The following is a 115,343-nucleotide window of genomic DNA, read 5'->3' as shown; positions in this document are numbered from 1 at the left end:
AAACATCTTCAAGATGTACAAGAAGCTGTCCGGGATGACCGGGACCGCGATGACCGAGGCCAACGAGTTCTGGAAGATCTACAAGCTGGACGTCGTCGCGATCCCGACCAACCGCGGCCTGCAGCGGATCGAACACCCCGATGTCATCTACCTGACCGAAGAGTTCAAGTACAAAGCCCTGGCCGAAGAGATCGAACGGACCAACAAGTGGGATGTGCTGGTCATGAAGGACGGGACCGAGTTATGGGGCAAGGTCACCGAGGAACAAAACGATCAGGTCAAATTCATCGGCAAGGGTGAAAAAGACCCCGACACGATTTCCAAATCAAAGATCACGACGATCGAGTATGCCGGACGGCCGGTCCTGGTCGGAACGGTCAGCATCGAAAAGAGCGAAAAACTGAGCCGATTGCTGGAGCGACGCGGCGTCAAACACGAAGTGCTGAACGCCAAGCAGCACGAACGCGAAGCCGACATCGTCTCCCAAGCCGGACGCAAGTACGCCGTCACGATCGCCACCAACATGGCCGGCCGCGGTACCGACATCATCCTGGGCGGCAACCCCGAAACGAAAGCTTGGGCACAACTGCAACACAAGTACCCGACGCGTCTGGAAGTCCCCGACGACGAATGGAACGAGCTGGTCGAATCGATCGACAAAGCCGAAGGGATGAGCGAGCAGGGCCAACACGTTCGCGAGCTCGGCGGGCTGTATGTCCTGGGGACCGAACGACACGAATCGCGACGCATCGACCTGCAGCTTCGCGGTCGTTGTGGTCGACAGGGCGACCCGGGTTCCAGCCGCTTCTTCTTGTCACTCGAAGACGATCTGATGCGGATCTTCGCCGGCGAGTGGGTCAAGAACATGATGGAGCGGATCGGCATGCGGGAAGACGAACCGCTGGAATCCAAGCTCGTCACGCGACGCATCGCCGCGGCCCAAAAGAAGGTCGAAGAACGCAACTTCGAAATGCGGAAGAGCTTGTTGGACTATGACGAAGTCATGGACGAACAGCGGAAACGTGTTTATCGCTACCGCCAAAACCTGCTGGACGGTCACAGTTCCCGGACGATGATCCTGGATCTGATCCGGGCCCAAATCCAAGAGCAGGTCGAGACGTTCTTGGAGCCCGACTACGGTGCGGAAACCTTCGCCTCCTTCGCCGGCGCCCAACTCGGATGCACCCTGGACGCCAAAGATTTCCTGAACATGGACATCTCGATGGCGACCAGCTACGCACGCGAACAAGCCGAACGCGCCGCCGAAGTCACCGTCGAGGAAGTGGTCGAAGAGAACTTGCCCGAAGAGATGGAGGACGAGTGGAACTGGAAGGCGCTGACGAAATGGTCCAACACCACCCTGGGCACCAATTACCAGGACCATCAACTCAAAAAGATGGAACGTGATGACCTGATCAATACCCTGATCGAAAAGAGTCACGAAGCGATCGAAAAAGTCGACCTCAGCGAAGGCGAACCGTTCCTCGACGCCGACTACGGTCTCCGCGTGCTGTGCGGTTGGATGCGACACCGATTCGGAATCGAAACCACCCCCGAAGAGTTCCGCGATGTCGAAGACCGTCGGGCCGTCACCAAGGCCCTGGTCTCCCGCGCCGAAGAAGCCTACACGGAAAAGGAAACCGAATACCCGGCCCTGGCCGGCATCTCGCAGTTCACCGTCCAACAGGGCGCCCAGGTCATCCTGGATCGCGAAAACCTGGTCGACTGGATCAAACGTCGCTTCGACAAGGCGATCGGTATCGATGACGTCCCGCTGAACCGTGACGACTTGAAAACCCAGCTGACCCAGTTCAGTCGCGAAACCGCCGATGCGGCCGGTGCGATGTACGCCAAGGCCGAAGAAATGGTCGACAACGTGTTCGGCAACGCGGATCCCGATCAAACCGCCGCCGTGGCAACCAGCGGCACCGACAAACTGGAAACCCTGACCGAGTGGATGAAACGCGAACTCGGCGCGTCGGCCGACGCCGAAGATTTGGCGCGGATGAATCGACAACAGCTGACCCTGGCCGTCGGCGGCGCCGTCGACGATCGATTCCACCCTGAAATGCGCCGCATGGAACGCCAAATCTTGCTGAACATCGTCGACGATGTGTGGAAGAACCACCTGCTGACGATGGACCACTTGCGCAGCAGCGTCGGATTGAAAGGCTATGCCCAGCTGGACCCCAAAGTCGAATACAAACGCGAAGGCATGCGGCTGTTCGACAACATGTGGGAATCGGTCGGCGAGCAAGTCACCGGGTTGATCTTCCGCATGGAATCGTTCAACCAAGACTTTATCCGCAGCACCTGGGTCGACGCCAAAGCGCGGCACGACGAAGTCGGCTCGGTCTCCAGCAGTGCCGGGACTGCCACCGCTACCAAAGCCGCCACGCAAACGGCCGCTCAACAAGCCGCCGAAGCGAGCAACCAGCAAACCGACGCCAAACCCGAACCGATCCGAAACACCGGCGTCAAAATCGGACGCAACGATCCCTGCCCCTGCGGCAGCGGCAAGAAATACAAGAACTGCTGTCTGAGGAAGTGACCGGCCAAATGTAGCTACCTTCGCCAGAAGGTGGATTTCCGGCGTTTGCCACGCTCTGGCGAGCGTAGCTACGTCCAAACTCGTTCCCAGGCGGAGCCTGAGAGCGAATGCCCCCCGAGAACGGAATCTCATCATGCTTGCCAACGCCATCTACTTGATCGCGCTGTCGGTGCTGTCGCCCTGGATTCTGTATCGCCGCGTGCGACATGGACGCTACCGTCGCGGATGGAGGCAGAAACTGTGGGGGCTGACGCCGACCGAGGCATCGCGTCTGCTGGGCGACGACCGAAACGAACCGTGCATTTGGCTGCACGCGGTCAGCGTGGGCGAAGTCAACTTGCTCGGCGGCGTCGTCAAACGGCTGCAGGTGCAACATCCGCACGCCCGTATCGTGATCAGTTCCAGTACCGATACCGGGTACGACTTGGCCACCGAGCGGTTCGGAACCGACCGGGTATTCTTTTGCCCGCTGGACTTTTCGTGGGCCGTGCGACGAACCCTGGCCAGTCTGCGTCCGAGCCTGTTGGTGCTGGCGGAACTGGAACTGTGGCCCAACCTGATCCGGATCGCTCAACAGCAAAACATCGATGTCGTCGTCATCAACGGACGGCTGAGCGATCGTAGTGCCGCCGGCTACCAACGATTCCGATGGCTGACCCGATCGATCTTTCAATCGCTCAGCAACGTCCAATGCCAAGACGAAAGGTCGGCCGAGAATTTTGCCAAATGCGGCACACCGCCGTCGCGGATCGCCATCAGCGGTTCGCTGAAGTTTGACGATGCGCCGCATTCGCGGGACTGCATCGAAGTCCAATCGCGTCTCCGCTGGGCGGGCGCCGATCCCTGGCACGCGATCTGGGTTTTCGGCAGCACGCAAGAAGGCGAAGAGGCGATGGCGCTGGACATCTATCGGCGACTCAGCGGGCAGCATTCCGAACTGCGTTTCGTTCTCGTGCCGCGTCACCGAGAACGGTTTGATCGCGTCGCCCAGTTGATCGAATCACATGGCTTGGTCGCGCACCGTCGATCCGACGACGTTTCGATGGAACACTTGAAATGGACCGCCGACCGAGTGCTGTTGATCGACACGATCGGCGAGCTTCGGTCGTGGTGGGGCGTCGGCCAGATCGCCACCGTCGGCGGGACCTTCGGCGACCGCGGCGGACAAAACATGTTGGAACCGGCCGGTTATGGCAGTGCGATCGCGTTCGGCCCCGACACCCGCAACTTCGCCGACATCGCCGAGCGATTGCTCGATGCCGAAGGGGCGGTTCGTGTCAACGATGCCGCACAACTGGAATCCTTCGTTCTGCGTTGCTTGAACGACGTCCCGGCGGCCGACGCACTCGGGCGCGCCGCCCAACAGGTCGTCCAACAACATCGCGGCGCCACCGAGCGGACGATTGAAGCGATCGGCCGGTTCATCGACTCGGGAGCAGAATCCAAACATCGGGCGGCATGAAGCCAGCTAAGCGGTCGTGGACGACGCGAGGAGTCCTCGCAGTTCGTCGCGGCAATGGACTCGTCGCCTCGTCCATTACCCGAAAACCAAGCGACGAGGCATCAACCCTACCGCGCCGCCAATTGGCTTTGCGTTGCAGCCGGCGTGATCTCGATCCGGGCTTCCTCGATCAGACTTCTCAGGAACGCCTTGGCTTGCAAGTAGTCGCGTTTCTCATAGTAGGCGACGTTCGCCTTCAACTCCTTTTCGATCCGCTCGATCCAATCTCGCATCGGTAGAAAGTGGTCGGGGTTGATGCGGCCGACGACGCTGCGTTGGTGAAACACCAGATCGACCGGTCCGCGTGCCTTTTCGTAGTAGCTCGATTGCAACAAGATCGGCCAGTGGACCTGACCGGTCACCGGATCGACCGGGCGGCGTGGTGCCGAGCGGGAAACCAATTGCACCGCAGCCCGTTTTTCTTGGCGAACTTGCTCGCCCCGAGCGTGTAGATGCCCGAATCGCGACTGTTTGTTGATCTGTTTCCGCTCCAAGCGGGTTGCCAAGAATTCGACGCTGTTCTGCATTTCCAACCGGTCGGCGTGCAGGTGCTGGGTTCGAGCACTCGCGTTCAAGACGTTGGCGGTCGCCGCGGCCCGGATCAACGCGGCACGCCCGAACGCAGGGTCATAGCCGTAGCCGCGATGGCCGTACTGGACATGTCCGTACACCGGGCGAACGTAGTGGACGGTGTGGTGCCGGACGGGGCCGCTGTGGCAGTGGCCCGAATCGCACCCGCTCGAACCGGACTGGGCCGCCGCCGATCTCGCCCCCGCCAAGATCGAAAGCAGCAGGACCGAGCCAAACGCGACGTTTGCCAAAGCAACTTTCATCGAACCAATCCCCGTGAAATGACTGTTTTTTCGTGCCAACACCCTGCCAAGCGGAGGCGACGGACGGGTGTTACCGAAAAGGTGAAGAATCTGGAAAGGGACTGGAGGGTTGTACGACGTCCTTTCGAGGTCGTACCTGCGACAGGGAATCGCCTGAAGGCTAGACACCAACGGCGCTACATTCCCGTCGGGACCGACTTGGATTTCATCCGGTTGATCAGGGGGACGGTCACCGCGATGACCATCAAGGTCACGGCCAAGGGAATCGGGATCAGAAACAGCCCCAGGGTGCCAAGGATGAACAACCAAACCGCCGGTTCATGAATCCAGGTTTGGAACCGGCCGCGAAACGGCCACATCAAAATCACTGCCAATCCGAACGTCACCAGCGTGATCGCGTTGACCAGCAAGTCCTGCAGCGACTCGCGTTGCGTGAACGATTGCACCAAGACCGGGCCGTCGGCAAATGACTCCAATCGGACGATCGATGCGACTTCAAACTCCGAAAACCGGTGTTGTGCGAACAGGGTTTGCGGCAGCCGGGGATTGGATTGCAAGAAACGCCCCACCAGTTGCAACAATTGTCGATCGTACGCCTGCCACCGTTTTTCGGCGTCGGGATCGACGTCGGCCAGCGGTGCTTGATTCGATCCCTGTTCTGCATCTGCAACTGCACCGTCCGAGCGACGATTCGTGATATCGTTGGTCGCCGTCGCTGCGGCGCCGATCGCGTCCTCGCCGGACGCCGACACGATTCGGAACGTGTGTCCGCTGCGACTGGCGATCGCCTGGTAGCGCGCGATCCAGGGCAGTAGCCAACGTTTGATTTCGTCATCACTTCGTTCGGCCAGCATGTCGCGTGAGCGGTCGATCGCGGTCACAACACTTTGGGCCAGGGCAAATGCCCGCGCCGACCGTTGCTGTACCGAGTTGCCCGGAATTTGATCCGCCTCACTATCCATGCGGTCCAGCGTCAATTGTCGATTCTGACCGACCAGCGGCGATAGATAGAACGTGACCCATCGATCACGGGTCGGCACGTCGACCAGTTCGCTCAAGTAATTCGTGATCGCCCGCCCCGACACCGGGACTTCGACCAACACCTCCAACGACTGTGGCAACCGACTGTAGGCCAGCGGGACGCGCAGCCGCGACGCTTGGAGATCGTCGGAATCCTCGTCGGAATCCTCGTCCGGGCTGCCGCGGCCGGGAGGCAACTCACTCAAATCGACTTCGCGTCCGGCGGACCAAACGCCGATACAACTGGCACCGACGGGCAAAGCGACGGTGACTTCGTTGCGTGTTTCCGGCAAGATGTCGAAGCGCTGCATGACCAACGCATGATCGCTGTCGAGAAAAACCCTTGCATCACAGCACAGGGCGACCGGGTTGATCGTCGCTTGCAACAGCGGTTCCAGCTCGACCGACCAATTGGATTCGATCGGGGCATAGAAGGAATAGCGTTCGGGCGATTCGACCTCGTTCTGGAACGACGCGAACACGTTTGGATCGGGTTTGATCGACCGTACCGATTGAGCCCGCCACTGGATCGCCTGGGTCGTCAACTGGCCCGGTACGGCGATCAATTGATCGCGCAGCTTGGCGTCCAACACGTTGATCGCAGGAACGCTGACACGCACCTGGTCTCGGTTTTTCAAGCTTCCGGTGACCTGAACGCGCCGCACGTCTTCGCCGCGGCGAGCCGATTGGACCACTTGGCCGGGCACCGCAACGCGGACAACGGTCACCACGTCGTCACTGGATTGTCGTTTTCCCCACACAGCTGCGCCACTGACGTCCAAGTCGGCCGCCCAGCGTGTCGGCAGTGTCAGATCGACATAGTCGGGAATCAACCTGCCGGGCAATTCCAACAACGTATCACAGAACCACTGCCCGTCGGCGTACCGCATCCTGGTGATCTGGTCACAGGCAAACACCGAGCCGGCGGCGCGGCGGCTGACCACGATCGGATCATCCTCCGGCGGCGTCCCACTGAATTCAGCGTACACGACCGGAATCTGGCCGGCGAGCAAGTCGTCCTGCGTCAACGCGGCCGGCTTCCAAGTCCCCGGCTCGTCCTCTCCGCCGGGCACGTTCTCTTCGCCGAGCTGGGGGGCGTCGGGCCGTGTCATGCGGACGTCCAGCGATCGTTCACGCGTGATGCGATAGGTTTCGCGCGTCTGGCCGTCGGATGAAACGGTGAACCGGGGCAGCAGGGATCGCCCCCGGATCGGCATGCGGCTCTCGGCCAACAATTCGATCTTGGTGGCCCCGTTGATTCGGTTGTCACCGATCGACAACTCGGCCCGAATACCGGCCGGGGTGTCGACCAACAGGGGCGTCATGGAGGTGATGGGTTCGTCATTGACCAAACAGCGGACCAGACGGAACCGCGGAGGAATGGTGATTCGGATGCGTTGCAGACTCGGCCGCAGGTCGACCAGATCAGCCTTCAACCTCAGCTCCATCTTTGATTCCGCGACGTGCAAGCGATGATTCAATCGCGCAGTCGGCGTAGGAAATTTATCCTGCAAGAGCACGAAGGAGGGAAAAGCGTCCTGGATGACAAAGGCCCGTTGAATTTTTCCGGGATAGCCTCGCCAGGCCGCCAAAAACTCGTCTTCGCTGGCCGGTTTGGACCCCTTGGCCAACTCGCTGACGCGAATCGAGGCTGCCGATTCGATGGCGAACAAGGTGGCCGCCCAGCGCTGGGCGGCCGACGAAAACACCTCGGGGATCGGCATCGTCTTACTGTCTTCGGTCGACGTCGGGTCGTTGAGCACCGAGGGCAAACGCCATAGCAATCGGATCGGAGTGTCGACACTGGACTGTTTTTCGAATCGGTAAATTCCGCTTCCCGGCGACGCATTGGGCCCGGCGGGACGATCGGGGCTGTCGGCCAGTTCGGCTTCTTCCATCGCCCAACCGAGACACGTCAAACTCGGTGACGGCCCGCCCAGGATCGTCAACTGCAACGCGTCACCTTCGCGCAAGCTGTCCTCCGGAGTGATCTCGCACTCGACGATCGTGGATTCGATTCCGGCCGAAATCCTGTACGCCCGACGCAGGGTCGGTGCGGCCGCTTGCCCAGGCCGTTTGACGGCGCGACATCGAATCGCCAACTCACGGACCGGTCCCAAGTCCGCTTCGTAGCGTCCCAATTCGGCACGAAACAGGGAACGGCCCAGCGGATCGCCGAGCGATTCGACTTGGATTTCGCGTGGCGCTTCGACGATCAACTTGGCGGCATGAATCGGAGGGATCGCCAATCGAATGACCGTCGCCGCCAGCCCCGACGCCGCGTCAAGGTTTTCGACACCGCCAGCCTCGACACCGCCAGCCTCGACACCGCCAGCCATGACACCGCCAGCCATGGGCCGATCGGCAAGCGGTTGCCCGGCATCACGTTCGTCCCAAGGCGGCCCGCCGCCGCCAGCACCGTCGCCGCCGACGATTCCCGGACCAGCCCCGAGCGTCGACACCGACGGCAGGTAGGTCAACCGCAACAGACTCTGACGACTGGACGGGATCGCGGCGGTCACCATGCCACGTTCATCCACGGTGAAACGGATGATTTGCGTCTCACCGTCGCTCACCAATTCGATCCGCCGCAACAGGTCGGCGCGGACGGGCAACCGCACCCGCGTCGATTCCCGCAACAATTGAATTTGATAGTCTGCTTGGACCTCGACGGTAATCGAATCGGCCGCATCGCGCGGCGGCGCCAGAACGACGCGGTACTCGGCCGATTGGAATTGGGCATCCACGGGGCGGTCCGGATCGACATCCGATCGAATCGATTCGTAGTCCGCCCGCGACATGTAGACCTTGTCGCCGACCGGCACATAGCTGGGATCCAGCGGCACCAACAGTTCGATCGGGTCGTTCGCGGCCGTTTCGACAGCGCCGCTGTCCGAGTCGCGTCGGGCATCCTCGCCGCTGGACTCCTGGGCCATCAGGCCGCCACCCATCGTCGCGGAGGCTCCGATCACCAACGCCAAGACCGAGTGCGGCACCGACACGGAGAAGTCCGCCGAGCGGTCACGGGCGGCCTGTTGCGATCGAGTGTCGTCCAGTCGTAGCGCCCCGCTGGCACCAGTGCCGGTGACCGTTTTTTTCCATCGATCGGCCATCACCACATGTAATAGAGCCGCGGCCGAAAGCGGCACGGCAATCCAGCCGACGATGGCGGTTTGAGCCGGCCACCAGATGACGGCCCCGCTGATCGAGAGCACGGTCAACACGAACAAACAGTGGACGCCCAGCGAGAAACAGCGAGCGATCGACCATGCCAGGAAAAAGACGACCGTCGCGACCAGCCAGCCCAGTCCGATCGCCACGTCCCGGGCGACCAAGATCAACACCGTCCCTCGGCCCGACGGGACCGACGGGTCGGCGAGTGCATTGCTCGTACGGTGCAACAACAGCGATCCCGGGCCGGATTGATACGACACCTGTTGCCGAATGACATTGCCTTTCACCTCGACACGCGGAACCTGGCATCGACGAAACCAGTCGCTTGATGAGTGACGCCGCCGCATCAACACGGCGATTTGATCACTCTGTCGCTCCGGATCGATCCAGATCTCCCCCACCTCGGATCGATCGGGATCACGGCGAACCCCGTTCCGGGACACCGACACGATTTCCAATTCGTGATCGTACGAAACATGAATCGGCTTGCGTGTGGACACCTCGGCGGTCAAATGGAACAGGTCTTCATTGCGACTGTTGGCGACCACTTCGAAGCGTTGGTTCCAAATCAGGCACGCCGCCGCCTCCGGGCGCGCCCGCCGCAATCGGATCTCGGGGCGGAGCAGCGGTTCGTATCGAAGGTATTGTGGTTGATCGCCGGCAACCCACGTCGCCTGATTCGTTTCGGTCCCGGGAACCAACTGAACCCCCGGAGGAATCTGGGAGATCTCCCAGCTGGCGTCGATCGTGACTTCGGCGGTTTGCCCGCGGGTCCGGCGCACACTCGGCAGCGAAAGGGTCAATCGGTCTTGGACCGGAAAGAAGCGTCGCCCGACCAATTCGAACTGTCGGAGGTCGCGACCTTCAAGCGTGATCACATAAGTCCCCAACGGATCGGCCGGCACCCGCTGGACGCTGGAACCGGGCAGGCTGACCGTCGCCGACTGATCGGTTCGACGCAACGACCAACTGAATGCTTCTTGCCGGGCGTTGCCGGTCAGCACCGAGAGTTCTGAAATCGGTTGCGTCGTCTCGGCCCGCACGATGATGGTTTCGGAAACATCGTTGCCTTCGGTTTCGATCACATGACGCAGCGCGACCCCGAAGGAATCATCGACCGGTTCCAAAGTGACCTCGGGGATTTCCCCGGTCGGGCTGCGGATCAACAATGTTTCCGATGTCGGTTGAAAAAACGCGATCGATTCTTCATCCATCGTGGACGATTCGAATCGCCCCTGCAGCATCACCGAATTGCCATCCCAACGGCGCAGCGGTGGCGGTTGAATCGAAATCACATGTTCCCCCACGTGCTGTACCGGTCGCACGATCCAGGTCGACGCCATGGTCAAACGGTTGCGATTTCGAGGCAAATTCTTTCGCGCGATCACCTCGATCTCCAACGTCGCCTGCGCCGCTTCGCTGGGCGTCGGCCAAATCACCCAACGGTCGGCATCCACGGGCACCGTGATTCGACGTCCCGAACCGACGACCGTGACCGAGTCGACGGTCCAATCCGGATTGACGTCCACGTGAAACGGAGACTGATGATTCTGCAACAATCGACAACGGATGCGGCTGTTGGCACGGACCTCCGGTGCGGGGGTTGGTTGAACCCGCAACCGCGTCCAGACCGCTTCGATGAACCGCTCTTCTTTTTCGATCAACGTCAGGCGTGAACCGACCGCATCGGGTTGGGCGTTTTGTGGCGGCGGACCGTCGGCGATCAATAACGTCTCGCCGGCCCGCGTGGGCGTCTGGATCGATTGTCGCCAGGTCGGTGGCAGGTCCCACTGGGCGACTTCCAAAGGGTCCATCACCGCGACGATGGTTTGTGTGGACGCTTCGGTCCACAACACGTTCGGCTCGTCGGGTGTCACCGACGGCAATTCACAATGCCCGTCGCTGAGATTCCAATTCGACGTCCCCTCGATCGTCAACGTCAACAACTCTGACGCCGGCTCGTTCCGCAACGCGCCTGCCGGTGCGTTCTCGGGGACCGAATCGATGACGCCGACCAAGCCGCCGGGCAGATCGACGTCGATCAACGATTGTCCGTCCTGGCGCCGTAACACCTGATACGGCGCTTCGACCGAATTGGCTCGGATCGCCGTGACGGTCCCCAGCGGCAAACGCAAACGCAGTCGATTGCGTTGGCGTGGAAACTGCAATGTCATCCGGTGGATCCACGACACGCCCGACAAGTCCACTTCGTACTGCTTGGATTCGCGTCGGATGAACAGCGGCTGGTTCGCTTCGCCTTCGGATCGCCGGCGGGCATCGATCTCCAGCCGATTCAGACCGCCGGCTTCCAGCACGTACCAACGGATGTCGCCCGTTCGCGTTTGCACGTCCGCATCCGGCGGCGGACCGGGACGCTCGACCAACACCCCTTGTTTGGACTCCAGAACGATGTCGCTGGGCGTGGAAATGACCAGCCGCGTCTGCGAAGTCCGCGGCAGACGCAAGTCAAACCGCTTGGCCGCGCCCACCGATTGGCTTCGCAACGTCCATCCGAACCGGATCTCGGATTGGGACCATCCGTCCGATATACCGGCCGCGGCGTCCGATTCACTTGGGGCGACTGCCGCAGTGCCGGCCGGACCGTCGGATGGTTCGCCGGCGGCGGAAAACCCGGCCGCCGGCGGCGTCCCCGGAATCACCGCCACCAACTCGCCGGAATAGTCGATTTCCAACCGGGGAAGATTTCCCCGGCCGGCCGAAAGTGGCGATCGCAGACCGCCGGGGGAACCGCTGATCGCCAAATTGACCGCTCCCAACTTGCGACGAATGATCGGGCGGCGTTTGTGCTCCAAAACCAACTTGCTGCCTTCGCTGACCAACAGGTTTTCGTCCAGCCGAATGTCATAGAACCCGCTGACCAGACGGGCCTGATTGGAATCGGCGAATCGCTCGGCGCCGTTGCCGATCGCCTGCTGCAGGTCTCGGATCGAGACGGCGCGAAATTCCGCCGGCACCAGGTCGACGATCTGGGAAAGAAATATCCCGATCGGTCGCAACGGCCGACCGTCGCGGTCACGCAGCGGCAACGGCAGCGTCCAACGATCCAGCGGTGACGATGCGTCATCACCCGACAGCGGATCGTTTCCCCCGGCAGCCGCTGGCTCGCCCTCGGGAGAGCCTGACTCGGGGGAGTCGATGGCCGGGGCCTCGTCGTCCGCAGCCTTGTCCATCGACTCTTCCGCTGTCCGCACTTCAGCTGACGGCTCTTCAGCTGATGGCTCTTCAGCTGATGGCTCTTCAGCTGATGGCTCTTCAGCTGATGGCTCTTCAGCTGATGGCTCTTCAGCTGACGGCTCTTCGGCTGACGGCTCTTCGGCTGATGGAGGTCCGTCGTTGGACTCCGGCTCGGCCGTGGGCGGATCGGTTTCGGGCTGGGGCCCCTCGGCGGGTTGCTCGACTGCCAGCGGCGCCTGCTGGTCTTGTTGGCCGTGTGTCTGTCGGGTCGCCAGCAGCGAAAAGCCGACCGCGATCAACACGACCATCAGCCGCCATGGGACGCCGCAACGGCCGCCGGAAAATTGACAGCCAACCCTCGCCGGGTGCTGCAACGATGCCGCGTCACGCCCACCGCGGCAGGCGAAGTGGTCGGTCGTCGCCGGGGTCATGAAGCCACCTCGTCGGCAGACTTTGAGACGTCCTCCGGGCCGATCGAATGGGTCACGGCGATACTGCTGGGCGGTCGATAATCGGGCGGTTGACGACGGCTTTGCGTCGACGAATCCAATCGGGTCTCGCGGGTGCTGGTCAACACGCGTGACGGCGTCGGCAGCACCAAATTGCGGATCGCCAACATCACGATGACCAGTACCAGCGACAACATCGTGACCTGTCCGACCAGGATGGCGGCATCCGGAGCGACGGCCAACAACCCTGCGAAACAGACGATCGCGACGACCGCGGAAAACGGACTGCGGGTCGCGGGGATGTACGTCAGCACCGCGGCCACGAACACGATGACACCGGCGACGATGATCCACAAGATGGTGCGTGTGCCGACCATCGTGCGGAACGTGCGGTCATCCATCGATGAAAACAGGTAACGATTGCCCATCGGCATCGGGCTCAAATCGATCGCCTCGGGCTGTGCCGACGCGACCCGATTGATCAGCGTGGTCTCGGTCATCAACGGGCTGCGGATCAATCGCCAACGGTCGAATCCCCACTGCATCTCGCGGCCGACCGACGGTGTGGCCCAAACCAAGTGGCAATCTGACGGTACCGTCAACTGCCAAATCAGCTGGCCGGTCCCCGGGCCGACGTGGGCCAGCGGCGTGATGGTTTGAAACAGGCCGCCGCCGGTTCGGTCGACCCACAAGCGGACATCGATCAGATGCTGCTGCATGTCCGACGGGACACGCACGACCAATCGGTCAGCCACCAGTTTGTACGCCGCCGGTTCGCCGTTGAGTGTGACTTCAATGTCGGTTTGATCGGGGTACTGCAGATCCAATTCAAACTCGCCGGTCCCTTCCAGACTGGCGATCACTTGGTCGTGCTGGGAGATTTCGCTGATCGCCGTTCGCACCACGATCTTACCGGTCAGCAATTCGCTTTTCGCCGGCGCCCTCGGCGAAATTCGCAGCGGAACCGTTTTCGTCGGCAGCGTGCGAAAGACCAATTGATCGGTCAACGATTTTTCCGCCGGCGTGATGTCATGCGATTCACCGCCCAGCAACTCCAATTCGACCTTTCCCCGCAGCGTGATGTCCTGGACGATCGGATAGGGCAACCCGATCTCGACCAACTTTTCTGGGGCATCGGGATCGAAAGAGACCACTTCGGAGTGAATGAACCGGACTTCCATCGTGCCGTCGGCGAGCGCGTCGGAAACAAGATCGCACTGCAGGCTTTGCGATCCTGTCTCGGTCGCCTGCGTCTCGGTCGCCTGCGTCTCGGTCACCTGCGGGCGATCCGCGACTGCGTCGGGCGTGACCGCCTGCAACTGCGCCGCCCGGTCGTTGACCTCGACCGACCATCGTTTGATTGCGTTGTCGCCCTGTCTCTCGGCCGCATTGGCGGAGTCGTCATCCGCGTCGACGCCGGAATCCTCCGATGACGTGTCGGTCGACACGGCCTCGATCATCTCCTGACTCGGTTCGGGGATCGCGATCCGCAACCGCCCTTCCAAGTCGACCGGGGTTTCGATCCGCCACGTGACGGTGGTCACCAATTGGTCGCCGATCAATTTGACGTTGGCGGTGTGTTCCAGACTGATTCGTGGCGGGCGTTGAACCATCTGACCGACGATGCGGGCGGCCGACTCGGGTGGCATCACGGCGAACACCCGCGTCGTATTTCCGATTTGCGTGGGGTCGTCGGCGACACGCTCGCCATTGCCGCCCCGCTCGAGTGCGGCGGCTTCGGCATCGGCCGAACGTTCCAGATGGGACGAGCGTTCCAAGTCGACGACGAACGAACGTCGCCCTTTGCCGGAAAGCCGCACGATGGCTTCTTGAATCGTGATCGGGTCGCGGCGGTCTCCCGACCCGACGATCCGCGGCACCGGCAACTCGACGTGCCGATCGTCTTCATCCGCTTGTTCTCCCGACGAATCGTCGATCGGGCGTCGCGCCTTGATCAGCACCGGAATGCTCTCTTCCATTCCCGTGTAATTCACTTCGATTTCGATCAAGTCGTCCGACTCGTACCACGCCAGCGGAGCACCGGTGCGAGCGTTTTCAATTCGGGGCGCCTGCCAATCCGCCAGATCGACGCTCAACAATTGAGATCGATTACCGTTTCCGATCGATTCAATTTCCATCGAAAGGTTCGCGGAGTTGTCCCGCAGTTCGATGTCGCACTCGCTGGACACGCGGAATTCGCGTTTAGTCGCGTCCAGCCAGATCGGCAACGTGAACGCCCCACGGATGAATTGAAACGAATAACTCCGCTGATCAACCGCCGTTTCGTCCTCGGCGGCCGGTGTCGTGTTTTTGACATACGAACGCTGGTGCCACCGCAGACGATAATCTGCCCCGGTCGTGATATTGATCGTGCCCTGGTTGCGAAGCGCTTCCTCCACCACGGGGACTTGCAAGCCGAGCGGATTCTTGGCCGTCGGTGAATCGCTGGGGATCTCCAAACGAAATTCCAACACGATGCTCTGCCGACGTTCGAATTTCGGAATCGTGACCTGGAACAGCTCGGCGTCGCCGGCATCGGGTTTGGAGAGTTCGACTTGTTGACCGAATTGACCGCTGGTGATCAGCTTGGGATCGTCGCGCAACGATGCCCCGGGCGGAATCCGGAGCCGGAAACTAGAGATCGGACCGCGCGAATCTCGCACCGTCATCTTGATATTTTGCAGCAACGGATCTTGGGGAGAATTCCATTGCATGGAAATCCCGCTGGTCGCTTCCAACAGCGGGACCGAGACGGGGCGATCCATCGTGCCCCACTGCAACGTGAAGCGGCCGCCGCTGCTGATCACTTTGAACTGACTGCGGCCCGCCTCGTCGGTCGATGTTTCAATGACTTCGTCGTCGCGATTGGGGATCACCCCGACAACCTCGCGCGAGTCACTGACCAAACTGATCTCCGTCGCCGAGGCCGGCAAACGAAAGTCCAATGCGTGCACCACGTCGGTCTCGACCCGAGCCGACATCTGCATGCGAAACCCCACCACGGTGTCCTTGGCGACCGAGGCGAGCAATTCGTAGTCCCCCGAATCCTGGTCGACCGCCACGGCCAGTTTGTTGCCGTTTTCGGCGCCGGAAAAGAATTCCACCGGCCCCAAACGGTGAAAGTTTTCCATCGCCAGTGGAATCTCGATCGTCTCCTCGGCGGTCGCATCGACGGCCACACGCACCTCCACCGACAACTCCGCACGATTGCCGTCCACCCGACCGTCGATCTTGACCGTGTCGAACACATAACGACGCGTCTGGTTCGTGCCGCCCCGCTCGAGTTCCAAATACTGCTCGTACTTCATCCCCGGGGCGTAAATCGCGTTCTCGGAGACGTCCAGAAACATCATCCCCTTGATCGGCAACTTTCCCGACTCGGCCGGCGTCGACGGAGGACGCAGGATTTCCGCCGGCGGATACGTCCCCGGTGGCTGGGCGTAACTCGGCACACCGCCCCCCCCCCAAACGCTGGCGACGAAAACGACCATCCCCACCCACCTGAGCAGCGACGCAGCGATCGATCCGGCGGGCATCAATGTCGCCGAAAAGAGGTTCGTTACCGAATCGGTGCGATACATAAACCAGATGGACTCGAGACGGTCTGCGGCAACGCGGCGAGCCGACCCGGACTCGCAGGCAAGCTGCACGTGGCGAAATGCGAAAGGAGAAGGAAGCGGGCGATGCGTCCGTCAAAGATGGACAATCCGTTCAGTGATCAGCCCTTTAGTTTACGCAAACCACGCAACCGGAAACAGCAAAAGCGAGCCGTTGTGCAGCGGATTTCACCGGTCCGTACATCCGACGGGACGCCAAATCGTCCAGCCGCGCCAATCTGCACTTCCCTCACATTCGGCCCAAAGGGGCGGCGATCGGCCCGTAAAGCGAAACCACGGGCGGACGCGACAACCGCTGAACGAAAAATGGTCTGCTTCGCCCGCGGGCATGCGCACCAAGTCAAGACGCAATCCTCCCTGGCGGGCTGTCGATTTAATCGCAACCGAAACAATCGTGAGCCGATGGCCGACCGGCATCTGCTTCCAGAGCAAACGGCGACTAGCTGAGCGGCAGCGGACTTTCCGCCAGGGCGTCGCTGGCCGCCCGAATCCACCGGGGCGCGACCGAACCGCTGGTGCGATCGACGACCAACCAAGGCCGCGCCCGCCGAATCACTCCCTTTTCAAGGAACTCGCCGAACAGCCGTAATCGCTGCTCGCCAGGCTGATCGATCGCCACGGACGATGCGACGTCCTGGGGCCCCAAGATGACCGCCGCACCGAAATCTCCGTTGTCGGCGTGGTAAACGCGACTTCCCGACTGAGCGCCAGCTTCATCGCGAGCCCCACCGCGTGCGGGCAACACCAGGTCCAGCGTGGGGTGCGAATCCAACAAGGTGGTCTGGACCGATACCAACAACTCCAACGCGATGTGGGTACCGTCGGCACCGCAACCTTCCAGCGGAACCGGGCGAACCACCAACCGGAACCCGAATTGGCTGCGGTCGGTCTGCGGAAACGAAAAGTGCAACTGGTCGTTGCGAACGAATTGCTCGTCCAGTGGCGGCAACGCCTGGTCATCCGACGCGACCAAGGCGATCCGTTCCTGTCCGACCACCAGCGCCACCGCGTCGCGTTCTCCGCGGGCATCGATTCTCCAAATCGAATCGCCGATCTGCCATGCCGCGACGCCGATTCGATTTGGGGCCGTCAACCACATTCCATTCAGCCCGCGTATTCGGCGCCAAAGAACTCTTTGCTGTCATCGACGTTCGGCTTGATCGTCCGGGCGCCTTCCTGCCAGTTGGCCGGGCAGACTTCACCGTTCTCTTCAAAGAACTGAAGCGCCTTGACCATCCGCAGGGCTTCGTCGACGCTGCGGCCCAGCGGCAGGTCGTTGACCACTTGGTGTCGCACCACGCCTTCCTTGTCGATCAGGAACAAGCCACGCAGCGCCACGCCGCCGTCGAGCAAAACGTCATAATCCCGCGCGATCTGCTTGTTCAAATCGGCGACCAACGGGTATTCGGTCTTGCCAATCCCGCCCGCATTGCGGGGCGTGTTGGTCCAGGCCAGGTGGCTGAAGTGGCTGTCCACGGAAACACCCAGGATTTCCACGCCCAGTTTGGCGAACTCCGCCGCGCGATCGGAAAACGCGATGATCTCGGTCGGGCAGACGAAGGTGAAATCCAGCGGCCAGAAAAAGAGCAACACGTACTTGCCCTTGTAATCGCTCAAAGAGATCTCTTTGAACTGGCCGTCGGGCATCACGGCTTGTGCTTTGAAGTCGGGTGCCTGTTGGGTAACCAATACGCTCATGGGACCGGTTCAATTCTTACAGTGGAGGGAAGTGTCAGGATGGACGGCGACTCCGATCGAATCGCCACTGCCGGCGGAACATTGGCGTTCCGCCGCTAAAGCACACTATCCAGCAGGCACTGGTTTCGGACAAGCGGGCGACGAAAAAACGCCTCCCCCCGCTCGGTCGCATCCCATTACGCACCAAGCTAAGCGGTCGACTCATTGCTGGACCGGACCAGCCCTCCCTCTGGGTGGGGCGAGGAGGAGTTGACGCTCGGAGCGGGGAGGGTTCGCTGTGGCTCGAGTGCACTCGAACGCCACGAATCGACCCTCTCCTCGCTGCGCTCGACCCTCCCTGCCAGGGAGGGTTAATTCTTAACTGGATGCCTATCGGATCACTCCACCGGCGGCCGCCGCGGCCGTTCTCCGCCGGGGGTGTCGCCGCCACGGCCGGCTCCCGGGCGTCCTCCGCCGCCGCGACGCATGTTCGCCGCCCGGGCCTGCATCGCCTTTTCAATTTCCTCTCGCGACAGTTTGCCATCCTCGTCGCTGTCGGCACGCTCCAGCATGGCGGCCATCCGCTCGGGTAGCTCGTCGCCGGACAACAGGCCGTCACCGTCCTTGTCTTGGCTCATGATCCGGTCCAGCATGGCTTTGGGATCGCCGAATCCGCCGCGCCCGCGACCTTCACCCGGCCCGCGACCTTCACCCGGCCCGCGACCTTCACCCGGCCCGCGACCTTCGCGCGGTCCGCGTGGGGCATCGCCTTCACCGGGGCCGCGATCGCCGAATCCTCGCCCGCGGGCGGGCACCAGTTCCCTCAAATCGAGCTTGCCGTCGCTGTTTTTGTCCAGCGTTTTCAGTGCCGCGCTTGCACCGGCGATTTCTTCGGCCGAAATCACACCGTCTTTGTCGGCATCCAACGCCGCCATCACCGGCAACCGCATCAGCATTTCCGGGCCACCAGGACCGCCGGGGCCACCAAATCCGCCGCGTCCCTCGCGTGGGCCGGCTTGGTCGCCACGCCCTTGGGCATCCCCGCGCCGACCGCGTGGTCCCCGCGGACCACGCTCGCCATCGCCATCGCCATCGCCGGCTTCGGCGCGACCGCGGCGCCGCCCCTCCTCGGTATCCTGGGCCATGGCATTGGATGCAGCAACAGTGACGGCGATCCCCGCGATGCCGCAGAGGGCCAGCCGCAGGGTGGACTTGGTTCGAATCTTCATTGGATGGTTTCCCGGTGTGATGAACAAAATGCTTGTGGTCGACGCTGCCTGTCCCGTCGGGATCGCGAACTCGAATTACTCGCCGCACCCCGCGTCGGCGAGACCAGGTTGGCGGTAGAATCAAGTTCGCGACCGGCGACACGGATTTGTCGTGCCTCGGTTTGGACCCTACACCATTTGAACGCTTCACAACCGCCGTGGTTTCGCTCGGAGTCGGATGATTTCGTCCACCACCCCACTTTCCACCCACTGGGTAGAACGATGAGTGAACCAGACCATGACCCGACGCAAGAATGCTTCGACAACGATGGCAGCTACATTTGTGACAGCTGTGGCGAGGAGATCGTGATCCCGCTGGACCCGGCCGGTGGACATTCCCAAACTTATGTCGAAGATTGCCCGGTGTGCTGCAACCCGAGCGTGATTCACGTCGACTGGGACGGCGCCCAGGCACGCGTCTGGGCCGAATCCGAACAGGACCGATTTTGACCCGGTACCCCGTCGCCCATTTTTTCTTCGTCTTGTTTTCTTCGTCTTGCACCCTCCGAGAACACCCACCATGCGACTTCCACCCTGGGCCATTGAAGCGATCCGAAACGGCGTCGCCGACGTGGCCCGAAAAGCGAGCGACACCGAAACGATCACCCGCGTCAAGGCGCAAGCGGCCGAACTGCTTCGTGACTTGCCGGAGAATGCCTCGCGCAGCATCGACGCGCTCGTCAAGACGGCCAGTGAAACGGCGCGCGGCGCGATCGACTCCGGCCGCGAATCGGTGCTGCGTTGGACCGAGCGTCAAACCGACCTGGCCGTGCCTTGCATCAATGCCGGCGGCATCCTGTTCTCACGCTCGGGGACCGGAGTTCCCGTCTCCAACGCGGTCCTGCAACTCGGCGTGGACATCCTCCGCGGTGACTGCGTCGACAACGAATTGAACCGACAACTCGATCGATCGCTGGCACGGATGCTGGACCTGGACGGCCATGCCGTCGCGGTGGCCACCAGCCTGGACGCCGCCATCGCATCGCTGACGGTTCTTGCACAACAGCGAAAACTCGCGATGCACCGCAGCCAAGCGATCCGGCTTCCGTCGGGCACTCCGCTTCCCGACGCATTCGGTGACCTGACACTTGTCGAATGCGGCGGAGTCCAAGCGATCGAGCCACACGACTTTGACGGCATCGATCACGCTTGCGTGGTCCTGGCCGATGACGGTCAACATCCGATCGGCCCCATCGACTTCAAAGACCGCGACGTGGTCTCGGTCGCGGTTCTGCCCATCGGCACGATCCGCCAAACCCACGATTCGATCCCTAACGTCCAGACGCTGCTGCAATCGGGGATCGATCTGGTCCTGCTGTCCGGCGGTCCGCTGACCGGTGGCACTGCGGCGGGGATCCTGGCGGGAAAGAAAACACTCATCGATTCCATCCAGCAAGACGACCGTTGGAACACGTACCAAGCGGCCACGGGAATTGTCGCGATGACGCTCGCCGCGATGACCGATTCCGATCCCAGCCCGCTGTCGGTCTTGATCGACACCGGCGAAGAAAACTTGCGGAGCCGCGCCGAACGGATGGCGATTCGTTTGACCGCCGACGAATCGATCACCGGCTGCCAAATCACCGATCGACCGGCGCGGCTGATCGACGGCGGACGCTGGGAATTCCCCTCCCGGCAACTCAACCTCCGTCACAAAACCCTTTCGGCCCAACCGTGGTCCGATCGACTGGCCAAACAAAACCCCGCCGTGATCACCGCGATCGACGGCGAGCACCTGGTGATCGATCTGCGTTGGCTGCCCGCAGCCGCCGATTCCGCCGTCGCCGCCGCACTGGGGTCTAATGAATCGTCCCCGTCGGACGACGCTCCTGGCGACGCTCCCCAGACCTGATCGCATGCCGCACAGATTCGATAGGACCAAGGGGACAGACAGGACATATGGGGCTTATTGGTCCCATTGCAGGATCGCTGGCAGATCCCCGAAGGACCGGCAAAACAATTTCATCCTGTGATCGTTTTGCCCCCATCGTGCGCCTCCCAGCGAAAACCGAAGTTGCGATGATGACGCGCGGCGGCGCCAGCGATTGACGTCAATGCCCGCGCGCTGCTGCACATTACAACTCCAGACGCATTGCATCGGTGATTGCCTGAGGACTGGGCGAAGAGTTGCCCCATTCCATCACCGGGTAACTTCCGACGACCGCGGTTTTCAGTGATTTCATTACTCGCATCCTTGGGAGCTCGGCAGTCTCTGCCGGGACGGTTTGTTTTTCGGCAGGGACTGACGACGCAACTTTGACCGCGACGGTTTTGACAGCTTGCACCCTTTGTTTCCATGAAATAAAGTGCCTGTATCAATGTTTTTCGTGCAATCTGGAGATGCGGTGTGCCTGCGACCGTAAAAGATGTGGCCAAAGCCGCGGACGTGTCGATCGGGACCGTCAGCCGAGTGCTGAGCGGTGAGCCCAATGTGGCGGACGAAACGGCACGGCGTGTGATGGAGGCCGTTAATAAGCTGGGTTATTCGCGGCTGCGGAAACGCAAACTGTCGCCCGAGGGGCGACAGCTTTCGCGCAAGAACATCGCCATGCTGCTGTTGGGGATGGACCGATCGCTTGTCAGCCTGCCGTCGGTCGCCTGCGGGATCCACGGGGCCGAATCAGCACTCTCCGCCGCGGGCGCGAATGTCTTGCTGGCCGACCTTCCTCGTGTCGATGAGATCCCCAAATCCTTCGCAAGCCAGAACATCCATGGCTTGCTGGCCAAGGGGGCTCTGCAGGGAAAGCTGATTGAATCCGCCGCCGAACAGCTGATCGAGCGACTTCGCCGCATCCCAACCGTTTGGTTCCTGGGACGCCCGCAAGGAGCAGACTGGGGTGACACGGTGGAGTCGAACGACACGGAGGTGGGGCGTTTGGCGGCTGACTACTTGATCGGCATGGGGCACAAGCAAATCGCGATCCTGGACCCCAAGCCCGATCATGTGACGCTGGGCCAACGCTGTGCGAGTTTCACCTGGCACGCGACCAACCAAGGCGCGAGGGTCGAAAATGTTTTTGGTGCCAGTTCCGACTGGACGCTTCCGTTGCAGACGGTCAACGAGATCGAACGGGTAGACAAACTTGTCGCAAAGGTGCTTCGGCTTCGCAGCAAACCGACGGCCGTTTTCTGTCCGGCCGATTGCATTTCCGCGATGGTTTACCACGCGTGCGCCCGCCGAGGACTACAGATCGGAAAAGACATCAGCCTGATTTCATGCAACAACGAGTTGCCTCTTTTGACGGGGCTCTATCCCGAGGTCACCACGATCGACATTTGCGCCGAACAGATCGGTCGCCAAGCGGTCGAACAATTGATTTGGCGTCTCGATCACCCCGACTCGCCCATGGTCAGCGTCTCTGCGCAACCGCGATTGGTTGAGGGGATGTCGGTCAGAAACATCGCTAGGAGCAAACGATGAAAAACGTGTTATTGTCACTCCTCGTGCTGGTAGCTCTGCCGCCGAGTCTTCATGCGGCAGATGACCTGCCCATCGTACCGGAGGGATTTGTCGTTGACGTCGTCGCCGCAGAGCCGATGGTCAGCAATCCCTGCGTGATGGCGTTTGACAAACGGGGACGCATTTGCGTGGCCCAGGGTCCGCAATGGCGAGCCCCGACGCCCGAAACGCCCGGCGATCGCATCGACATCTTGATCGATGACGACGGTGACGGAACGGCGGACAACATCAAGACCTTTGCCGAAGGCTTCAACAGTGTCCAGGGGATCGCCTGGCATGGAGACGACTTGTGGATCGCAAACGCGCCAGATCTAACCGTCGTGCGAGACACCGATGGCGACGACGAAGCCGACGTGTACATCAAGGTCTACACCGGACTTGGGAACCTTGAGCATTCTCTTCACGGTCTGAACTTTGGGCCCGACGGCAAACTTTACATGTCCAAAGGCAACTCCAAGGGATACAACCGGCTGGACCAACTTGCACCAATGGCCTTTCGCAAGCTTTGGGGATTGGCTTCCCCGGAAGGAGCCCCCGAGTACACCGACGTCGAAGTCTTCGCCAAAGAAACGTACAAGCGAGCCTATCACACGCCCCAAGACGACTGGGGCCAACAAGGCGGGATTCTGCGTTGCGATCCCTACGGAGAAAGCGTCAACACGATGGGCCGCAACCTCGAAATCGTCTCACGCGGTTTTCGCAATCCGTGGGACATTTGTTTTGATGACGGTTTCGAATGGCTGGGCACCGACAACGACCAAACTGAAGGCGATAAAGTCTTCGCGCCCTTTTACGGGGCCCACTTCGGCTGGGGCCATCCATGGAGCTTTGACTGGAAAGGAATCGACCATCTGCCGACCGTCCCGATCAGCATGCCGCTGTACGAAGGCTCCGGTGCGGGGCTCATTCACTATGGTGCGACCCAGTTCCCAAAGCAGTATCAGGGCGCGTTCTTCGTCAACGACTGGATGCGGCGAGAAGTCTATCTGTTCCGGCCGGAATGGGACGGAGCGTTTTTGCGTCACGAAGGAGGGGGCTTTCCGAGCGTCTTTGCCCACGCCGGTGGCGGCCGTTCGCTGCCGGCGAGTTCCGGGCGCGTGTTCGAACCGACGGACATCGAAGTCGGTCCGGAGGGTGCGCTCTACATCCTGAGCTGGGGACACGGATACGGAGGCACAATTGAAAATGGAAAACAGGTCGATGCGGGGCGCGTCTTTCGAATCCGATATGGCGAAAACGCTCTTCAGACGCTGCCGAGATCGCGCGTGCTTTCGGAAATGACTTCCGAGCAACTCTTCGCCGACCTCGGCAGCAGTGTGCCGGCTTGGCGTGTCAATGCACAAAACGAGCTCCTTCGCCGCGGTGACGAAAGCGTCACGTTTTTGAAATCGCGTTTGCAAAGTAAATCCACCAAAGCGGAGCAGACGTGGGGCCTGTGGACGCTCGGCCGACTGTCGAGCGAAGCGCTGTTGCAGGTGTACGCAAAACAAAACGCGGACCTGAACGTTCACCTGCAATGCCTGCGGATCCTGGCTCAGGAGAACCCCGCCGCTCTGGACGGCTTGCTGGCCTGGAACTCCGAAAACGCTCGGCTGCGCCACGCAACCGTGCAAGCGGTGTGGCAGGGGCGACGCGATGACTTGTCAAACGATCTGATCCGACTCGCTGCGGATGAAGCCGAGCGAGTCGTATTCTATTCGGCATGGAACGCTCTCCATGGATTGATGTCGACCGATCAGTTGAAACAACGACTTGCTGATTCTCGGCCCCGTGTACGTCTCGCCGCGTTGCTGGCACTGTTGTTGGAGGACGACTTGAGTGTCGATCAGGTGCTTCCGTTTCGCAAGGACAAAGCTCCGCAGGTCGCCGCGCTGGTCGAACTCTGGTTGGAGAAAACAGGAAACGGTGCTCCGCTGATCACTCTGTCGCCCCCGCCGGGCGACTACTCCGAACCGATCGCCGTCACCGCGCAAAGTTCGATCCCGCGCGGTGTCATTACTTACACGACCGACGGCAGTGTGCCAGCGATGACCAGTCCGCGGGCGACTGGGCCGATCGCCGTCAACGGTGACACCCGGCTTCGTTTTTCGGTGTTCCAGGATTACACACAGGCCGGCGCGATGACGGATGCCGAGTATCGAATTCGTCCGACCAAGGCGTATCGGCATCGACCGTTTATCGACGACTTCGCCTCCGACAGCGGCCACCGCTACGAAATTGATTGGAGCGGATTGGCGGTCGGGAAACGGCACTACACCGATCGGGACTACCGCATCCTTGAGGTGCCCGCCGAGCTAGCGGGGCTTCCCTTCTTGCGCACCGCCAATGAAGACGATCGCCGGCTCGTCGAGCGTCTGGTTTCTTTCCGAAGCGACTCGGACGTCTCGCTGCTGATCGGTGTCGATGCCCGCAATCGCGAGCCGCTCAGCTGGATGAACGTCGGACAGCCGAGCGGTTTTCAAAACACCGGACTGCAAATCATCACCAGTGATCCGGTCTTCAATGTCTACGAAAAACAATTTCCGGCAGGCGAGATCTCCTTGGGCGCAAACGTGAACCGCCCCAACGACTCCGGCCGCGGAAATTACATCGTTCTGTTCAAGCGGGAGATTCTGCCACAGCAGAACGATCGCGAACCGATCACGATGGAAGCAGCCGTTGCGGCGATGGCCGATGCGGACCCTGAGCGCGGACGCGAGTTGTTTCTGCATCCACGAGGCGCCGGCTGTTTCAAGTGTCATCAAATGCAGGGAATCGGCCAGGTATTGGGACCAGACCTTTCTGACATCGGCAACCGAGCGAAGACCCCCGAGGTGCTGATCGAATCGATCATCCACCCGAGCAAGGTGATCACCGAGGGCTTTGCTCAACAGAAAGTTCTCACCGTCGACGGACGGGTGATTGCAGGATCGGTTCTTGAAGAGACGGGGCGATTGATCAAACTTGCCGCTTCCGACGGCAGCGTCACGACGGTCGACAAAGATGACATCGAACAGCGAGTCGGCACCAAGATTTCTCCGATGCCGGACGGCTTTGCCAAAATGATGACGGCGCAGCAGGTCGCTGATTTGACGGCTTGGTTGATGGCACAAAAGACCGTCGGCGACCGAGATGGTTTCTGGTTTCAAGATAACGGCGACAGTCTGAACATTCATTTTGCCGGTCAGCAAGTCGCGACGTATCTGAAGGACCATCCGAAGCTCACGCGGCGAGCCCTCGTGAACGTCACGACGCCCGGTGGCATTCGAGTGACCAGGAACTACCCGCCCCGTAAACCGGATGACATCGACCCCGGGTACGGAGCCGAGGGCGGAATCATTCACCCGCACATGCACCCCGGGATTTGGCTGGGTTTTGGCGACGTCGATGGAAATGACTACTGGCGTCTTCAATCAAGGGTCGCTTTCGATCGCTTCATTCAGCCCCCTAGCGGGGACAGGAACTCGGGCAGCTTCGCAGCGCGAAACCTGCTGTTGCGAAAAGACGCTACAAAGGAAACCCGCCGCGCCGGTGAGGCCGACTCAACATCCCTGTTTGAAACCTCCGGCTACCCGGATGACGAAGTGGTTTGTGTCGAAACGACTCGCTACCACTTCGAGAACGTGCCTGAAGGCCTGTTATTGCGACTGGATGCGGAATACCGATCCGACGACCACGATTTCTACTTCGGGGATCAAGAGGAGTCAGGACTTGCCGTCCGGGTGGCGTCGCCCATTCGGGTCCAGGGCGGCAACGGCACAATCTTGAACAACCGCGGAGAACGCAACGGTGCGCAGGTCTGGGGCAAACAGGCGAAGTGGTTCGACTATTTCGGGACGGTCGGTGACCGCGAGGTCGGAATCCTGGTCGTTCCGAGCCCCGACAACCCTCGCCCGTCGTGGTTGCACGCGCGGGATTACGGAGTGATCGTGACCAACCCCTTTCCCAAACAGCCGAAAGAACGCCGAGAGCCGTACGTCAAGACTTGGGTCAAGCGTGGCGAGACCTACAAGCTTTCCTACGCCATTCTGATTCACGATTTGCCAGCGGAGAAACCGATCGACCGCGATCACGTGGCAGAGTCGCTGCGAAAATCATTTGATTGACCCTTGCTTGATGTGATGGTCAGATCCATCTCCTTATTTGACTCAGAAGTCGATCCAATATGAATGCAGTGTCAACGCAACAACGAGTCGTCTACCGCAACTTAGTTTTCGATCGGGCTGGACAGTCGCCGTCCTCTCCGAGGTCGGCGCAGGGCAAAGCTTCGCTTTTGCGATCCGCCGAGTTCGGAGAACAAGGCGGCACCGACATGCATGTCGAGTTCAAAGACATCGCGATCCTTGAGCTTCCCTAGGCGGCAACATCACACTGACGATTCAGCACGTCGATGGCTCAATCGATCGAATCAAGCGTGCGCAGATGTCGACTGGGTCACGGTTTGAAGTGTACACGACCGGCGTCAATGGAGAATCGGTACCCAAATTCGTCGCCGATCCACCCTCGGTCCCGTTTGAGCAGCGACCGTCTTCTTGACAAGAACGGCATTGCGACACGGATGCTCGATTCCGAGGTGCAGTGAAGCAGGTCCCGTCGTGACATCGGGGGACCTCACCTTGCGTCATCTTGTTGCACAGGAAAATGGCTGAATCGGTAAGAATCGCTCATTCGTACGGTATTCCCCGATGGGATCGCGATGGTTGATTGACGTTTCCCAAGCGACGTAACCCCACACGAAGAGAGAGACAATGGACTTACAATTAAAAAACAAAACAGCCTTGGTCACAGCTTCCACGGGCGGGATCGGATTGGCGATCGCAACGCGATTTGCCGCCGAAGGTGCGACGACGATCGTCAACGGTCGGAGCGAATCGAGCGTCAACGAAGCAATGGCCCAGATTCGCGAAACCGCATCCGAAGCTGACCTCGTTGGGCTGATTTCGGACAATAGCACGCCTGACGGAATTGCCAAGACGATCCAAACCCACCCGGACGTGGACGTCTTGGTCAACAATTTGGGCATCTTCGAAGCGGTCGACTTTTTTGACATCTCGGACGAAGCATGGCAGAAGATCTTTGACGTCAACGTCATGAGCGGCGTGCGTCTTGCCCGGCACTTCTTCAAACGAATGCTCGATCGGAACGCCGGCCGTATCATCTTCATCAGTAGCGAATCGGGCGTGGTCCCGTCGCCGGAAATGGCGCACTACGCGATGACGAAAACCGCGCAGCTCGCGCTCGCCCGTAGCCTTGCGCAGTTGTCGCAGGGCACCAAAGTAACGGTCAATAGCGTCCTGCCCGGTCCGACGAAAACACCGGGCGTCGAGCAGTTTGTCAGTGAGTTGTTTCCCAGCCAGGATTGGGCCGAGGCGGAAAAGCGATTCATGGCAGAAAACCGTTCGCTGTCCTTGATTCAACGCTTGATTGAGCCGGAGGAAATCGCGAACTTGGTTGCTTTCGTCGCAAGTCCACTCGCCGCCGCCATCAACGGTGCGGCGCTTCGAAGCGAAGGCGGGATCGTCCCGACGATCGCCTGAACAACGAGCGAGCATTTCCATGTACAAAATTCGCCCCTTCCACGACTCCGATTGGGATTCAACCTGGCAAATCATCGAGCCGGTTTTTCGCGCGGGCCAGACGTACCCCTTTCCTCCTACGATTTCGAAGCAGGAATCCTATTCCATTTGGGTCGCAACCCCTGAATGCACCTATGTTGCCGAGGACGAACCCGGTCAGATCCTCGGAACCTACTATCTCAAGCCCAACCAGCCGGGACAGGGGGCGCATGTCTGCAACTGTGGATACATCGTTTCCGACCTGGCCCGAGGGCGTGGCGTTGCGTCGGCGATGTGTGAACATTCTCAAGAACAGGCCATTCGACTTGGGTACCGTGCGATGCAATACAACTTGGTCGTGTCGACCAACGACGGGGCAGTCAGGCTATGGGAAAAACATGGCTTTGACGTCGTCGGAAGACTGCCCGGGGCATTCAATCATCCGACCGCAGGCTATGTCGACGCCCTGGTGATGTTCAAAGACTTCGCGGCCGACAAACGCAAATGAGTCAAACCGAATTCCTCGTTGACCTCAATGGAACGCGGTTTTCGGGTAGTGGACGAGGCGACGAATCCATTCGGATTGCGCCCCGCGACGACTCCTCGCGTCGTCTACTACCGCTGACCGGAACCTCAATGCGAGATGAAATACGACAGGCTGAAGGTATTTGCATCGATTCGATGTAATCGACAGCGTCTAAATGGTGCGTCCAACGATTTCGCGTACAACGCTCGACCGCTAGCAACTCAATGGTGCACGCTGAATTTCTGAGTGGCACCATGACCAGCACGGTTGTCTTGGCGAAGTCGTCGGGACCGCGCGTTCCAAGGCGGAAGCTGGGAACGAGAACGAGTGCATTGTAGAATCATTGTCCTCAATTGTTCTCTCCCCAGCCGCTCCGGCTGAGCATTGCAATCGGAGACCGCAGAGCGGTCAGGGGGAACAGTTGAGACAACGGTTCTACACTTTCGTCGCTTGGATGATTTCGATATGAGTAGCCAGGATCAGTCACTTCGGGAGCACCTGCTGTACTTGCTCAAGGGCGGTGGTGCGCATCTGGGTTTCGAGCAAGCGATCGGTGGAATCCCCGAATCGATGCGCGATGCAAAGGTCCCTGGTTCGCCGCACACGCCTTGGCGGCTGCTCGAACATCTCCGCATTTGCCAGTGGGACATCCTCGAATTCTCTCGCAATTCGGATCACGTCTCGCCGGAATTTCCGGATGGATACTGGCCTGAATCCGACGGCCCCTCCCGTGCTGCGCAATGGGATGAAAGCGTGAACGGATTCCGCAGCGATTTGCAATCGATGATCGAACTGGTTTCCGACCCCTCAACCGATCTATTCGCAACGATCCCCCACGGCGATGGCCAAACGATTCTGCGAGAAGCACTGCTGGTCGCCGATCACAACGCCTACCATCTCGGACAACTGGTCTTTTTAAGACAGTGTTTGGGCATCTGGGAGCCGACGTCCTAACGGATCTGCAAGGCTTGGCGACACGCGGAAAGTGAGTTCAGGCCCTCGCTGGTGATTTTCAACTTTGACAAACACCTCATCATTGCGACTGCCCGCGATTGTTTCACCAAGTTGACCAACTCATACGATCGTGATAGGTCCAACTTTTCAAAATGGAGAAATTCAATGACCGTGAAAGCCTATGCCGTGACCAAAGCCAAGGGCGAATTCGAACCGTTTGAATTCGAGCTCGGTGACATCGATCCCTACGAGGTGGACATCAGCGTCGAGTCGTGCGGGATTTGCCACAGTGATTTGAGCATGGTGGACGACGAGTGGGGGATGGCACAGTTTCCGCTCGTACCCGGACATGAAGTTGTCGGAAAAGTGTCGGCCGTCGGCGATCTCGTTTCACACGTGAAAGTCGGCGATCGCGTCGGGTTGGGGTGGCATGCCGGCTACTGCATGATGTGCGACCAGTGTATGGGCGGCGATCATAATCTCTGTGCCAATGCCGAGCCCACCATTGCGGGGCGGCATGGAGGGTTCGCCGATACGGTCCGTGCGAAAGCCCCTAGCGTGGTGAAAATTCCGGACGAGCTTGATGCAAGTGAAGCCGGCCCGCTGTTGTGTGGCGGGATCGCGGTGTTTAACCCGATGGTTCAGGCCGGGCTTTCACCGACCGGCAGCGTTGGGGTGATCGGGATCGGTGGGCTGGGGCACATGGGGCTTAAGTTTGCCGCTGCGTGGGGATGTCACGTCACCGCATTCACTTCCGAATCGAAACGCCAGGAAGCACTGGACATGGGCGCGCATGACACGATCAATTCTCGTGATCCGGACGCCATCAAAGCCGCGGCGGGGCGATTCGACCTTGTGCTGTCCACCGTCAACGTTTCGCTTGATTGGAACGCAGTTCTCGCGACGTTAAAGCCGCGTGGTCGGCTGATGATGCCCGGTGCCGTTACCGAACCACTTGATATCAATGTCCTTCCGGACATGATGTTCAAACAATTGGCGGTGGGTTCGACACCCGTCGGCGCGCCCGTCGTGATCCGCCAGATGCTCGACTTCGCGGCTCGACACAACATCGCCCCCGTCAACGAGCACTTTCCGATGAGTCAAGTCAACGAGGCGTTCGAGCATCTACGGAGCGGGAAGGCGCGTTACCGGATCGTGCTGGACCGAGAATAAGTTAAGGCGGCCCGCACGCCGGCGTGAACCGGCTGATCTGAAGGAGCGCACACCGATAGGCTCAGCCCCCTTCAACCCGTAGCGGAAGCCGCCAAGGCTTTCGACTCGCGGCAGTCCACATGGAAAAAGCCGAAATTCTTGGCGAATTCCGCTACCCTATGTCCACACGGGTTAAGCCGAAATCCTTGGCGAATTCCGCTACCACAGACGACCCGTGCCGGGTCTAGGGACGATGCATAGGAGTGATGGATTCCGTGAAACTCAACGGCATCGCTCGCAGGAGGAATCGTCGTCGCTATTGTCCCGCTTGGGCCCGAATCGCAGTTTCCTCGGCCAGCGTTTGCAGCAGTTGCTGGTACTTTCGCTCGGCCTGGGACACCTTCGCACGAACATCATCTGCCTGGTCGGCGGTGCGACGGCTCCAATAGTCCAGCGTACTTGAGCCTGATGCGACGCGTTGCTCTGCCGTCTGGACCTCTCGCCGAATCTCGCGAAGCACCTCCAGTTGGCGATTGATCAAAGCCTTTGCCGAATCGGGATCCCAATGACGAAAGCCTTTCCGAGTGACATAGATCGGTGTGGTGTGCGCCTGGGAACCATCGCGGCCGACGGCGTGTGCCGCGATCCAGAATCCCCAATCGGAATCGACGTCTGTGACGATTTCAAGCTCGGTGTCCCGGTCGTCCTCTGACTGGGCGACCTCGACCACCTGACCCAGCTTGATCAATCGCAACTGTTTCGGTGCCGACGCACCGATGTCGCCCCAGGCCTTGACGCGAACCGATAGCGACCGGTTGACGTCGACTTCGATTCCGTCACCCGGCATCGCATTGTCGATTTGAAACTCGATCATCGGTCCGTTGGTGACAAACGTCCTGCCACGCTTCAACGCGGCAAACCACTGATCGGGCGAGAAGGAATCCGGAGACCCGGTAAAGGCGTAGGTGCGGACCGCGCCGATCGTTCCACCGTACGGCGTATCGGCACCCGCGGACGCGGTCATTTTGAATCCCATATTCAGGAAGTCGTAATACAGCTCGGTTCCCAATTCGGACTGCATGATGCTGTTGAAGTCGACGATTCCGTCGGGAGTAAACAGGGCCATTTCCCGATGCACAAAGCAAGCGTTGGGGCCGACATGGGTGTGGCCGTAAAGTCCGCCCTGGTCGTGAATCTGTGCCGCGATCCAGTCGTTGGAAAGGTATCGATCCAAATCACGGACCTTGGATTTTAGGTTCAGCCCGATCGCGTGCCCCAAGACCGACCTGGGATCTTCTTGGCCGGGGATCAGCCAATGGTCACCGTGCTGGACGCGAAAAGCATCCCCGAAACCACGTTGCGGGTAATAGGTTCGCATCACGTCGCCCATCTCCAAGATATTTGCCACGTTGATGTCGACCGCGCGGGTGTAATCGAGCAATTTTCTTGCATCGGCACTCGTCAGCAATTGTGCATGGACGTGGTCGTCGCCCGAATACCAGCCCCGCGACGGCATGTTGGTCCATCGTTTCGGTTGCAATTTCACACGAGTCCATTGGTCTGCCTGGACCGAAACGGTTTGCTGAACCGGAGTGAACTCGAGCCCGCGAAGCAGCTTGATCTCCCAGTCTCCTGCCGGCAGCGGCATCTCCAACGGCGGCTTGACCACCCAGTAGCGACCTCGTTTTTGACCAGGCAAGTAGAACATGTAGCCGCGCCCCGAAGGACTGAGGTGGGGCACGATCTCATTGAGGACGGAACGCAAATCGACGGCTTCGGCAGGTTCTCGTAGATTTCCTGTCTCATGTGAGGCGATGCTCATCAACACCGGAATGGATTTGCCAGCTTCGTCGACCACGTCCAACGCGAGCTGTCCTAGCGGTGCGGCCTGGAACGTCAGCGCATAGGTGTAGAGGACGTCCTGCGTCTGGACATCGCGAAGGGTCAGGTGCGACGTCGTGCGATCCGTCGGAACGCGTTTCAAGTCAAGCATGACGTAGGTTGTTCCATGCCTTGCGATGTCGACCGGAAAGTGTTCGGTCGGCCGCTCGCTGGCTAAATCCCAGGACCCCATCGACAACTGCACTGGTTGGCTGCGTCCGTCGGTCGGTTGAGCACGGACTCGAAGCAGGATCACGTTGTCTTGTGGGCCGACCGCGATCGGCGTGTCCGGCAAGTGCGATGGCGCACCAGCTCGAAAATCCAAATCGACGATGCTGTCGCCCGATAAACTGCCAAGCAACTCCAGCAACGCCGATTCCGCCTTCCAGCGAAAGAAATTTACCAGGCGCGATTTGGCCAACGTGGTGGGTTGGCGATCGGCCCCCAGATGTCCCGCGTCCACGCGTTGCATCATCTGCAGTTGATGGTTGACTTCATCCAGCAGCGTCAGTTGCGTTGCGTCAAATCGGTGGCGAAGTTGGGTGACCAATTGCCGCGCCATTGGAATTGCATGATCCAGGGGTGGTTGAACTTGGTCCAGCTGCTCGCTGGTCGGCCACCCGGGCTGGGTTTCGTGCCCCCGAGCGTCTACGACCACCAAGGTCAAAAAGAGGACAAGCGCTGTCACCCAAGCGATGTCGCGGCGATTGTGAGATGTCATGGCTCAATCGTGCTTTCTGGTTTCGCGTCTTGACGAATCCGACGATAGAATTCGACCGCCCTTCGGTATTCGGCCATCGATTCCGCGGTCAATACGCCGTCAAGATTGCGGCATTCGGTTTCCAAACGATCGATAAAATAGTCGATCGCCTCTTTGCGTGGCCGCACCTCGTTTCCTTCCAAGTCGACATAGACCGGATTGGTGTGGGCGAATCGCACCCGGCCGGTCGGATGTTCCTCGAAACATCGAACGGCGGTCCAAAACGAGCCTTCACGTTCCACCGTGACGTCGATCGAAGATCGAAAACCGCCCAGAGCCGTTTGCTGGTTCCGGGGATGAATCGTCTGGGCGACATCACCGTTGACCACGATCTCAATCGTGCGAATCGGCCGTCGACTTTCCGCTGTCCCAGTGATTTGCACCCGCGCGTCTTCAACCCTCGTCACCTGAAATTGTTGTCCGGCGTCGCCCCCGTTGAAACGCAGGTCCAGCATGGGGCCCGTCGACACGAAACTCCTTCCGGCATTCAGTCCGTCCATCCAGGAATCGTAGTCAAAGCCGTCCGTCAGCCGAACGTAAACGCGACCAAACCCTAGAGCCACCGGATGGACCCCGGAGGCGTTGCCTGCCGTCACACGCATCCGAAATCCACAATTGATCAGTTGGTAGTAGGTCTGGAATCCGTAGTCGATCCAACCCCATTCGGTAAGTCCCGCATCATCCTGCTGCAATCCCATGTGGGGCGAAATCGTGTCGATGGCCCAATCCCTGAATCCAAATTCCGTCTGCCAGACGTGGTTATTGGACAATTCAAACAAGTCCACCTCCATGACCGGAATGATCATCAACGACCACGGCCACGAGTGTTTGTCCAAGTCCATCAGCGCTCCCTGCCGGCGAGCCTCCGTCGCAATGTTGCCCATGGGAGGAGCCCCGAGCTTTAGGGGCTGCTGGTGATTGAGAATTAGAACGGCACCAAGTGTCTGGCGTTTGCCGTGGACCTCAAAGATTTCGTACTCGGTATTGCGTGGATAGATCACATGATTCGAATCGACGTGAATTAATCGATCGTAGGACGCTTCGTGTTCGTCCGCAGTCGGCACGGTGTCGCTGCGTTGCACCCAGTAGGTCAACGGGAACGCCACGTTCAAGTCTTCGGCCAACATGATGTTGGGCAATTCGCCAACGGTTCGATGGACATGCGTGTCGCCGGAGTACCAACCGCGCTTCGCCAAATTGATCCATCGCTGCAGACGGATCGTCTGGGACCGAGATCGGTTTGCAATCGAAAACGTCCCGACGTACGGAAAGTACTCTTTGCCACGTTCAACGCGGAGCGTGTAATCGCCATTTGGCAAATCCACGACAAAGGGGTCGGCTGATAGCGTCGTGTGGACTTCGGGGCTGTTGGGTAAATGCGCAAGATCGCGTTCGTAGTGAACGGCGTTACCACCGTCGGATTGAACCAAATACCATTTCCCACTCGCATCTTGAAGGTGAACCCGGCACTGGACCGGTTGACCGGACTTGGAATCGACCACGCGGCCCGTAAACGGATAAAGCCGCGTGCCAGCCGGATCCGTCGGCCGGGTCTCAACGAGGCGTCCGTGATCGGAGGCTTCTTGCGCGCAAATCACCAGAGGCACGGCTGCCCCCAGCATCAAAGCGGCAAGCGCCGCTGCAGCCCGACGCGCGGGTCTGTTGCTCTGAATCACGACTAACGTCCCTCGCCGCTTTCTGGCGCATCGTACTGAAACGGTTTTAGATCGGGATAAGCGCGCCAAGGCTGCCAACGTTTTGATACGGTCCCGTAAATCTCCGGGCGTCGCTGGTGCATCATGCGGTTGTTCAAACGTTGATTTCGCAGTTCTTTCAGGTCCAAATCACCAACCAGCAACGCTTCCGAACCGGGCTCCGGCGCGGCGTGGTCAAGTTTCCATCCGGGATACGAACAGATCGCGGATCCACACCCGACCGACTGGTTGGACGCAACCACGTGGGTGCATGTGATAAAGCTGGCTGCTTGGATGATGTGTGGTTCCACCATGCCGCCGCGAGCGTTGACCCAAACCAGCAATTCCGCGCCGCGCAGTGAGGGCATCTGGAAGCTTTCAAAGAAATACCCGTCGTAGCAGGTCAGCAACCCGATCCTGCCAAAATCCAAGTCCACGATTCCGTTCTCCTGGCCAAGCACCATCGTGTTTTCACCCTTTTCATCTGGATCCGGTGGCCAGCAATAGGGGGAATTGGGACCAACCGCTGCATGCATTTTGCGGTGGGTGCCGGCCAATGCCCCGTCGCGGCCGGCGACCAGCAGCGTGTTGGCATACGTTCCAGGATCCGGTGGTTGTTTGATCGCAACCTCGGGAAAGTGCTCCCAGCCGCCGACGACGACGTTCAGGTCATGTGTTTTGGCCTGCTCGCAAAGCTTGTCGACGAGAGCACTTTTCAAATGGAACGACCCAAGCAGATACTCGGGAAAAACCAGCAAATCCGCGTGCTGATCCGCCGCCCGTTTCATCCAGGGAACCAGTGCGTCGACGGTGTCTTGGTCGGGCTGCAAGGCGGCGTGATCAATCTGCATCTGCGCCACCGCGACACGAACCGAGTCCTTGGATTGGTTCAGTGGTGGAACCGGTTTCCCTTGGGGGCCCTGCGCCGGCAACGGGCCAGCAACGACCCCGGCGAAGCACAGCATCAATATTCGAACGACCATCAAATTTCCAAAACAACGAGGCAGACGGACTGGCAACAGACAAGCACTCTGGTTCTGTCACTTGATCGTTTTGGCCCTCGGAAATCTAACGGAGAATAATTTGATCGAAAAAATGTAGTGAACGTTCGTTAGATCTCGCGCCCGTCACACGATCAGATGTTGGACCTATGCATGCCCATGGCCCCGGACGCTGCGTTACCTTTTTGATCGATCAATGAATCATGACAACACCGCGACATTCCAGACGCCGATTCCTGCATCACTCACTTGCTGCCTGCGGAGTCGCGTCGTCGGCGCTAAGCCGGGCCGGCACGGTCGCCGCGAACGAGGTCGACACGAAGGAGCCCTTGCGTGGAGCGGTGATCGGCTGCGGCGGGATCGCCTCGCATCACGCTCGCGTTAACCTGGCGCCACACTTCAAAATCACTGCGATCTGCGATGTCGACCGCCAGCGATCAGACGCCTATAAATCGCTGGTACCGGAAGCGACGACCGTCTGCGTCGACTACCGCGAGTTACTTGACCGCGATGACATCGACGTGTTTTTTGTCTGCGCGCCCGACCATTGGCACACAAAGATTACCGTTGACGCCTTGCGAAGCGGAAAGGATGTCTACTGTGAAAAGCCGTTGACCTTCTCCGTGGACGAAGGTCGGCTGATCGAAAAAGTCGTCCGGGAAACCGGCGGCGTTCTCCAGGTCGGAACCCAGCAACGAAGCGACCCCAGTTTTCAGACCGCAGTTGCACTAGCGAGGTCAGGTCGTCTGGGGGCGATCAAGCGGATCACGGCGGCAATCGGCGGCGGCCCGACCGGAGGGCCGTTCAAGTCCACTCCGCCGCCGGAGAGCCTGGATTGGAATCAGTGGCTGGGGCAGGCACCGGAGGTCGATTACATTCCGCAGCGATGTCACGGCAACTTTCGCTGGTGGTACGAATACTCCGGCGGAAAGCTGACCGACTGGGGTGCCCACCATGTCGACATCGCGATGTGGGCGCTGGGCGGCGGTGGTGACCAACCGATAGCGATCGAGGTATTGGATGCGGCCCACCCAGTCGAACTTGTCGACGGAATGCCAGCTCTGGACAACCAGTACAACACCGCAAATTCCTTCCGGATCCGCTGCCGCTTCCCCGGCGGGACTGAATTGATCATTTGCGATCACGCCAAGCAACTTGGATTTGATAACGGCATCTTGTTCGAATGCGAACAAGGCCGCTTCTTTGTCAACCGCGGCAAGCTGACCGGCAAACCCATCGAAGACTTGAGCAGCCATCCCCTGGACAAGTTCTTGTTTGACAGCCTTCGCAAGGGCCGGCCTGTTATGCCTCACATGGAGAATTTTTATCGCAGTTGTCGAGAACGCGGGGCGGGGATCTCGGACCCCGCCAGCCACATCCGGCATTTGAACGTCTGCCACTTGGCCAACATCGCGATGCGACTGGGACGCAACTTGCGGTGGGATCCAGCCAGTCAGACGGTCATGGATGACCAAGCCGCCAACGAGTGGCTGGTGCGCGAGCAACGCAACGGGTTTGAGGTGTCTTAGCCCTCGTTGCTCGAGCGGGGGCTTAAAGTTTGTCGCGAGTTTTGCGAATTTTTTGCAAAAATGCGTTAGACCAAACCACCTGACCACGATTACGAGTGGCGACCACGAACGACCGACGGAATTCAGATGGCGGACGATCAATCAACTCCACTTTCGAAAGACGACTTCGCGTTGTTGTACCTCCAGAATCAGGGACGCGTGTACGCCTACATCGCCACGCTGGTCCCCAACCGGTCGGATGCGGAAGACATCCTCCAGCGTACCAGTTTGGTGATGTGGCAGAAGTGGGATCGCTTTGATTCACGCTATGGATTTGTGTCCTGGGCGCGAGGGATCGCCTTGAATGAAGTCAGGAACTTCTTGCGCCGTAGCGAACGAAAAAACGTTCATTTGTCAGACGCGGTGATCTCGATGCTGGCCGAGCAGGTCGAGGAGGAACCCGACGTGGATCGAGTGGAGGCGTTGGAGCATTGCTTGGAAGTGCTGCAAGATCGCCAGCGAGATCTGTTGGAGAAGTGTTATTTGGAATCTGTGGGGGCAAGATCCGTGGCCGAAACGCTGGGAATTTCTGCGGATGCGATTTACATGCGGCTGCATCGTATCCGACGCTCGCTGATTCATTGCATCGAAGGTCAAGTCTCGATCAATCCCGCCGGTTCAGGAGGAACGAACTGATGGCAGAACCAAACGTCACCGAAGAAATGCTGAAGCTGATCGGGAAGTCTTGCGATGGCACGATTTCCCCAGAGGAGGCGAAAAGGCTGAACCAGAAGCTGGAAGCGAGCGCCGAGCTTCGAGAGGCTTACCTTGCCTACGCCCGTTTGAACGGCGAATTGATGTGGCGATATCGGACTGGCGAAGCCGCATCGAAACTGAGCGCGTTGCAAGAGCCGACGATGCGTCGAAAGTTGAAAGGCAGTGATTGGGGCACCAAGGCGTCTCTGGCATTGCTCGCGGTTGCCGTGGTGATGTTGATTGCTTTAAGCGCTTTTTGGGCGGGCCGCTCGGGCAACAATGCGTCCCTGCCCGGCCCGATTGCTGAGTCGGGTCCAAGCGACCAAGGGGCCGTGGGGACTGAACCGCTGTCTCAGTCGTTTGTTGCCACGTTGCTGAGCGCGTCGACGCCGGTTTGGGCAGAAAACCGACAGGCGATCGATGTGGGATCACGAATCGAGCCGGGTGCGGTTTCCTTGGAGTCGGGTGAAGCCGAGATCGTCTTCGACTCGGGGGCCAAGCTGGTGGTTTCTGGTCCGGCCAAGTTGGACGTGGAATCGTCGTTTTCGGCCTACCTGGATTCTGGGAAACTGGCAGCGCACATGCCTCCCAGCGCGATCGGGTTTCGGGTGCGCACGCCAACGTCGGAACTAGTGGATCAAGGAACCGAATTTGGTGTGGTCGCGGAACCGGGCGGCGCCTCGGAAGTCCACGTGTTTCGCGGCCAGGTGGATGTGCAAGACGGTCCGTCGGGTGATCCGATAGAGTTGATCGACGGCCAGGCAATGCGGTTCGAAACGGCAGGCAGACCCGGTGAGAGAATCGCCTATTCCAAGAATCGTTTCGGTGGACTGGCGTTGCGTGCCGCCAATCCGATCCAGTGGACGACGCAGCAAGGTGGCAACGGGCATTATTACCAGTTGGTCGTTCTGGACCGACCGATTTCGTGGCATGAAGCGGCATTAAAAGCCATGCGTCTGTATCACAACGGGCTCCCCGGTCACTTGGTCACGGTGACGTCAGCGGAAGAAGACCGCTTCTTGATCGACAAAGTGATCCAAGACGTTGCCCAACGCGGTATCTGGATTGGATTGACCGACGTGTTGCGTGAATCCCATTTCCGTTGGGTCACCGGTGAACCGTTGGAGTATTCGAATTGGGCCAGCTACCCCTCGCAACAACCAGACAACTACCGGGAAGCGGATTGGCACGGAGGGGAAGACTACGGCATGTACACGTCGTTTGTCGACCACCAGCCCTGGGCGTGGAACGATTTGAGTGTCGACAGTATCCACGAAAAGATCTCTGCGTTTCTGGTCGAATTCGAGCCACCGGTTGATGCGCTTCAGCAACGCAGCATGACCATGGACCCGATCGAGTGGCCAGAAGAGGTCGGCGGCAACGGACACTCCTACCGGCTCGTGCTTTCGCTTCAGGCGACCGACTGGAAAGACATCCAACAACGTGCCAGCGAGTCCAGTTTCAACGGTTCGCAAGGGCACCTCGTTGTCCTGGAGACTCAGGAAGAGACGGACTTTATCGTCGACAACATTCTTCGCGTGTGCGGCATCCCAGAAAACATGATCGGCCTGTCAGGATCAAAGCAAGACGGACTGACCTGGGTCAACGGCCAAGGCGTCGGAGACATCGAAATTCACCAACCGTTTTTGCCCACCAGCGATGTCTATGGATTGCTGCGATGGGACCACACAAAAAATCAATGGAGTGTACAGACGCGCGCGATGGAAGCGCGTCCCGCGAACTGGTTCGGATACCTGATCGAATACCCGTGATCGACTTTACACGATCATCCCGCCTTCAATCATCCTCCCTGCTATTTCCCAGCACCTGTTCGTTTCACGCCTTCTCCCTCTCGACGAGGGCTGCACAGGCATACATTCCTGATGTGTAGGAGTCTTCCATGTCGTACCGCAAGCATTCACGCGGATTTACCCTCGTCGAACTACTGGTCGTGATTGCCATTATCGGCATCTTGGTCGGGTTGTTGCTTCCCGCCGTTCAAGCCGCCCGCGAAGCAGCCCGACGGATGAGTTGCAGCAATAACTTCAAACAAATCGGCTTAGCACTCCACAACTACCATTCGGCCTACATGCAATTGCCGACACACGGCACGGGGACAGGCCTAGCGCCGGGAGCCGGTGGATGGGGCGAACCCACGCCGATTGAAGGCGCATCGCACGAACGGCTCAGTATGCTGGTCGGCTTGCTGCCGTTCTTTGAACAGCAAGCACTCTGGGATCAGATCGCAAACCCCAACACCGACTTCATCACCACGCCTCCCGTTTCCGGCCGATGGAACCCCATGGGACCGGTGCCACAGGATGAATTCGACTACATCCCTTGGATGACCGAAATCCCAACACTGCGTTGCCCCAGCGATCCCGGCGTCGGTGCCCCCGCACAAGGTCGCACCAACTATGGTGCGTGCATGGGTGATTCCTGCCACTCCAGTTTGGCACATGGTTGGAGCAATTGGACGCTCTCGGGAATTGATTCCTTTATGGCACCTTATGTACGAGCAGCCGATCGAGGCACCTTTGCGTTTCGACGCGCTTCCAAATTCCGTGACATTCTGGACGGTCTTTCCAATACGATTGCGATGGGGGAAATCGTGACCGAGTTGGGTGACCGCGATATCCGCGGCGCGGTCTCGTTGGGTAATGGCGAAGACAACTTCGCAATTGGCAGCAACATGCCGCAGGCGAATCCGATGCACTGCTCCGACACCGGCCAGATCAGCCCCGACCGGCCGAGGTTCTGGTCCAGCGGCAGCGACGGCGGAACGCCGCCCCCGTTCCTGGTGTCCGGCTACCCCGTGACCCGTGGAATGATGTGGGCCAGTTATCTGCCTTCGGTCCAACAAGTCATGACCATCTTGCCCCCCAACCGCGAACTCTGCGGCCCGAACTTGTTGGTTGTCCCCGGTGTTTACGGTCCCAGCAGCCAGCACCAAGGCGGATGCCACATCTTGATGGGCGACGGTGCGGTGAAGTTCATCACCGACTCGATCGAAGCGGGCACGCCAAACGCGCCCGTCATCAGCCAGCCGAACGTCCCGGGCAGCCAAAGTCCGTACGGCCTGTGGGGAGCACTCGGAACACGAGCGTCCGGTGAAGTCATCGAGGAAGCACTGTAGCAAATGTTCACGACTACCCGTCTCCAATCTCCAAACCGATCACCATGTTAAAGCCATTCATACTAACCATCGCATTCGCGTTCATCTTGATCACCGTCGGATGCGATGACGGTTCAAACCGTATCGTTGAACAACCTGATCCAGAAGTGTTGGAAGCCAAAAAGCAAGCGTTTGCGGACTTTCAATCGCAGATGCAAAGCCAATCCAAGTTGCCCGGCCAACGATAGTCGCTAACACCACCTAGGTTCTCACGTGCCATGTCGTTTCGATCGTTGATGCAATCCGTCAGACGATCGAGACGATTGGCACCACATTCCCTAACAATACGGAGTCGTCTCGCGATGAGCGACCGACGTCATTTTCTAAAGCTTGTGGGTACCACAGGCGGCCTCGTTGCCGGCCAAGCCATGATTCGAGCCGGCGAGCCGGAAAATCACACGACGGAGTCAAAATCGAATCCGTCCGCGTCAGCCAACGTCCTAAGAGTTGCGTTGATGCAAGCGATCCCGGCTGGTAATGACCAAGAAAGGAACCTACAAATCGCGGAATCGTATTGTCGGCAGGCCGCGGACCGTGGGGCCGACATCTTGCTGATGCCCGAAATGTGGAACATCGGCTACCGTGGTTTTACCGACTTTAATCAACAGACCGTGGCGGCATGGCGTCAGCAAGCCACACCGGTTGATGGAACGTGGGTCGGCCGATTGCGGGCCTTGGCAAAGGAATTGGATCTCGCGATCGCCGCAACCTATTTGCAGAGCTATCACCCCCACCCGCGCAACGCCGTCAGTTTGATCAATCGTCACGGCGAGATCGTGTTGACGTACGGCAAGGTGCACACGTGTGATTTTGCGTTTGAAGCGGCGTTGACGCCCGGCACAGGATGGGAAGCGGTCGATCTGGACACAAAGCACGGAAGCGTTCGCGTGGGAGCGATGATCTGTTTTGATCGCGAGTTTCCAGAAAGCGCTCGCAGCTTGATGCTCGCCGGTGCAGAAGTGGTGTTGACCCCCAACGCCTGTCTGCTGGACTCACTACGTCTCGCTCAGTTCCAAGTGCGGGCCTACGAAAACTCCATGGCGATGGTCATGACGAATTATCCGGCACCACAGAACAACGGCTGCTCGGTCGCCTTCGACGCCGCGGGAAGTCAGATCGCGAAAGCTGGCCAAGAACAAGGGCTGCACTACGCCGACATCGACCTCGCCTCGCTACGTTTTTACCGAGAGCGAAGTCTGTGGGGAAATGCCTGGCGCCGCCCCCATCGCTATGACGTGTTGACGCAAGCTGCCGATCGTGGCGTGTTTCAACGCGAGGATGCTTTCGGAAACGCGTTCGATCCATCATCACGGTAATCACAGATCTTATGTTTCACTTATCGAATACGATTCGACGAACGATCAGCGTCGGACTGCTGGCACTGATCACGATCCGCTGTGCCGGGCAAGAAATCGGTTCGGATCAGCGGATGCAGATCGTGACCATTCAGTTTCAAGATCAAGCGTCCGCCGATCGGGCAGAGATCAAAATCGAACCGCTGTTTGACGGCCACTACCGTGCGGTCTCGTGTCGCTGGGATGACAATTGGACCAGTGACAACGTCAAGACACGCGAAATGATGAAGGAATACGGTATTCGCGGGACCTTTTATCTGAACGACCGTGAGTTTTCGCCGGAGAACCGTCCCGCCGACTACTTGCCCGTCGCAAAGCAACTGTTGGAAGGCGGCAACAGTATCGGTGGACACTCGCTGACGCATCCCTTTGTGACCTACTTTCACAGCCACCGAATGTTCCAAGAGATGTCTGGAGTCCGAATCGCGTGGGAATCGATGCTGGACCGGCCGGTCACTTCCTACGCTTACTCGTTTGTCGACATCCGTCCCGGCCCCGAAGACAAAGCGGTCACCTTGCGGACGCTGGATTCATTGGAGCGAGCCGGTTTTTACCACCTGTCGGAATACGTCAGCTTCTTTAACGACATCGACCTGCAGCATGAACTGAGCCCGATCATGCCGCCGGAGAACCAAACCTTGGAAACATTCCAGAACGCCATCCAGTGGGCTTACAACGATGAATCGCTAACCGAACACTATCCGATGATCAGCAATTCGATGCACGCGTGGTACGGAACACAGCGGTCCGAATACGGGTACGACGAATTGCGAAAACGATTCGATCTGTTGGTTGGACTGGAAGACGTCTGGCATTGTAATCAAAACCAGTACGGATCGTATCGGCGACAGTACCGCGAGGCAAAGCTGACCCAAGTGCGGCGATCGGGCAACACGATCCGCGTCGCTGTCACGCGACCAAGTGTGCTGGCCGTCAACGACGATACGCCGCTGACGCTGTCGATTAACGGTGTCGGGTCGAAAACGGTTCTTTCCGTTGACTGCAACGACGCGACGGTCGTGATGTCCGATCGCCAGCTGGAAGATCGTTGCCTGTTTCATTTGGGGCACCCCAAAGACGATCAACTTCCAACCAAAATCGGCCACATCGCAAATCCAGACAATCATCCGAACGAAAGCAAACTGGAGCCGGACCCCGATTTTCCTCAGATCAACGGGGTGCTGCATGCACAGAATCAATCGCTGAAATTGTCACTCAAGTGCGCAGGGGACCACCGTTTGGATCGATTGCGTGTGGCCTGGCGCGTTCCGATCGGGTACCAAGTCTCGGCCCCCATTCAACACGCTCAACGGAATGATCTTCAGTCGCTTTCGTTAAGCCAAGAGTTGCAGTTGTCACCGCAGCCAGACCAACGCTGGGGGCAGGAGCACTTTGCCGCCCAAGTCGATTTCTTGCTCGATGGACAACCGGGCCGAATCCATTTGACGTGTCAGCGTCCTGGGAAGACGCCCGACGAATCACTTCCCAAAGACGGGTTTGCAATCCTTGGCCCGATCCCCAATGACCAATTCGATGTCGAACGGCTTGTCACACTGGCTCAGCAACAACCTTCGGCAGAAAGCTGGGAGGTGTCGGCCGGATCGCCGTTTCCATGGCGTCCCAGGGCGCGTGATGGCTACGTCAATCACGATTGGTTGAACCCCGAATATGTGCGGACGATGGGCACTTGGGACGCGAGTTCACAGGGTTATGTCCTTCGCAGCACCGTCCATTCACCCCAAAAGCGTCAGGCCGCCGTGATGACCAGCCATCCCGGTGTCAGAACGATTTTGGTCAATGGCCAGAAAGTTGGCGCGGATCATCGTGTCGAACTGCAGAAAGGCGATAACAAGATTGTCATCATCTACCCCGGATGCACGCTGGGGGTCGGCACACAACGACTGACCGCCTGCTTCGTCCGTCTGTCGGATGTCAAGACCGGGAAACGTTTGCGTGACATTCGATATGAAGCTTATTAGCAGAAACAATAACGAGATCGGAGAATGAACCTCTTTGCAACCATGCGAAACATCTTTGCCTTTTGCTGCCTGTGCGTGGCATTCCCAGTCGCTTCGATTGCTGAAACGCCGGAATTGTGGCTGGGACACTACAACCCGGAAAACCTTGGAAATCCCCAGCACGATTGGAAACAAGCGAGCCGAGCGATTGATGGAATTGAGTTCTACATCAACATGATCGCTTACAAAGTTCCGCCGCAGAACCTGGTCGACTTTTGCAAGTCGCTGCGAAAGGAAGGCATCGAAGTTGGGGTCAGCGGCGGCTACTTTGATTGGGTGGCGATTCCAGATCAGTTTCTGGACCCTTCGCCGGACACGCCCATTCGGGAACGAGAGCGGATGGTCGTCGAGGCCGGCATTGGCGTTGAAACAGCGCGCGTGGAAATGAAAAAGCTGGAGAACCTGATCAGCGCGGCCGACGGGATCGACGTCATCGCCTTGGACGGCCCCATTCGGCGTTTTCTGTACCCCGGGGCCGACCTGGGGCGTACGTCTCCCGTCGGAGAATCCAAAGGGATAGCGGACGTCGGCCAGGCGGTCGACGAAATCATTCGCTACATGCAGGTTTGGCGCGAAGCACATCCCCGGGTGCGTTTTGTCGCCTTGACCAACTTTCCCAACTGGGGCTGGGACGGTGAGATTGCTTACTGGGGCAGCGGTCCCAAGGGCATGTACTGGGGCGATTTCCGTCCCGCAATCGATCTTCTGATCCGCCGCTGCGAGGAAACCGGCGTGCCGTTGGAAGGTGTCCGCGTGGACCACCCCTTCGAGTTCGCGACGGGCGAATTCAGTTTGCAGGGCACGAAGTGGCCTGAACCGGTGAAAGACCCCGCCGCCGTCGATTGGTTGCCGCGGATTCTGGAGTTGGAGAATATCGTCCGTTCGGCAGGACTGAAGTTCGAATTGATTGTCAATTCCGAGTACGGTGGCGCGACGTCAAACGAAGCTTTCGCCAAACGTTCGCTTGAATACCTGGACCTGTACCATCGTCACGGCGGGCGCCCAGATCGCTACATCCTGGAAGGTTGGTACCGTTTCCCCGATCGTTTGGGACCGGATAGCGAGCCGTTTACGCTTAGCCATACGGCGGTCGAATTCGCCGACCGAATCCAAAAGCGGGATCAATCCGACGAAACGCAATGACAGCACCACCGATCACAAGATCTAAAGTCATGAATGACTACTGCCGGGCCGGCGTGATGGTGATACTGGTCGCGGCTGCTGGGATTCAGTCTCATGCGCACGAAGGGCATCACGATGACCGGTTCGCGTCCAGTCAGCCATCGGATCCGTCTTCCAGCCCGCAAGCGGTCACGGAAGCACGACACGCGTTCGACCTGTTGACTTCGCTGGTCGCCAAATGGCCGACGGCAGTGAAAGACGATTTGATTCGACAGGCCTATCTGGAGCATCAATTCATCCACGGCGATCCCGATGCGGTCAAGATCGAACGGCTTCGTCAGCTACGGCAGCAGACGATGAATCAACTCGCATCGCTGTTGCCGAGCGCAACGATCGTGCTGTCCGACCATGGATCGACACTTGCCGATCCCAAGCAACAGCTACAGCTTAGTCGAGGGTTGGAATCTCCTTTGCTTTGCCGAGTGATCAATCGATCGAACCAGCCGCGCGCCATCCGAATCGCCGGCATTCGTCCGCAACTGGTTCCTGCGAACGCGGATCTACCCGTTAGCACTCGCGTCGAGTCAGGCTCCGAAACCTGGTTCCTGAGTTCGCTGAGAGTCCCTCCAGAATCAGAAGCCCCGGAGCGGATGACGCTTCAATTGGAATCACAACCGGACGTCGTCTCCAACGTCTCGATTCCCGTCCGAGTGACGGCTCCGGCAACGTTGCAAATCGAACTGTCCGAACAAGGCACCCCGGTGGCCGGACGAGTCACGGTTCAGTGCAGTGATGGCGTGTGCCGACTGGCGGGCGAATATGCTGAAAACTCCACGCTGACAGAGAAACCCATCGTCTACCCGCCGATCGGTACATCACAACGTATGCCGTTCGTCTACAGCGATGGCCCGTTTACGGTTTCGATTCCGGCCGGAAAAACGATTGTCACGGCAGAACGGGGATTCGAACACCGCCGGCGGACTGTCGAAGCGACCTTGAAACCAGGGCAGTCGAAACGGCTGGCACTGTCCTGCGAGCGTTTGGTCGACATGGCGGCCGACGGATGGATTTCCGGTGACACGCACGTGCATTGGGTGACCAACGCATGGAACGTCGACGAACCACTGCAATTGCTTTCGATGGTTCAGCGCGCCGAGGACCTTCGCGTCGCGAATAATCTGACCTTATTGCAACGCTATGCGAATCAAGCGTTCATCAAACCCTCGCAGGCTGCGATGGGGCCGGTCAAGGAATTCAGCGACTCCTCCTTTCACATTCAGATGGGCGAAGAGTATCGCAATGAAGACCTGTACGGGCACCTGTGCTTCTTGAACATTGATTGGCTGGTGCAACCGATCGGCACGGGATCGATCATTGCAGGCCCCGACGCACTGGACTACCCGATCAATCGTACGGCGATCGACGCGTGTCGCGGGCAAGGCGGAATCAGCATCGAAGCGCATGGAACGGGTGGCAACAAGGACGTTCCGGTCAACGTGATTCACAACCTGTCCAATTCGCTGGATCAAATGGAGCCGGAACTCTACTATCGTCTGCTGGATTGCGGCTTTCGAATTCCGTTGACCAACGGCAGCGATCATCCGGCCCGTCCATTGGGAATCGCTCGAGCCTATGTCAAAATCGACGGGCAATTCTCCTACGACCGCTGGATCGAAGGCATTCGCCGCGGCAGAACGTTCACGACGTCCGGACCGCTGCTGTTCCTGACCGTCAACGAAGCCGATATTGGAGACCAGATCCACGCCGGCCCCACCCAACGACTGCGAATCCGTGCCAAAGTCGTCTCGCGTGACCGGGTCGGCACCTTTCAAGTACTGTCCAATGGAGAGGTCCTCGCGGAAAAGGTCGTCGACGCAACAACCGCGGTGATTGATCTTGAGATCCCGGCACAAGAGAGTCGTTGGATCGTAGCGCGATGCAGCAACCGATCGGAGGGCCGCGCGGATTTCGGGTTCGGGAACTTCAATGCGATCACCGGACCCGGCGTCGCCCATACCAGCCCGGTCTACGTGCAAGTCGATCGTACTCCTCGGTTCAATCCGGACGCCGCGCAGTACTGGATCCGACGCATGCGTGAACACTCAGGTGAAATCTTGGTGCGGGGTCGCTTTGCGAACGACACACAGCGGAAAGAAGCGGTCGGATACATCCAACAGGGCATCAGGATGTTTCGTCAATTGCCCAGCCAACTGGAGAGCGCTCGAAGCAACAACGAAGACTGGCGCGCCGCGAAGAAACGGATTACCAATGTGTTGCGTCGGTTCGGAGCACCCGACGTCGTAACTCCGATATTGGACACGCTGGCAAAAGTTCGATCCCCGCTCCAACTACACCAAGCGGTCGAACCACTGGTGCTGCTTTCGGCGTCCTTAAACCCCGAGTCTCGGGTCAAGATTTCGGCAACGCGGAATCAGATCGAACTGAGACAAGGTCGTCCCCAGCGATTTCTTGTTTCGGTCGAAAACACCGCCGGTTCGACAGCCCCCTTGCAGATCCAAACGATCGACATCGCCAGCGATCCGCCCGCGGAAGCAACGTGGTGCGACGTCGAAATCGTCGACAGTCCATTTACGTCTGCTTTTTTGACCGGCGCACCGCAGGAATACAAGGTCGTCGAACTCCTGGTGCGCGAGGGCGGACTGAAGGAAGTCCGGCTGATAGCGAACGTGGGCCAAGGCACACAGGACCTTGGTTTCCGAGCCACCGCGGACCTGCTGATTGATTCAAACCCGGGCACTATAGCAACAGAAAAATCGAATGAGTAGACTGCTGATCGGATTGTTGACGCTGGGAGTTTTCTGCCCGGCATTGGTCGCACAAGAAGCGGCGGCGTTGCCGAACATTCCCCGACAACCCATGCTGGCGCAAGTTCATCGGTTGATCGAAGCGATGGATGTCGTCGGAAATCCGTTTGACGCCGAAACCATCGACCGCCTGACGGCGTTAAAGTCGCTGCCGGATGACCAGCAGGTTGTGGCGGAGGTTCAGCAGCTGCTGGATCCGTATTGTTTGGCGATCGTCGACGTTCAACCCGAAGGTGCGCCCAAGGTGCGACCGGGATCGGCAAAACGAGAACTGTTGGAACAGGGTTGGCGGACGTTTCTGGTCAAAGTCATCAATACGCCACGGCGCACCAACCGGTTGCTGATCGAGAGCCCCAATGCGCGTCCGTTGCCCCACGCACCCGCGGATGAAATCCCCTCTCGCTGGATGCAGATCTCGTCCTTTGACGGACAACCGATGCGTCCCGATCTAAGTGGTCTGCCACTGGAATACCGCATCGTCCAGGTCTACAGCCGCGATGTGGGGACCAAGAACGCTGCGTTGGAGTTCACCGTAAGCAGCGGCCCTGGCGATGACGGGGAATTGTTTCGCGAATGGCGTTTCGACAAAGACACCGACGGGTGGCATGCGATGAACCAATGCGAAATCAAAGCGGAAAACGGGTCGCTGCAATTCAAATCGACCGGTGAAGACCCGTTCATGGGCGCCGAAGTGGAAGGACGCGGCGGACCGTTGATCCTTCGATTCTGGGCCAACTGTGAAGAAAGCGGCATCGGACAACTGTTCTGGTGGACAAAGGATCTGCCACAGGCGACCGGCGATCGACAGACGAACTTTGTGATTCACAAGGGCAAGGATCATCTGTACGAAATTCCCTTCCACGTCGATGGCACCCTGGCGGGCGTGCGACTGGATCCGCTGGTCCGACCGGGAAACGTTCGCATCGACTGGATCTACCTCTATGCAGCGACGCGATCGGAGAACTGGGCCAAGCTGGATGTCGACTTCGACTGCGTTCCCGCGACGCAAGTGACGTTTCGCGTCTTTGATGCGGAGGGGAAACCGGGATTCGGCAAGTTTGAGATCCGGGACAACAAGGGGCGAATTTATCCGGCACAATCCAAACGTCTCGCTCCCGATTTTTTCTTCCAGCGGCATATCTACCGAGGTGACCAGGAGACGATACAGCTACCGCCGGGCGAATACTCGATCGTCTGTTCCCGAGGTCCCGAAACAATTCCCGAATCGAAGACGCTGACCGTCGGCGAAGAACCGGTGCAGTTTCACTACCGCGTCAAACGCTGGATCGATCCTGCGAAACTGGGCTGGTGGTCAGGAGACCATCACATTCACGCCGCCGGATGCCTGCACTACGAGAATCCGACCCAGGGCGTTCAACCCAACGACATGATCCGTCACATCATGGGAGAGGACCTGAAGGTGGGATGTTGCCTGACGTGGGGCCCCTGCTTCGATTATCAGAAGCGATTCTTCACAGGCGAAGTCGCTGAACAATCACAGTACCCTTACACCTTGCGATACGACGTCGAAGTGTCCGGGTTTGGTTCGCACATGTCCGGTCACCTAAACCTCTTGAATTTGAAGCAACAGATCTACCCCGGCGGTGAGTCAAAAGATCACTGGCCGACACTGGGATTGAACACGCTGCGATGGGCCAAGCGGCAAGGCGCCGTCTGCGGTCCCGCCCACTCTTCGATCGGACTCAGCCGTTTCATCGGACGTGTACCGAACACCGAAGACAAGGACGGACCACGTGGTTTACCCAATTTCAAGATCCCGGCGTACGATGGCATCGGCGCCAACGAATTCGTCGTGGACGTGACGCACCAGGTTCCAGGACCAGATGGTCAACCCGTCCAAGCCGTCGACTTCATTTCGGCGATGAACACCGAACGCGTCGCGGAGTGGAACATGTGGTATCACGTTTTAAATTGCGGCATTCGGGTGGCCGTCAGTGGCGAAACCGATTTCCCGTGCATGAGTGGCGAACGGGTCGGCATCGGACGTGTGTACGCCCACGTAGACCAGGAGTTGACGTTTGCCAAGTGGGTGCAGTCCATTGCCGAGGGGCGCAGCTACGTCAGCGACGGCAATTGTCACTTGATGAATTATCAAGCAACACGAATCGGCACCAACCAAACCCTTGGAGTCGGACAGGATGGCGGCGAACTGCAAGTCAACTCGGGGGACTCCATCGGCTTGTCCGTCACCGCCGCCGCACGTTTGCCTGGATCGCCGGAGGTTCCGGTTGAATTGATCGTCAACGGGTATCCTGTGCAGAAACAACTCCTGCGCGCTGATGGCGGCCTGCAAGAGCTGTCGTTTGAAGCCAAAGTCCAGGAGAGCCAATGGGTGGCCATTCGAGTTTTCCCGCACGCGCACACCAACCCGATTTACGTGGTCTGTGACGGAAAGCCGATTCGCGGCCCCATCGCCAGCATCCGTTGGTGCCTGGCGGGTGTCGATCAATGCTGGAAATCGAAACAACCCACGTACGCAGAAGCAGAGCAGCAAGAAGCCGAAGCTGCTTATGAACATGCCAGGACGTTTTATCGTCGGCTGCTGGAAGAGGCGGACGCCCAATGACACCCGAACGATGTCTCAGGCAGGTTCGGATGAAAACGTTCGCGTTTCCAGCGGCGATGCAATTCCTGTCTGGACTAGCTGCCGTTCTGCTATTCGCGACTGCACCAATCGCCCGCGCACAAACCGCCCTGCGGATCGAATCGCCATCCTTCGCGGGCGTGATTCACGACAATGAATCGAATCGGCATCGGCAAGGCAGCGGGTTCTCACCGCTTGTTTTGAGAGGCATTTCCGATCACAACCTGTTCCGAGATGATGCCGTCGGTCTAAACTTCGAACACATCTTCAACGGTGCAAAAGAGCAGCATAGCATCTCGATGTTCACGCCGCGCCAGGATCCGTGCGAACTCACTCGTGTCGATCATCGCAAGTACAAATTGCACTGGCCGAGCGAAGGGTCGCAGTGGGGTTTGCAGGCTGAAATGATCTACGACCTCACCCAGCCGAACCAGATCGACCTGCACTTCAGCTGCACTCCCAGACGAGACCTGTACCCGCAAGGTTACGTCGCGATGATGTGGGCGTCCTACATCGATCGCGCCTTGGATCGAAGGATTCATTTTTGGGGAACAGAAGGAGACCGGACCGGATGGGTCGAATTTGGCGAAACGGTCGGCCACACACTTGAACTGGGCACCGTGTCCTGTGCCGGAATTGATCCATTGCCGTTTGAACAGGGTGCTCAGGCACTGAACGTGAATGAGAACCCACAAAAGAAGTTCATCGCCCCCTTCTATTATGGTGTCATCGACGCCGACCGATCCTCAGAAACGGACCAGGACCGACTGCTGTATCTTATGCTGTTCGATCAAACAGATTCGATTCGTTTCGCGATGTGGAACTTCTTTCGCAACCAGCAGGAGGAACCCGACACACACAGTCCGGCTTGGGATTGGCAGTACGTGATCCGCGATCCCATCATTGGACAGCGATACGGGTATCGCGCACGGCTGGTCGTCAAACCGTTCTCCGACCGAGAACAGGTGCTGAAGGAGTACCAGCGTTGGGCAATGGACCTGGGGCAAGATCTACCAGAAGTCAAACGCGATTGAGCAATTTGGTCGTCGTATTTGATACCAAGACTGGCCGCTCATAGTCGCGCGGATCCGGCGGCGAAACGATTCTTCAGCCGCGAACTTGCGGGCCGACCGCCGAATCTGACGCTGCATGTGCCCGGAATTTTCTGCTGCCGAAGCTTCAGTCGGGATCACTTTCCGATCCGACGGTGCGGGCCTGGGTGTCCGTGGCCGACGGAGCAGAATTCTGGACGATGTTCCTGGAGGGCCAAGACACTGTTTTGCTTGGCTGTTCGGATTTGCGGTATCATGTTTTCATTCTGTCCGAAAGCTATAGAGACTGTCGTATGCGTTTGCTATTTGGTGCGTTGATTATCGTCGCGGGCTTGTCATCTACTTCCGACCCGCTGCGCGGTGAAGATTGGACTCGCTTCCGGGGCCCAAACGGTCAGGGAAAATCGGCTGAACGAGGCCTGCCGCTTCGGTGGTCCGAAGAAAGCAACGTCGCTTGGAAAACCAGGTTACCGGGTCAAGGCTGGTCGTCTCCGATTGTGTCGGGTGACCACATCTTCGTGACGACCGCGACGGAAAACGGCGCTTCGTGTCGAGTGATCGGTATCGACCGTACGAGTGGCGACATTCTTTGGAACACCGAAGCCCACCGTCAAGTTCCCGGACCCAAGCGAGCCCAGAATTCCTACGCCACACCCACGCCGGTGTCCGATGGCGCACGGGTGTACGCCGCGTTTTACGATGGAACGATCGTTGCCGTCGATTTCGATGGCAGATTGGTCTGGAAGAATGAAGACGTGGACTTCCACAGCTTGCATGGGCTCGGTGCTTCGCCGATTCTTGTCGGTGGACTCATCGTCATGCCGTTTGACGGCAGCAGTCGCGTGGATCAGCGTGTCGGTTGGAAGGAGCCGTGGGACCAGGCCGTCCTGCTGGCCGTGGACAAGGAGACCGGCAATACAAAGTGGCGGGGGGAGCGCGGACTGTCTCGGGTTGGACACGTAACCCCCATCGTGATCGAAAATGAGCGGACCGTGATCAGTGCTGGTGGCGACCGAGTCCAAGCACACGACATCGAAACGGGAAAGCGAATCTGGTCGGTCTACAGCCAGGGTGAGGGTGTGACTCCCTCGCCCGTGACGGGTGAAGGTCTGATCTTTACTTCATCCGGATTCGAGGAACCGACGATTCGAGCGATTCGTCCCGGCGGTCGCGGGGATGTGACCGGATCACACATCGCTTGGGAACAGAAACGCGGCGTCCCCGCTTTACCATCGCCGCTGTACGTCGAGCCGTTTCTCTACACGGTCACTCGCGACAACATCCTGCACTGCATCGAAGCGAAAACAGGCGATGTCGTCTGGTTGGAACGACTGAAGGGCAACTACTCCGCGTCGCCGTTGCTGGCCGACGGCCGTATCTACATCACCTCGGAAGACGGTCTCACCACGGTGCTGGAATCCGGGACTCGATACAAGGTGATCGCCCAAAATAGGCTCGACGGTAAGACGATGGCATCGATTGCAGTTTCCCGAGGTAACTTCTTCATTCGAACTGGCGACAGCCTCTATTGCATCGGCGAGCAACCCACACAGTGAAACCAGTGAACCGCTCCGGCCGCCGAAAAAGGACCGGGCAATGGCTCTGAGGCGGCAGCCATGATCCGATTTGTCCCGTTGCCTCGCCCGCGCCACCGAAAGAAGACGGCTTTAGCACGGTGATCAGGCGATAATCTCCGTTGTCTGTCGGCCGGTGGGGGCGTAGTCGGGGTCGCTTTCGCGAAACATCAACAACTCGGCGATGTTCTCTCGCGTCAGCAAGCCGACCAGACGGTCGCCGTTCAATACCAGCAGCGCGGTTAGATCCAACGACTGCATCTGCTGCATCGCGTCGCGCAGTCCCACCGATGGCTCGGTCATCGCGGCTTCGAGTGGCGTCATCTGCGTTTGCACGGCAGCGTCCTCCAAGCCTTCCTTCAATCCACGAATGATCTGGGACCGGAAAATGATCCCGACCGGTTTTCCATCATCATCCAGAACCGGAAAATCTTGTTGGGCGCCGTCCAACAACATTTCACGCAATTGGGCCAGCCGGTCGTCGGCATTCGCGGTGCGCATCTGCGCGATCATCGCCGCTCGTACCGGCAGGTCGCTCAGCAATGCCGACGTACGCACTTGCAGGGCCTCTCCGCGCGCGCCGAAATACACGAACACCGCGATCAGAATCAGGAACGGGTTTCCGTATAGCCCCAAAAATCCGATCCCGAAGGCCAAGAATTGCCCGACGCTGGCCGCGATGTCGGTAGCCTTCACCCGATTCATCTTCAGCGCCAGCACGGCGCGAAGCATCCGCCCACCGTCCATCGGGAACGCGGGAATTAGGTTGAAGACGACTAGCGCGATATTGATTACAAGCAGGCTGCGCAAGAACGCTCCGATCCCACCGGCGGGATTGAAGAACTCTGCCGAAAAGGCGTTGTGGGAGGAGAGCAGTAGCCCGGCACCGATCACGACCGCGATTGCGACGTTGACCAACGGCCCGGCAATCGCAACCGCAAGTTCCTGGAGCGGTTTTTCTGGGATGCTCTGAAGCCGGGCGACGCCTCCGATCGGCAACAGCGTGATGTCTTCGGTGGGAATCCCATAGCGTCGCGCCGTCAGTGCGTGTCCGTACTCGTGGGCCACGACACAGGCAAACACGCATAGCACCAACGCGATGTTCGCGGCGGCGGCGGTGAGCGTCCCCGTGCCAACAAGCGCCGAACCGCCCACCCAGGCGATCAGCAGCAAGAAGGTCCAGTGCATCTTCAAATCGATCCCGGCCAAACGTCCTAGCCGTATTGATCCAAACATTTTTTTTGCCTAACGGTTTTCGGTGGGGTGTCGCTGCGGCGGCTCGGTTCGTCGTCGCTGCGTTGATCTCAGACACTTTCTCGGAGAACTGTAGCTGCAGATCCAGTGCCAATAGTCGGCCGTAAAAATCGCCTGTCCTTGACTGAGTCCCATCCGTTGGGCGGTGGTCGAATTTTGACCACCGCTGCCGCTCATCGACCGCCCCAACGCATGCTTGGACCTTACCGCCGGGCGTCTTCCAGTGCCGCCATGATCTTGCCCGCAGTGGGGGTCTGCAGCGCGATCCCGATCACCGCCAGAACGATCGGGATTAGATGGGCCAGGTTGTTGTCGATGAACATGAACACCGCATTGACAACCGCGGGGCCTTCCACCAACGCCTGACCGATCAGCGTGTATGTTGCGACGCTGCCGAGAAACGCTTGGGCCGGCTGCGGCAGGGGCGAATCGGCTTTCAGCGGTTGCGGCAGGTCGACGCCGGACGCCTTGAGCTGCGCCGCGGCTTGTTGCTTCATGATCCCCCGCAGCACGATCGCGGCTCCGGCCGATGCGACAAACATCCCGTAGCCGATGGCCAGAAACAACAACGCATCGCCGTCAAACCGCAGCAACGATTGGTCCTCCGGCGGATTGGCGAACACCAGGTAAGCCAGAACCCCGCTGATCATCATCACGCCGCTGATCAGCGCCATCGAGATGATCGTTCCGGTCTTCGCAGCCGCGTCGATCGTGGCGGCGCCGTGGCCTTGGGGAAAGCTTCCCCCTGGCGTTACCGAGCTTGCCACGTAAGGATTCTTTGCTGGATCATTCATGTCGTTCTCAATCAGCCCTTTCTGGGGTTCGGATCGTCTCGCGTGCAACTGTACTATACCGACCATTTCGAATTGCCGTTGCCGGCGACACACCGGTTTCCGATGGACAAGTACCGTCGTCTGCGGCGTCACGTCGCGACGAGCGACGCCCATCGTGACGATGTGCTGTTGGTGCCACCGGCGGCCACCGATGACCAATTGCTTCGCTGCCACGATCGGGACTACATCGACCGCGTGACAACCGGCACACTGTCGCCGCAAGAAATCCGTCGCATCGGGTTTCCCTGGTCGCCCAAAATGGTCCAGCGGTCGCGGCGGAGCACCGGGGCAACGATCGCGGCGTCTCGCAGTGCACTGATCGACGGCATCGCCGCCAATCTGGCCGGCGGCACACACCACGCATTTTCCGACGCCGGTGAAGGATACTGTGTGTTTAACGACGCGGCCGTCGCAATTCGCACGCTGCAAGCTGAATCCCGAATCCGCCGCGGCTGTGTGATCGACTTGGACGTGCATCAAGGCAACGGCACCGCGTCGATCCTTGCGGGTGATCCCTCGGCGATCACGATGTCGATGCACGGGGCCAAGAACTTTCCGCTCCGCAAGGTCCCCAGTGACCTGGACATTCCGCTCGCTGACGGCACCGACGACGACACGTACTTGGAAAAACTGTTCCTGGCCCTGGCCACACTGGACCGCTGGCGAACCGATGGCGAATTCGACCTGGTGATCTATCTGGCCGGTGCGGATCCCTACGTCGGCGATCGCTTAGGACGGATGTGCCTGTCAAAATCCGGACTGATCGAGCGCGACCGGACCGTCCTGCAGTGGTGCGTCGACCGATCGATCCCGGTTGCGATCGCGATGAGCGGCGGTTACGCGGCCGACATCGACGAGATCGTCGCGATCCACGCCGGGACGCTAAAAATCGCCAGCGAGTTTTCGCGAATGGCGGGATAGGCTTCCAGCCTGTCAACGCTGGAGTTGACAGGCTGGAAGCCTCTCCCACGCCGCTCATGCCGCCGCACGGCCGTTTTGACGCAGCCGCAATTCCTCGTTTTGCAACAGGTTGCGGTGCGATTCGCCGCTCAGCGCCGCTTCGACGCGTTGGTCCACGCTTTTTCGCATCGCCCGATGGTAACCGACCGAGGCGGCGAACAGCGTGATCAGATTGACGAACGAGGATTGGCTGGTCAACGGATGGGGATCCAAGACCAAGTGGCTGTCACTGCCGAAGGAAAACAGTTTGCCGTCGATCTCGCCGATCCCCTGCCCGTCGGCTTCGATTTCAAAATCCGCCCCGATCGAAAACCAATGTCGACGCAACAACAGGTTCCACATCTGCTGGCCGTCGTGATAACAAAAGCTGAACAGCGATGGGATGCGGAACGTGCGGTGGTTTTGTTGCACGTAGGTGACCAGTTCGCTGCGGGAGAGCATGGCGGCCATCGTCAGCAACGTTTTTCCCGTCCCGATGCTGTTGTGAACTTCCGTCGCCGTCAACTCTTCGATCGTGCCGACCCAGCGGACACGATCTCCGGTGGTGCGAAAGAGTTTTAGCACCAAACGCCGCGTTTGGATGTCGCCGCTCTGCATCTGCATGATGTCATCATCGGCCAGTTCGTCTTCGAGTCGCTGCTGCTGTTTGGCACTGAGACGCCCGGAGCGTTTGATCGAACGTTTCAATTCGTTGCGACGTTTGTCCTGCATCGCTTGCAGACAACTGTGCATCTCTTCTTCGTCCGGTTTCCAAACATCGGTCCGCACGCCGACCAGATGCGTTTTTTCCCAATCGCCGGTTTCTTGATCCAAGGTGTTGACCGTGCCGACACAATCCATGTGGGTGGTGAAGTGATTGGTGTCGGCGGTTTTCAGCTTTTGCAGGAATTCGACGTTGCTGGGATGCACGCCCGGCAACGCCCACATGTCGATGAATCGCTGACACCCACTTGGCTGCTTGGCCGCCATCTCAGATTCCCTCGTTTATCATTGGCTCGGCAAGGCTGTGAAAAACATGCGGTCCCAATGGTTTCGCCTGATGATCCGCACGCGTTGGTGTCTAGGCTTTAGCCGATCTTCGCGTTGCAGCGAATGCCCAGATCGCCTAAAGGCTAGACACCAGCGGTTCGAATCCGTGTATTGTCCCCGCAACGGATCAATAGATGTACGAAAGACCGAAGTGGATGCCTTGGACATAGAACGTCCCGTGTCGAAAGTTCGACGTGGGGCGTTGGGCACCGACGGCCGGGTCGGCCAGGTTGCTGGCCAAGTTCGGATCGATCACCCCGCTCAGCTCCAATGCATCGGTCATCGCGATGATGTGGTAACCGAAGGTGACGTCAAAGCAGGGATACTTTTGCCAGCCGAGGGTGAAGTCCAATTCCGGAACCCAGCCAAAGGTGTTGTCGGTGTGCGTGCCGGCGTTGGTCGAACGGACCAGGATTCCGTTGGGGTCGGTCGCGTTGTTGCCGTCGATGCTGGTAAAGGTGCTGCCGGAGAGAACGGCCCGTCGACGAATCGATCCGAAACCGATCTTTGCCAGCGAACTGAACGACCAACAACCTTCGCGGTAGTGCGTGGCGATCCCGAGTTGACCGCCGTGGAAATCGTTTTCGATGTCAAAGTCATCGTTGGTCGCCAAGACCGATCCGATCGGGCGAACTCCATCGGACAACGCGGTCGCACGATCCGCGATCGTCAACGATTGATCCATCCCCATGTACTGGTATCCGTACAACAGGTCGACGGTCGCACCTTGGCGTTTGTACCACAGTTGGCGGATCGAAACGTCAGCACCGAACGTGTTGCTGTCTGCGCGAATCGCCAATTCGCCGCTCGCTTCACCAGGCGTGGCAATAATCCGCGTGTCGTCGATCGGATCCACACCGTCGGTGACGTTGAAGAACGGTCGCACCAGCGTCGCATGTGTGTTTTGATTGGCGTTGAATCCATAAGTCTGTTCACCGGCGAACCAGCCTCGGGCAACGATGTTGCGGTCCATGTAGTTGTCCAACCAAGCGCCGACGGTCAAACGTCCACCCGCCGTCATGTCTTTGAAGACGGTTTCACGTCCGGCAAAGATTTGGGTGGTGTTATCGTCCAACGCTCCGTCGGATGCCAGCGCGGGCAACCGATCGCCCGACCGGAACATCAACAGCAATTCGACCGACCCGAACCAGTCGTCCGACGTCAGACCGAAACGCCCCAAGGGGCCGCAGCCGATGGAATCACACCCCGATCCGTCACAGTACTGAGAATCACACCCCGGTGCCGCATCGCAGCCACTGTCAAACACCTGTCCGGAGTCGTAGTACGACGACGAATCGACGACCGGCGACATCGCCGGAGGCATCGGAACGTGACCGCCACCGCTGCGACAGGATTCGCACGAGCAGGTTTGGACCGCTGGCTGCGTCGGGGCGACGTGTGGACGGGAGTTGTGGGTCGCCTCGTAGCTGACCGTTTGCACCGGCGCATTCGCGGGGGCATCGTCGGACAACACCACCGGCGCGGGCAACGAACCGGCACTGGCGACCGATTCAGTCCCCTGTCGCGGTGCATGAACCGGATCAAGCGGCGCGTCGACCAACTCGCTCGTACCTTCACGCTGGTCAAACCGAGCCGCCTCGGTGACCGTCACCGACTCCAGCTCGCTCGTGTCGAGCAACGGCGGTTGGTAAGTGCCTCGATCGGGTTGTTTGCGGCGGATCGTGTGATCGCCACCCAGGGCGCTAGCGCCGCATGCGAACATGCCACCGGAGATGAAGCAGGTCACGAATGCGAATCGTCGAAGTCCGTCTTGAATCATGAGGATTCCAGATGTTGCATCAGGTCAAATGAAAGTCGCCGTGCACGCGCGGTCCTGCCGACGCAGCGCCCGGTACCCCTTTCTTCGACATTGACGGATCGACCGATTAAAGAAACTTGGCAAACTTTGACGATTAGCAACGCCCTTCCGGTGGGGGGAGCAGGAACCGGGCCGGGCACCAAGTTAAGAGAATCCCCTTCCTGGGAGGTCGTGCGGTTTTTAACCTCTGATTTGACAGGCGTTTACGACTTCACCCTCCTGCCAGGAGGGTGATTTCCAAAAACCCCACGAACTCTGGCAGTGAGGGTCGCGCGCTGTCTGTGGCGAAGTTTCGCGAGCCCTCTCAGGCCTCGAAGCCGTCGTTAAAGATTTCTTCTCCGGCGAGCGTTTCCAAGATGATCGGGCAGCCCTCTTCGAGCATGTCCAACACCTCATCAAACCCCTCTTCCTCGCCGTAATACGGGTCCGGCACGTCGTTGGGCCAGTTGTCATCCAGATAATCGCTGAAGACTCGGATGTGCGACGTCGGTCGGCCGGCCAGTGCCGTCAAATCTTGGTAATTGGCGTTGTCCATCGCCAGGACCAGATCGAAGGCACCGTCGTCCAGGTCTGCCTGGGTCACCTGTCGGCCCCGGCTGGTCAATTCGTACCCGCGCGCCTCGGCCGCTTTTAACATCCGCGGGTCGGCCGATTTGCCGATGTGGTAGTCGTGTGTGCCGGCCGAATCGACTTCGACGTCCAGGCCGAATTCCTCGGCGAAACGCTTCATCACCGCTTCAGCAGCCGGAGAGCGACAGATATTGCCCATGCAAACAAACAGGACGCGTTTTGACATTGGCTTGATCGATGGATTGGAGGCTGAAGACAAAGAGGATGTGGCACGGGCACCTATAGACTATTCGATGGAGGTCCGTCTGTTCAATGCACCAGACGTCAGCTCAGGATCTTCAACCCCGCCGTTTGCCGGGGAATGATCCCGGCCTGCCTCGCTTTCTGATTCAATCGGTCCAGTGCAGCCGCACCGATCGCTCCCAAGTCGACCGTCCAATCGTTCACGTACAGCCGGACATGTTGCATCAGCACGTCGTCGTCAAACTCTTGCGCGTACTTTCGCATCGTTTCGAGCGCACCGGCGGGATCGGCAATCGAGAACTCCAGCGAGTCGCGCACGACCGCCTGGACGTTCTGCAGAACTTCGCGAGGCAATTTGGTGTCGCCGACCAGACCGCCCAGCGGCAGCGGGCACTGTGTTTCGTTCTCCCAACGTGTCCCCAAATCCTCCACCAATCCCAACCCTTGATCCTGCCAAGTGAATCGGCCCTCGTGAATGCAGACGCCGAAATTGGCCGTGTTTTGAACTAGTCGCGGCATGATTTCGGAGAACACGACTTGCTCGATCCGTGTGGAATCGGGATAGAACAATCGAAACAGCAACGTTGCCGTGGTGTGCCGTCCCGGGCACAGCGTGACCTGCTCGGTCGACGCCGGCGATGCCCCCGTCCGGGCGTCGGCGGTGGACGACAGCAACAACGGACCGACGCCGAATCCGAGCGCCGAACCGCTCGGCAAAACGACCATCGAATCGGACAGCAACAACGCCGCATGGAAACTGCACTTCGCCACATCAAAGCGGCCCGCAAACAGTTGATCGTTCAGCTGTTGGATGTCCAGCAACCTGACGTCAAACTCCAGACCGCGCCAATCGACCAGGCGGTTCATCAACGCATGAAAGGCAAACGTGTCGTTGGGGCAGGTCGAGATGCCCAGTCGGATTGTTTCGCTCATTGCTTTGCCGAATCAATGAAGTGTTGTAACTGTGATGCGACACTGGCAAGCGACGCAGCGATCTTCCATTGCGATTTGTCTCGCACGCCGACGTGGTTTGAAAACCCACGCAGCACACGCAGCGGCACTCCGGCCCGGTGACAGGCATAGGCGACCGCGAACGCCTCCATGTCTTCCCCGACCGCATCGGGAAAACGGCACCGGCGATGCTCTGCATCGTCGCCGTTTGCCGATCCCGCGCAAACGGTCAGCAACCGCGCCGGCTGAGGATCGTCTTGCCGATCGTCGGGGGCCGCCGCTAACTCGATCACACCCGTCGGCGCGACCTCCGCCGACCAATCCCAACCCAAATGTTGCGCATCGACAAACCCGTCGCCCCGGCCGATGCCGATTCCGTCGATCGCAACCGAGTCAAACCAGATCGCATCACCGATTCGGAGCGACGGCTGACTGGGAACCGACGGGGGATCGGGACCAGCGAACAAACCCGCGATCCCCGCCAGAATGACTTCGTCGGGGCGTTCGCTGAGCAACAACCGTGTCGTTTCGATCCCGGCCGCGATGACCCCAAAACCGATCGTCTGGATCGACCATCGATCGGCATCAATTCGCAGCGACGGTTCGATCAATCGTCGTTCGGCGTCGGTAGGAACCAGGATCAGACCGTTCAATGGATTCAGCCCATCCAATGTTCGATGGCAAAACGGTTGGATTCAAACGCCATGTTGTCCAGGTAATCGGCGGTCGGATTGACCCAGGCATAATCGTCCAACTCGGTCGCCTCCAGAACCACGTTGGTCGAATCGAGGGCCCGGCAGACATAAAACAGATCGATGACCTGGGTCACGATCCCCTGGTAGTCGTATTGATTGGGGTGCGTGATCAGCAACTCGGTCTGTTTTAACCGCAGTCGCGTTTCCTCGTAAACTTCTCGCGCGAGTGCTTCTTCGATGGATTCGCCGGAATCGACAAACCCTCCCGGCAGCCCCCATTGGCCTTTTCCCGGATTGCGTGCCCGCCGCACCAACAGCAATTTGTTTTCCGGATCCACGATCAATCCACCGACGGCCGCGACGGGGCCGAAGAAGACCGCGAACTGACAGTGATCACAACGGAACGGTACTTGACCGGGGTCGTCGTGTTTGCAACCACATCGTGGACAATGCAAGTAAGCCTGCTGGATCGGAATCGACATCAAAAAAAACCTGTCGCTGGATTCGAATGTTTAATTTCCGCCGGCATAACTGGCCGCACGCAGCACGCCACAGCTTTGGAAATGCCGACTCAGATTGGCCAATTCGTGCGGCGAATCGATCACACCGATGCCCAGCGGTTCGACGACTTCGCGAGGCAGATTGCTGTGCAACATCAGCCGGTGTTTTTCGCTCACGCGTTTCAATACGCGGGCGAGATCGGCGAAACGATCGCGCGGCGGCAGCGTTTCGGTCGCGTCGCCGCCGAGTGCCGACGTGTCGCGATCTGCTGCCTCGTCATCGTTGTCGATCGCCAGCAACGCGCCGGCCGGCGGTTGATCCAAGGACGACCAGATCACGATCGTCGCCTCCGGTAGGGCATAGGCCAAGGCGGCTTCGGCGGCGCGGGCCACGTTTTCCCACGTCTGTTGCTGGGCGTCACCGTCCAATGCCGCCACGACCAATTCGGCCGGTGGCGGGACAGGGTCGGGACGACGCAGAGTCGGCGTGATTCGCTTGGCGATCGCATCAATCGTGCCGGCATGGATTTCCCCGGCCGCGCCGTCCGAGTTGGCCGTGACGCTCAAAATCAATTGCACGCCCAGCAACCACGGCACCTCTTCGGCGATCGTGTTTCCCGACTTCATCGCCGGTGAGGAAGCGACTCCGGAAGAAACCTTGTCGGAAAAACGCGTCCGTGTGGCCGAATCGCTGAGCGCCGGGAACACCCCGGTCAAATCGCGCCGCTGACTGACGTTGTTGGGGCGGACCGCGACGATCGGCAAGACGAAATCGGCGTCGACCAGCGTTCGGTTCAAATAGATCGGTTCGGCATCGACATCGGCTGCCAGATAACACAACGATTCGCGGATCTCGGATTGATGCGAGACCACCGTGTGCTCGCCCGCGGCCGCCCGAATCCGATCGAGGGTCTGGTCGGTCGCTTCGTCCCAAACCACGACTTCGATCCTTTCGGCCGGCGTACTGCGAAGCATTCGAAGCGCCCCCTCGATCACCGCGTCGACGTCGGGCACGTTGGGATCAACGGCCAACGCGACATGGTCTCCGGCCACGATGGCCGCTTCGATCGGCGGAAAATCATCCGGCGCCGAGAGGGCGCGGAGCGTGTCGGCGACAACGTCTCGGCTGGTCCGGTTGGTCGCCGCGTCGTATTCCCAGATCTGAACCGATGTCAGACCGGTGTTCTTGATCGAGAAGCGGACGCCGCTTCGTTGCCGACCGGACGCCGAATCGCTTGGGGCGATCTTGCTGCCGGCCGCCTTGGCGGTGGAATGATCCGAGGGGCTGGGGTGGTCGTCGGGCATGCGACGGTTCGCTCGTTCCGGGGAGTGGACCAGTGAATCAAAACAATAGCGCGGTTATCTCGCTTTCGGGGAAAAAACGCAACCGCCTCGCATTTTGCCGCACAATCCTGTATGGGATGTCGAACACTGGGAATCGGCGACCGGCGCCGATTGACCGTGTCGGCAATCTTCAACTGGCATCCCATCCGTCCATGCACCACCCCGCGCGATCACTGCTCCGGCTCCTCGCGATTGCGGCTTTGATAGCCTTTCCGGGCTGCGGCGGCACCGATTCCGCCGACCGACCGACCGCAACGTCCTCTCAAGACACCTTCACCATTTCGCTTCCCGAAACCCCGGCCGCGGAGTATCTCCGGCAAGTCCTGACGCGATACCAAAACACCCGTTCCTATCGCGATCACGGCGAAGTCAGGCTGGACATCGAACAAGACGGCCAGCGGGTCCGCCGAACCGCCCCGATGCACGTCGTGATGGATGGGCCGACGATCTGGATCGCCGCCTATGACGCGCGAATTTGGTCCGACTCGGAGCGAATGATCGGCTGGATCGCCGACCCGCAGACCGATTTCCACGACTCGCAAGTCGTCCTCGGGCCGCCCGCCGCCGATGGGCGGTCGGCGGCCCGCCCCGCGTTGGAAGCCCTGCTCCGCGACCCCATTTTGACCTCCAGGATGGTCTCCGGACTCGGCGGACCACCGCCCCAGCTGGAATGGTTGCTCGACCCAAACCCGATGGGCAAACTTTTTGGAGGCACCGAGACCACGGGTGCGCCGGATGAAGAGGCGCAAGGGGAGGAAAACCGAGAGATCAAGTACGACGGACTGGCCAGACGCGACAATGTCCAGTGCGTGATTGTCCAAGCGACTGCCGGCGAGGATGTCTACCGTTTTTGGATCGACCCGATGCGGTCGCTGATCCATGGCGTCGAATTGCCGGTGTCGATGGCCGGCAAGCAGATCGAGCTGGAAGGCTGGAAGGTCCATTCGCTGGAACTCGTTTTGGCCGACGCCACGTTCCAGTCGCCGGAATCACGCTACCGAATGGCCGACATGCCCGACGCGGACCTGCCGCCGCAGCCAAAATACCTGCGGGCGATGGTGCCGCTGCCGCCGCCGGCACCGGACCGCCGGTTGGGGCGCCGACTCCCAGCACTGAAGGTCACCGACCGAACCGGACGGATCACGGTCACCCAGCGCGGCGTCGATCGACCATTGACGCTGTGGTACGCCGGGGCGGATCCCTCGGTCGGCGACGCTCAGGCCCGGGACGTTCACGCCGCGCACGTGCTGTCGGCTTGGCTGCGTCAATCGCCCGAGTCGATTCGCGAGAGCGTTCAACCGGTCGCGATGGTGGACGATTCGACGGCGCGATTGTTTACCGATGCAGGGCTGGCCAACGGGTTTTGGGTTCTGCTGGATCAGCGGGCCAAACGCGACATGCGACCGTTGGATCTGGAGGCGGGCCGAGCGATGTTGGTCGATTCGAGCGGCAAAGTGGTTTGGATCGGCGATCCCTTTTCCCCCGCCGACATCGTCTCACTTTCCGCGATCGTCGGCGACGTGATCGCCGGAGTCGACGTCAGCGACCAAATCCACCGCCAATGGAAAGCCGATCAAGACGCCTATCGGGAACGCATCAACCAACTCCAATCGCCCTAACGGCTGCCATTGTTCACTGTTCCATCGACGCACCGAGTCAAGGCTCCCCTTGGCAGAGGTCGCGGCTGGGGTGAAGAGGTAGGAAGATTTTGGAGGTAAGAAAATTGACTCGACCGAAAGCCTGGTGCGTTTCATCATTTTCTCCCCTCCCCAATTTTCTTACCAGTTTTCCATCGCGGCCTCCAACAACGACGGCGATACCTGCCCCCCCTTTTCCGCCCCCATTTTTTGACCACCAAATTTTTTGACCACCAATCCATCCCATCACGCCGAACCGACGCCTCGCCCACGAACGAAATTCCAGCTGATCTTGCGACCAAAGCGGCTTGTCGGGGATGATCGATGCCTCCCGATCCATCCCATTTTTCAGGCGTACGATCATGGATGACGATGAACTGGAACGGACCCCCAATCCATTTTCGGCGTTCGCGGAATCTCGCAACCAAACCCGACGACACTTCGCATCGACCGCCAAGTACCTGGTCGGGGCGTTCGTGTTGTTCGGCGTTGTGACGGCCGGCCAGGTTTATCTGCAGCGTGCCCGCTTGGCCGAAATCATCGGTGGATTTTCGCAGCTTTCGACGGCCGAAAAACTAGACCAACTGCAACGGTTGCAAGCATCCGGCGTCGACGGCATTCCGGGCATCGTGGCGGCCGTGATTGATGAAAAGCCGGAGGTGTCGGCGCGGTCGACCGAGTTGTTGCAGGACTTGAGTCGGCAATGGATGACGCTGCCGACGGACCAACTCGCCGAGCGTCGATTCGTCTTTGCCGACCAACTCGCCGCGGTCTCCGGCAAGATCACCAACTTTCGCGACCCCCGCTGGACACGCGTGCAAGATCTGGCGCGTCTTGCAGCCCGCGACCTGATCGATTCGGGGTGTGCGGAAAACGATGCCACCTACCGCCGGCTGATGCAGGTGATCGCCATCGAAGGTGCCGCGTCCCAGCACGCCCCGTCACAAGACGCGTTGGCGCAGGAGGATCCGGCAACCGACATGTCGGCCGGGGAGACCACCGCCGCGGGATCACCGCGTGATTCGATCGCCGCTGCCGACCAACCGCTGCCGATCGATCTGGCGGACAATGCAGCGGCGGGCTGGACCGACTGGCCGCCGACCTCGACCACACCGACACTGTATCGACGCACGGTCGCGACGCTCGATCCGATGGATCGCTCGGAAGTGATGTTGCAACAAGCCGCCGGCAGCGAAAATCCAGCGATGCCGGCGGCCCGGTTGCTGAAACCGCGTTTCAAACCGGCCGCCACCTTGGTCGACCAATCGAAGCAACGCTTGACCAACGACACCGAATCGACATCTTATTGGATCACACAGCTGGATAGCCCCAGTCCGTTCGTCCGCAAAGGCGCCGTCACCGAACTCGGCAAACGTGGCGACGCGGCATCTCTCGCAGCGCTCCGAGGACATTTTCAGCGTGAAACCGATCCGAAGATCCGCCAGTTGATCACCAGCCACCTGCAGCGGTAACCACACCATCATGCTTGAAGTCGAAACGAAGTACGAACTCCAGGACAAAGCTGCACTCGTCAAATGTCTCCATGACCTGGCGGCGGTCGGCGGCAAACCGGAGCAACATGCCGACACGTATTATCGCCACCCCTCACGAGACTTTGTTGCGACGAAAGAGGCGTTTCGAATTCGGTTGATCGATTCGGTGGCCTCGGTGACCTACAAAGGCCCCAAGATGGACGTCGGTGATTCGGCGCTCAAGGCGCGCGAAGAGATCGAGTGGTGCTTGGAACCCGGCGACACCGACGGCAGCCAGATGACGCGGTTACTCTTGGCGCTCGGGTTCGATCCCGTCGCGACGGTCCGCAAAGAACGCCAGTCGTACACGTGGCCAAAGTCGAATTCACCGTACGCCGATTTCACACTGACAATCGACCAAGTGGACCAGGTCGGACTGTTCGCGGAAGTCGAATTGATCCTCCACGACGATTCCCCCGAAGCGGTCCGATCCGCCGGCGCGCGGATCGACGATTTGGCCGGCCGACTGGGTTTGGAGAAAACGGTTCGCTCCAGTTATCTGAATCTGTTGCTGGAAAAGCTGGGATTGGACCGTCACTAGGCGGGATGGGGCCGCGATCGAGAGGACCAATCGAAGGACGAATGGGACCTATCAGTCCTCGTTGCCCGGTCCTCACAGGAACAGCAAAACAATGGGGGCAAAACAATTCCAGGCTGTGATCATTTTGCCCCCATCGTTTTGCCGAACCGAACAACACGCAGCGGCCGTGAATCGCCCAAAAACTAGGCACCAACGGTTGCTAGTCGACCAGGCCCTCGATCTCTTCGCGAATCCGCCGGGTCAAGCGGCTTTTGGCCAACAGGACGACGTTGACCGAAACGCCCAACTGGCGTGCCACCTCGGCGGCGTCCTGGCCTTCGATCGCGTGTTTTTGAAACGCTTGCCAGGTCCCCGGTTGGACGTCGCGTTTGACGATATTTGCCGCGTGCCGGAACACGGACCGGTCGTGCTGTCGGTCAAATTCGGCTGTCACCAGACTGTTCGGATCGGCAAGCTGCTCAACCTGTTCACTTAATTTGTCGAACTGCCCGGCGACCAGCGGTGTCTTGTTCAGCCGCCGCATCGCATAACGCAATTGATTAAGAACGATGGTGCGCAGAAAGTTTCGAAACGAACCCGTTCGCTGTCGCTGAAACCCCGGCAGTTCACGAACCAAGACCACCAGGATTTCTTGCACGATGTCGTCGGCTTGGTTGACGAGCAATGGATAAGTCGAGATCCGCTGGAACATAAACGGGCGATAGATTTCGATCAGCCGCTGCCAATCTTCGTCACTTCCGTCGTCGGCGATTCGCTTGAGCAGGCTGAGAGAGGTTTCTTGCATGGTTTCGGTTCAGTGCTCCGCCAACGCCAACGCCATGGCTTTGGCGTATTGCTCGGCAGTCGTGTCATTACCGAGTTCCAGAATCGAGAATTCACGGAACGTGTCAGCTGCCTGCGGAGGCTTGACCAGCACGATCGCCCCTCGGTTGGCTCGGCCTAATTTGTCGAACGCGGAAAATACGAATTGACCATCAAGAAATCCTTCGATCGTTTTCCCATAAACGATGTATTCCAGCGTGTGGAACTTGTCTCGTGGCAGGCTCGACTGTGGAGCGGATTGATAGAACGTAAGCCGATTGTCCTTGAATTGCGGCACGCCAATGTTTCCATCGGGATACCCCGGAAACGGTCGCACTTTGATGCCCATCAGCCCGAACGGCGCGATCTGGTGCAACACGCCCGCGTGGGGACGATTTCCACCCATCATCACCCGCCAGCCGGTTGTGTCGCTGCCCCATTTCATAGCCCGCAACACAAAATGCTGGTTCCAGCGTGCCGCGTCGTGCGACGATTCGATCATCATTTCGATGCGAAGGTGAAAGTTTCGGTAATCGTGTCGTCGGGTGGTTAGCATCGCGGATGCCGATGCATCATCAACGATTCGGATCCGGCCGTTTTGCCGGTCTGTCTGGTAGCCGACACCTTCGGTATCGAAGTTCGCCAAAAGTGACTCTTCGCTCGAGAGCAACTTGGTGAAAGAAGGCGAATCGGGAAGCGTGTGACGAAGGTCGGGTAACCGGGTCGCGACGGCCTCTCCCGCGGACGTTGGATTCGGCTGCGTCAACGCCTGATCCTCTCGTTCGACACGCAACGGCGCTTCGCCACCAGGCCGAAGGTGCACACGGGCTTGAAGCAGCGTTTTCCCGGTGACGAGGATCTTGATCTCGTGGTCACCTTGCTCGACCGTGATTCTGCCACTGTTCCCGTCGCGAGAGACCGTCACGCGGTCTCCGTCGACCAGGACGCGAGCGTCCGATGGCAAGTCATCGATCACGACCGTCCCCTGGCGCCCCTTGATGACCAGTTGCATCAAGAGGATCGCGACCCCGACGATGACGACACCCGAGGCCACCAAAAACATCCGGCGGGGCGATCGTCGTTGTGGTTTTGGTTGCACCAGTTCCGCAGGTTGACGAGCGACCGACGTGTCGGCTCGGTCGTGATGATCGACCGACGTGTCGATCGATTCTTGCCGGCTGGGATTCGAGTGACGAACTCGATCCGTCGAATCGGCTTTGAGTGCGAAGGGCCGAAGAGCTTCTGCGGCTTGCGCGGGAGTTTGGAAACGCTGGTCGGGGTCCTTGGAAAGCATCCGTGCGATGATGTCCGCAAGTTGGCCGGGGACTTCCGGTCGCAAATGGTTGATGGCCGGAGGATCGGTGTGAATGTGGGCAAGCACCAATTCACCGATTGAACCGGAAAACGGCGGGTGCCCGGCCAGCATGTGATAGAGCGTGCAACCGAGAGAATAAATATCACTGCGGATGTCCGCCGACGCCGCGTCGCGACACTGTTCCGGGGCAATGTATTCCAGCGTGCCCAACAGTGTGCCATTGTCAGTCAATCCGCTGTCGGGGCTGTCGGTACTGTCACGTTGGCTGACCGTCAAACGTGCCAGGCCGAAGTCCAGAATTTTGGCTTTGATCTTTCCGTCGGCTTTGTAAATCATCAGATTCGACGGCTTGATGTCTCGGTGGACCAACCCGTTGTTCATCGCATGTTGCAGCCCCAGACAGACCTTCACGGCAACGCCACACGCGAATTGGATCGGCAACGGCCCGTTGGCGGTGATCAACTCATACAGGTTCTTTCCGGGAACGTATTCCATGCACAGCACCAGGGCGTCTCGCAACTGCTTGACGGTGTGACAGCGGACGATCGATTCGTGGTTCATCGATGCGATGCATTTGATCTCCTGGTCAAAACGCTTACGCGCCTCTCGATTGGCGATCAACCGCTCGTTAAGCACCTTCAACACCTCTTTGCGGCCGGTCAGCTCGTGTTTGGCCAGATACACAACCCCCATGCCGCCTCGACCGATTTCTTTCAAGACTTTGAATTCCGTCAGTCCAGCCAATTCGCTTGGAATCTCGGACGAGTCGCTCGGTTCACTGGCCAACAGTTCGGTTTCACCAGGTGATTCGTCTCCCAACTGGCTCGACAACGACGCGTTGGCCACCACTTCGCTGTGACGTCGCAACTTTTCGATCACCGAGTCGACGGAGATCGCGGCCACTTCCGCGGCGAGTTCGGGGCGTGTCTCCAGCACCGCCATGACTTGTCGTTCGGTTTCTTCGTCCAACTTTCCCTTTGCGAACGCGCGCAAGGTTTCGTGGGTGACCTCAAGGTCACCCCGGACGACAGGGACTTCGTGATTCATCGAACTCTTTTCGGGGTCGTTCACTGTCACTCGGCCTGTCGTACGCCGCGGAACGGCCTGCCATTGGTGAATCGGCCAAAGATGCGATCTCCGGCCACATGGATCACCGCGGTAACCCCCTGGGCATTGGAGAATCGAAACACGCCACTGGACTCCCGTTCCCACGTCGCTCGCTGACGACGTCCCTTGAACATCACGATTCCATCACCGCCGCGTCGGAACTCCCAAACGAGACGCGGGCCGTCCTTCACAGCCACCGACCATTTCCCAAACAGCAACTCATCGGCGGAAGGCTCGGTGCCTCCGGGACGCCCTTTCTGCTTGCGCTCCCGCTCAGCATCTTCCAACCGCTGGATCCACACCGCCACGTCTTTCCCAGCCTCCGCCGCGGCATTCAATTGGGCACGTGCGAGCCGGGAATCCGAATAGCGGTCAAAGGCCAAGAAGACTCCGGTGACGAACTCTTCGTCCGGCCAGGTGCGCAATTCCGGCTCAGCAAGTTGAAGCCAAGTCGCCGAATCGAGTCGAACAAGCGGGTACGTGACCTCGCCACCGCTCGCATTGGTGAAGATCAATGATGTCCCCGATGCCTCGGTCGTACGCCGATCGAATCGAAGTTCCTTGGACAACACCTTCAACGGCGTCGATCGCGTCAACTTTCCGGCCGCATACTCGACGGTCTCGAACAGCCTTTGAAGCCGCTTGACGGCGTCCAGGTCTTGCTGCAATCGACTTGTGAACCCGAAAAAATCGGAGTCCTCCAGTCCGTTCTCGAGCAGATTGATTGCCAACGAATACTCGCGTCGCTGCAACAGCGATCGCGTTTCGTCCCAAATCTGCTGCTGCGGATCGACCTCTTCGGCAAAACCGCGTGGAGCGGCGCAATCGGTGACTGCGACGATGAACGAAACGCAGAGAATCACTCTGAGAAAGAACTTTTCCATGGGGTCTACCGATTGCTGGAACGTGGCCGGATTCTTTCAAGACGCTTCTGAAGGCGCGGCAATGCGGGATGCTGTCACGAGAACAGAGAATAATCTCTAAAAACTCCCAACACGAGAAATCCGCACCTCAAACGGCACAGGCAGCAGCGCTGGTGTCTAGCCTTTTGGCGATTTCCGGTCGCTGCTTCGTCGCGCCCGCGAATCGACAATCGATCGCAATTCGTACGATTTCCGAAGCACGGGGACGTGATCACGCGGACCGTCCGACGCGGCCGACCAGCATACCGGCGGCCAGCAGCAAGGTGATGGTCAGTACGCCGATCGACGTGGCCACGATAATTTTGAACGAGGCCCGGCCGGTAAACAATTCGTTCCACGTCAGTCGCTGGTCGGCATCGATGCCCTGCAGCGTGAACATCGCCACCGGCTCGCCCCGATCCGGGCCCGGACCGGTCGCTGCAACCGTGCTGGCAAAGATCTTGCCCGTGTCACTGTGACACTCCAGGCACCCGGTGACTCCCAAGGACCAGCCCGCCGGACGGACGTTGTGCGCCATCGGCCATCGGATCATGTCGATCGCATCGTTGTCATCGACGTCGATCTTCTTGACCGTTTCCGGTTCGTCTCCGCTGGCATAAACAAACCCGCTGGAGACATAAACGGCCTGCGGAAGATCGAGCTCTTCTTCCAGGGCGGCGATCGCGGCGGAGATTTTTTCAGCGAACAGTTTTTCGCCCGCCTCCTTGGTCGCCGCTTCGACTTTCGCCGCTTCCTCTTCGGTCCACTCTTCGGGTTTGGTGCGGTAGCGATCCTCCCCGAGTGCCTCCTTCATCTCCGAACTGCCTAGCTTTGGCGACAGCAATTCGCTGCTAAAGTCGCTGCGGACACGAAGCGCCCGGCGCGTGATGTCGTACACCTTGCTGGGATCCAGCGGCGTCAGTTTGCCGTCGACCAGGCTGGCCCAAAACGCCGGCCACACGGCGCGGTGCGGGTACACCCGTCCGTCATCGCCCTTGGCATAGACGGGACCCGCGATCCGAGGCAATTCGGTTCCGTCGCGATGGCCTTTTTCGCCCAACGAGTGGGCCAGGGAGGTCATGATCCCGAGTGCCTGGTCACGGGGCAGCGGTCCGCCGTGGCAGGCCGTGCAGGAGAGTTTTTCGAAATGCAACGCGGGCAGCCCGGCATGGGCGGGATGCGGCGAACCCAATCGCCCGGCCAATTGATCGGTGGCGTATTCGTCATGCTGCGGATGGTCCTCGCCCGTCCGACCGAGTTCATCGACGAAGTCGGCGCCCATGTGACAGCCGGCACAGGACAACGTGACCATGTCTTTGCCGCTGGGGTGTTGTTCGCCGGGGTAGGCACGGACGATGTGGTGGTCGATCCCGTTGCGGTGGCAATCGACACAGGCCATTCCGGCCCGCAAGTGGACGTCTTGATCGTGCGTCCAACGAGGCTGAATCCCGTCCGCGTCGACGGTCCGATTGCTATGGCATTGGTAACAGGCATTGTTTTGGGGCTGGCGGATCAAGTCGACGAACACCGTTCCGTCGGCGGCAAAACGTGACGCGTCATAGCTGACTTGGGGCAGCTTTTCTTTCGTCGCCTCGTCGTCGGGATCCGCCCCCTCTTTGATCCGCGAGACTTGGCCGTCAATGGTTCCGATCTTCATCGCGGCGGTGGCGGCCCAGGCAAAATTTTCTTCGGCGATCTGGTCCCGCCGGGCGTTGAAATCGTACGCCCCCGAGACTCCGTGACATGCCAGACAATCGATTTCCAGCGAGCCCGACAGGGGCCATCGCGACGGCGACGCGGTTTCGTCCGCCGCATCGGCATCGTCGTCCTCCCCGCCGCCCGACTCGTCTTCTTCGGGGGCGTGGCCGAGTCCGCCGCCGGGGATGCGTCCGCCGAACTGGCGGACCATGGCCCACTGGTCGATCCCGATTTTCCGCGGGTCGAAGGTTTGGTCCCAATCGCGATAGGACAGCGGCAGCTGGGTTCCGGTGCGGGAATCGGTCCAAATCCAAGGTTCGCCTTGGCGGCCGTCGTCCGATTCGGGCAGAAAGGCGTTAAAATGCCAGCCGTGGGAGATGGTTTCGTAATCGTGGCATCGCCCGCAGGTATTCAGGCTGGAATAAGGCGTCGTCGAATCCGGTTCGATGCGTCGGTTGTTCACATCATACAAATGGATGTGATGCAAAAACCGGGCGTCGCCGTCACTGTGTGCATAATTCGACCCGTCGGCGGCGATCAGGGGTTGCGATGCCGCGATCAGCCCCAACAGGGCAGCGCAGGCGAGGGAACGAGACCATTGTGAAAACGATTGCGGCAAAATCATAGGAATTTTTCAATCCGTGGTCCGGGCTTCCGGGGGCAGCCCCATTCCCGGCAGCGTGTCGGGGCAACATAATTCGACAGCTTAGCATTGTTACGTAAATTCGTGTCCCACCGATCACCAACCAAGGTTTTTCTCATGGCTCAAACTGGCGTCATTACTTTCAAGGGCAACCCGATGACACTGGCCGGCGAGGCGTTGAAGGTGGGAGCACCGGCTCCCGATTTCCAACTCCACTACGCCGACGGCGGGATCCAAACGCTGACGTTGGCGGATCTGAAAGGCAAACCCAGCATCATCAGTGTCGTCCCCAGTTTGGACACGCCGACCTGTGCGATCCAGACCAAAAAGTTTAACGAGGAACTGGCCGCCCTGGGCGACAAGATCAACGCCGTCACCGTCAGCCGCGACCTGCCGTTTGCCCAAGCCCGATTCTGCGGGGCCGAGGACATCAAGATGCGGACGGCCAGCGACTACCAAACGCACGCCTTCGGCAACGATTATGGATTGACGATCGAAGAGCTGAAATTGCTCACCCGTGCCGTGTTCGTCTTGAACGCCGACGGCGAAATCGCCCACAAAGAAATCGTCGCCGAAGTCACCGAGGAACCCGACTACGCGACCGCGCTGGCAGCCCTGCGGATGCTGCTGTAAGCCCCCTTTACCAGTGAGCCAACGGCTCAGTTTGTGATCGAAAGCGGGGAGATCGGCGAAAGCCTAGACACCAACGCTTCCTGGCATTCCATGTCACCATGGTTCTCGGGTAGTGGACGAGGCGACGAGTCCATTCGGATTGCCAGCTGCCAGGACTCCTCGCGTCGTCCACTACCGTTCGCCTTGATTCACCGCTCACCACGATGTCAAACGAACATCACCCACGCCCGAGTGACGATCTCCCCATCGTCGTTGCGGCGCTGTACCGATTCGTCGCCTTGCCGCACCACCAACAGTTGCGGCCGTCGATCGAATCGGTGCTGGCCGAAAACGACGTGAAGGGATCGTTGCTGTTGGCCAGCGAAGGTATCAACGGAACGATCGCGGGATCGCGCGCCGGGATCGATGCGGTGCTCGAGCACTTGCGATCGATTCCCGAGTTTGCCGAGCTGGAGGTCAAAGAATCCGCTTGTGCCGAACAACCCTTTCGCCGCAGCCGGGTCCGGCTGAAACGCGAGATCGTGACGATGGGCGTCCAGGGCATCGATCCCAATCAGTCGGTCGGCACCTATGTCGACCCGAGTGACTGGAACGACCTGATCTCCGATCCCGACGTCGTCTTGATCGACACCCGGAACGAATACGAGATCTCGATCGGCAGTTTCGAAGGTGCCCAGAACCCACACACCGAATCGTTTCGCGAATTCCCCGAGTTTGTCGACAAGCACCTCGATCCTGCCAAGCAGAAGAAGGTCGCGATGTTTTGCACCGGAGGCATCCGATGTGAAAAATCGACGGCGCTATTGAAGCAAAAGGGGTTCCAGGAGGTCTATCACCTCCGCGGCGGAATTCTCAAGTACCTGGAAACCGTTCCGCAGTCAGAATCCAAATGGAACGGCGACTGCTTCGTGTTCGACCAACGCGTTTCGGTCGGACACGGACTGGCCGAAGGGGAGCACGTGATGTGTTTCGCCTGCGGCTGGCCGGTGTCGAAAGAAGACCAGCAACACCCGGATTTCAAAGCCGGCGTGCACTGCCCGAATTGCGTCAACGAGATTTCCGAAGAACGCAAACGCCGCTTCGCCGAACGGCAAGCGATGTGGGAAAAGCAAGGCCGGGTGCCCAAAGGGCATTCCCATCCGTAGCCTGGGGCCAGGAAACGGAGTCAGGATTTGGGTTCGTGTCGTAGCGGAAGCCGCCAAGGCTTTCGGCCTCCCGGCGCGGCGTCGCCGCGCCAGCGGCGAAACTCTTGGCGAGTTCCGCTACCCGAAGATCAAGCTACGGGCATTGCGAGTCGAGGTGTTCCAGCCAATCGTCTGAGACCATCGTGAACTTCAAGGATGCACCATGGAATGTGCAGCCATTGTCACCGGACATTTCGACGTCATTGAGCTCAAGCGTCGACAGGTTCGGAAACAACTTGAGACGCATCGGTCCCACATCACCGAGACGAGCACTGGGAATCGCAACGTCAGTTACGCACTGACTCTGAAACAGCGATAGCGTGGTCGATTCGCCAAATTCAACCGTGCCGCCGACACCTTCGATGTCTTCAATCAGTTGACGACGTGCCGCATCCTGTCTTTGCAAGTACGCAAACCAGACCGCAGCGAGCACGATCACGACAAGCACGCTCCGCAATGAAAACTGTCGCCGAGACGATTTACGCATCCAATTCAACTCCCACTCCTTTCTGCGAAAATGAATTGCGATCAATCCGCGCATGCAAAGCGATCGTGCGACAGAACGTTCTCGCCCCTCATGCTGACCGGTGACAAGACTGGATTAGAGCGGATGCTGGCCGTGGGTGCCAGTTTCAACCATCCCAGACAAATTCAAGGTGCGTGGCATCTGCCTGATTCGCACCATGCCCCCGAGGAACGTGACAACGAAAAAGCCCCACGGATGGCAGCGCGTCCCCACGGATCCCCGGCTGCTTTTCATCCGTGGGGACGCTTTGCCATCCGTGGGCCGAATTGACTCTGGATTCGGCGTCCGCCCAAGACGAACCGATGCTACACCGCGGAGCGGTGCCACACCACAGCCCGGGGTTGAGAAGCGCACCCCGGGTGATGGCTCCCACATGGAATTTCCAGCAGCCTCGCTTCGCACGTTGATGGGCGGCAACCGATCGGCGCGTCAAGGACGAAGGCAGGGTGGAGAGACTCAAACGCAGAGGCGCAGAGAGCGCAGAGGTCGATGCACTCAATTCCCCATCTCTGCGTCCTCTGCGACTCTGCGATTCAAAATGATGTGCGAATGGTGCAACCCAACGCTGAAAATGATTCCTGCGTGATGCGTCTGATCACGGGTATCGAATCGCGAATGACACCACTCTCGATTCGCCTGCCACATCTTCTGCAGCTCCCTTGAGGGTGAAAGCCAATTAAAGGAATTCAATTCAGCTCAAGCATCAGACGTCGGTTTGTCTTCGTTCGCCGAGTCGACCGTGTCCCGGAAAAGATAAAGACCACGCAAAGACGCCGAGTCGCAAAGGGGTAGCCTTGAATCTTTGCGGCTTGGCGACTTAGCGTGAGATCCTTCCAGCGAGCAAGTCAACGCGTCAATGAAACGTGTCAGATCAGTCGCCACAAAAGCACGAGAAGACAGTAAAAAAGAACCGCGAATGGCAGCGCGCTCTCACGGATCCCTGGCTGCCTTTCATCTGTGGGGACGCTCTGCCATCGGATCAAATGGTCAGCGAGAGTCTTTGGAATCCGCATCAAACGGTATTCGCGAGTTGCGACGGTCGTCAAACAGACGACCGTCGAGCCGACGCTGCCGTTCGGACTCAGCAAGAAAATCGCGACGTCGGATTGTATCCACAATGAACGCGAAGACATCACCGGCATACCAACATGCAAGAAAAAGCAAAGCGGGCACGACCGTAAACATGAGCAGGGCGATCGCTACGGCACCACCGCCGCCGGACATCATCATGGCATTTCGGGATTCATCGTGGCGTGAGCGTCATTGAGGTCTCCGTGGCTTCAGTCGGCGAACGACGGACATCACGGGGGACGGAGGAAAGATCTTCTATTTCAAAATCCATGCAAGCGGTCCTTCAGTACATGCTATGGTTCGGGTGCTTCGCCTGCGATGCGGGACGATTCATGACCGTCATGAGTGGTCTTTGCGCGACGAGCGAATGTCGAGTAGAGGGCAACCAAAACTATCGTGAGAAACAATGGTGGTATCCAGCCCATGACAAATAACGCGGCGTTCATTCCGACCCCATCGTACATGTAGTCGCCACTTTGGTAAGCAATTTCACGCAGTGCTGGCAAGTTGAACTGCATTCGAAATTGAATCGTGGCATACCAAGACGTCAGTGAAGACAGCACGATGCGAGCAAGCCAGTTTGGACCTGACGGCGATTTCGCTGGCCAGAACACAAAGACCGCAGGGATCAAAAACAGTGACGCGTTCATCCCGGCACTGCCAACGTCAGCGCAAAGTTCATTCGGGAGCCATCGAATTGGGCGGATCATCGCGAGCAACAGATCGACGCTAATAGCGCCGAGAATAAGTCCGCCGATGATGAAAGAGTTGCGCATCATTCGCCAACGAAACGGCCCGTGGTAACTACGTCAATAGACTCAACCCGGCGACTTACGTGCATCGCCGGGTTCGCCGCTATGCAGCGTCGGGCACGAGGAAAGCCGCGATTCGATAGGCCCCGTACACGAATCCCCAACCAATCATAGTGGACGCAACTGCGATTTTCCAATTTCCGCGCATCCAATTCCGAGAGCCAACGATCAATGATACGCCGCTGATCGCCATTCCCACGAAGAGGATCGGCGGAATCAACCGAAAGGCAAGGTCCAAGTCTGAAGAAATCGTAGTAGCCCAAATCTGATAACCCCAAAACACTGACATGCAAATAAGCGGGACTCCGACCAGCAGGCAAAGCGTGGAGGGAACGACGCGGTACCGAAAGCCGCGTTGATTGGGTTTGCTCGATGAATGTTCGGTCGAGCTAGCAAACTCACTGGCTGCGTTCGCTCCATTCTCAGGCGGCTGGTACGGATTCGTCATCACATCAGTTGGCGAAACTATTTACAAATTGGTCTCGTGGACCGGGGCTGAACCGGACCGGCGAAGTAAAACCATCTTGCCAGGTGCGCTGCGGTGCGTACCGAGCCTGGAAGTGTTTGGGACGTGGGGGGTGGGGCAAAACGATGGTGGCAAAACGATGACGAGAAGGCTGGCAGAATGAGGTGGGGGCGACGAGGGTTGTTGGATGGTGGTGGGGTGTTTGGGTGGGTGACCGCGTGGCGGTCAGGGGGGAACAGCTGAGACAGCGGTTCTACACTTTTGGGACGGTGGTGCTGCGGTTTTAGCCGCGGGTGGGGCGGACGTCGGCGAGGATTTTTTCGAGCTGTCGCATGCTGCGGGACAGCAGCACTCGCACTGACACGTCGGTCTTGCCCAGCTTCTCGGCGATCTTTTTGGTCGGCATTCCTTCGGCATATCGCATCTGGATCGCTTGCCGTTGCTCTTCGCCGAGCGACTGGACGGCGGCGTGCATCCGCATCATCCGCACGTCGCGGCTGAACGCCGCGCTGGGGCTGGTCATGCTGGCGGCCAACAATTGTTCCAAACCCGGCGCGGAATCGTCGGACGATCCGCTGCTGCCGCCGGCATTGAGCGATTGTTGTCGATTGGCGTCGCGTCGCTTGGCATCGAAGTGAAAGCGGTGGGCATCGACGACGCGTCGGCGGGCGAGTTGTTGCAGCCAATCCATCGGCGAGTATTCATCCAGCGGTGCGGTCGGCAATCCTGACAGGGCGGCCGCGGAGATCTCTTGGACTAAATCGTCGACTTCGACCACCGCCAGCAAGTGCTCCCCGGTGATCGAGCGCACGAAACCGGAAAGCTGGGATTGATGCTGATGGATATACTCCGCCAGCGCCGTGGCATCCTTTTGTTTGATCCGTTCGATCAGCGCCAATTCGTCAGGGGTTTCATCGGGCATTTCAGATCATCGTGAGAGCGTGGGATGCGGTGTGTGTTCGTTCGGCCGCAGATGCGTGAATCGACACGACCGAGTATAACGAACATCACCCGACCGGCGGATCGTTCTCGGCAAACCCTCTCCTGATCGTCTTCACGCATCCATGACCGACAGGACACCCCCAATCGACGACGTCTCCGGCCCGAAGTCCGACGCGGCCCCGCCGGTGGATCCCGACGCGACCACCAATGTCCCGCTACGTGAATCCGCCAGCCAATCACCCGTCGATCCAGACCTGATGGATGACCTGCTGGAACGCTGCCTGGAGCAATACCTGGAGGCCGCCCCGCTGGCATCGCCGCTGGAATTGGGACGGTTTCTGCCCGAGGCGGATCTGGGCACGCAACGCTTCCTGTTGGTCGAATTGATCAAATTGGACATGGCCAGCGTCTCCGAAGCCACCGTGACGGGATCTGCCATGGCGGTCGTCCCCCGCGTCGAAGACTACCTGACGCACTTTCCCCAGGTGATGACGGCGGCCGATGTGCCGTTGGACTTGCTGATGGAGGAAATCCAGTTGCGAAAAGAGTCTGGTGAGCGACTCGACCCGACCGACTATGCCAAGCGGTTTCCGCAACACGACTCGATGATCGCCGAATTGCTGGGCGGCCAGTTGAGTGCCAAGCCGGAAGCGACCGCGGCGGCGGCCAATCGCAAGCGGCCGCCAGAGTTTCAGGTCGGGCAACAAATCGACGACTTCGTGATCATCCAAACGCTCGGCAGCGGGGCATTCGCGAACGTTTATCTGGCGCGTCAGTTGTCGATGAGTCGATTGGTGGCGTTGAAGGTGTCGCGCGGGACCGGTGACGAACCCCAGGCGTTGGCGCAGTTCGATCATCCGAACATCGTGCGGGTCTACGACCAACGAATGATCGACGATCCGCCGGCGCATTTGCTGTACATGCAATTTCATCCGGGAGGCACGTTGGCCGATGTGGTCGAACGGGTGCGCCACACGCGGCCATGGGATCGATCCGGCGATTTGATTTTGCAGTCGGTCGATCGATCGTTGCTCAAGACGGCTCAGGCGGTTCCCGAGCGATCAACGCTTCGCGAAATGCTGGGGGTGATGTCGTGGCCGATGGCAGTCGCCTGGGTCGGAATCCACTTGTCGCGGGCGCTCGAGAACGCGCACCGCCGTGGCGTGATGCACCGCGACGTCAAACCGGCCAACGTGCTGCTGTCGGCCGAGGGAGTGCCGAAGTTGGCGGATTTCAATGTCAGCTTCGCCGGCAGCGCGGGACGTGCCGGAGCGGCCAGCAGCTTCGGCGGCTCGATCGGCTACATGGCCCCGGAACACCTGCGCGCGATCTCGGCGACCTCGTTCTCGGCCCCCGAAGATGTCGGACCGAGAGCGGACTTGTATTCCCTGGCAATTCTGTTGTGGGAATTGTGGCAGGGCCGTCGACCGTTTGAATCCCAAGGTCGACCGAAATCCTGGACCGATGCGGTCAGCCAACAACTGACCGCCCGCGAATCAATCATCGATCCGGCGACGCACGGCGAAGACGCCCTTGCGCGACTGTTGGAAAAGATCCTCCGCGACACGCTGGCGTTTGCTCCGGAAGACCGGATCGGATCGGGAGCGGAATTGGAGGCCCGGCTGATCTTGGCGCTGCACCCCGACGCGGCACAGCTGTTCGATCCCGAACCGGAATCCTGGCACGGATGGCTGAGCCGTCAATCACCGTGGTGGGTCGCCGCGACGACGATCCTGGTGCCCAACGTGATCGCCGGTGTGTACGGGTACTTCTACAACAAACAGGACACCCTGGAAAAATTATTTGAAAAGGTCGAGGGGGTGCGCACGACGTTTGCAATGTTGGTGATTTGCATCAACTCGGTCGCCTATCCCCTGGCCGTCGTGCTGGCGGTCTACTTCACTCGCCGCGTGGTCAAGGGGTTGGAATCGACGGCGGCGGGCAGGGAGGCGACCGAGGAAGACCTGTTCTCGGCGCTGGAACTGGCCCACCGGGCCGCGGTGATCGGCGGTCTGCTCTGGTGCCTGGCGGCGATCTTGTATCCGGCCGTCCTGTCTTACGTGCATCCCGAATTCTCGCGTCGCGAAGTCGGGCATTTCTTTTTGTCACATGTCATCTGCGGCGGCGTCGCGGCGATCTATCCGTTTTTTGGATTGAGCATCTATGCGATCTCGGTGCTGTATCCGCGAATGGTGCGTTCCAAGCTGAACGACCCGAATTTTGACCGTCGCGTGGCAAAGCTGGTGCGTCGTTGCGAGCGATACCTGTTGCTGGCATGCCTGGTGCCGTTGATGGGGGCGACGCTGTTGTTGGTCAGCAACGAGGATGCGAAGCACGTGATGTTGATCGCGATCGCAGCAACCGGATTGGGATTGTTCGCCGCCTTTTCCGCCTACCGATACATCTTGCGACAGTGCTCGGCGATGACACCGGTGTTGTCCAGCAAGCGAGATTCGATCTTGTCGATGTAGGCGGCAAAAGAAAAAACCTCTCGCCGCATCACGATCCATCACGCGGCGAGAGGCGACCCTTTCGATCACAAACTGAGCCGCAGGCGCTAGCCTCGGCCTTACAAGAGCCGCAGGCGCTAGCCTCGGGCCTTACAAGAGCCGCAGGCGCTAGCCTCGGGCCTTACAAACCTCGAACGGCAATCCAAGGCCCGCGGCTAGCGCCGTCGGCTCGCTTCCACCGCCCTTCACTGGGTGTTCGCGTTGTCGGTGAATTGATCGATCGCGGTGCGGAGATCGGGTGAGGTGATTCCGCCGTCGATGTCACTCGGCGACGACGGCTGGGCGGTTTGCGGGGAAGCATCGGTCGTGGGGGCCGGCGTGGTTGTTTCGACGGAAACCGGTGCCGCTGATTCAGTCGTTTCGGTGACAACGGCAGTGGCGACTGGCAACGCTGCGAGTTCGAACGATCGCAAGTTGTTCGCTTCGTCGGACTCCATGAACTGGTCGTAGCTATCCACCACGACCAGAACGCGGTTCATCCCAATGACTTGTCCGTTCAGGTTTCCCATCGCCAGAGATTCGATCGGCAAGGTCAATGTCACTTGGACCGCTTGGCCGGCCGGCACGGAGTCGAGCTTTGCCGTCACGTTGGGGCTGGTCGGAAGGATGCGTCCGAGCAGACCGACCAGGGTGACGTGGGCGCCACAGACATCGCGAGTGCTGCAGTTTTTGATGACTAAGTCGAACGACGGGCCACATTCGGTCGTGGTGTCGGCATGACGGGTGATGGATTCAAGTTGCAGATCGCCAAGTTCAGTGGCGGGAATCGCGATCGGACCGTACGGATGAAACGCGTTGACGGCTGCGGCGGGATTGGCGGTGTTGTTGACACCGTGGCGGAGCAGCAATCCGATCACGTGATCGCATCGATCGGGGCCGTGGAGCAGCCGACGCAACTCGGCATCGTCGGCGTGTGCGACCGCCAGAGAGTTGCCCAGCAGGGTGCCCGCGATCACGGCGAACATCCACCGGCACAGTGGAAGAGGGCGTTTCATGGTTTGGTCTCGTGTTGGTGTTGGGGGTGGTTTAGGAAGATGGGATGGGGCGTTGGAATGCAGGCTCTAGCCGACAGTGGTCGAGGTCGTGCGTTTTTTGGAAAACACCCTCCTGGCAGGCATTGGTGTCTACACAATTTACAATGGCTCCCTTCTCCCCCGGCTTCGATCTGTGATCAATTTCTGTTTACGCGATCTGTTTTAGGGAGAGGGGAGCCATGTCCTAAATCGCGGACCGATTTTTGTAGACACCAATGCCCAGAGGGAGGGTCGTAAACGCCTGTTAAATATGAGGCTTAAAAACCGCACGGCTGCGGTCGCTGCGGGGCAGCGACCGGGCCGGATCGTCGTCGGTGGGGCTCAGTAGCAAGCCCAGTAGCTGGTGTAGACCGGGACGTGGTAGGTCACCGGGTGGTAGTACGTGTAGCTGACCGGTCGGTAGCAGTGATAGCGGTAGGTCGGTCGGTAGTAGCTGTAACCGTAGCTGTACCCGTAACTGCGATAGCTGGGCGAGTAGCCGTAACCGTAACCGACACGGCGGAAGCAGGCCGCCACCGCGTCTTCGTCCTTGTCATCCTCACCGAGCAAGGCGTCGACGTCCGCCTGCCCGAACGCGTCCAGATCTTCCGTCACGCCCTCGGCCGGTGCATCGGAGGCGACGATCAGATTGGAATCCAGCGTGGCCAGCGATTGCAGCAGGTCGTCGTCGGCGCTGACGGTGCCAAAGATCATCACGAGCGGTGCGACAGCAAACAGGATTCGTTTCAACATGGTTTTATTCCTTCACGCGATTCGACAGGGAGGTTTTCAGTGATGAAGGCGGGAGCCCGTCGAGTCACTCGCCGCATTCGATGTTCTTGACTGAAGAACCAAGCGGGCGAGTTTGGTCGGTGTTTCAAGGAATCTGAAAAAGTGTTGGGCGGATGGGGGGAGGACAGAAACAGGGGGGCAGAAAAATGGCGGGAAGAGACGAGGCAAGACAAGAAAATAGTGTGGGTTCACCCTGGGGCGTTGGATTGCTGTGATGGGGGGGCATCCGATAGACTCGGCGCGGCGAAGTTTCCGTCCTCTGGCCCGTGGAGTGAAGTGAGTTCATGTCGTTATCGATTCGAACCTTTGGTGGGATCACGCCTCGCCTGGGGCAGCGTGTTTATGTCGACCCCGCGGCGACGGTGATCGGAGACGTCTCGCTGGGCGATGACGCTTCCGTCTGGCCTGGGGCGGTCATCCGCGGCGACTTGAAACCGATTCAGATCGGTGATCGCACCAACGTGCAAGACAACGCGGTGCTGCACACGACGCACGACAGCGAGTTCAACCCCGGCGGGTGGCCGCTGACGATCGGCGACGACGTGGTGATCGGCCACCGCGCGATCCTGCACGGCTGCACGGTCGGCAACCGTGTCTTGATCGGCAACGGGGCCGTGGTCAACGATGCGGCGGTGATCCACGACGAAGTCATCGTCGGTGCCGGCTGTGTCGTGCCGCCGGGCAAGACACTCGAAAGCGGTTTCGTGTACGTGGGCAACCCGTGCCGCCAATTGCGCCCGATCACCGAACCGGAAACCCGTTTCTTCCTGTACTCGCCGGCCAACTACGTCAAGTTAAAGAATCAGTACCTGGCCGAGGCCGAAGGGCAAGCTTGGAAATGAGACAAAAAAATGGGTGACAGGAAAATAGGGTGGGAGTAGCACGAGCCAGCGACTCATTTTCTTGTCACCGATTTTCCTGTCGCCCAATTCTTCTCCAATGGATGATCCGAGTCGGGCGCGGAGGTGCGCGTCACGATTAATCGACAGGTCGTATCGTGTCCCGCTGGCAGTCGCACCTGCCGCTCGCTGACGCTTCCCGCTAGCACTCTCATGCGGTATGCCTACTTCACCGTCATGCCGGCGACGGCGTCGCGGATCTTGGCAACCAGGGATTCATCGAGGTCACTGAGCATGGGCAGCAATGGACCGGTCGCGGCGATGCCCGCTTCGGCGACGGCATGGTGCAACACACGGATCGGACTGTACATGTTCCGCAAGTCCTCCAACGGCAAGAACCACTGCCGAATCGACTCGGCGGTTTCATAATCCCCGGTCTGGATCGCGCGCAGCATTTCCATACTGCGGGCCGGCGCGACGCACACGCAGCCGCTGGTGAAACCGGTGATGCCGAAATCCCGCAAGTGAACAATCGCCGGTTGTTCGCCGATGCCGCTGACCATCCGCGAGGACGGAAAGACGTCGCGGATCTTGTTCAGGTAATCGTCCTGGCTGGGATCATCGCGTACGACCGCATACTTGATCCAGGAGATCAGCCCGTCGCGATGCAACGCGTCGACCCACTTGGCATCCAACCAGCGATCAAACTTCAGATACAACACCAGAGGTTTGCCGTAGCGTTCGGCCAGGCGACGAATCCCGGTGGCGATGCCCTGTTGATCGACGACGTCGCGTGCGGGCAACAACATCGCGGTAGCGAAGTCGTATTCACGCAAGATATCGACTTGATCGACGGCCAACCCGTAGGCCGGTCCGATCGACGGCACGACACTGGTTTGGTCGCCCGCGGTTTCGCTCAGCATCGTTAACGTCTTGGCATACTCGCTCAGACGCATGTGATAGAAAACGGCGTTTCCGCCATACAGCAGCGAGCGGATGCCGCCGTCTTCGAGAAACCGAATCAGTTTGGCGTTTTCCGACACGCTGACTTCGCCCTCACCGTCGCGCGCCAGCGGCGGCACGGCGAAAACACTTTCGGACAGATGGTCGGCATCAAAGGAACTGGTGAGCATGGTGGTTAGTGCAATCCGGGGATCGGCATGGTGACACGGTAAAGACCGGTGCGGGCGGTCACGAACATTGTTTTCCAATCATCGCCGCCGAAGCAGACGTTGGCCGGTTGCTGGGGAAAAGTGACGACGCCGAGCTGTTTTCCGGCCGGCGAATAGATCTGCACACCAATGTGGGTGGTGATGTAGACGTTGCCTTTGACGTCCAACGCGATCCCGTCGGCGCCGGTTCCCGACTTGCCCTCGGGTTGCTGGAGAGTGCAAAACGTTTTTGGGGCGGACAACTTTCCGGGGCCGGTCACTTCATAGACCAGCATCTCGGCCTGGCCGCTGGGACAGACATAAAGCCGTTTCCGATCGGGCGACATGCCGATGCCGTTGGGCGCGGCCAAGCCTTCGGTGACGCGGGAGACGGTGCCGTCGGCGGCGATGTAGTAGACGGCTTGAACGGTTTGGGGAAGCGGCGTCGGGGCGCGAAACAGCGGGTCGGTGAAATAGATTCCGCCGTCATCGTCGACGGTCAAATCATTCGGGGCGTTAAAACGGTTGCCATCGTACTGCGATGCCAACACGGCCGCGTTTGCGTCCTCGTCATAGCGGACGACTTGTCCATCCATTTGGCAAGCCAGGATGCGTCCATCGGCGGGGATCAGGATCCCGTTGGTGTGTTTGGAATCGCCGGTGAATAGGGTGATCGATCCATCGGGGCCGAGCCGATGGATGGCGGTGTTGGGGATGTCGGTAAAAAACAGCGATTTGGATTTCGGTTCCCAGGCGGGGCCTTCGTTAAACGCGAACCCGTCTTGAACCAATTCGACCTTGCCGGTCGGTTTGATTTCCTCCGCCGCGTCGCCTTGGGCCGTCGCGGTGGTGACGCTCGCCAGAGCGAGGAGCACACCGGGGAACCACCTTCTGGCGAAGGCAGCTACGTTTGGTCGGGATTGCTCGCCATTTCGTGTGCCAAATGGTGCGGTCCAGATCCGATTCAATTTCATCGCGGTGCCTCAAGCTAAGAGTTCGTGTCGAAGCCGTTCAAAGTAATCCAACATCGGTCGCGGTGCACCCAGCGAATCGATCACGCCGGCGTGACTTTGCACATGTTTTTCGTTGTCGGCCCAACCGTCCCAGACAATGCCGTGAACGACCTGTTTGGCCAGCAGCGTGCGAACGATCGGCCCGGCCGTGCGAAGCTGGTTGGCCGACAACTCCTCGCGATCCGTCCCGGTCATCAACGTCGGTTGCTTGGCGATCGCTTTTTCATCTTCGCCGCAACCGCCGGGGACCGTCAGTTGAACCAACATCGGCAGCCCCAACGTCGCCCAGCGATCGATCATCTGGCCAAAATCGAGCGCCGACCGCGGCAGTGTCGCATCACGAGCGTAGTTCAACCGCACGTCCAACCCGATGCCGGCCATCCCCAACCCGCTGCGCGCCAGTGCATCGGCAAAGTGCAACGCGGAGATCCCGTCGCGGTGCTTGGCCAGGTATTCACCGAACGGTTGATCGAAGGAAATGATCGCCGGCGTGTTGGGATCGATGCGGCGGACGGTCTGCAAAATGGCGACGGCCAACCGCATCACCTGTTCATCGTCCAATGCGATCGGGCCGGGCGTGTTCAATCCCGCCGCACAGTTCCACAACTGGACCGAGCCACGGTAACGTTCGACGACACGTTGTGTGTACTGGGTGACCGATTGCAAGAAGGAGTCAAAGTTGTCTTCGATCAGGTACAACCAGGGCGGCATCAACTCCTTGCGGAAATCGACCAACGGACCGGCCAAGACACGAAGCCCGCGTTCGCCGCACCAATGAATCGTTCGATCGCTAGATTCGAATTCGAACCGACCGGCATCGGATTCGATCGTCCCCCAGTTCAACCGAACCGCAGCACAATTGAACGCGCTTTCAAACCGCCGACTGAGCGGCGAACGAGTCGGTGCGGGCGGGAAGACGCTGCCGGCCAGCAAGGTGCCCAACTGTGGTTCACGCTGCTTGCGATAGGCGATCGACTGGAGCGCGAACGATTCGCCCAGATCCGCGATGGCTTGTTCCAAGGTCGCGATCGCTTGCAACGCATGACGTGAACACTCCTCCAGGTCCCCACGTGCCTCGGCCGCATCGAGAAACTGTGCGGTCCCACGTGCGACCAATTCACCGAACCGGTCTCCCAACGCCAACCCCGCCCGCTCCCAATTGCTGGACTGTTCCCGCGCCCGATAACAACTGCCGCGGGCCAGTTCCAGGTACAACAGATGCGGTCGCTGCTGGGGCATCAACGAACAGGTCGAAAGCGTGCGATAGCCCAGCCCCTTGGTCGGGCAGGTCAAATACAGCTTGCCCGACGTGTCGACCGGTCGCGAGATCGACAGGATGCCCCCGTCGACGCTGTTCTTACATTCCCATGGCACACCCTCGATGCCACAGATATAGGCATCTTTCCACAGCGTTTGTTTCAACAACTGGGTCGAATCGGATGGGACAGCGAAATGGAATTGCCCCATGGTGCGGGCCAAACAATCCGGTTGCGGGATAAAAGACGCAAATCACAGAATCCGGACCGCCAGAATCCAGATCGGCCCACAGTTTACCGACTGATTGTGTCGCATGCGAGCATGGCGGATTTCCAGTGGTTGTGATCGGCGTCGGATTCTCGACAATACTTCACTCGCCTTGTGACAGGCCGTCGAGACCCATCAACGGCGATGTCCATCACCCCAACCCCCAAGAATCACCGTGACGCAGTCCGCCGAACCGATGACCGATCCGTTGTACGACTTCGACGATGCCGGCGCGCTTTTGAAGACGAATCTGCCGCTGCCACGAAAGAGCGGCAAGGTTCGCGACCTGTACGATTTGGGGGAGAGCTTGCTGGTCGTCAGCACCGATCGCATCAGCGCGTTTGATTTCATCCTGCCCTGTGGCATCCCCGACAAAGGCCGCTTGCTGACGCAGATGAGCGCGTTCTGGTTCAACCACTTGGGCGTGCGGCATCACTTGAAATCGACATCGATCCCGCCGGAGTTGTCGACCAAGTTTGACACCGCACCGCTGGAAGGCCGGATCATGGTGGTCGAAAAAGCCGAGGTCGTGCCGTTCGAATGCGTCGCGCGAGGCTACCTGGAAGGCAGCGGGTGGCGGGAATACCAACAGACCGGCCAGGTTTGCGGCAACAAACTGCCCCCGGGACTAAGCCAATGCGACAAGCTTCCCGAACCGATCTTCACTCCGGCCACCAAGGCCGAAGAAGGCCACGACGAGAATGTCAGCATCGGACGGATGATCGCGGACCTGGGCAGCGACCTCGCGCTGCGGCTGAGATCGGAGACGCTGAAGATCTATTCGGCGGCCGCCGACCACGCCCGATCACGAGGCATCTTGATCGCCGACACGAAATTTGAATTCGGTCTGGTCGACGGCGAGGTCGTGCTGATCGACGAAGTCCTGACGCCGGACTCGTCGCGGTTCTGGGACGAAGCGGCTTACACCCCCGGCGCCGCCCAACCCTCGTTCGACAAACAATTCGTCCGCGAGTGGCTCTCGCAGTGCGGCTGGGACAAACAAAGCGACCCGCCGACGCTGCCCGAGGAGATCATCCGCCAAACCGCGGCCAAGTACCGCGAAGCGTTCGAGCGGTTGTCGTAGCGGTAGCCGCCAAGGCTTTCGGCTCCTGCGCAGCACGCCGTCGCCGCCACGTGCGAAACTCTTGGCGAGTTCCGCTACCGGACCTTGTGCGAAACTCTTGGCGAGTTCCGCTACCGGACCTTGTGCGAAACTCTTGGCGAGTTCCGCTACCGCACCTTGTGCGAAACTCTTGGCGAGTTCCGCTACCGGACCTTGCAGTGATCCAGGATCTCGTCGGCGGTGGCTCGATAACCGGCGTAGAAGGGGCCGAATTCGGCATACTTGGCGCTGGCGACGTCGAACCGCATCTTGTAGACGATGTCCTTCAAGTAGTCCGGGTTGCGCGCCCACAGCGTGACCATCCATTCCCAGTCGTCCAGGCCGACGCCGACGGTGATCAGCTGAGACACCTTGCCGGCGAACGCGATGCCGCTTTGCGCGTGCTCGGCCATCATGGCATTGCGACTGCTAAAGGGCTCGGTGAACCAGTTGGCTCCCGGGACACGACTTTTGTTCATCGGATAAAAACACGCCGCCGGCCACTCGGGAAACTCCGGACGCAATCGCTGCTCGTTCATCATCGGCAGCCGGCGCTCATACGCAGCCACCTTGGCCTTGAGTTCGTCCGAGTCGGGATCGGCCCCTTCGGCGATCAATCGATCTCGAAAACGCTCGATCGTCGGAACATACTCGCTGATTTCGCTGATCGAAACAAAGGACCAAACGCCTTCGACGAATTGCCCCAGCGGGGGCGCAAGCAACGACTGGTGCACCGCGTCGACTTTGGCCGGATCCGGGTCCATGACCATCACGCCAAAGTCGGCCTCGTGACCGCTGATCCAATAGCTGGCCAGACGCTCGGGTGCGGCATCACTGGGGGGCGCAAGGGCGGTTCCGAACTGGCTGACACACTCCGACGAGAGCGGCGTCGCCATCGCTTGGCGACGAAAGCGATAAAAAAAGTGACCGCAATGCCATCCGTTTTCGGGGACGGTCGAAGGCTCGGGCAGCGGGGCGGCATGGGGGTTGGGACGACCGGACATAAGCAAAGAACGCGATCAGAGCGAGCGGGCGGGGAAGGCGAGTCGACGGGCGGTGCATTATCCCAGCTTTCCCCCCGGCGCCCATGGCCCCGAGACCACATGCCGCCATGCTGGAAAAATCCTGCCGGCCATGCGTCATGCGGCTTCATGCCTCGCTCCCGGGCTGCACCTAAGCACGGGAGTCCCCAGAGACACCGTCTGGGGTGCATAAAATCGAGGGCCCCCATCGCCAAATTCCTTCCGGTTCGTTTTTCGATCTTCTGGTCGGCAAACTTTTCAACTCTAACAGCCGAGGAACCGGGGTAAGAAGATTTTTGGGGTAAGAACATGATGAAACGCTCCATCCATTCAATTTCGCCAATTTTCCTACCTCCGAAATCTTCCTACACCCTCCACCTGCCACGGCGTTCGGTCACGGTGGTGGGAAGTCAGGAGAGTGATGGCAGAATGATACGGGGCAGAATGATACGGGAGGCGTCACCGACCGCAGCCCCCGGCGACTTGAGCGAAAATCGGATTGATCTGGCGAGAATGCCAATGTTTTCGCTATCAGTGGACTCGGCCATGGCACACGCACCGCCGGACGCAATTTCTGTTCGCGAATCCCTGTTCCTTTAACCTGACCGCATTGGTCCGGTCACAACACTCGGAACCGACTGCGACGGTTGCTCCGGATGAACGCCTGCCCTGGAAACAGCTCATCTTCACGTAGCATCTGCGGCGATACGACTCACCAAGGCCGTCCTTTTTCCCCGGTCGTCCGACGCACGCGCAAGGAAGCAATCAAGATGCAACGACGTCATTTTCTCGCCCTTCTGGGCTCACTGGCAGCCACGTCTGCCGCCGAACATTCGTTCGCCGCGCCGCCAAACTTGGTTGAACCGGTCCACCGCGTTGCCAATGCGGCTAGCTTGGCACCAGCCCCCTCGGTGAAACTCCAACCGCTGGACGAAGCACTGCTGCGAGCCCGGCGGAGCTTGGTGAACTGTCGACAAACGATCAACGACTACACCGCGTTGCTGATCAAACGCGAGCGAATCGGCGATACGCTCGGGCCGCATGAATACATGTCGGCCAAGATTCGTTGCCGCAAGGTCGTCGACAATCAAGTCGTCCAACCGCTCAGCGTTTACCTGAGCTTTGTCAAACCGGCCAGCATCAAGGGCCGCGAAGTGCTGTACGTCGAAGGTCGCAACAACGGCAACTTGATCGCACACGAAGGCGGATTCAAGGGCCGATTCTTGCCGACGGTCAATTTGCCGCCGACCGGAACGTTGGCCATGCGCGGACAACGCTACCCGATGACGGAGATCGGGCTGGAGAACCTGCTGGTCAAATTGATCGAGCGCGGCGAACAGGCCAAGCAATTGCCCGACGTCAAAGCGGAACTGCGCAGGGGCATCAAAGTCAACGATCGCCCCTGCATGCTGCTGACGGTCACCCAGCCCACGCCGCGTCCCGACCTGCTGTTCTATCAAGCCAAGGTGTACATGGACGAAGAACTGAACGTGCCGATCCGCTACGTCGCCTACGATTGGCCGAAGCCGAATGAGAAGAAGCTTTCGGTGATCGAGGAGTACAACTACTTGAACCTGAAGCTGAACGTCGGCCTGACCGATGAAGATTTCGACCCCAACAATTCGGCGTACAACTTTTATTGATTCGCCGGTTGAGCCTGATCAGTAGCGGAAGCCGCGGAGGCTTTCGCCGCGGCCCGGCGGCGTTGCCGCCAGAAGCGAAATTCTTGGCGAATTCCGCTACCGGAAGGACGCTACCCCAGCACCGGCGGCACGCGGAAACACTCGTCATCTGCGGCCGGTGCATTGGCCAACGCGGCGGCGCGATCCAGGCCCGGCACCAGCGTGTCGGGCCGCCAGCGGTTATCCACGTCCAAGGCCGTCGTCATCGGTTCGACGTCGTCGGTGTCCAACTCGGACAGCTTGGCGACAAAGCCGAGAATGCTCTCCAGCTGCGGCCCGAGATGCTCGACCTCTTCGTCGGAAATCTCCAGCCGCGCCAACAGCGCCAGCTTGCGGACATCATCTGCCGAGAGTGCCATGGCTTCCTCGCGAGAGCGTTATTTGGCGCCGCTGACGTCAAACGGTTTGGTTCGGACGCGTTTGCGGATCGAACCGCTGCGGATGCATTGGACGCAAACCCGCATCGATTTGTTTTCACCGTCGGGCAGCGTCACGTGGACCTTTTGCAGGTTGGGGACAAACTTGCGACGTGTGATTCCGGTGATTTTGGTACCCACACCGCCCAAATACTTCGCTTTACCGCGAGTTTCGACGCGGTTGCCCATCTGCACTTTCTTTCCACAAATTTCACATTGTCGTGCCATGGCACATTCTCCCCGTCGTATCGCGCGGGGGCTCCTCAGCCGTTTGGTTCGTTGTTTTGCTATTGAGATGTAATATTTTTCGCCGAAATCACATCGAAGGGCCAAGACTATACAAACACAAGGGTTTGGGCGAAAGAAGTAATCCCGAACCAATCTTTCTTGAGTGAAAAAGCCCAGATTTCTCAAGATCCTCGCCGGCGTGGCCGAAAACTCTTCCTAAGCCTCCTGTTCCCGGAAATTCACCGGCACTCCCACTGAGCGACCCCACACCGAGCCCCGCGACCATGTCTGCTTCCGATCGCATCACTGCCCCATCGCAGCAACCGACCCCGCCAGCGGTTCGCACGTCGCCGTGCCAAAGAGCCATCCGAGTCTTGCCCGCTGCGGCGTTGGCCATCCTGCTGACCGCAGTCTCGACCGGGTGCTCCCAACTCCCCTCCATGCGAGGCTTGGACCTGATGAGCCCCTCGTCGAGCCTGCTGTTCCCCGGATCAAAGAAACACACGTCGCCCTACCAAATGCTCGACGGCACCGTTCCGGCGACCTCGCTCTCGGGCGATGGCGCACTGACCGAAGAAGCGTATCACAAGATCCGACAAGCGAAGACGCAAAACGCGGTGGTGCTGCAAGTGGCGGGCGACGAACAACCCGTCCGCGTGCTGCCCCTGCCGACCGGCCAGCAGAGCGTGTTTGTCAGCGAGTTGCTGACCCAGACCGGCGTGCTGAAAAAACTCGGCGACGTCCAGGCGACCCTTTACCGGCCGTCGCCCGATTCGATCGCCGGCGTGCGGATGGACATCAAATTCGCCGACGACGGCACCGTCGAACCGACCAGCGACTACGGATTGCGTCCCGGAGACCGCGTTCAAGTCCAGCCGATCACGACCACGCCGATCGAAAGCCTGGTCAAGATGGCGCTGCGGCGATAGGGTCCGCGTTAGCGTAGGGGCGATCTTTTTTTGAGTTCGATGGCCGTCTCGGGCGGTCGTCCCAACGGTCGCGTCCGGGCGCCGACTGGAAGTCGCCAGGGTTGCTGAGATAAAATCGATTCCAGACGCCCGAGTCCTCTTTGCCCCACCCTTCATGCGATGCCGTTCCGGTCGCTGGCGAGCCGTTCATGTCTGAAATTGTCCATTGCCCGAAATGCCATTCCGCTGTCACGGTCGCAAGGGAACAGGCCGGCAATCGAGTGCAGTGCCCGAGTTGCTTGAAGGAGTTTCTTGCCCCGGCCAGCTTGGGCGGAGCCGGCGCGACCTCCGAAGACGAGGACTGGCTGTCGTTGGCCGATGCCCCCGCACCACCGTCGCCGGCCGCCGGAAAGTCGTCACCGGCAGCGGCTTCGGACAAAACCCGATCGCCCAATCCCGCCCCCACCGAATCCGGCGATGAGACCCCGTTCGACGAAAACCCGTTCGTGGACTTGCCCGCCGACGCCGCATCGGAAAACGAATCCGATCCGGCCGACATGTTCGCCAACTTTCCATCGCTGGACGAGTTTTCCGGGCCGAACGCGGGACCGGGCGCAGACCCAGCCGCTGCGTCCAAACCGGCCTCCGAATCGGCAACGACGATCGACCCGAATGAAGAGTTCCGGGTGACGTGCCCGATCTGCGGCAGCATGCTGTCGGCCAAGGTCAAACAGACCGGAAAAACGATCAAGTGCGGCGATTGTTACAGCGAAGTCCGCGTGCCCAAGCCGCCCCGGAAGAAAGTCCAGCCCCAGCGGAATGAAAACGCCGAGACGTTTCAGTTCGTGGAAACGGGTGCTTCGGGTCGGCCGGCGGATCCGTTTCTAAAAAGCGCCAACGAACTGCTTCGCGAAGCCGAGCGGGACCCCGAAGAATCGACGTCCGATTCGACGTTCGACGCACCGAGCACCGTCGGATGGTTCAAGACGGTCTTCGGGATCTTCTTGGACCCGGGCGTCATCAGCCACTTCTTTGGACTGGCGATTTTGTTGGGGATCCCCGCGGCCCTGACGGTGGCGATCCCGGTCTTCGCGCTCGGGATGTTTCCGCTGGGATTGCTCGGCACGACACTGACGGTGGCCTGCGGGTTCGCGATCCTGTTCGGGGTGGCCAACGAGCACGAACGTATTGAAGACTGGCCGACGCTGGATCCGACGGCCTGGTTCGAATCGCTGTGGTTGGTGATCGCGGCGACGGCGATCGCGGTGGGTCCGGCCTATGTGATCGCCACGGTGTTTGGAGCGGTGCCGGTGATCAAATTGGGACTGGTGATGTTCTCGATCTATGTCGCGTTTCCGATCATCCTGCTTTCGATGCTGGACGAGCAAACGATCACCTCGCCGTTTTCGGCGGACGTCAGCAAGAGCATCACCCGCTGCCAGGAGGAATGGGGCGCGTTCTATTTCTCGACCGGTCTGCTGTTTGCGGCCCTGTTCGGCTATTTCGTGATGTGCCCGTTTGCGCCGTTGAGCATCGCGATCGGCGTGATCCTGTCGATCGGCGTGGTGTTCATGTACTTCGCCATCCTGGGCCGCCTGGCATTGGCGATCGGCGAGGTCGTCGACCTGACGGCCCTGGAGACCGACGAGGATGAGGAAGAGGACGAATCGTAGCTTCGTTTTCGATTGGGCCGGACAGTCGCCGTCCTCTCCGAGGTCGGCGCGGGGGAAAGCTTTCTTTTTCGGGCACGCCGAGTTCGGAGAACACGGCGACTCTCGCAGCGCACCGACAGGCCGCAAGTCGATCCCACACCACGCTAGGCGTTGCTGCCGTAGGGTCGCGTGCTGATCACGCCCTCGGTGGGACTGGACGCGGTTCCATAAAGCCGCTTGGGGATCCGGCCGGCCCGGAATGCGTGACGTCCGGCGATGGCGGCGTGTTTCATCGCTTTGGCCATTTGGACCGGATCGCGGGCATGGGCAATCGCGGTATTGAGCAACACCGCATCGCCGCCGATTTCAAAGGCCTGGCTGACGTCGCTGGCCGTGCCCACACCGGCGTCGATGATCACCGGATAATCCGGGTCATCCTCTTTCAAGTACTCCAGGATGATCCGCAGGTTGTTGGGGTTCAACAAACCCTGCCCGCTGCCGATCGGGCTGCCGGCGGGCATCACGCTGGCCGCGCCGGCTTGCTTCAACCGCTGCGCGGTCACCGGGCAATCGCTGGTGTAGCACAGCACCTGGAAACCGTCGGCGGCCAATTCACGGCATGCGGTGACGGTTTCGGCGGGGTCGGGCAGCAGGGTCTTGCTGTCCCCCAGCACTTCCAACTTCACCCAATCGGCGCCGGGGTTGCCGAGCGTTTTCAAGATCTCGCGGCCCAACCTGGCGGCGCGAATGGCGTCCGCGGCGGTGTAGCAACCGGCGGTGTTGGGCAGCAGCGTGTACCGATCCAGATCGATGAAATCCAGAATGTTTTTGCCGCCGCGGTCGTACAGACGTTCACGGCGGACCGCCACGGTGACGCAGTCGCAGCCGGACGCGTCGAGCGAATCTCGCATCTGCTCCATCGTGTCATAGCGTCCGGTGCCGACGATCAGACGGCTGGCCAGCGTGTGACCACCGACGACCAATGGAGCGTCCTCGGTGCCCGGCGAAACGTTCGATGAAGATGCAATAGACAAGGTGGTTCAACCGCCTCCGACCAGGGTTACGACTTCGACGTCGTCGCCGGCACGAACGATCGTGTCGGCATAGGTTTCGCGTGGGACGACGTCGGCGTTGATTTCGACGGCCAAGTAATTTGGCGGCACGTCCACGGTGTCAAGCAACTGCTGGACACTCATTTCCGAGTCGATTTCGACGCGACGGCCGTTGACGGTGATTTCGATCATCAGGTGGACTCAGTCGTTGTCGTCATCGAATGCCGAATCGAAGGCCCGCGTGCTGGGCGAGAAGTCCAGCTTTTTGGTGAACTCGCACGCTTCGGCGGCACCGAATTCGCGTTCCATGCCACTGTCTTCCCACTCGATCGACAGCGGGCCGTTGTATCCGATGTCGTTGAGGGCGCGAATGATCTCTTCAAAGTTCACGCCGCCACGTCCGGGGCTGCGGAAATCCCAACCGCGGCGGGCGTCACCGAAGTTCAGGTGGCTGCAGTTGATGCCGCTGGTTCCGTCCAAGGTGACGATCGCGTCCTTGATGTGGACGTGGTAGATCCGATCGGGAAACCGCCGCAGGAACTGGACCGGGTCGACGCCCTGCCAGATCAGGTGGCTGGGATCGAAATTGAATCCGAATTCGGGCCGCCGGTCCAGCGCTTCCAAGGCACGCTCGGCGGTGTAGATGTCAAACGCGATTTCGGTCGGGTGGACTTCCAGGGCGAACCGCACGCCACATTCGCCGAACACGTCCAGGATCGGGTTGAAGCGTTCGGCCAGCAGATCAAACCCGGCATCGATCATGCTCGGCGGCACCGGTGGAAACGAGTACAGCAGGTGCCAGATGCTGCTGCCGGTGAAGCCGTTGACGACTTCGACGCCGAATTTTTGGGCCGCACGTGCGGTGTTCTTGAGTTCCTCGATGGCACGCTCGTTGACGCCCTCGGGATCGCCGTCGCCCCAGACATATTCCGGCAAAATCGCTTTGTGGCGTTCGTCGATGCGATCCAACACCGCCTGTCCTACCAGGTGGGCGCTGATCGCGTGGCACTGCAGCCCGGCATCGTCCAAGACCTGGCGTTTCTTGTCGCAGTAATCGTCTTCGGCAAGCGCCTTGTCGACTTCAAAGTGATCGCCCCAGCATGCCAATTCGATGCCGTCGTAGCCGAATCCGCTCGTTTTTTGGACCATGTCGGTGAACGGAAGGTCTGCCCATTGACCGGTAAACAGGGTGACAGGACGCGACATGAAGCTCTCCAAAAAAGCGATCGGGATGATGGGAAATATCGAGAGGAAGAAATCACCGGAAACACAATTTCGTGCTTCCAGGGGTATTTTGCGCTCCCGCCGGTAAAACCTGCAACAACCCTGAAACCTGGGTTCTCGGTCAAAATGGTGGTTCGCGGCCCCAATTTAGGTGCCCCGATCGACAACAGAGTTTCAATCCAAAGCGAATTGTGCCGCCGCGGAGTCCATTGAGCGTGGCCATCCTTGGCCTAGAATAGGGCTCAACGACGTCCGCGTGGCGAACTTACGGCACCTCAGGTCAACCCGGCTCCTCCCACTTTATCCGAAAGACTCGAAATGGCTCATAAAAACGGCAAGGCTGCGTCAGCCCCTCAACCGACCGGTTCCACCACCGCAGAAGCTGTCGCCACCCGCCTCCGTGAATCTCTGCTGCAACAGCGAGAGGAGCTGCCGGTCGACAAGCTGTTTCGGGCGTTGGTCAAGCTGGAAGGCAGCGACTTGCACCTCAAGGTCGGACAACCGCCGATGGTCCGCGTCGGCGGGACGCTCAAACCGCTCAACCGCGGCCCGATCGACACCGAAGAGATGGTCGACCTGTTGCTGCCGATGATGGATGAGCGGAACCTGCTGATCTTTGAAGAAGAAGGCGGGGCCGACTTTGCCTACCTGTGCATGGTCGACGGCGTGCGTTGGCGTTTCCGTGTCAACATGCTCAAGTCGCTGGGAAACATCGGCCTGGTCGCCCGGCGGATCAATAACTTTATCCCCGACTTCCGCGGCCTTTACCTGCCCGATTCGATCGAAGGCCTGTGCCACTACGAACAAGGCATGGTGCTGTTGGCCGGGGTGACCGGTAGTGGAAAGAGCACGACGATCGGATCGATGCTCAATTACATCAACTCCATCTACCGCAAGCACATCCTGACCTTGGAGGACCCGATCGAATTCATCTTCACCGAAGACAAATGCCTGATCAACCAACGGGAAATGGGCCAGGACGTCAAAGACTTTAACATCGGGATGAAGCACGCGGTGCGTGAAGACCCCGACATCATCCTGGTCGGTGAGTTGCGTGACGAAGAGACCTTCATGACGGCGATTCACGCCGCGGAAACCGGGCACTTGGTGTTCGGGACGATCCACGCGGCGAGTGCCTCGACGACGATCGGCCGGATCTTGGACTTGTTCCCCGAAGAAATGCACAACGCCATCCGCAGCGCGATCGCGTTCAACATGAAGGGCATCATCGCCCAAAAACTGCTCAAGAGCATCAAGCCGGGCGTCTCGCGGGTCCCGACCTGCGAAGTCATGACCTTCAACCCGACGATCCGCAAACTGGTTCTGGAGGGCAAGGACGAAAAACTGCCCGACGCGATCCGCATCGGGGCCGAAGACGGCATGCAGGACTTTACGATGAGTTTGAAAGGTCTGATCGATGATGAACTGATCGACCGTCCCACCGCATTTGCCGTCGCACCCAACAAGGATGCCCTGAAGATGGCGCTCAAGGGGATCGATGTCAAAGCCCCCGGTATTTTGTAAGCTGTCACTGCACTCACTCAGCCCCAACGCTCCCAGAACACAGTTGCCCCTCCCGCGCGGGACCGTCAACCGCCGGATGCCCCGATCGATTGCGGCCAACGCCGTCCCCGATTCCATTTCATTGCCACCACTCCTTTTCTGCTCTTGCCCGTAATTGATGGCCGAACAACCCCCACCCCAGCTCTGGCAATCCGTCGCTCCCGTTGAATTCGCCCCCAAGCTGAGCGACAACACGAAAGTCCAAGCGTTGCTGATCAGCACGCGTCAGGGCGCGGGATTTGAGGTCGCCGCCGGGCAGATTTCACACGCAATCCAGACGCGTGCCACTCAGATCCTGCTGGACTTCACCGCCTCGGGATGCGCGATGCGGTACATGATCGACGGCTTGTGGGAACAATTGCCCGCACTCGACCGCGAAACCGGCGACGCGATGTTGATCGCCCTAAAACAGCTGTGCCAACTGAACCCCGCCGATCGCCGCAGCGCCCAATCGGGATCGGTCGGCGTCAAATTGAAGAAGGAAAAATTTGACCTGGTGCTGCAATCACAAGGCGTGCAAACGGGCGAACGCGTGCTGGTGCGATTGAATTCCTTGCAGATCCCCTTCGAAACGCTCAGCGATATCGGGATGCGGGACAAGATGGCCGCGGCCCTGAAACAGCGTCTCAACGACGAAGGGGACATCGTGCTGATCACGGCGCCGAAATCCGAAGGACTGACGACCACCTGGAACGTCAGCATCAACGCGTCGGATCGCTTCTTGAGAGACTTCCAATCCTTCGAAGACCAATCCCGCCCCGAACCGGAAATCATCAACATCAACGCCAACTACTACGGCGGCAACACCGGTTTGACGCCTCACGAAGCGGTTCGCAAGGCGATCTTGAAAGAACCGGACGTGTTCATGTTCCCCGAAACGGTCGACGCCGAAACGTTTCAATTGGCCCTCAAACAGGTCACCGAATCGGAAAAGAAGGTGATCACCCGGATGGTCGCCGGCGGAGCGGTCGAGGGACTGGTGCGTCTGATCGCCCAGTACCCCGAGCAACGCGTTCCGATCGCCAAATCGGTCTCCTGCGTCCTCGGCCAACGACTGGTCCGGCGACTGTGTGACAATTGCAAAGTCGGGTTCCAGCCGCCGCCGCAGTTGCTGCAACAACTGGGCATCCCGCAGGGACGTGTCGCCCTGCTGTACCAACCGTTCATCCCGCCGCCGATCGAGCAACAAGTCGACGAGAATGGACGCCCGGCCCCGATCACCCCCTGTCACCAATGCCAGGGCCGCGGTTACCTGGGGCGGATCGCAATCTTCGAAATGCTCATCCCCGGCGAACAGCTGCGCGACGCACTGACCAAGACCCAGGACGTCGGACGATTGGCGGCGATCGCCAAATCCGAAGGCTTCCACGGCGTGCAAACCGAAGCCGTGCTGACCGTCGCACGCGGGTTGACCAGTCTGGACGAATTGAAACGTGCCTTCGCCAAAAAGGCGTAGCGTTCAGCGTACGCCTTCAAACAGCGCCGATCCGATCCGCACCATCGTCGCCCCCGCGGCGATGGCCTCGCGAAAGTCACCGCTCATGCCCATCGACAAGTGCGGTAAGTTGTACTCGTCCGATGCGACCAACCGGTCACGCAGCTCGGCGACGTCGCGGAATTGGCTCGCCGCCTGTGACGCCTCAGTCCCCCAACCGGCCATCGCCATCAACCCGCTGATCCGCACCGAGTTCAAACCGGGGATTCCCAACAGCTGGCCGACCGCATCGGGTGAGAGGCCGGTCTTGTCCTCGTCGCCGCTGATATTCACTTCCAACATCACCTCGGTCACACGTTGCTGACGCTCGGCTTCGCGGTTGATCGCTCGCAACAAGCGTTCGCTGTCGACCGAATGGATCAACGGATTGAGCGGCAGCATGCGACGCAGTTTGTTGGTCTGGACGTGACCGATCATGTGCCATCGCAGCGAGCGGTTCGTGGTGCCATCGACCGCCGGCCCGATCGTCTCGGCTTTTTTCCACAACACCTGCGGTCGGCTTTCGCCGAGATCGCAACACCCGGCGTCAAACAGCAACCGCGTGGTTGCGGCGTCGACATATTTTGAAACCCCGATCACGCGCACCGACTTGGGGTCTCGCCCGGCCGCGACGGCAGCCTGACGCACTTCATCGGTCACACGCATCCAGTTGCGACGAATCAGCTCGGCGATATCGGTGGGTTGCGTCATGGTGTTCCCCCGATCAACTGGGGTTGTCTTCGACGGTGATCAAATCCTCGTAGGACTCTTCTTCGGCATCGAATCGCGCGCAGTAGAAATCCGCGATGATTTGTTTCCCTAAAAACGTCCGCGGTCCCGATGCTGCCATCGATCGGTACACGATCCATTGTGCCGTTCCTAATTGGATCCGAAACGCCGCGGCGGCCCGTGGCGGGATCAGCCGCAATTGCTCGGCGACCGTCAATTGTCGCCAGGTCCGCTTGCAGGAAAACCGGTCACGCGACAAATCCATCCACAACGGTACGAACAGTTGCCCGCGGCCGCGCGAGGTGAGCAGCAAGTGCCGGTCCTCGGTGGCTTGCAATCGGGTCGCCGAAGACGCGTTTTTCCATTCGCCGGCCGACAACGGCACCACCAAGGCGCGTCGTCGATGATCCCCCAAGAACAACTCGGTCGTCTCCTGCTCGCCCTGGACGTCGATCTTGTCGGCCAGCGGCAACCGGACCTGGTACTCGATCAAGGGAAGTGCGTCGGCGGAAGCGTCAGAAGTGACCCCAGCATGTGCCGATCCCGGTTGGACTTGTCCGCGAACCACCGCGTCGGCAAGGAAGCAACAACGATCTTCGCGAAGCACCATGACCTGCCGCTGCAGGATGAAACCGCCCTGGTGCAGCTGTTCCAACTCCAGATAGTGGACATCGTCGTCGGTGTACTCGCACGTCGCCTCCCAATCGCCCAGTGGTTCCAGGGCCTGGCCGTCGACCGTGACGATCGTTTCACAGGTTCCGTTGATCAGAATTGATTTCCCCGCGGTCATTTCCAACCGGGCCTGGCGTTGGGAATAGTCGATCACCATCCGCCCCCGTCGCACGTCCCATTCGGGCAGCAGGCAGGCGACTTTGGCGTCTTCGTCATGCAACATCGATTCCGGCAAACTGACCTGCCACGCCAACCGGCCTTTGGATCGGGACGTTCCCAGCGCGGCCTTCATCGCCGGCCGCAAGGATTCTTCGTCCAAGTCGCCCGCGTAGGTCAACAGTCCGTGTTTGCCCACGTCGTCTTGAATATCACGCGTGGTCAACGTCGAAAACGCCTGGACGCCGCCTCGTCCGGTCAACGCGGCCACCCACGTGGCCAGTTCGACTGCGATCTCGTCGATGGACTTTTCAAACGCCGGACCGATGAGCCCGGTTTTCGACTTTCCGTTCTTTTGCTGTTTCTTCTTTTTCGGCTGCTTCGACGGAGGCACGAAACGCAGCAAGCGACGTTGGCGCAACAGCGAGGCCAAAGCGAGCCGGCATTGGTGCGGTTGTGACAGGATGGCCGACACGGAAAGGTCATCTTGCTCGCACCACCGTTTCAAAGCGTCGATGCTGCTGTCGGCCAATCGACGGCACGACGGCAACGCACGCAACCGGTGGGCGAGCGTCAAACCGATTTCGGAGACACCGATCAGCACGGCCGGATGAGTCGGATCGCGCTGCAAAATCCCGTCGCGAAAATCTTGGATCGTCCCCAGCAGGCTCCACCAGTCCGCTTCTTCCAGATGCTGTAACAGTCCCGGCATCGCGGCCGCCCAGACCAACACGCTCCAGACGTCACTCAGATGGCTCGAATTCGGGTTGCCGGGGTTGGGCGCCAGCGATTCTTGAAACCGCCACGCCAGCGTGCCCGGTTCGATCGTGCGAAACCGTTTGCCGCCGGTGTTTGCCCCGACGGCCGTCCGCGTCAACCAGTGCATTTGCAGATCGCACGGTTGTTCAAACGCCGTCGCCACCCCCCAACGATAAATCCGCCCCCGCCAGACCGCGTCCTGGAACACGTCCGCGATCGACTGGTCCTGTTGATCGGCCAAAACCCTCTCGCGCAAAATCGTCCACTGGGCCGATGTGGGCGGCGACGGTTCCAACAACAGCGTCTGGACGCCGGAATCCGAGTCCGCCGGCAGCGAGACCGCCGGCAGCGAGACCGCTTGTGGCAACGGATCACTCGAATCGGACGTTTTCGGTTGTCGACGCTTGCGGGGCATAGCAGACTGGTTTCGTAGAGATGAAAAGGTGAAGATGGAAGGAACCTGCCGACGGGCACGCTACCTTACTCACCTTGCTTGACTCTTGCACCTACCGGCCTCGCGTCTTCCCCACTTCCCGCTCCCTTCTGTTTCGCTTCTTCGATGAACAAACGATCCCGATTCGGCCTGGCCTGTCTACTGCTCTGCGTGCTGCCCTGTTTGTTGGCACCCCACACAGGCTGCGGCCGATCGGAGCCAGGTCCCACGGCCGATTCCCAGACGAAGCATCGGCCGGCGTCCTCCGATGCGACGGATCCCCCCCACGGCACGCCGGCGGCGACCACTTCAGCGGCTTCGACGATTGAATCGCCCGCTGCTGAATCGCCCGCTGCCGATCCGCGGGAAACGACACCGCAAACGGATTCGACCGCAGCGACGGATGATTCCGCCGCAGCCTCCGGTCGCCCCCTGCCTTCGCCTCCGGAGATGCCATCACCATCGGAGTCGACCGATGCCGCAGCGACTCCTTCCGACGACGCGGCCTCGGAGCAGCCTGACCGCTGGGAACCGGAGGGGCCGACCGCCGAAGAAGTCGCCCGCCAAGCCTTTCAACCGCCACCGGAGACGAAATCACTCAGTCAGCAAGGGCAGTTGTGGATCGATCCCCAACGCAAACGCGTCATCGTCGACGGCTACGTGGCGCTCAAACGCGGGGCGTTGGAGATGTTCGCCTGTCCGGTCGGCACCAAAGAACACGAATCGATCGTCGCCGCGCTGGCCCGCTCGCGCGAAGTCCATGCGGCCTTGTTGGCCGTCGACGCGACCCCCGGAGCCCCGGTCCGGTTTCGTCCCGAGTTCGTTCCACCGACCGGCCAAGTGATCCGGGTCTGGGTCTGCTGGTACGACACCGAGGACCAATTCCATGTCGTCGATGCCCGCCAGTGGGTTCAGGACTTGCAAACCGAACAGGCGATGACGGCCGAGTGGGTGTTTGCCGGCAGCGGGTTTTGGCAGGACGAAGAAACCAAGCAAGAGCACTACATGGCCGATTCGGGCGACATGATTTGCGTGTCCAATTTTTCCAGCGCGATGCTGGACGTGGCGATCCCCAGCAGCGCCGACACCGACTCACTGAGATTCGTCCCGTTTGAATCCAAGATCCCCGACCGCGAGACGCCGGTTCGGCTGATCTTGGTACCGGTCCCGGCGTCGTCCGATGATCTGGAATTACCGACGTCGCGGGATGTCCCCCGCAGGCAATGACCCGCCCCCGTGTTCGGTTCGACGACATTCGCCTGGAAACGGTGCCGCGACCGGTAGAAGCCGACCGAGATGCAAAATCGGCACGGCCCCAATATTCATGGTTTGCGGGGGGGCTGATACCGACTGAATGCTTGAATCCGAAGTTTCGCTGAAAAGTGCAACGTAGTGTTCGATGACGAAAACCGCCCTAATGGGGCGATTCCAGCCGTCGGAGCACACCATTATGCACGCGTTGAAACAGAAACTTTCTCGAACGCTCGGCCCGGACAGCCTGATTTTCGGCGGGGCCGTCGGTTTTCTTGTCTTGATGCACCAGATCGCGTTCGAAGATCGTTTCGTGCTGATCCTGTATTACTTGGCAGCCGTCGGGTCGGCCTATGCGCTGGTGCGCCGCCGCGCCCTGGGTTTGGCCAGCGCGATTGTCGCGGTGGTGACCGCCACCATGTTCGCGCAGCTCTATTACGCGGCCCAGCCGACGACGTGGAGTCCGATCTTTGATGCGGTGCGAGACATGGCGGCACTCGGTGCGGTGCTGTACCTGACGGTGCGCGTGCTGTTGGCCAGTTATCGGCTTCAGCGTGAAGAAAAACAGCGGGCCCTTGAAAACCAGATCCAGGAACAACTCGTCGCGATGCGCGCCCAAGCGCTGCGGCAAACGTCGCACGAAGTCCGCACGCCGCTGTCGACGATCACCGCCATCAGCGAAACTCTGCTGGACGGCAGCACGGGTGAATTGAACGAATCGCAACGCGAGTTTGTTCAAGACATCGACGATTCCGCACAACACCTGTTGGCACTGGTCAACGACATTCTGGATTACGCCAAAGCCGAAGCGGGCATGATCCGATTGGCGCCCCAACCGGTGGCACTGGCCGAATTGGTCGACCAATGTGTTTCGATGGTCAGCGTTCGCGCCAATGATGAACAGATCTCGGTCACCGCCCAGGTCGATGCGGAACTGGACGAAGTCGTCGCCGACCCGCTGCGGCTGCGACAAATCTTGTTGAACCTGCTGTCCAACGCCATCAAATACAACTCCAACGGCGGCAGCGTGATCGTGCAGATCCGCCCCGACGAAATGAATATGTTCCGCATCAGCGTGCGTGACACCGGGCGCGGCATCGCCCCGGAACACATGGAACACCTGTTCGAGCCCTACTATCAAGCCGCCATCGCCGACCAAGGCATCGGCACCGGCCTGGGGTTGGCGATCATCAAACACCTGACCGAACTGCACGGCGGAACCATCGACGTGGAAAGCGTGGTCGATACCGGAACCATGTTCACCATCCGCTTGCCGCGTGAGGCGGAAATGAGTGATGAACCGGCAATCGAACGAACGCTGCGGCCCGAAGACGCGGTGATGAAACTTGATCTGGCAGCGGTCTAAACCAATTTCCATACATCACTTGCCGAAACCACACTTGCGCTCAAGCACCACTTGAACCAGCACGGGGAACCGAAGGGTCGATCAACATGCCAAGCAATGAGTTGAACAGCGGATTCGCCACCGGATTTGCCGAGTCGTTTTCGCAAGCGGCCGTCGATGCCGAGCGCAAGATGCGGGTGTTGGTCGCCGACGGCAACGCCACGATCCGCAAGCTACTGCGGATGGGGCTGGCCGGTGAATCCTACGAGATCATCGAAGCGACCAACGGTCCCGACGCCTACGCCATCGCCACGGCGACGCCGGAACCGCACGCGATCCTGTTGGACGCCGGCTTGGGCGGCGGCATGGACGGTTTGCAGGTCTGTCGTGAACTGAAAAGCGACATGCAATTCCGCACCATCCCGATCGTGATGTTGACCACCACCGGGTCCAACGAAGAAATCAACGAAGCGGTCCAGGCCGGCGCCGACGAGTTTTTGAGCAAGCCGATCAACCGCGGCGAATTGACGGTCCGGCTGCGCTCGATCACGCGGCTGCACAAAGGCAACGCGGAATTGATCGGGGCCGAAAGCGTCGCACTCTCACTGGCCCGCGCCGTGGCCAGCAAAGACGGCTACAGCAGCGGCCACGTCGAGCAAGCCGCCAACTTTGCCGTCGCGTTCGGCAAGGCACTCGGACTCGATGCCGCCGAACTGAAAATGCTCCGCTACGGAGCCATCCTGCACAACGTCGGCAAGATCGCGATCCCCGATTCGATCCTTGAGAAAACGGGACCGCTGACGCCGCGCGAGCGGGCGTTGTTCCACCAGCATCCCCGAGTCGGCTGTGACATTTGCGCGCCGCTGAAACCGTTGGCGCCCGTGTTGCCCATCATTCGTCACCACAAAGAACACTTCGACGGCACCGGTTATCCGGACGGGTTGCGGGGCAACGAGATCCCGCTGAAAGCTCAGATCGTCGGCATCGTTGACGTCTACAGCGCGTTGACAAATGACCGACCGTTTCGACGCGCCAAATCGCAAGCCGAAGCGATCGAGATTCTGCGACACCGTGCCAAGCAAGGCATTCACGACCCAGAATTGATCGACAAGTTTTGCCGCGTGATCCAAGACGAAGCTTCCGACGACGCCGAAGCGACCGTGGACACGCCGGCCCCGACCGGCGTTGCCGCAACCACCGTTTAGCCATTGATCCAGCGAATCGATATGCCCAACCAAAAACGAAAAATCCTTGTCGCCGAAGACAATCCCGGCTTGGCCCGCGTGTTGTCCTTCAAGTTCAAATCCAGTGGATTCGAACCGGTCACCTGTGGCAACGGCGGCGAGGCCTGGAAATCCTTTTGCGACACCCAGGTCGCGGCGGTCGTCAGCGATCACGAAATGCCGATCATGTCGGGAATCGAACTGATCGAACGGGTCCGCGAGATGGACGCCACTCTGCCGTGCTTTCTGGTCACCGGGCGGCAGCTTGAATTGTCACGCGACCCCCGCGTGATCAAATTGAACATCCACACGGTGTTCGGCAAACCGTTCAGCCCCGGAACGGTCGTGTCGGCAGTCGCCGATGCGATCAATCAACAGGCACCCGGCCAGGCCAACCCGAACGGCCAGGCCAACCCGAACAGCCAGGCCAGTCCGCCCGCCCCGATCGGTTCGCCCCCTTTGAGCGGAGCCCCGTCAACGGGCTTGCCGGGAGCAGAGGCATGAGTTGGTCGGCCGGGCCCAACGGAACGATCCGCGAAACGACCGACGACGGTTCGGCCGCCACGGTCAAGGTTTGCACCTACGACCAAGGCACGTTGGACGGTTCACTGGCACACATTTTGGCCCAAGGGATCGGGCTGTCGGTCACCGTCGTCGAAGCGCGGCAGGGGGGACATCCCTTGGTCGTGCAAGCGACCGCCGATCCGCACCGCGTGCACACCGAAAACACCAGCGGTTGCTCCACCGTCCGCCAAGCGCTCGCGCTGCCGGCCGGTGGGGTCGCCGTCTGGTCGGCGCCGACCGATCAAGCCGACCGAATCGGACGTCACGCAACGACGCTGTTGGAACTGGAAATCGCACGCAACGAGAGCAAACAGTTGCTCGCCGAAGTCGATTCGTTGACCAACCAGGTCATGCAGGACTTCGAGGAACTGTCACTGATCCGCGCGCTCGCATCCAGCTTGGAATTGCCGCAGACCGAAGAAGACACCGACGAGTTTGTGCTCGCGTCCCTGATGCCGCTGGTCAGCGGCGTCGGCGCCGTGTCGATCGCCGCCATCTTGGTGGACGATTCGGGGACACAGAAACGCAGCCCCCTGTGGACCGGATCACGATTGATCCCCGATCCGTCGATCTTTGAATTGATCGACAGCCACCGCGAGGAGTTGCGTTTGCAACCGGTCGTCCGCAATCGCAACGTCGGCGATGGACACTGCGGTGTTCCCGGGCTGGACGAATACATCGTCGTGGAGTGCTGCAGCGAAGGACGACTGCACGGCTGGGTGATGGCCTGCAATCGCGTCAAAGATGACACCGACGACGTGCCCTGGGCCCAGCTCGGGTTCACCACCGTACAAGCCTCGTTGATGGAAACGGCGACCAATCAGTTGGCCGCCCAGCTGAACAACATCCGCTTGCTGCGTCAGAAAGAAGAACTGTTTACCGACGTCATCCGCGCTCTGGTCAACGCCGTCGAAGCACGGGACCCGTACACCTGCGGACACAGCGAACGCGTCGCCAGCTTCGCCCGATGCCTAGCATCCAAGATCGGATTCACGACCGCCGAATGCGAACGAATCTATCTGACCGGACTGTTGCACGACGTCGGCAAGATCGCCATCCCCGACGGCGTCCTGCAAAAACCCAATCGGCTCAACGACGAAGAACGGGCCATCATCGAAACGCACACCGATTCCGGCTGGCGGATCCTGCAGGAACTCGAAGCCCTGCAAGACATCCTGCCGGGCGTGCTGTACCATCACGAACATTGGAACGGTGAAGGTTACCCCGATCAATTGGCCGGAGAGAACATCCCGATCGACGGACGAATCCTGGCCGTCTGTGATGCCTTTGATGCGATGACCAGTGATCGTCCCTATCGCAAAGGCATGTCGATCGACCGCGCGACGGGCATCTTGAACGAAGGCGCCGGCACGTTTTGGGATCCCAATTTGATCCAAGTCTTTCGTCGGCACATCGACGAAATCGACGAGATTCGCATCAATCACCAGCCTCGCCAACCCGCCTCACGTCCGGCCCCCGTCGATGGTCGCCCGATCATCGGCCAGCCGGGATTCAGCGTCCCCGCTGAAACTCCCCAGGCGTCACCGATCGCCGAGTGAAATACCGTCAAGCGTAGCTACGTCAAGCTGCCGCGGAATACTAGGCCGCCCGACGCTGCTGAATTCCGCTGCCGCCGGCGACTCGGTCGATCAACAACGTGAAGTCGCCCGGTTTGGCGATCACCAAATCCACTCCGGCCCCTCTGGCTGCAAACTTCGTTTTCGGCGTCACGTTTCCACTGATCCAAACGTGTTGGCAATCCGGATCGGCCAACCGATTCATCAGGTCCTCCCAGGACTCGCCCTGGGTTGCCGAATCATCCCACCAGACTTCGTCGAAATGACGCAGCGTAGCGAGCTGGTCGGGCCGACACCACACCGCCGACGCGCGGCCGGACGAGGCGATCGACAACAGGGCCGACGCGTTGGCATAGGACGACGCAACCACCGCAATGCTTTCCGGCGCGGCACTCGGCTGATTCGCCCAACCACAGCGCCGCAGGTACCCCGGCAAAAACGATTCCCACTGGTGCCACGTAATCGTCGGCACGTCAAACAGATCGCTCGGGGCGGGACGCGCGCCGGCACACAGCGGCCCGAGCAACAAGAACGCTTTGGCATCGGCGTGCAACCGACAAAGCGTTTGAAACAACTCGATCGATTCGGCCGAATCATTGTCGCGGCAACACAAGATCGTCCGCACCGCCGAAGCCGGACGCAACAACGCCGTGTTCAAATCCACTCGATACGCCAGTTGCGACACATGTGACTCACAAAAGTCATACGCATCGCTGAACGCGTCCGCATCGCGATCGCCGATCCACAACAATGTCCCATGATCCATCGCACCGCCGTGATCGACCAATTGCATCGACATCGTTCCACCCTGAAATCCTTTTCGCTCGGTTATGCCGACAACAAAACATCCGCCTCTTGAAGACAGTGCCATGCTTCGCCCGGGTTTTCACAAGCCCGCAATCGGTCCAGAAATGATTCCATCGCGATCAGTCGGCTGATCTTTGCCAGGGTACGAAGGTGCGCCGAATCGTCGTAAGAGCAGATCAGGAAAAAGACGTCGGTCATGTGACCGGAATCGGAGAACGGGATCGGAGCTTGGCTGATCGCCAAACCGACGACGGTATCGGCCAAGATGGACGTTTGGGGGCGGCGGGGGTGCAACAACGCGACGCCACAGTCCAACGCCGTGGGATGCATTTGTTCACGGCTCTTGACCGCCTCGGCCATCGCCGGGGCGTCCCACATCAATCCCGACGCGGCGACCAGATCACACATCGACCGGATCACCGAGCTCCGCGTCCGGGCCCGCAAGGGAACTTCGATGGTGTCGACGGTGCACAATTCATGCAGCTCGCGGTCGTTCGTTTCATCGGTCATCCGATCGACGACGCGTTGGACGCGTTCCAATTCGACACTGTCATCGCTGGCCCCGATTTGTTCTTCCAGCCAGTGGTGAATCTCCGCTTCATTGAAGCGCCACTGCCCGGCCACTTTTCGCCCCGGCAAGCGACCACGGATCGCCATCTTCTCCACCTTAGCGGGGGTGATGTGGAGGTACTGGGCCAATTGGGCTAAATCAAACTCTTCCATCGTCGGCTAGGTCAGTGGGTGATGAATTCGCTCCGGCATCTGCGTCTTGGACGCGTATGTTGACTGACCGGCATCGATTTAGGGAGGTGCAAAAATACCGGATTCTCGGTGAAATCTTTTCAGATTCACTCAAGTTTCACCGTCCGGGCGTGCTCTCGCTCTTGACCGTGATCGCCGATGGACGGTATTTCCGAGCTCTTGGACGTCGTTTCGCCCATCCCTTCAACGCTTTGCGGCAATCGTGTGACACTTTTCTCGGCCCGTTCCCGTTCAAACGCTCCGTCGTCGATTCGCCGCATTCATTGGGCGCAGGGCGTGCGATGCGCGCAGCGTCTAGCTTGCGTGATGGCATTGGCAGGTGGGTTCGGCTTGGCGATCAACTCGTCTCGGGCGGTGGCGCAAACGGCCGGCAGCTCGTTGGATGTTCCGCAGACACGGCTGGCTCCGATCGGGAATACGGCTCCGATCGGCACAACGTCTCCGCCGCTGGGATCAACGACCGCGGCCCCGCCGGCCTCCACCGGGCAACCAGCCATGGGCCTGAATTATGGTTCACCCTACGGCGCAGCGGGCGGGATGAGCCAGTTTGATCCGTACGCCGGAGCCCCGGCATCCGGGTACGTCCAACCCTCCACCTCCGCCCCGATCTTGGGCGCGCCTTCGGCCTATAGCGGCGGCTTGCTGGGCGCCCCGACGACGGTCGCGCCCCAAGGCGGAGTCTTTGCGCCCGCGTCGCCTCCGCCCGGCTACGGCGCACCGGTCTATGGCGGGCTGGCCAATCAACCGCCGCCGGTCATCGATGCCGGCAATTTGTTTGGAAGCAATGCGCCGGTGGGAACGCTGCCGATCAATCCGCCGGCCAATTACGCCGCGCCACCCTCGTACGGATTTCCTTCGAGCGCTTATCCCAGCGGATCCCCGTCGTCGCTGTTCCCCGGAGGATTGCTGGGCAACACGCCGTCGTATTCGCCGCAATTCAATCCCTATCGTTTGATTCAAAAGATGCGGTTTCGCCACACGTATCTTCACGACGGCAATTCGGCCGCGGACCTGGGGATCAATGACACCGACGTGGCCTTCGCATTCGCCATCCCAAGTTTCCTGTTCTCGACGCAACCACTGTACATCGCGCCGTCGTTTTCGTTGCACTTGTGGGACGGCCCCCTTTCGTCCACCGGCGCGGACTTACCCGGAAACGCCTACAGTGCGTTCTTAGACTTTGGCTGGCAATCGGATCCCAACCGGATCTTGGGCGCTGACTTAGGACTGAGCGTGGGGATGTTCAGCGAGTTTAAATCTTTTGACATGGACGGCGTGCGGGTTCGCGGTAAAGGTCTGGGCACGTTTCGGATCACGCCCGCGTCGACGTTGAAGTTGGGCGTTTATTACTACGACCGTGTCGATGTGAAATTGCTGCCGGCCGTGGGACTGTTCTGGCGTCCCAGCCCGTTCACCAAAGTCGATTTGTTTTTCCCCCAGCCACGCTTCTCACGCTACCTTTCCACCGTCGGCACCAATGATGTGTGGTGGTACGTTGCCGGTGAATACGGCGGCGGTTCCTGGGTCATCGACCGAGAGACCAAAGGCGAGGACCAAGTGGACATCAACGACATCCGTTTGACGGTCGGGTTTGAATGGGGAGAGAGCAACCGGATGCGAGCGGGATTGAGAACCTGGTTCTTTGAATTCGGCTATGTCGGCGACCGAGAAATCGTCTACCGCCGCAACTCGGCCGACAATCTGAGCCTCGACGACACCTGGATGTTCCGCCTGGGCATGGGGTACTAGGCGTCTGCCGCATCTCAATTTGCGAACCTGACGACGCGGTCCGAGGCCTGTCATGCCAATCCTAACGTGTGTCACGTCGGCTTGCGGCTTTGGCAATTCAACGGTTCCCTGTTCGAGCCAGCGGTACCACAGCGTCAGGCCGCCGGTTTCCCACCACAGGGCTTTGATGCGGTCACGCTTTCGGTTGACGAATAGGAATAGCGATCCGTCGGTGACGCTCTTGCCCAGCGAGTTGGTGACGATGCCGGTCAGTCCATCGAACCCTTTTCGGAAATCGACCGGCTCGGTGCACAGGTAGATTGGCGTGGATGCGGGCAGTCCAATCACGAGCGATCCTCCGACTGGCGATCAGGTTGAGGCTCCGCCGGCACTTCGACCCGGATGCGAATCCCGCCGGGTAGATCGATGGTGGTCAATGCCCGAGGTGGGGCTTCAGGCTGCTCAGCTTGTCCTGGGAAAGCGACGGGCAGGAATGCAGCGGGCGAACTCGCTGCCGTCCGTTCAGCCTTGATCACCGGCCGCCGAAGTTTGCGTCGCCAGTAGTAGTAGGCCGGCTGGGAAACGCCTTCGGCGGCACAGAACGCAGCGACGGTGGTGTCAGCCAGTTCGAAGCGCCGCAAACGCTCGGCCCAGATTTCGGCGTTCTCGGTTTTGGACATGGGTTTTCTCCGTTGGTCGAAACGAAACAAAACCCACCACGGTAAACCCCGCGCCTACAACGGTTCTGGTGTACGGTTACGCAGCGGTTGCCGGCTTCGCTAGGACATGACCCCAGTGGACCGTGCTGCTCGTCAAGCGTTAGCTGCGCCAGAAACGCATCACGCCGCTCACCGGCAGGCAGCTCCGTCGAACGGGATTCTTGTTCCGCGTCGATGCGCTGTTTGATCGATGTGAATTCGCTCTGTTCAAGTGTTTCTGCGATCGCAGCGCGAATCGGATTAAGTTCCACGTAGGCTGCACAGGCCAGCAGCGATTCCTCGTCGTCGATTCGAATCGCTCGGTAGCGATCTTGCCAAAACCGGCCCTGTGCCTCGTCGGCTCGGTTGGCGCGCTGGGCGACCCGTTGGTTGAGCAGGCGGATCCACCAACTGACGCTAGAATGACGTTTGCGTATTTCGGCGAGCTTGATGGGGCAGTTGCGAATCGAATTGAGTTCCGCCTCGGTCGGTTCGGCCGGCTCGCCGTTGATCTTTTGCAGCGGGCAGATCATCAGCCAGCGTCGCGCCACTTCGGTATCGCTCCAGGTGGCAACCACGTCCGGGCGAGTGCGGAGGATCAAATGGGAGTGATTCGAGAGAATCGAATAGCAGAGCAGATCGATGCCGAAATAGGCGGCAAAGTGCCGGAGTAGTTTTTCGATCCAGGCTTTGCGATGGTCGAAGTTTTTTCCGCTGATGGGATCATCTCCCATCAAGAAGCACCGCCGGACGGTGCGGTTGATCGCGTGGACGATGTTGATTTCGTCAGGATCGAGAACTTCACAGCGAGCGAGTCTGGCCATGGCACAGCGCACCTGCTTGGTCGAATCCGCCGCGTGATTAGGCGTCTCTTGTCCACCACCGCAGCCCAAACAGGTCGCCTTTTGCGACCCAAGAATCAGACCCGCCCGCACGCTCCCAAGTCAACCCTTAGATCAATGTGCTCTGTCCCCATCCGACTCTCTTCTTCACGCAAACCTTCAATCAGGCAAGAAACTCTTATTGGCAGGAAGCATGTACACCTGGCACGACGCCGACACACGGTTCGACTTGCTGGCGAAGCAAACGCTCTCTTGTGCAAAAGGAGAAAGCTAAGGGTATGGGCACTCCCATACAAACTCTTCATAATAATAATAAGCGGCAGGGTCAGGCGCGCCTTGAGCACAGTCCTGCCCCGGCCCTCCAAGATCCTCACAAGTGCAGGGGCC

General features: G+C 59.6%; 86 protein-coding genes and 1 pseudogene (1 of these 87 running past the window's edge). 43 read left to right on the top strand and 44 right to left on the bottom strand.

The window, feature by feature from the left end:
- A protein-coding gene (locus H1B37_RS18365) for a preprotein translocase subunit SecA (RefSeq protein ID WP_182868115.1) crosses the window boundary here: on the top strand, window positions 1-2,551 show its 3' portion. Its footprint begins 1,166 nt before the window's first position; only the last 2,551 of its 3,717 coding nucleotides appear in the window; its start codon lies beyond the left edge, outside the window; its stop codon occupies window positions 2,549-2,551.
- Between the two features lie 133 nt (window positions 2,552-2,684).
- Complete coding sequence (locus tag H1B37_RS18360; protein ID WP_182868114.1) at window positions 2,685-4,013, top strand: 3-deoxy-D-manno-octulosonic acid transferase; 1,329 nt, start codon at window positions 2,685-2,687, stop codon at window positions 4,011-4,013.
- 107 nt (window positions 4,014-4,120) lie between these two features.
- Here the strand turns inward: H1B37_RS18360 and H1B37_RS18355 are convergent, their stop codons facing one another.
- From H1B37_RS18355 to H1B37_RS18330, 6 genes are all read right to left on the bottom strand, one after another.
- Window positions 4,121-4,885: a hypothetical protein gene (locus tag H1B37_RS18355; RefSeq protein WP_182868113.1), complete on the bottom strand. Its 765-nt coding sequence runs from the start codon at window positions 4,883-4,885 to the stop codon at window positions 4,121-4,123.
- Window positions 4,886-5,061: 176 nt separating this feature from the next.
- Window positions 5,062-12,705 (bottom strand): brain acid soluble protein 1, encoded by a 7,644-nt coding sequence (locus tag H1B37_RS18350; RefSeq protein ID WP_182868112.1) that lies wholly within the window; start codon window positions 12,703-12,705, stop codon window positions 5,062-5,064.
- Window positions 12,702-16,304 carry a hypothetical protein gene (locus H1B37_RS18345; RefSeq protein ID WP_182868111.1) on the bottom strand — a complete coding sequence of 1,201 codons (3,603 nt, stop codon included), beginning with the start codon at window positions 16,302-16,304 and terminating at the stop codon, window positions 12,702-12,704. The genes H1B37_RS18350 and H1B37_RS18345 overlap by 4 nt, the downstream gene beginning before the upstream one ends.
- Window positions 16,305-16,779: 475 nt before the next feature.
- Window positions 16,780-17,433, bottom strand: a complete 654-nt coding sequence (locus tag H1B37_RS18340) for a hypothetical protein (protein ID WP_182868110.1) — start codon at window positions 17,431-17,433, stop codon at window positions 16,780-16,782.
- Between the two features lie 11 nt (window positions 17,434-17,444).
- Window positions 17,445-18,038, bottom strand: coding sequence for a peroxiredoxin (locus H1B37_RS18335; RefSeq protein ID WP_182868109.1), 594 nt, complete (start codon window positions 18,036-18,038; stop codon window positions 17,445-17,447).
- Window positions 18,039-18,415: 377 nt separating this feature from the next.
- Complete coding sequence (locus H1B37_RS18330; RefSeq protein WP_182868108.1) at window positions 18,416-19,246, bottom strand: EF-hand domain-containing protein; 831 nt, start codon at window positions 19,244-19,246, stop codon at window positions 18,416-18,418.
- Window positions 19,247-19,507: 261 nt separating this feature from the next.
- Here H1B37_RS18330 and H1B37_RS18325 point away from each other — a divergent pair, with 261 nt between their 5' ends.
- The 8 genes from H1B37_RS18325 to ahr all read left to right on the top strand — a co-directional run bounded on the left by H1B37_RS18325 (window position 19,508) and on the right by ahr (window position 30,932).
- On the top strand, window positions 19,508-19,735 hold the full coding sequence (locus tag H1B37_RS18325) for a CPXCG motif-containing cysteine-rich protein (protein WP_182868107.1): 228 nt from the start codon (window positions 19,508-19,510) through the stop codon (window positions 19,733-19,735).
- Window positions 19,736-19,805: 70 nt separating this feature from the next.
- The gene (locus H1B37_RS18320) at window positions 19,806-21,137 is read left to right on the top strand and encodes a hypothetical protein (RefSeq protein WP_182868106.1); all 1,332 of its coding nucleotides are present in this window, start codon (window positions 19,806-19,808) and stop codon (window positions 21,135-21,137) included.
- Between the two features lie 495 nt (window positions 21,138-21,632).
- Complete coding sequence (locus tag H1B37_RS18315; RefSeq protein WP_182868105.1) at window positions 21,633-22,706, top strand: LacI family DNA-binding transcriptional regulator; 1,074 nt, start codon at window positions 21,633-21,635, stop codon at window positions 22,704-22,706.
- Window positions 22,703-26,830 (top strand): PVC-type heme-binding CxxCH protein, encoded by a 4,128-nt coding sequence (locus tag H1B37_RS18310; RefSeq protein ID WP_182868104.1) that lies wholly within the window; start codon window positions 22,703-22,705, stop codon window positions 26,828-26,830. Before H1B37_RS18315 ends, H1B37_RS18310 begins: the two co-directional genes overlap by 4 nt.
- Window positions 26,831-27,502: 672 nt before the next feature.
- On the top strand, window positions 27,503-28,261 hold the full coding sequence (locus H1B37_RS18305) for an SDR family NAD(P)-dependent oxidoreductase (protein WP_286177880.1): 759 nt from the start codon (window positions 27,503-27,505) through the stop codon (window positions 28,259-28,261).
- Between the two features lie 19 nt (window positions 28,262-28,280).
- Window positions 28,281-28,787: a GNAT family N-acetyltransferase gene (locus tag H1B37_RS18300; RefSeq protein WP_182868102.1), complete on the top strand. Its 507-nt coding sequence runs from the start codon at window positions 28,281-28,283 to the stop codon at window positions 28,785-28,787.
- Between the two features lie 483 nt (window positions 28,788-29,270).
- Window positions 29,271-29,759 (top strand): DinB family protein, encoded by a 489-nt coding sequence (locus H1B37_RS18295; protein ID WP_182868101.1) that lies wholly within the window; start codon window positions 29,271-29,273, stop codon window positions 29,757-29,759.
- A gap of 165 nt (window positions 29,760-29,924) precedes the next feature.
- Entirely contained in the window at window positions 29,925-30,932 is a 1,008-nt protein-coding gene (ahr, locus tag H1B37_RS18290) for an NADPH-dependent aldehyde reductase Ahr (RefSeq protein ID WP_182868100.1), read from the top strand.
- Window positions 30,933-31,227: 295 nt separating this feature from the next.
- On the opposite strand, the gene H1B37_RS18285 is transcribed toward ahr, so the two are convergent.
- From H1B37_RS18285 to H1B37_RS18275, 3 genes are all read right to left on the bottom strand, one after another.
- Window positions 31,228-33,513: a CehA/McbA family metallohydrolase gene (locus H1B37_RS18285; protein WP_182868099.1), complete on the bottom strand. Its 2,286-nt coding sequence runs from the start codon at window positions 33,511-33,513 to the stop codon at window positions 31,228-31,230.
- Window positions 33,510-35,150 carry a CehA/McbA family metallohydrolase gene (locus H1B37_RS18280; protein WP_182868098.1) on the bottom strand — a complete coding sequence of 547 codons (1,641 nt, stop codon included), beginning with the start codon at window positions 35,148-35,150 and terminating at the stop codon, window positions 33,510-33,512. The genes H1B37_RS18285 and H1B37_RS18280 overlap by 4 nt, the downstream gene beginning before the upstream one ends.
- 80 nt (window positions 35,151-35,230) lie before the next feature.
- The gene (locus H1B37_RS18275; protein WP_182868097.1) at window positions 35,231-36,229 is read right to left on the bottom strand and encodes a carbon-nitrogen hydrolase family protein; all 999 of its coding nucleotides are present in this window, start codon (window positions 36,227-36,229) and stop codon (window positions 35,231-35,233) included.
- Window positions 36,230-36,450: 221 nt separating this feature from the next.
- On the opposite strand from H1B37_RS18275, the gene H1B37_RS18270 reads away from it, so the two are divergent.
- The 12 genes from H1B37_RS18270 (at window position 36,451) to H1B37_RS18215 (ending at window position 54,219) form a co-directional block, all read left to right on the top strand.
- Window positions 36,451-37,776, top strand: coding sequence for a Gfo/Idh/MocA family protein (locus H1B37_RS18270; RefSeq protein WP_182868096.1), 1,326 nt, complete (start codon window positions 36,451-36,453; stop codon window positions 37,774-37,776).
- Between the two features lie 126 nt (window positions 37,777-37,902).
- On the top strand, window positions 37,903-38,451 hold the full coding sequence (locus tag H1B37_RS18265) for a sigma-70 family RNA polymerase sigma factor (protein ID WP_182868095.1): 549 nt from the start codon (window positions 37,903-37,905) through the stop codon (window positions 38,449-38,451).
- Window positions 38,451-40,283: a lectin-like protein gene (locus tag H1B37_RS18260; protein ID WP_182868094.1), complete on the top strand. Its 1,833-nt coding sequence runs from the start codon at window positions 38,451-38,453 to the stop codon at window positions 40,281-40,283. The genes H1B37_RS18265 and H1B37_RS18260 overlap by 1 nt, the downstream gene beginning before the upstream one ends.
- Before the next feature lie 128 nt (window positions 40,284-40,411).
- Complete coding sequence (locus H1B37_RS18255) at window positions 40,412-41,647, top strand: DUF1559 domain-containing protein (protein ID WP_182868093.1); 1,236 nt, start codon at window positions 40,412-40,414, stop codon at window positions 41,645-41,647.
- Between the two features lie 44 nt (window positions 41,648-41,691).
- Window positions 41,692-41,874, top strand: a complete 183-nt coding sequence (locus H1B37_RS18250; protein ID WP_182868092.1) for a hypothetical protein — start codon at window positions 41,692-41,694, stop codon at window positions 41,872-41,874.
- A 267-nt stretch (window positions 41,875-42,141) separates the two neighbouring features.
- Window positions 42,142-43,002: a carbon-nitrogen hydrolase family protein gene (locus H1B37_RS18245; protein ID WP_220498257.1), complete on the top strand. Its 861-nt coding sequence runs from the start codon at window positions 42,142-42,144 to the stop codon at window positions 43,000-43,002.
- A gap of 11 nt (window positions 43,003-43,013) precedes the next feature.
- Window positions 43,014-45,020, top strand: coding sequence for a polysaccharide deacetylase family protein (locus H1B37_RS18240; protein ID WP_182868091.1), 2,007 nt, complete (start codon window positions 43,014-43,016; stop codon window positions 45,018-45,020).
- 24 nt (window positions 45,021-45,044) lie between these two features.
- Entirely contained in the window at window positions 45,045-46,202 is a 1,158-nt protein-coding gene (locus H1B37_RS18235) for a hypothetical protein (RefSeq protein WP_182868090.1), read from the top strand.
- A 29-nt stretch (window positions 46,203-46,231) separates the two neighbouring features.
- Window positions 46,232-48,967, top strand: a complete 2,736-nt coding sequence (locus H1B37_RS18230; protein WP_182868089.1) for a CehA/McbA family metallohydrolase — start codon at window positions 46,232-46,234, stop codon at window positions 48,965-48,967.
- On the top strand, window positions 48,960-51,593 hold the full coding sequence (locus H1B37_RS18225) for a CehA/McbA family metallohydrolase (RefSeq protein ID WP_182868088.1): 2,634 nt from the start codon (window positions 48,960-48,962) through the stop codon (window positions 51,591-51,593). Before H1B37_RS18230 ends, H1B37_RS18225 begins: the two co-directional genes overlap by 8 nt.
- Window positions 51,594-51,622: 29 nt before the next feature.
- A complete protein-coding gene (locus tag H1B37_RS18220) occupies window positions 51,623-52,645 on the top strand; it encodes a hypothetical protein (RefSeq protein ID WP_182868087.1) in 1,023 nt (340 codons plus the stop codon).
- Window positions 52,646-52,863: 218 nt separating this feature from the next.
- Window positions 52,864-54,219, top strand: a complete 1,356-nt coding sequence (locus tag H1B37_RS18215) for an outer membrane protein assembly factor BamB family protein (RefSeq protein WP_353620862.1) — start codon at window positions 52,864-52,866, stop codon at window positions 54,217-54,219.
- Between the two features lie 123 nt (window positions 54,220-54,342).
- On the opposite strand, the gene H1B37_RS18210 is transcribed toward H1B37_RS18215, so the two are convergent.
- On the bottom strand, window positions 54,343-55,473 hold the full coding sequence (locus H1B37_RS18210; protein ID WP_182868085.1) for a site-2 protease family protein: 1,131 nt from the start codon (window positions 55,471-55,473) through the stop codon (window positions 54,343-54,345).
- Between the two features lie 221 nt (window positions 55,474-55,694).
- Window positions 55,695-56,285 carry a hypothetical protein gene (locus tag H1B37_RS18205; RefSeq protein WP_182868084.1) on the bottom strand — a complete coding sequence of 197 codons (591 nt, stop codon included), beginning with the start codon at window positions 56,283-56,285 and terminating at the stop codon, window positions 55,695-55,697.
- 42 nt (window positions 56,286-56,327) lie between these two features.
- Between H1B37_RS18205 and H1B37_RS18200 the strand changes: the two genes are divergently transcribed.
- The gene (locus H1B37_RS18200) at window positions 56,328-57,245 is read left to right on the top strand and encodes a histone deacetylase family protein (RefSeq protein ID WP_182868083.1); all 918 of its coding nucleotides are present in this window, start codon (window positions 56,328-56,330) and stop codon (window positions 57,243-57,245) included.
- Window positions 57,246-57,299: 54 nt separating this feature from the next.
- Here H1B37_RS18200 and H1B37_RS18195 read toward each other — a convergent pair whose 3' ends face one another.
- From H1B37_RS18195 to H1B37_RS18165, 7 genes are all read right to left on the bottom strand, one after another.
- Window positions 57,300-58,253: a hypothetical protein gene (locus H1B37_RS18195; RefSeq protein WP_182868082.1), complete on the bottom strand. Its 954-nt coding sequence runs from the start codon at window positions 58,251-58,253 to the stop codon at window positions 57,300-57,302.
- Window positions 58,254-58,440: 187 nt separating this feature from the next.
- Window positions 58,441-60,093: a BBP7 family outer membrane beta-barrel protein gene (locus H1B37_RS18190; RefSeq protein ID WP_182868081.1), complete on the bottom strand. Its 1,653-nt coding sequence runs from the start codon at window positions 60,091-60,093 to the stop codon at window positions 58,441-58,443.
- Between the two features lie 343 nt (window positions 60,094-60,436).
- On the bottom strand, window positions 60,437-60,928 hold the full coding sequence (locus H1B37_RS18185; RefSeq protein WP_182868080.1) for a low molecular weight protein-tyrosine-phosphatase: 492 nt from the start codon (window positions 60,926-60,928) through the stop codon (window positions 60,437-60,439).
- 98 nt (window positions 60,929-61,026) lie between these two features.
- Window positions 61,027-61,878: a menaquinone biosynthesis family protein gene (locus tag H1B37_RS18180; protein ID WP_182868079.1), complete on the bottom strand. Its 852-nt coding sequence runs from the start codon at window positions 61,876-61,878 to the stop codon at window positions 61,027-61,029.
- The gene (mqnB, locus tag H1B37_RS18175; RefSeq protein ID WP_182868078.1) at window positions 61,875-62,549 is read right to left on the bottom strand and encodes a futalosine hydrolase; all 675 of its coding nucleotides are present in this window, start codon (window positions 62,547-62,549) and stop codon (window positions 61,875-61,877) included. Before mqnB ends, H1B37_RS18180 begins: the two co-directional genes overlap by 4 nt.
- A 5-nt stretch (window positions 62,550-62,554) precedes the next feature.
- Window positions 62,555-63,073: an NUDIX hydrolase gene (locus tag H1B37_RS18170; protein ID WP_182868077.1), complete on the bottom strand. Its 519-nt coding sequence runs from the start codon at window positions 63,071-63,073 to the stop codon at window positions 62,555-62,557.
- Window positions 63,074-63,103: 30 nt separating this feature from the next.
- Window positions 63,104-64,396 carry a nickel-dependent lactate racemase family protein gene (locus tag H1B37_RS18165; RefSeq protein WP_182868076.1) on the bottom strand — a complete coding sequence of 431 codons (1,293 nt, stop codon included), beginning with the start codon at window positions 64,394-64,396 and terminating at the stop codon, window positions 63,104-63,106.
- Window positions 64,397-64,635: 239 nt separating this feature from the next.
- Here H1B37_RS18165 and H1B37_RS18160 point away from each other — a divergent pair, with 239 nt between their 5' ends.
- Complete coding sequence (locus H1B37_RS18160; protein ID WP_182868075.1) at window positions 64,636-66,054, top strand: hypothetical protein; 1,419 nt, start codon at window positions 64,636-64,638, stop codon at window positions 66,052-66,054.
- A gap of 37 nt (window positions 66,055-66,091) precedes the next feature.
- On the opposite strand, the gene H1B37_RS18155 is transcribed toward H1B37_RS18160, so the two are convergent.
- On the bottom strand, window positions 66,092-66,436 hold the full coding sequence (locus H1B37_RS18155; protein ID WP_182868074.1) for a hypothetical protein: 345 nt from the start codon (window positions 66,434-66,436) through the stop codon (window positions 66,092-66,094).
- Here H1B37_RS18155 and H1B37_RS18150 point away from each other — a divergent pair.
- Together H1B37_RS18150 and cyaB are read left to right on the top strand one after the other, a co-directional pair.
- Window positions 66,435-67,544 carry a HEAT repeat domain-containing protein gene (locus H1B37_RS18150; RefSeq protein WP_182868073.1) on the top strand — a complete coding sequence of 370 codons (1,110 nt, stop codon included), beginning with the start codon at window positions 66,435-66,437 and terminating at the stop codon, window positions 67,542-67,544. The two genes, H1B37_RS18155 and H1B37_RS18150, sit on opposite strands and share 2 nt — an antisense overlap.
- Window positions 67,545-67,554: 10 nt before the next feature.
- On the top strand, window positions 67,555-68,145 hold the full coding sequence (cyaB, locus tag H1B37_RS18145) for a class IV adenylate cyclase (protein ID WP_182868072.1): 591 nt from the start codon (window positions 67,555-67,557) through the stop codon (window positions 68,143-68,145).
- 199 nt (window positions 68,146-68,344) lie between these two features.
- Here cyaB and H1B37_RS18140 read toward each other — a convergent pair whose 3' ends face one another.
- The 4 genes from H1B37_RS18140 to H1B37_RS18125 form a co-directional block, all read right to left on the bottom strand.
- Entirely contained in the window at window positions 68,345-68,929 is a 585-nt protein-coding gene (locus H1B37_RS18140; protein WP_182868071.1) for an RNA polymerase sigma factor, read from the bottom strand.
- Between the two features lie 9 nt (window positions 68,930-68,938).
- Entirely contained in the window at window positions 68,939-71,308 is a 2,370-nt protein-coding gene (locus H1B37_RS18135; protein WP_182868070.1) for a serine/threonine-protein kinase, read from the bottom strand.
- A gap of 26 nt (window positions 71,309-71,334) precedes the next feature.
- The gene (locus tag H1B37_RS18130) at window positions 71,335-72,252 is read right to left on the bottom strand and encodes a hypothetical protein (protein ID WP_182868069.1); all 918 of its coding nucleotides are present in this window, start codon (window positions 72,250-72,252) and stop codon (window positions 71,335-71,337) included.
- 250 nt (window positions 72,253-72,502) lie between these two features.
- A complete protein-coding gene (locus H1B37_RS18125; RefSeq protein ID WP_182868068.1) occupies window positions 72,503-74,593 on the bottom strand; it encodes a hypothetical protein in 2,091 nt (696 codons plus the stop codon).
- Between the two features lie 135 nt (window positions 74,594-74,728).
- On the opposite strand from H1B37_RS18125, the gene tpx reads away from it, so the two are divergent.
- Window positions 74,729-75,244, top strand: a complete 516-nt coding sequence (tpx, locus tag H1B37_RS18120; RefSeq protein WP_182868067.1) for a thiol peroxidase — start codon at window positions 74,729-74,731, stop codon at window positions 75,242-75,244.
- A gap of 203 nt (window positions 75,245-75,447) precedes the next feature.
- Complete coding sequence (trhO, locus tag H1B37_RS18115; protein WP_182868066.1) at window positions 75,448-76,389, top strand: oxygen-dependent tRNA uridine(34) hydroxylase TrhO; 942 nt, start codon at window positions 75,448-75,450, stop codon at window positions 76,387-76,389.
- 133 nt (window positions 76,390-76,522) lie between these two features.
- Here the strand turns inward: trhO and H1B37_RS18110 are convergent, their stop codons facing one another.
- From H1B37_RS18110 to H1B37_RS18095, 4 genes are all read right to left on the bottom strand, one after another.
- Complete coding sequence (locus H1B37_RS18110) at window positions 76,523-76,915, bottom strand: hypothetical protein (RefSeq protein ID WP_182868065.1); 393 nt, start codon at window positions 76,913-76,915, stop codon at window positions 76,523-76,525.
- A gap of 1,026 nt (window positions 76,916-77,941) precedes the next feature.
- The gene (locus tag H1B37_RS18105; protein WP_182868064.1) at window positions 77,942-78,184 is read right to left on the bottom strand and encodes a hypothetical protein; all 243 of its coding nucleotides are present in this window, start codon (window positions 78,182-78,184) and stop codon (window positions 77,942-77,944) included.
- A 134-nt stretch (window positions 78,185-78,318) separates the two neighbouring features.
- Window positions 78,319-78,804: a hypothetical protein gene (locus H1B37_RS18100; protein WP_182868063.1), complete on the bottom strand. Its 486-nt coding sequence runs from the start codon at window positions 78,802-78,804 to the stop codon at window positions 78,319-78,321.
- A gap of 782 nt (window positions 78,805-79,586) precedes the next feature.
- Window positions 79,587-80,225: an RNA polymerase sigma factor gene (locus tag H1B37_RS18095; RefSeq protein ID WP_182868062.1), complete on the bottom strand. Its 639-nt coding sequence runs from the start codon at window positions 80,223-80,225 to the stop codon at window positions 79,587-79,589.
- Between the two features lie 142 nt (window positions 80,226-80,367).
- Between H1B37_RS18095 and H1B37_RS18090 the strand changes: the two genes are divergently transcribed.
- Window positions 80,368-82,716 carry a serine/threonine-protein kinase gene (locus H1B37_RS18090; RefSeq protein ID WP_182868061.1) on the top strand — a complete coding sequence of 783 codons (2,349 nt, stop codon included), beginning with the start codon at window positions 80,368-80,370 and terminating at the stop codon, window positions 82,714-82,716.
- A gap of 224 nt (window positions 82,717-82,940) precedes the next feature.
- Here the strand turns inward: H1B37_RS18090 and H1B37_RS18085 are convergent, their stop codons facing one another.
- Both H1B37_RS18085 and H1B37_RS18080 read right to left on the bottom strand, forming a co-directional pair.
- Entirely contained in the window at window positions 82,941-83,750 is an 810-nt protein-coding gene (locus H1B37_RS18085; RefSeq protein ID WP_182868060.1) for a hypothetical protein, read from the bottom strand.
- Window positions 83,751-84,110: 360 nt separating this feature from the next.
- Complete coding sequence (locus tag H1B37_RS18080) at window positions 84,111-84,521, bottom strand: hypothetical protein (protein WP_182868059.1); 411 nt, start codon at window positions 84,519-84,521, stop codon at window positions 84,111-84,113.
- Between the two features lie 323 nt (window positions 84,522-84,844).
- Here H1B37_RS18080 and H1B37_RS18075 point away from each other — a divergent pair, with 323 nt between their 5' ends.
- Window positions 84,845-85,402: a gamma carbonic anhydrase family protein gene (locus tag H1B37_RS18075; protein ID WP_182868058.1), complete on the top strand. Its 558-nt coding sequence runs from the start codon at window positions 84,845-84,847 to the stop codon at window positions 85,400-85,402.
- Between the two features lie 221 nt (window positions 85,403-85,623).
- Here H1B37_RS18075 and H1B37_RS18070 read toward each other — a convergent pair whose 3' ends face one another.
- From H1B37_RS18070 to H1B37_RS18060, 3 genes are all read right to left on the bottom strand, one after another.
- Window positions 85,624-86,532 (bottom strand): dihydrodipicolinate synthase family protein, encoded by a 909-nt coding sequence (locus H1B37_RS18070; protein WP_182868057.1) that lies wholly within the window; start codon window positions 86,530-86,532, stop codon window positions 85,624-85,626.
- A gap of 5 nt (window positions 86,533-86,537) precedes the next feature.
- Window positions 86,538-87,425, bottom strand: coding sequence for an SMP-30/gluconolactonase/LRE family protein (locus tag H1B37_RS18065; RefSeq protein WP_353620861.1), 888 nt, complete (start codon window positions 87,423-87,425; stop codon window positions 86,538-86,540).
- A gap of 108 nt (window positions 87,426-87,533) precedes the next feature.
- Window positions 87,534-88,985, bottom strand: coding sequence for an endo-1,4-beta-xylanase (locus H1B37_RS18060; RefSeq protein WP_286177877.1), 1,452 nt, complete (start codon window positions 88,983-88,985; stop codon window positions 87,534-87,536).
- Window positions 88,986-89,283: 298 nt separating this feature from the next.
- Between H1B37_RS18060 and H1B37_RS18055 the strand changes: the two genes are divergently transcribed.
- Window positions 89,284-90,171 carry a phosphoribosylaminoimidazolesuccinocarboxamide synthase gene (locus H1B37_RS18055; RefSeq protein ID WP_182868132.1) on the top strand — a complete coding sequence of 296 codons (888 nt, stop codon included), beginning with the start codon at window positions 89,284-89,286 and terminating at the stop codon, window positions 90,169-90,171.
- Window positions 90,172-90,353: 182 nt separating this feature from the next.
- Here the strand turns inward: H1B37_RS18055 and hemQ are convergent, their stop codons facing one another.
- Complete coding sequence (hemQ, locus tag H1B37_RS18050) at window positions 90,354-91,193, bottom strand: hydrogen peroxide-dependent heme synthase (protein WP_182868054.1); 840 nt, start codon at window positions 91,191-91,193, stop codon at window positions 90,354-90,356.
- 788 nt (window positions 91,194-91,981) lie between these two features.
- On the opposite strand from hemQ, the gene H1B37_RS18045 reads away from it, so the two are divergent.
- A complete protein-coding gene (locus H1B37_RS18045; protein WP_182868053.1) occupies window positions 91,982-92,854 on the top strand; it encodes a DUF1571 domain-containing protein in 873 nt (290 codons plus the stop codon).
- Between the two features lie 110 nt (window positions 92,855-92,964).
- Here the strand turns inward: H1B37_RS18045 and gatC are convergent, their stop codons facing one another.
- Entirely contained in the window at window positions 92,965-93,252 is a 288-nt protein-coding gene (gatC, locus tag H1B37_RS18040) for an Asp-tRNA(Asn)/Glu-tRNA(Gln) amidotransferase subunit GatC (protein ID WP_182868052.1), read from the bottom strand.
- A gap of 18 nt (window positions 93,253-93,270) precedes the next feature.
- Window positions 93,271-93,537 (bottom strand): 50S ribosomal protein L28, encoded by a 267-nt coding sequence (gene rpmB / locus H1B37_RS18035; protein ID WP_182868051.1) that lies wholly within the window; start codon window positions 93,535-93,537, stop codon window positions 93,271-93,273.
- A 284-nt stretch (window positions 93,538-93,821) separates the two neighbouring features.
- Between rpmB and H1B37_RS18030 the strand changes: the two genes are divergently transcribed.
- Together H1B37_RS18030 and H1B37_RS18025 are read left to right on the top strand one after the other, a co-directional pair.
- Window positions 93,822-94,466: a hypothetical protein gene (locus H1B37_RS18030; protein WP_182868050.1), complete on the top strand. Its 645-nt coding sequence runs from the start codon at window positions 93,822-93,824 to the stop codon at window positions 94,464-94,466.
- A 188-nt stretch (window positions 94,467-94,654) separates the two neighbouring features.
- The gene (locus H1B37_RS18025; protein WP_182868049.1) at window positions 94,655-96,118 is read left to right on the top strand and encodes a hypothetical protein; all 1,464 of its coding nucleotides are present in this window, start codon (window positions 94,655-94,657) and stop codon (window positions 96,116-96,118) included.
- Between the two features lie 143 nt (window positions 96,119-96,261).
- On the opposite strand, the gene H1B37_RS18020 is transcribed toward H1B37_RS18025, so the two are convergent.
- From H1B37_RS18020 to H1B37_RS18010, 3 genes are read right to left on the bottom strand one after another with little or no spacing between them, the layout of a single operon-like run.
- Entirely contained in the window at window positions 96,262-97,131 is an 870-nt protein-coding gene (locus H1B37_RS18020) for a thiazole synthase (protein WP_220498256.1), read from the bottom strand.
- A 6-nt stretch (window positions 97,132-97,137) separates the two neighbouring features.
- Entirely contained in the window at window positions 97,138-97,341 is a 204-nt protein-coding gene (gene thiS, locus H1B37_RS18015; RefSeq protein ID WP_182868048.1) for a sulfur carrier protein ThiS, read from the bottom strand.
- Between the two features lie 9 nt (window positions 97,342-97,350).
- Complete coding sequence (locus H1B37_RS18010; protein WP_182868047.1) at window positions 97,351-98,355, bottom strand: sugar phosphate isomerase/epimerase family protein; 1,005 nt, start codon at window positions 98,353-98,355, stop codon at window positions 97,351-97,353.
- Window positions 98,356-98,691: 336 nt separating this feature from the next.
- Between H1B37_RS18010 and H1B37_RS18005 the strand changes: the two genes are divergently transcribed.
- Together H1B37_RS18005 and H1B37_RS18000 are read left to right on the top strand one after the other, a co-directional pair.
- Entirely contained in the window at window positions 98,692-99,897 is a 1,206-nt protein-coding gene (locus H1B37_RS18005; protein WP_182868046.1) for a type IV pilus twitching motility protein PilT, read from the top strand.
- A gap of 157 nt (window positions 99,898-100,054) precedes the next feature.
- Window positions 100,055-101,392 carry an ATPase, T2SS/T4P/T4SS family gene (locus tag H1B37_RS18000; protein ID WP_182868045.1) on the top strand — a complete coding sequence of 446 codons (1,338 nt, stop codon included), beginning with the start codon at window positions 100,055-100,057 and terminating at the stop codon, window positions 101,390-101,392.
- Between the two features lie 3 nt (window positions 101,393-101,395).
- Here H1B37_RS18000 and H1B37_RS17995 read toward each other — a convergent pair whose 3' ends face one another.
- Window positions 101,396-102,121: a YggS family pyridoxal phosphate-dependent enzyme gene (locus H1B37_RS17995; RefSeq protein WP_286177875.1), complete on the bottom strand. Its 726-nt coding sequence runs from the start codon at window positions 102,119-102,121 to the stop codon at window positions 101,396-101,398.
- A 13-nt stretch (window positions 102,122-102,134) separates the two neighbouring features.
- A complete protein-coding gene (locus tag H1B37_RS17990) occupies window positions 102,135-104,141 on the bottom strand; it encodes a hypothetical protein (RefSeq protein ID WP_182868044.1) in 2,007 nt (668 codons plus the stop codon).
- 144 nt (window positions 104,142-104,285) lie between these two features.
- Here H1B37_RS17990 and H1B37_RS17985 point away from each other — a divergent pair, with 144 nt between their 5' ends.
- The 5 genes from H1B37_RS17985 to H1B37_RS17965 all read left to right on the top strand — a co-directional run bounded on the left by H1B37_RS17985 (window position 104,286) and on the right by H1B37_RS17965 (window position 110,101).
- Window positions 104,286-105,386, top strand: a complete 1,101-nt coding sequence (locus H1B37_RS17985; protein ID WP_182868043.1) for a YdjY domain-containing protein — start codon at window positions 104,286-104,288, stop codon at window positions 105,384-105,386.
- Between the two features lie 172 nt (window positions 105,387-105,558).
- Entirely contained in the window at window positions 105,559-106,776 is a 1,218-nt protein-coding gene (locus H1B37_RS17980) for a sensor histidine kinase (protein ID WP_182868042.1), read from the top strand.
- Window positions 106,777-106,862: 86 nt separating this feature from the next.
- Window positions 106,863-107,960: an HD-GYP domain-containing protein gene (locus H1B37_RS17975; protein WP_182868041.1), complete on the top strand. Its 1,098-nt coding sequence runs from the start codon at window positions 106,863-106,865 to the stop codon at window positions 107,958-107,960.
- A gap of 21 nt (window positions 107,961-107,981) precedes the next feature.
- Window positions 107,982-108,482, top strand: a complete 501-nt coding sequence (locus tag H1B37_RS17970; protein WP_182868040.1) for a response regulator — start codon at window positions 107,982-107,984, stop codon at window positions 108,480-108,482.
- Window positions 108,479-110,101 carry an HD-GYP domain-containing protein gene (locus H1B37_RS17965; RefSeq protein ID WP_182868039.1) on the top strand — a complete coding sequence of 541 codons (1,623 nt, stop codon included), beginning with the start codon at window positions 108,479-108,481 and terminating at the stop codon, window positions 110,099-110,101. The genes H1B37_RS17970 and H1B37_RS17965 overlap by 4 nt, the downstream gene beginning before the upstream one ends.
- Window positions 110,102-110,141: 40 nt before the next feature.
- On the opposite strand, the gene H1B37_RS17960 is transcribed toward H1B37_RS17965, so the two are convergent.
- Both H1B37_RS17960 and H1B37_RS17955 read right to left on the bottom strand, forming a co-directional pair.
- Entirely contained in the window at window positions 110,142-110,918 is a 777-nt protein-coding gene (locus tag H1B37_RS17960) for a hypothetical protein (RefSeq protein WP_182868038.1), read from the bottom strand.
- Window positions 110,919-110,947: 29 nt separating this feature from the next.
- Window positions 110,948-111,649, bottom strand: coding sequence for a PTS sugar transporter subunit IIA (locus H1B37_RS17955; RefSeq protein ID WP_182868037.1), 702 nt, complete (start codon window positions 111,647-111,649; stop codon window positions 110,948-110,950).
- 345 nt (window positions 111,650-111,994) lie between these two features.
- Here H1B37_RS17955 and H1B37_RS17950 point away from each other — a divergent pair, with 345 nt between their 5' ends.
- Window positions 111,995-113,437, top strand: a complete 1,443-nt coding sequence (locus H1B37_RS17950; protein WP_286177873.1) for a hypothetical protein — start codon at window positions 111,995-111,997, stop codon at window positions 113,435-113,437.
- Between the two features lie 72 nt (window positions 113,438-113,509).
- Here H1B37_RS17950 and tnpB read toward each other — a convergent pair.
- Both tnpB and tnpA read right to left on the bottom strand, forming a co-directional pair.
- Window positions 113,510-113,764, bottom strand: a pseudogene (gene tnpB / locus H1B37_RS34455) (IS66 family insertion sequence element accessory protein TnpB); the annotation flags it as partial.
- Complete coding sequence (gene tnpA / locus H1B37_RS17945; protein WP_182868036.1) at window positions 113,761-114,096, bottom strand: IS66 family insertion sequence element accessory protein TnpA; 336 nt, start codon at window positions 114,094-114,096, stop codon at window positions 113,761-113,763. The gene tnpA and the pseudogene tnpB, both read right to left, overlap by 4 nt.
- 200 nt (window positions 114,097-114,296) lie before the next feature.
- Here tnpA and H1B37_RS34775 point away from each other — a divergent pair, with 200 nt between their 5' ends.
- Window positions 114,297-114,788, top strand: coding sequence for a hypothetical protein (locus H1B37_RS34775; RefSeq protein ID WP_182868035.1), 492 nt, complete (start codon window positions 114,297-114,299; stop codon window positions 114,786-114,788).
- Window positions 114,789-115,343 lie beyond the last annotated feature (555 nt).

The sequence above is a fragment of the Stieleria mannarensis genome, assembly GCF_014154935.1.
Classification (GTDB): domain Bacteria; phylum Planctomycetota; class Planctomycetia; order Pirellulales; family Pirellulaceae; genus Stieleria; species Stieleria mannarensis.
Note: the sequence above shows the minus strand (reverse complement) of the source record. Positions and strands in the feature narration are given on the sequence as shown.

Bases quoted from the DNA above. Each gene is read 5' to 3' on its own strand.
- H1B37_RS18330 (WP_182868108.1), bottom strand. From the start codon at position 19,246: ATGAAGATTCGAACCAAGTCCACCCTGCGGCTGGCCCTCTGCGGCATC.
- H1B37_RS17975 (WP_182868041.1), top strand. From the start codon at position 106,863: ATGCCAAGCAATGAGTTGAACAGCGGATTCGCCACCGGATTTGCCGAG.
- trhO (WP_182868066.1), top strand. From the start codon at position 75,448: ATGTCAAACGAACATCACCCACGCCCGAGTGACGATCTCCCCATCGTC.
- H1B37_RS18195 (WP_182868082.1), bottom strand. From the start codon at position 58,253: ATGGCGGCCAAGCAGCCAAGTGGGTGTCAGCGATTCATCGACATGTGG.
- H1B37_RS18075 (WP_182868058.1), top strand. From the start codon at position 84,845: ATGTCGTTATCGATTCGAACCTTTGGTGGGATCACGCCTCGCCTGGGG.
- cyaB (WP_182868072.1), top strand. From the start codon at position 67,555: ATGCTTGAAGTCGAAACGAAGTACGAACTCCAGGACAAAGCTGCACTC.
- H1B37_RS17970 (WP_182868040.1), top strand. From the start codon at position 107,982: ATGCCCAACCAAAAACGAAAAATCCTTGTCGCCGAAGACAATCCCGGC.
- H1B37_RS18245 (WP_220498257.1), top strand. From the start codon at position 42,142: ATGCAAGCGATCCCGGCTGGTAATGACCAAGAAAGGAACCTACAAATC.
- H1B37_RS18320 (WP_182868106.1), top strand. From the start codon at position 19,806: ATGCGACTTCCACCCTGGGCCATTGAAGCGATCCGAAACGGCGTCGCC.
- H1B37_RS18215 (WP_353620862.1), top strand. From the start codon at position 52,864: ATGTTCCTGGAGGGCCAAGACACTGTTTTGCTTGGCTGTTCGGATTTG.
- H1B37_RS18300 (WP_182868102.1), top strand. From the start codon at position 28,281: ATGTACAAAATTCGCCCCTTCCACGACTCCGATTGGGATTCAACCTGG.
- H1B37_RS18155 (WP_182868074.1), bottom strand. From the start codon at position 66,436: ATGATCGTACGCCTGAAAAATGGGATGGATCGGGAGGCATCGATCATC.
- H1B37_RS17985 (WP_182868043.1), top strand. From the start codon at position 104,286: ATGAACAAACGATCCCGATTCGGCCTGGCCTGTCTACTGCTCTGCGTG.
- H1B37_RS18235 (WP_182868090.1), top strand. From the start codon at position 45,045: ATGAACCTCTTTGCAACCATGCGAAACATCTTTGCCTTTTGCTGCCTG.
- H1B37_RS18250 (WP_182868092.1), top strand. From the start codon at position 41,692: ATGTTAAAGCCATTCATACTAACCATCGCATTCGCGTTCATCTTGATC.
- H1B37_RS18070 (WP_182868057.1), bottom strand. From the start codon at position 86,532: ATGCTCACCAGTTCCTTTGATGCCGACCATCTGTCCGAAAGTGTTTTC.
- H1B37_RS18255 (WP_182868093.1), top strand. From the start codon at position 40,412: ATGTCGTACCGCAAGCATTCACGCGGATTTACCCTCGTCGAACTACTG.
- H1B37_RS18310 (WP_182868104.1), top strand. From the start codon at position 22,703: ATGAAAAACGTGTTATTGTCACTCCTCGTGCTGGTAGCTCTGCCGCCG.
- H1B37_RS18325 (WP_182868107.1), top strand. From the start codon at position 19,508: ATGAGTGAACCAGACCATGACCCGACGCAAGAATGCTTCGACAACGAT.
- rpmB (WP_182868051.1), bottom strand. From the start codon at position 93,537: ATGGCACGACAATGTGAAATTTGTGGAAAGAAAGTGCAGATGGGCAAC.
- H1B37_RS18140 (WP_182868071.1), bottom strand. From the start codon at position 68,929: ATGCAAGAAACCTCTCTCAGCCTGCTCAAGCGAATCGCCGACGACGGA.
- H1B37_RS18095 (WP_182868062.1), bottom strand. From the start codon at position 80,225: ATGCCCGATGAAACCCCTGACGAATTGGCGCTGATCGAACGGATCAAA.
- H1B37_RS18165 (WP_182868076.1), bottom strand. From the start codon at position 64,396: ATGCCCGACGACCACCCCAGCCCCTCGGATCATTCCACCGCCAAGGCG.
- gatC (WP_182868052.1), bottom strand. From the start codon at position 93,252: ATGGCACTCTCGGCAGATGATGTCCGCAAGCTGGCGCTGTTGGCGCGG.
- H1B37_RS18350 (WP_182868112.1), bottom strand. From the start codon at position 12,705: ATGACCCCGGCGACGACCGACCACTTCGCCTGCCGCGGTGGGCGTGAC.
- H1B37_RS18205 (WP_182868084.1), bottom strand. From the start codon at position 56,285: ATGAATGATCCAGCAAAGAATCCTTACGTGGCAAGCTCGGTAACGCCA.
- H1B37_RS18045 (WP_182868053.1), top strand. From the start codon at position 91,982: ATGCAACGACGTCATTTTCTCGCCCTTCTGGGCTCACTGGCAGCCACG.
- H1B37_RS17950 (WP_286177873.1), top strand. From the start codon at position 111,995: ATGGCATTGGCAGGTGGGTTCGGCTTGGCGATCAACTCGTCTCGGGCG.
- H1B37_RS18285 (WP_182868099.1), bottom strand. From the start codon at position 33,513: ATGACATCTCACAATCGCCGCGACATCGCTTGGGTGACAGCGCTTGTC.
- H1B37_RS18110 (WP_182868065.1), bottom strand. From the start codon at position 76,915: ATGCGTAAATCGTCTCGGCGACAGTTTTCATTGCGGAGCGTGCTTGTC.
- H1B37_RS18260 (WP_182868094.1), top strand. From the start codon at position 38,451: ATGGCAGAACCAAACGTCACCGAAGAAATGCTGAAGCTGATCGGGAAG.
- H1B37_RS18355 (WP_182868113.1), bottom strand. From the start codon at position 4,885: ATGAAAGTTGCTTTGGCAAACGTCGCGTTTGGCTCGGTCCTGCTGCTT.
- H1B37_RS18000 (WP_182868045.1), top strand. From the start codon at position 100,055: ATGGCCGAACAACCCCCACCCCAGCTCTGGCAATCCGTCGCTCCCGTT.
- H1B37_RS18360 (WP_182868114.1), top strand. From the start codon at position 2,685: ATGCTTGCCAACGCCATCTACTTGATCGCGCTGTCGGTGCTGTCGCCC.
- H1B37_RS18090 (WP_182868061.1), top strand. From the start codon at position 80,368: ATGACCGACAGGACACCCCCAATCGACGACGTCTCCGGCCCGAAGTCC.
- H1B37_RS18005 (WP_182868046.1), top strand. From the start codon at position 98,692: ATGGCTCATAAAAACGGCAAGGCTGCGTCAGCCCCTCAACCGACCGGT.
- H1B37_RS18055 (WP_182868132.1), top strand. From the start codon at position 89,284: ATGACCGATCCGTTGTACGACTTCGACGATGCCGGCGCGCTTTTGAAG.
- H1B37_RS18125 (WP_182868068.1), bottom strand. From the start codon at position 74,593: ATGATTTTGCCGCAATCGTTTTCACAATGGTCTCGTTCCCTCGCCTGC.
- H1B37_RS18130 (WP_182868069.1), bottom strand. From the start codon at position 72,252: ATGGAAAAGTTCTTTCTCAGAGTGATTCTCTGCGTTTCGTTCATCGTC.
- H1B37_RS18240 (WP_182868091.1), top strand. From the start codon at position 43,014: ATGTTTCACTTATCGAATACGATTCGACGAACGATCAGCGTCGGACTG.
- H1B37_RS18275 (WP_182868097.1), bottom strand. From the start codon at position 36,229: ATGGTCGTTCGAATATTGATGCTGTGCTTCGCCGGGGTCGTTGCTGGC.
- H1B37_RS18135 (WP_182868070.1), bottom strand. From the start codon at position 71,308: ATGAATCACGAAGTCCCTGTCGTCCGGGGTGACCTTGAGGTCACCCAC.
- hemQ (WP_182868054.1), bottom strand. From the start codon at position 91,193: ATGTCCGGTCGTCCCAACCCCCATGCCGCCCCGCTGCCCGAGCCTTCG.
- H1B37_RS18150 (WP_182868073.1), top strand. From the start codon at position 66,435: ATGGATGACGATGAACTGGAACGGACCCCCAATCCATTTTCGGCGTTC.
- H1B37_RS17990 (WP_182868044.1), bottom strand. From the start codon at position 104,141: ATGCCCCGCAAGCGTCGACAACCGAAAACGTCCGATTCGAGTGATCCG.
- H1B37_RS18345 (WP_182868111.1), bottom strand. From the start codon at position 16,304: ATGTATCGCACCGATTCGGTAACGAACCTCTTTTCGGCGACATTGATG.
- H1B37_RS18170 (WP_182868077.1), bottom strand. From the start codon at position 63,073: ATGTCGATTCCGATCCAGCAGGCTTACTTGCATTGTCCACGATGTGGT.
- H1B37_RS17965 (WP_182868039.1), top strand. From the start codon at position 108,479: ATGAGTTGGTCGGCCGGGCCCAACGGAACGATCCGCGAAACGACCGAC.
- H1B37_RS18265 (WP_182868095.1), top strand. From the start codon at position 37,903: ATGGCGGACGATCAATCAACTCCACTTTCGAAAGACGACTTCGCGTTG.
- H1B37_RS18270 (WP_182868096.1), top strand. From the start codon at position 36,451: ATGACAACACCGCGACATTCCAGACGCCGATTCCTGCATCACTCACTT.
- H1B37_RS17960 (WP_182868038.1), bottom strand. From the start codon at position 110,918: ATGTCGATGCAATTGGTCGATCACGGCGGTGCGATGGATCATGGGACA.
- H1B37_RS18085 (WP_182868060.1), bottom strand. From the start codon at position 83,750: ATGAAACGCCCTCTTCCACTGTGCCGGTGGATGTTCGCCGTGATCGCG.
- H1B37_RS18100 (WP_182868063.1), bottom strand. From the start codon at position 78,804: ATGATGCGCAACTCTTTCATCATCGGCGGACTTATTCTCGGCGCTATT.
- H1B37_RS18180 (WP_182868079.1), bottom strand. From the start codon at position 61,878: ATGAGCGAAACAATCCGACTGGGCATCTCGACCTGCCCCAACGACACG.
- H1B37_RS18080 (WP_182868059.1), bottom strand. From the start codon at position 84,521: ATGTTGAAACGAATCCTGTTTGCTGTCGCACCGCTCGTGATGATCTTT.
- H1B37_RS18025 (WP_182868049.1), top strand. From the start codon at position 94,655: ATGTCTGAAATTGTCCATTGCCCGAAATGCCATTCCGCTGTCACGGTC.
- H1B37_RS18335 (WP_182868109.1), bottom strand. From the start codon at position 18,038: ATGAGCGTATTGGTTACCCAACAGGCACCCGACTTCAAAGCACAAGCC.
- H1B37_RS17955 (WP_182868037.1), bottom strand. From the start codon at position 111,649: ATGGAAGAGTTTGATTTAGCCCAATTGGCCCAGTACCTCCACATCACC.
- ahr (WP_182868100.1), top strand. From the start codon at position 29,925: ATGACCGTGAAAGCCTATGCCGTGACCAAAGCCAAGGGCGAATTCGAA.
- H1B37_RS18030 (WP_182868050.1), top strand. From the start codon at position 93,822: ATGTCTGCTTCCGATCGCATCACTGCCCCATCGCAGCAACCGACCCCG.
- H1B37_RS18010 (WP_182868047.1), bottom strand. From the start codon at position 98,355: ATGTCGCGTCCTGTCACCCTGTTTACCGGTCAATGGGCAGACCTTCCG.
- tpx (WP_182868067.1), top strand. From the start codon at position 74,729: ATGGCTCAAACTGGCGTCATTACTTTCAAGGGCAACCCGATGACACTG.
- H1B37_RS17995 (WP_286177875.1), bottom strand. From the start codon at position 102,121: ATGACGCAACCCACCGATATCGCCGAGCTGATTCGTCGCAACTGGATG.
- H1B37_RS18225 (WP_182868088.1), top strand. From the start codon at position 48,960: ATGAGTAGACTGCTGATCGGATTGTTGACGCTGGGAGTTTTCTGCCCG.
- tnpA (WP_182868036.1), bottom strand. From the start codon at position 114,096: ATGTCCAAAACCGAGAACGCCGAAATCTGGGCCGAGCGTTTGCGGCGC.
- H1B37_RS18105 (WP_182868064.1), bottom strand. From the start codon at position 78,184: ATGATGATGTCCGGCGGCGGTGGTGCCGTAGCGATCGCCCTGCTCATG.
- H1B37_RS18220 (WP_182868087.1), top strand. From the start codon at position 51,623: ATGAAAACGTTCGCGTTTCCAGCGGCGATGCAATTCCTGTCTGGACTA.
- thiS (WP_182868048.1), bottom strand. From the start codon at position 97,341: ATGATCGAAATCACCGTCAACGGCCGTCGCGTCGAAATCGACTCGGAA.
- H1B37_RS18210 (WP_182868085.1), bottom strand. From the start codon at position 55,473: ATGTTTGGATCAATACGGCTAGGACGTTTGGCCGGGATCGATTTGAAG.
- H1B37_RS18190 (WP_182868081.1), bottom strand. From the start codon at position 60,093: ATGATTCAAGACGGACTTCGACGATTCGCATTCGTGACCTGCTTCATC.
- H1B37_RS17980 (WP_182868042.1), top strand. From the start codon at position 105,559: ATGACGAAAACCGCCCTAATGGGGCGATTCCAGCCGTCGGAGCACACC.
- H1B37_RS18185 (WP_182868080.1), bottom strand. From the start codon at position 60,928: ATGTCAAAACGCGTCCTGTTTGTTTGCATGGGCAATATCTGTCGCTCT.
- H1B37_RS18230 (WP_182868089.1), top strand. From the start codon at position 46,232: ATGAATGACTACTGCCGGGCCGGCGTGATGGTGATACTGGTCGCGGCT.
- H1B37_RS18295 (WP_182868101.1), top strand. From the start codon at position 29,271: ATGAGTAGCCAGGATCAGTCACTTCGGGAGCACCTGCTGTACTTGCTC.